This window comes from Neisseria sicca (assembly GCF_017753665.1).
Classification (GTDB): Bacteria; Pseudomonadota; Gammaproteobacteria; order Burkholderiales; family Neisseriaceae; genus Neisseria; species Neisseria flava.
Window position 1 is genome coordinate 2013286 of the sequence record NZ_CP072524.1, and the last position, 114153, is coordinate 2127438.

Below are 114153 nucleotides of genomic sequence, written 5' to 3' on the forward strand. Positions count from 1 at the left end.
TTCAAGGCGGCTGCAACTTTACATTTCAAGATTCCCGCCTGCACGGGAATGACGGCTTTGGCAGATCACCCTTTAGGACTTGACGGCAAATAATCGCAACCCGTCATCGAATCGCACGCTAGCGGGGAAGGCGGCAAAGTCGCCGTGACGGCAAAAAAGGTCGTCTGAAAACAAACGCCGCAGGTTGTGTTGAACCTGAAGCCGTTTTCAGACGACCTTTTATAGTGGATTAACTTTCAACCAGTACGGCGTTGCCTCGCCTTAGCTCAAAGAGAACGATTCTCTAAGGTGCTGAAGCACCAAGTGAATCGGTTCCGTACTATCTGTACTGTCTGCGGCTTCGTCGCCTTGTCCTGATTTAAACTTAATCCACTATATCTTGTTTGGAAAACTGGCGGATTAAGTTTAAATCAGGACGGGCAGTGCAACGCCGTGTGGGTTTGAACTTAACCCATACCCTTCAAAATAAAACGGGCGGATTGGATTGCCGCCCGTTTGATTGTCCCGTTGTTTATTTGGTGATTTGGTTTAGCTCGCCTTTGGCGTAGCGGGTTGCCATTTTCTCAAGGGAGACGGGTTTGATTTTGCCTGCCTGACCTTCGCAACCGAATGCAAGGTAGCGGTCGAGACAGATTTGTTTCATGGCTTCGACGGTTTTGCTCAGGTATTTGCGCGGGTCGAATTCGGACGGGTTTTCTGCCATGAAGCGGCGGATGGCGCCGGTAGAGGCGAGGCGCAGGTCGGTGTCGATGTTGACTTTGCGCACGCCGTGTTTGATGCCTTCGACGATTTCTTCTACGGGTACGCCGTAGGTTTCACCGATTTTGCCGCCGTATTCGTTGATGACTTTCAGCCATTCTTGAGGAACGGAGCTGGAGCCGTGCATGACGATGTGGGTGTTGGGCAGGGCTTGGTGGATTTCTTTGATGCGGTCGATGCGCAATACGTCGCCGGTGGGCGGACGGGTAAATTTGTACGCGCCGTGGCTGGTGCCGACGGCGATAGCGAGCGCGTCCACGCCGGTGTCTTTGACGAAGCGCACGGCATCTTCAACGCTGGTCAGCATTTGGTCGTGGGTCAGTTTGCCGACTGCGCCTACGCCGTCTTCTTCGCCTGCTTCGCCGGTTTCGAGGTTGCCCAATACGCCGATTTCGCCTTCGACGGATACGCCGCAGGCGTGGGAGAAGTTAACGACGGTACGGGTGACATCGACGTTGTATTCGTAGGTGGACGGGGTTTTGCCGTCTTCCATCAGCGAGCCGTCCATCATGACGGAGGAGAAGCCCAGTTGGATGGAGCGTTGGCACACGTCGGGCGATGCGCCGTGGTCTTGGTGCATGACGACGGGGATGTGCGGGAATTCTTCGACTGCCGCCAGAATCAGGTGGCGTAAAAACGGCGCGCCTGCATATTTGCGCGCGCCGGCGGATGCTTGAACGATAACGGGAGCGTTGACTTGGTCTGCGGCTTCCATGATGGCGCGCATTTGTTCGAGGTTGTTGACGTTGAATGCGGGCAGGCCGTAGCTGTTTTCGGCGGCATGGTCGAGCAGTTGGCGCATGGATACGAGTGCCATTTAAATCTCCTTGGTGAAGTAGCGGGATGGTGATGTGGGAAATTATAATGTTTTTCTTATTAAAAGACTACACGGGGCTACACTGGCTTTATATGTTAATGAGATTTTTTGTGGCTGCGGCGGGCAAGCGGTGCGGTCGGCATTTGTCTGACATGGTTTATAATAACGGTTTGTTTTCGGGGTCGTCTGAAACGGCGGCGGGAGGTGTGTTATGGGTAAGTTTGCAGTGTCGGATGTGGATGCGGTGTTGTTTCAGACGACCTTGTGCGTGCAGGTGGGCGATGTGAATTACGGCGGTCATCTGGCGAACGATGCCGTTTTGCGCTTGTGCCATGAGGTGCGGATGCGCTGGCTGGCGGGTTTGGGCTGGAACGAAACGGACGCGGGCGGCGCGGGGCTGATTATGGCGGACGCGGCGGTGCAATATTTGGCACAAGGTTTGTACGGCGATGAATTGTCGGCGGAAATGGGCGTCGAGGACATCGGCAAGGGCGGGTTTGCATTGTTGTTCCGCCTGACGCGCATCGCGGACGGCAAGGTGCTGGCGCGGGCGCGCACGGGCATGGTGTGTTTCGATTATGCGCGTCAAAAAGTGTGCCGATTGCCGGAAGCTTTGAAAACCGTGTTGGAGGTCGTCTGAAAATGTTGGCGCGCGATTTCGGACTGTCTTTGGACGGCTATTTGAAAATGCTGGGGCAGCAGGGCAAGTCGGCGCACACGCTGTCTGCCTACGGGCGGGATTTGACCGAACTCGTGCGGCTTTTGACGGAGGGGTCGTCTGAAACGGCGCAGGATTTGAAACGGCGCGATTTTGTGACGGCGTTGAAACGGCTGTCGCAACAAGGCTTGAGCGAACGGACGCTGGCGCGCAAATTATCGGCGTGGCGGCAATATTGCGGCTGGCTCGTACAGTCGGGCATGATGGACAACGACCCGACCTTCAACCTGAAAGCCCCGCGCCTGCCCGAACGCCTGCCCAAAGCCCTGCCGCAGGAAGAGTTGAACCATATGCTCGACAGTTCGCCCGCCGACGACAGTTTGGCGGTGCGCGACCATGCCCTGTTTGAACTGATGTACGGCAGCGGCCTGCGCCTGAGCGAGATACACGGATTGGATTTGGGCGATGTGTTGCTGGACGAAGGCTGGGTAAGCGTGACTGGTAAAGGCAGGAAAGAGCGGCAAGTCCCGTTATCGGGCAAAAGCGTCGAGGCCTTGCGCGCTTATCTGTCCGAACGCGTCGCGGCAAACGGCGAAACCGCGCTCTTTACCGGCAAAAACGGCACGCGGCTCGGACAGCGGCAAATCCAAAAACGCCTTCAGGCATGGGCGGTGCAGCAGGGCAGCGAACAACATATTTCCCCGCACATGATGCGCCACAGCTACGCCAGCCACCTTTTGCAATCCTCGCGCGACATCCGCGCCGTGCAAGAGCTGTTGGGACACAGCAACCTCTCGACCACGCAGATTTACACCAAGCTGGATTTCGACCATCTGGCAAAGGTTTACGACGAGGGGCATCCGCGGGCGAAACGGAAGAAGTAATTCAATAAAATCAACGGAAAACATCATGATCAGCATTTTCGACATTTTCAAAATCGGCATCGGCCCTTCCAGCTCCCACACCGTCGGCCCCATGAAAGCCGCCGCCGCCTTTTCAGACGACCTCAAGCAATCAGGACTGGACGTGCAAACCGAGCGCATCGTCATCGACATTTACGGCTCGTTGGCACTGACAGGGCGCGGACACGGCACATTCGACGCCCTCCTGCTCGGCTTGGAAGGCAGCCTGCCGCACGACATCCCCCTCGCCGACATCCCCGACCGTCTCGAACGCATCCGCACGCAACACATCCTCCGCCTCAACGGACGCGAAATCAGCTTCATTCCCGACCGCGACCTGAACATACGCGGCGATCAAGTGTTGCCCAAACACCCGAACGGACTGAATTTCAGCGCCTACGGCAAAGACGGCGGCAAGCTCAAAGAACAAATTTACTACTCCGTCGGCGGCGGTTTTATCGTTACCGATCAAGAGTTTGACAAACAAGCCGAACAAACGCGCCCAGTCCCCTACCCCTACACCAGCTGCGCCGAACTGCTCGCCCAATGCCGCATGAACCAGCTCGACATTTCCGAAGCCGTGTTGGCAAACGAAGCCGCGCTTGCCGGTTGCAGCGAAGCCGAAATCCGCCGCCGCGTCGCCGGCGTTGCCGACGTTATGGAAGGCTGCATCAAACGCGGGCTGGCGGCAGACGGCGAACTGCCCGGCGGCTTGAACGTCCGCCGCCGCGCTCCGCAGCTCGCCGCCAAACTCAAAGCCCTGCGCGAAACCGAAATCGTCAACACCCAGCTTTGGCCCATGGTTTACGCCATGGCGGTCAACGAAGAAAACGCCGCCGGCGGACGCGTCGTGACCGCCCCGACCAACGGCGCCGCCGGCATCATCCCCGCCGTCCTGCACTACTTCCGCAAGTTCAACCCGCACGCCACACAAAAGCGCGTCGAAAATTTCCTGCTCACCGCAGGCGCCATCGGCATCCTCTACAAAACCAACGCCTCCATCTCCGGCGCAGACGTCGGCTGCCAAGGCGAAGTCGGCGTCGCCTGCTCCATGGCGGCGGGCGCATACGCCGAAGTCATCGGCGGCACACCCAAACAAGTCGAAAACGCCGCCGAAATGGCGATGGAACACCATTTGGGGCTGACCTGCGACCCTGTCGGCGGACTGGTGCAAATCCCCTGCATCGAACGCAACGGCATCGCCGCTGAAAAAGCCCTCAAACTCGGCACCCTCGCCCTGCTGGAAGACGGCACGGACAAAAAAGTCTCACTCGACGAAGTCATCCAAACCATGCTGCAAACAGGGCGCGACATGAAGTCCACCTACAAAGAAACCTCGCTTGCCGGACTCGCCATCACCCTACAGAAAAAAGCCGTCCCCGTATCCGTCCGCGTTGTGGAATGTTGAAAACGGAAAAAATATGAAAAAGGTCGTCTGAAACCGAGTACAAACAGGTTTCAGACGACCTTTCCGCCCACCCGAAACGCTGAATTTTCCAGCAAAATCAGGTATAATAACGGTCTATTTCCGTCCGTCGGACAGCTTGACCGTCCGGGTGGCGCGTTCAACTGTCGTTCAGACGACCTCAGCAGAAATTCTTTTAAAAAATCTTACAGATAAAGACCATGACTGACCAAAAACACGAAGAATACGGCGCCGACAGCATACAAGTGCTGGAAGGCTTGGAAGCGGTACGCAAACGCCCCGGTATGTATATCGGCGACACGCAGGACGGCAGCGGCCTGCACCACATGGTGTTCGAAGTATTGGACAACGCCATCGACGAAGCACTGGCGGGACATTGCGACAAAATCACCGTAACCATCCATGCCGACAATTCCGTCAGCGTGGCAGACAATGGGCGCGGTATGCCCACCGGCATCCACCCGAAAGAAGGACGCTCCGCCGCCGAAGTCATCATGACCGTATTGCACGCGGGCGGCAAGTTCGACAACAACAGCTACAAAATCTCCGGCGGTCTGCACGGCGTGGGCGTGTCCGTCGTCAACGCGCTGTCCGACTGGGTAACGCTGACCATCTACCGCGACGGCAAAGAACACTTCGTCCGCTTCGTGCGCGGCGAAACCGAAGAGCCGTTGAAAGTTGTCGGCGATTCCGACAAAAAAGGTACGACCGTGCGCTTCCTCGCCAGCGCGGAAACCTTCGGCAACGTCGAATACAGCTTCGACATCCTCGCCAAACGCATCCGCGAACTTTCCTTCCTGAACAACGGCGTGGACATCGAATTGATTGACGAGCGCGACGGCAAACACGAAAGCTTCGCCCTTTCCGGCGGCGTGGCTGGGTTCGTGCAATACATGAACCGCAAAAAAACGCCGTTGCACGAAAAAATCTTCTACGCGTTCGGCGAGAAAGACGGCATGAGCGTCGAATGCGCGATGCAATGGAACGACAGCTATCAGGAAAGCGTGCAGTGCTTCACCAACAACATCCCTCAGCGCGACGGCGGTACGCACCTGACCGCGTTGCGCCAAGTGATGACGCGCACCATCAACAGCTACATCGAAGCCAACGAAGTCGCCAAAAAAGCCAAAGTTGAAACCGCAGGCGACGATATGCGCGAAGGTTTGACCTGCGTGTTGTCCGTCAAACTGCCCGACCCCAAATTCTCATCACAAACCAAAGACAAACTGGTTTCCAGCGAAATCGGCCCCGTCGTCAACGAAGTCATCAACCAAGCCCTGACCGACTTCCTCGAAGAAAATCCGAACGAAGCCAAAATCATCACCGGCAAAATCGTCGATGCCGCCCGCGCGCGCGAAGCCGCCCGCAAAGCCCGCGAAATCACCCGCCGCAAAGGCGTGATGGACGGCTTGGGACTGCCCGGCAAGCTCGCCGACTGCCAAGAAAAAGACCCTGCCTTGTCAGAGCTTTATCTGGTCGAGGGTGATTCCGCAGGCGGTTCCGCCAAACAAGGCCGCGACCGTAAATTCCAAGCCATTTTGCCGCTCAAAGGCAAAATTTTGAACGTCGAAAAAGCCCGTTTTGAAAAAATGCTCGCCAGCCAAGAGGTCGCCACCCTGATTACCGCGCTGGGCGCAGGCATCGGCAAAGAAGAGTTCAACCCCGAAAAACTGCGTTACCACCGCATCATCATCATGACCGATGCCGACGTGGACGGCGCGCACATCCGCACCCTGCTCCTGACCTTCTTCTACCGCCAAATGCCCGAACTGGTCGAACGCGGCTACATCTACATCGCCCAGCCGCCGCTCTACAAAGCCAAATACGGCAAGCAGGAGCGTTACCTCAAAGACGAACTGGAAAAAGACCAATGGCTGCTCGGCCTTGCCTTGGAAAAAGCCAAAATCGTTTCAGACGGCCGCACCATCGAAGGCGCAGAACTTGCCGATACCGCCAAACAATTCCTGTTGGCGAAAACCGTCATCGAACAGGAAAGCCGCTTCGTGGACGAACTCGTCCTACGTGCCATGCTGCACGCTTCGCCCATTGATTTGACGTCGTCTGAAAACGCCGATAAAGCCGTTGCCGAACTTTCCGGCTTGCTCGACGAAAAAGAAGTCGCCCTTGAACGCATCGAAGGACACGAAGGCAACCGCTTCATCAAAATCACCCGCAAGCTGCACGGCAACGTCATGATCAGCTACATCGAACCCAAGTTCCTCAACAGCAAAGCCTACCAAACCCTCACCCAAACCGCCGCCGCGCTCAAAGGCTTGGTTGGCGAGGGCGCCAAGCTCTACAAAGGCGAGAGCGAGTACGACGTGGACAGCTTTGAAACCGCGTTGAACATCCTGCTCCAAAACGCCCAAAAAGGCATGTCCATCCAGCGATACAAAGGTTTGGGCGAGATGAACCCGGAGCAGCTTTGGGAAACCACGATGGATCCCGCCGTGCGCCGTCTGTTGAAAGTGCGCATCGAAGACGCCATCGCCGCCGACGAAGTGTTCGTTACCCTGATGGGCGACGAAGTCGAACCGCGCCGCGCCTTCATCGAAAACAACGCCCTTATTGCGCAAAATATTGACGCTTGATAGGGGCTGAAACATGAAAAGGTCGTTTGAAAATGGGGATTTCCGGTTTTCAGACGACCTTTTTTGATTGGTGGGAACCAAGACAGATAAAACAAATACGGCAGATTCATTTATTTTTTGATACGACACCTGCCGTCATTCCCTGTGCGGACAAGAAATAACGGCAATAAGCATTTCAGATGACCTTCAATCAGGTTTGGCTGCAATACCGTAGGGGCAAATCAAGACCCAACGAATTCTTTTCGCCCCAATGCCTTGTCGGGTTTACCAACCCGCCCTGCTCCACCCGTAAGCCGAAAATTCCTGCCCGACACCCCCAACAAAAACAAACCCTGTTGCAATATCATAAATTACGGTAAATTCGCAAAGGAAACCCTTACCTTCCAACCATCAAGGAGTAAGCCATGCGTTTGATTATCGCCGCTCCCGCCAACGGGACAACATTAAAAAACGCGCTCAAGGCGCATTTGCAAAACGATCCGCGAGTTGACAGCCTAACCGATTTATCCTCACCGGATAGCACCTATCCGCAGCTTTCATTTGCTGCGGCGCAGGAGGTAGCGGCAGGGAGAGCCGACCGCGCTATTTTAATTTGCGGCACGGGAGTCGGTACGGCGATTGCCGCCAATAAAGTCCGCGGCATACGGGCAGCAACGGCGCATGATTTAATCACATTGCGCGGCTCGGTAGAAAACTACGATGCACAGGTATTGTGCATGGGACAAAACGTCATCGCCGCCCCCGCTGCCTGGGCATTGGTGGACATTTGGCTGAATTTGCGCCACAACACGGATAGCGGATACGCACCGAAAGTCGGCGAAATCGAAGCCTACGAATGCGGTAAGTAGTACGGTTTTTGCAAAAGGTTAGTCTAGACTCTCCATTCCCGCCCCGCTTGTATGAAGATGGCCCATCGCAGCATGAGCTTTACCCGCAGATTATTTTTGAGGTAAGGTCGCCTGAAATCTCCCTACCGCCGTCATTCCCGCACAGGCGGGAATGACGGCCTCGGCATTTTGGGAAGATTTCAAGGATGCCGCAACTTCAAATTTCTAGATTACCGCCTGCGCGTGAATGACGAAATTGCAGCCCTCTTGTTTTGACCTGCCATATTTCGCGGCCAAAGCCCACGGATTAAGTTCTATCCAAAAAAAACGGTCGTCTGAAAAGCCTGCCGTACACAGGGATTCAGACAACCTTTTATTTAACGGATTAAAATAAAACAGGATATTCACACCAGCCATTTCTGCGCCGAAAGAATCAGAAATAATGGTATAGACAGAGCAGCTTGTCGGGGAAAAATGCGAACCGACCTACAACCAGCATACTACGTATCCCCCCGCATTTTATCCAAGGATACAAAAAGAGCCTGCATAAAGCAGGCTCTTTTTTAAACTAACCGTATCAGATTAGAATTTGTGGCGCAGACCAACCAAACCAGCAGTAGATTCAACTTTGTTAACGCCTTTACCTTGTTTCAACCAACCAGCAGAAATCAAAGCAGAAGTACGTTTAGAGAAGTCGTAGTCAGCACCAACGATAACTTGGTTGTATTGACTGTTAGCTTGTTTCTCGCCATCTTCTTTAGCTTTGAAGCCGTGAGCGTAAGAAACACGAGGCATTACGTTGCCCATACGGTAGCCACCAGTTACAGCAACTTGGGTTTGCTCGTTTTTCTTACCGTAGTTAGCATCACTTACATCACCATTTTTTGATGCATCATATTGACCAGCAACAGCAAATAAAACATTGTTCGCGTCGTAACCAGCTACTAAACGATGAACTTGATGATCTTTAACAGTAGCCAAAGTATCGCCAACTTTCAAAGTAGAAGCAGCATCAGCAACTTTATCAACAGCAACATCATATTCGTTAGCTGTAATTACATCATGTTTTGCAAATTTACCAGCATAGCGACCAAAGAAACCGGAATTTTCATAGTTCAAACCAGCGTAGTATGCTTCACGGCTTTTCGCAGCATGAGTATATTTGTCGCTAGAGTTGGCGTTATCGCGAGGTTGGTATTGAACGCTTGCGCTAAAGCCTGAGAACACAGGGGAGTCGTAGCGAACAGACACTTTACGCTCATCTACACGTTCCAAAGTACCCAATGACAATACATGTGCATTAGCATCGCTGGATTCCCATGGATCGATGCTGTCGGTGCTGTCTTTCAGAGTAGTGTTGAGTTTACCAGCACGAATTTTACCGAAGCCACCTTCCAAACCGATGAAGGATTCACGAGTACCCCAGCCGCTGTCAGTACCAGCAACAGAAGTATTTTGTTCTACTTGCCAAATAGCGTTCAGGTTGTTGCTCAGGTGTTCATGACCTTTGAAACCGATACGAGAACCGAGGTCAGCGATTTCAGTTGCAGTTTTAGTAGTAGAAGAACGACCATTATCAGTCACACCAGAGCCTGCTTTGATGCGAGAAATTTCAACACCGGCTTTAACTTGACCGTACAGAGTCACATCAGCCATAGCTGCAACAGGCAAAGCTGCCAAAGTCAGAGCAATCAGAGATTTTTTCATTGCTGTATTCCTTTTTCTATCGTGAAGAAATAACTTAAGCAGACCCGGACAGAGTCCGCTTAGGCTTTACATTATCGCTGGAATCAGCGATTCCATGACTCTCACTATAATTGTTCCTTTCTAAAAAAACAAACTTTATTCACTTTCCCTTCTTGCCCCCTTACGCCATACCACCCTGCCAACAACATAAAATTCAAAACATTTTCTTTATAAATCATATAGTAATAACAAATCACCTATTGTTTGCATTTTTACAACACAGATTTCCCGAACGGTAGTTTTTTAGGACCGGCTGTTGCTTTTTGGCTAATTCAGGCAAGCGAGGAAACTGGAAACATCGTTCGGGTATTCATGCATGCATTTACCCTGATAGGGTTTGCCGGGCATAAATATCTCCCGATCTGCAGGAGCTGTCATTCCAGCTCCGTAGTACAGGCTGAGACCTTTGCAAAAAAGCCCTTCCCCCGACAGCCGGAACCCAAACACAGGTTTTCGGCTGTTTTCGCCCCTAATTGCGCCTGATTTTACCCAAATACCCCCTTAATCCTCCCCGGATACCCGATAATCAGGCATCCGGACCGCCTTTTAGGCGGCAACAGGCACACTTAGCCTGTTAGCTGCTTTCAACAGGTTCAAACACATCGCCTTCAGATGGCTTTGCGCACTCACTTTAATCAGCCCGAAATAGGCTGCCCGGGCGTAGCGGAATTTACGGTGCAGCGTACCGAAGCTTTGTTCCACCACATAACGGGTCTTCGACAAATATCGGTTACGTTTGGTTTGCGCTTCCGTCAGCGGACGGTTGCGGTGGGCTTTGCGCATAATGCCGTCCAGCAACTGGCGCTCTTTCAGATGTTGCCGGTTTTCCGCACTGTCGTAGCCTTTGTCGGCATAGACGGTCGTACCTTCGGCTATACCTTCCAGCAAAGGCGACAGGTGGTTGCACTCATGGGTATTGGCGGGGGTGATGTGCAGTTTCTCGATATAGCCTTCCTCATCGGTACGGGTATGTTGTTTGTAACCGAGTCTGTATAAACCGTTTTTCTTTGTCCAACGAGCATCTTTATCTTTACTCGGTGTGGTTTGGCTGCTGACTTGTCCTTCCTCGTCAACTTCTATGGCCTGACGCTGTTTGCTGCCGGCGGTTTGAATAATGGTGGCGTCAATGACGGCGGCGGATGCTTTCTCTATTTTTAGGCCTTTTGCGGTCAGTTGGCGGTTAATCAGTTCCAGCAATTCGGACAGGGTGTCGTCTTGCGCCAGCCAGTTGCGGTAGCGGCATAAGGTGCTGTAATCGGGGATGCTCAACTCGTCAAAACGGCAAAACAGGTTGAAATCGATGCGGGTGATGAGGCTGTGTTCGAGTTCGGGATCGGAGAGGCTGTGCCATTGTCCGAGCAGGACGGCTTTGAACATGGACAACAGGGAATAGGCGGGACGGCCGCGGTGGTCTCGGACGTAACGGGTTCTTTGACGATTCAGGTACTGCTCGATCGGCTGCCAATCAATCACCTGATCCAACTTCAATAGTGGGAAGCGGTCGATGTGTTTGGCAATCATGGCTTGTGCGGTTTGCTGGAAGAAGGTGCTCATGGAAAATCCCCTAAATGTCTTGATGGGAATTTAGGGGATTTTGGGGAATTTTGCAAAGGTCTCAGGCTTTATCTGCGGGTTGGTTTATCGAAAAGAGCAAAGGTCGTCTGAAAAGAATGCGTATAGATTTCAAACGACTTTTTATAGTGTATGAAAATAAAGACAGGATATTTCAAACATCATTCCTGATGTGAAAGAAATACAAGAGCTTGAGTACGGTAATTTTTGAATATTTTTCTAAAAATCAATGCTTGGATCCCTGTCAGCACGGGAGTGACTAGAATTTTCTTTATGGAAGGGAAGAATAGGTTTGACAGTATTTCGGACGGCCTTACAGCCATTCGGGCATTTCGGGACGGATGATGCCGAACTCGGGCGGATAATCCACCCCGGTCAAATACAGCCCATCAGGCATAAAAGTCGGAGGTGCTTTTAATCGACTGCGTTCTTCAATTAAGGCTTGGAATTCAGAAACGCTCAGTCTACCACTACCGACATAAACCAACGCGCCCATAATATTACGCACCATATGGTGCAGAAAGGCATTGCCGTGCAAATCCAGTTTGAGGAGTTGCGGCGTACCGCTGATTTTTGCGCTGTATAAGGTTTTAACGGGTGATTTTGCTTGGCATTCGGCAGCACGAAAGCTGGAGAAATCATGTTCGCCTTCTAATAATAATGCCGCCTGTTGCATTTTGTCAGGATCGAGTTTGAGATGCGTCCACCCTACCCTGCCTTGCAATACCGGGGAGCGGACGGGAGATGATTCCAAAAGGTAACGATACTTTCTACCGTATGCGTCAAAGCGGGCGTGAAAATGTGGGGCGACTTGCTGTGCGAACAATACAGCCACACCTTCAGGAAGATAGGCATTGATGCCCCGTACCCATGCTTGTTCGGGACGGACTACTGTGGTATCGAAATGGACGACTTGCGCAGTCGCGTGTACGCCTGTATCCGTCCGTCCGGCGACTATGGTTCGGATGGCTTCACCCGCAATTTGGCTGAGTGCATATTCTAAGGTCGTCTGAACAGTAGGCAAGCCGCCAGCTTGTTTTTGCCAGCCGTAAAATCGGCTGCCATCATAAGATAGGGTTAATGCCCAACGATAAACAGCGGGCTGATTTGAAGAAGGAAACATCATAATCGGTGAGGGTTCTATATTCGAACAAAATCATACGAAAATTGCTTATCCGACAGTATAGCAATAAAAAAGATGCCGCTTTTAGACACGGCATCTTTATTTTTCTTTCAAGAAAGGGATTGTTGGATTAATCAGCCTAGCTCTGCCAACAAGGCTTTGGTTTTATCTAAGATATCGCCGGTAGCCTCTTCCATCAGCTCTTGCAAAGTTTCACGAGCTGCACCGGGGTCTCCAATTTCGACATACATTTTTGCCAATTCGTATTTGGCTTCCAAAGGAGCAGTCATTCCGACGGATTCGGAAATAAAGCCTGAGTCAAATGCCGACTTGCTTACTTCTTCATCAACTGTCAGGTTTTCCCATTCGATGGTCTCTTCTACTTCATTACCTTGAGAATCTGCCAATCCGAAATCTTCATCGCTTTCTTGGAAGATAATGCCTTCATCTTGTTTGATTTCAAAAGGCTCTTCGGCTACGGCTTCATCGGCTGCAGCATCAACGGAAGCAAACTCTAAAGCCTCGTCTTCATTTAATTTTTCAGACGATGTTTGCTTAGATGTTGTGAACTCAGGCAGAGGCTCGATAGGTTGGGTTTCGATTTTTTCCGAGAAGAAATCCCATCCTTCTTCTGCTTCTTCAACGCCTTTGACATCTTCTGCGCCAACAGTCTGCTCCTGCTGTTGAACTTCGGAAGCATCGGAAGCTTCGTAGTCAAACTCCAAATCAGAAACTTCTTCCGCAACGGCGGGTTCGGTATAAGAATATTCTTCCTCACCTACTGAGGCATCCGCCTCTTTGGTTTCTTCATTGGCGTCATGGGAAGACGTGCCAAAGTTTGACTGAACCTCATCAAATTGCTGAATATGAGCTGTATTATCAGGCTCTTCTACTGCTTCTTCTTGATGTCTGCCTTCTATAACTACTGAAACCGGTTGATATGGATTCTCCGGTTCGGGCTCATATACGCTTTCTGTCGATTCAACTGAGTCCCAATCCAAATCACGGCGTTTTTCCGTTTCCTCATCCACGGTAACTGCGCTGGATACGATACCGACGTGCTTATCGTCAATATCATCGATATTGATATTGATCTCATCTTCAGCGGCTTCTTTGGCTGCATTGGGCTGTACAAAAAAAGCCTCGTCGTCAAAATCATCCTCGATAGACAGTCCGTCAGGCTCTTCTGCCGGAACAGCTTTCGCTTGAACAAACTGTTCGGGCTTCGCCTCGTCAGCTATCACGGTTTCTGCAAAGCTAATGTCGTCATCTTCTTCGTCATATCCTGCAGAAGGAACAGGTACGACAGGCGCGACAGCAGCTGCTTTTCGTTTGCCCAAAGCTTTCAGTAACAGCAACAATGCCAACAGCGCACCGCCGCCGATTAACAGCCAGCGCCATAATCCGCCATCTTCAGACGACTCTTCTACTGCTTCACTTTGAGCAGCGGAATTTTGCTGAGCAGCCAAAGCTTCTTCAACTTGGGCTTCCGGCGTAGATTTTGCTGTTTCACTTGCAGCGGTTTGTTCTGCGATGCCGGGTTGTAATACTTCCTCAGTGCCTACAGATGAAGCAGCTTGTTCTTGTGTTGCACCATGTGGAGCGGAAGCGGTTACTTGTGCTGGTTGTTGTTCAAACTTGGCTTCTTTGTTTGATTTAGCCTCTTCGCCAGCCTTATTTTCACCTGCCTTATTTTCCGCAGATGCATTAGTTTTGGCAGCTTCTGATTTTTCAGACGATGCTTTAGATGCTGCTGCGGTCTGCGGCTGCTGTTTATCAGACACAAGAGGCTTCTCGGCGGCCTGTTTAGCGGCTGCCTGTTTCATATCGAACTGGGTCGGGATATTCAATACTTTGCCAGCCAACATATGGTCGGCATTTTTATTGATGAACACACCAGGGTTGGCTTTTACCAATGCCTGTATTGCCTGCTCGACCGTCATTCCTTGAGGACGGATACGGGTCGCAATTTCAGTCAGGGTTTCACCCTGTTTGACTAAATGTCGTTTGCCATAACGCGGCTCGCCCTGTACAGAAGAGGCTGCATTTTGCGTCTGTTTAGGCTGTGTTTGGGCATTTTTTGACTTTTTATTGTCGATTCCGTCTTTACGCGTATTATTCGCAACATCTGCAGACGCATTTCCACTACGCAGCGCACGGTTAATCCGTTCGCGCGCAGCTTGACGGTCTATCTGCTGGGAAGCGTATGCGGGAGGCAGCTCCTGACGAACGCGGGGCGTACTGTCGCCCTTGACCGAGTAATCAGCCGGATCGATGATTGCGGTATATTCTCTAGATTGAGAGCCGGTACTGACTTGGAAAATCAGCACAGGGTCTTTGATGGCTTTAGCCGAACGGATATTGATGACGGCACGATCGCCCGCTCTGTGAACGCTGGTTCTGAGGTTGGCATTAGATACGGAAGCCTTGCCGCCGTTAAACAATGCCTGTGCTTCTTCTCCGGTTACGGTGATGTTGCCGGAAAACGGCTCACCCAAATGCGATTGAACATTTAAACCGCCCAACCCTGCGCTTGCACCCACCGAAACCGCTAAGGCAACGGAAGCTGCGATAAGTTTGATTTTGTAATGCTTTTTCAAAACTTGTCCCCTATGAAATGAATCCTGCGGTACTGCCGAGTACTTAACCGTCTATTACGATATATTACGTTATGATATAGTCTAAGTCCCTAATCTGCCAAGTAACACTGTCATTTATGTTATCAAAAATGTCATAAACCGTTGCTGTTTGCATCGGTGTGTTTCTTTTTTACAAATCTATCGGGAACTTATTTTATCATTCCATTTGCATTTTTAAAACCCTGCAACAAACCGATGGCATATCAAACAAACCAAAGTTTGAGATTTACGGTAATGCAAAAAACCGCGGCTGCCTGTATGATTGCCGTTTGATTGTTTGGTTTCCTTATTTTTGTTTTTTATATGAAAATTCTGAGTGATTTATTGGCGGTAATTTTGTTTTTTCTGACTTATACGGTTACGAAAGACATGATTGCCGCGACAGCCGTAGCTTTGGTAGTCGGTGTTTTGCAGGCGGCTTTTACCTATTGGAAATTTAAAAAGCTGGATACGATGCAGTGGGTCGGATTGGTTTTAATCGTGGTATTCGGCGGGGCGACCATCCTTCTGAAAGATCCGCGATTCATCATGTGGAAACCGTCCGTATTGTTTTGGATAGGCGCACTGGTTTTGCTTTTCAGCCACCTTGCCGGGAAAAACGGACTTAAGGCGACAATGGGCAAGGAACTCGAATTACCCGATACCGTCTGGAATAATCTGACCTATGCTTGGGTAGCGTTTCTCGTATTTATGGGCATAGCCAACTGGTTTGTATTCACTCATTTTGAAAGCCATTGGGTGAATTACAAGATGTTCGGTTCAACCGGACTGATGTTCGCTTTTTTTATCGCTCAAGGTATTTATTTGGGCAAACATTTACCGAAGGAGAATTAAGCAATGGAATTTTATATGCTTTTGGCCACTGATGCAGACGACGTGCATGAAGCCCGTATGGCTGCACGTCCTGATCATCTGAAACGTTTGGAAGCCCTGCAAGCCGAAGGGCGCCTTCTGACAGCCGGACCGAATCCCCTGCCCGACAATCCCGAACGCGTCTCCGGCAGCCTTATCGTCGCCAAATTTGCATCGCTTGACGAAGCCCAAGAATGGGCAGAACAAGATCCTTATGTCGCTGCGGGCGTATATGAGGAAGTTTTGATTAAGCCCTACAAAGCTGTTTTTAAATAATGGATATGCGTTCAGCAATAGAAGGTCGTCTGAAAACTCTAAACCCTCAGATATTCGAGTTTCAAGACGACAGCCATTTGCACAAAGGACACGCAGGCAATAAAGGCGGGGGGCATTATGCTGTAACCGTCGTCAGCGAGGCTTTCACTGGGATGAAACGTATCGAACGCCAACGCATGGTTCAAAACCTGCTCCAAGACCTGTTTGCCGGCGGTTTCGTCCACGCCTTGAGCATTAAGGCGGCAACGCCCGACGAATATTTCCATTGAATTATCCGCAGTGTTTCAAATTAAAGAGAAGATTATGAGAAAAACCCATTTTACAGCCGCATTGGTTATGGCCGCCCTATCCGGCAGCCTGTTTGCCCAAACCCTGGTTACCGTCAACGGACAAGCCATCGACAGCAGCGTGATTGACGGACAAGTTGCCGCCTTGAGTGCTGAAAACAAACAAATCCAGGATTCGCCACAACTGCGACAAGAATTGACCAACCGCCAAGTTATTAGCACGGTTGTCGCGCAAGAAGCCAAACGCCGCAAGCTGGATCAAAGTGCGGAATTCAAAAAAGCCCTTGAACAAGCCCGTGCAGATGCGAAGAAACAAGGCGCGGACAAAAAACCGTCCTTCAAAACAGAATGGGCGGCATTTGAAGACGACCTGCTCGGACAAGCCCTGGCCATCGACGTATTGCGCAAAAATCCTGTCAACGAACAAGAAATTAAAAAATCCTACGATGAATTTGCCAAATTCTACCAAGGCAGTCAGGAAGTACGCCTAGGGGAAATCGTTACACGAACTAAAGCCGACGGACAAAAAGCCGCTGCCGATTTGAAGGCGAAGAAAGCTTTTACCGCAGTATTGAAACAATATTCGATTGACGAAGAAGCCAAAAAAGCAGGAGGCATTCCTCAAGCTTATGTTCCGCTGAAAGACTTGCAAGAAGCCGCACCGCCTCTGTACGCAGCAGTCAAAGACCTGAAAAAAGGCGAAGCGACATCCGAACCGCTACAAGACGGTAATTCTTACGCCGTGTTTTACGTTGACGACCGCCGCGATGTCAAAGTCCCTGCCTTTAACGAAATCAAAGGCAACATAGCCCGCGATCTGAGTACTGCCCGCATTGACGACACTATGCGTGCGCTCTTGCAAAAAGCCGACATCAAACCTGCCAAATAACCTTTAAGCTTCCTATAACGGATAAGTAAAGGAAATTAAGCCGGATTCTTTTTGCTGCATTGATGCAATCCACCTAAAGGTCGTCTGAAACCATAACGTTTTTCAGACGACCTTTTCTACCTGCATTGCTGTTGAAACACTTGTGTATCTGAATCCGCCGTCAACCAATCTTTTGAATAGAGATAAAGAACCGCTATGCGAGCCGTCATCCAAAAAGTGAGTTGTTCCCGTGTCGATGTATTGGACGGAAATCATAAGGAAACCTGCGCAGAAATCGATAACGGGTTGATGATATTGCTCGGCGTTACCCACGACGATACCGAAGCAGATGCGCGCTATATTGCCGACAAAGCCGCCAATCTGCGTATTTTCGAAGACGATGCCGGCAAATTGAACCTGTCCGTCAAAGATGTTGGCGGCTCAATCCTGCTGGTTTCCCAATTCACGTTGTATGCCGATGCACGAAATGGACGCCGTCCGTCTTTCTCGGCAGCCGCCCCTGCCGAACAGGCGCAAACACTCTATTTGCATACTGCAGAACTATTGCGCGGACATGGTTTGAACGTACAAACCGGCTGCTTCCAAACGCATATGCAGGTCAGCCTGTGCAACGACGGCCCCGTTACCCTACTGCTGGACTCGCAAAAATTGTTTTGACGAAAATCCTACTGCAAGAGACCTTTGCAAAAATAGTCTGTTAACGAAATTTGACGCATAAAAATGCGCCAAAAAATTTTCAATTGTCTAAAACATTCCTAAATATTGAGCAAAAAGTAGGAAAAATCAGAAAAGTTTTGTATTTTGAAAATGAGATTGAGCATAAAATTTTAGTAACCTATGTTATTGCAAAGGTCTCTGCAAGACAAAACAAGTATTGCCATTGCCTCATATAATCCAAAGGTCGTCTGAAAACCCAAAAATTGGGTTTCAGACGACCTTTTTTTATTCGATTCTAATTCGAAGTCGACTCTATATCTTGCCACTATGTCAACGTCTCCACCACTACCCGCGCACCTAATTCTTCTTTCAAAGGCAAAGCGTTCAAGCGTTGTAAGGTCGTCTGAAATTCGGCGAACGGTATCGGTTCCGAACCGAAACGATGCATATGCAGGGTATCTTGTTGACAGTCAATCAACTCAATGCCCAATCCGGCAAGAAACGGAACGGCTCGCGCGAAGGCGATTTTGGAAGCGTCAGTCTCGAGGGCGAACATGGATTCTCCGTAAAACACCCGTCCGATTTGTACGCCGTAAAAGCCGCCCGCCAGTTTCAGACGACCTGCTTCATCGGGATAGAAACATTCAAACGAATGCGCGTAACCCAAGCGGTGCAGCTCGGTATAAGCGGCTTGGAATTCGGGAACAATCCATGTGCCGTCCTGACCGGGGCGCGGAAAGGCGGCGCAATGCGCAATGACGGTTTCGAAGCATTGGTTGACCGTTACCCGATAGGGTTTGTTGCGCAAGGTTTTCGCCAACGAACGCCCGATATGCAGATTTTCAGGCACGATGACGGCACGCGGGTCTATGGTGTACCAAAAAAACCAGCCGTCTTCGCTGAACCACGGGAAAATCCCCTGCCGATACGCCGACAGCAGCCGTCCCGTATCCAAATCGCGGCTGATACCGACCACGCCGTCGCATTCTTCCAGCGCGTAAAACGGGTCGGGAAAAGTGTAATCATTAGGGTAAAGCAAGGGGATACTCATTAAAAATCCTAAGGTATAGTGGATTAACTTTAAACCAGTACGGCGTTGCCTCGCCTTAGCTCAAAGAGAACGATTCTCTAAGGTGCTGAAGCACCAAGTGAATCGGTTCCGTACTATCTGTACTGTCTGCGGCTTCGCCGCCTTGTCCTGATTTAAAGTTAATCCACTATATTATTCTGATTTGCAACGGCATGATGTTCATGTTCCGCAAAAAATTTCAGACGACCCCAAATTCTCATCCAAGGTCGTCTGAACATCAAACATCTTTTAAAACGGGAATCAGCGTTTGCTCTTCGCTTGGCATTCGCCGCACACGCCGTACATATAAAGCGCATGGTCAACGATGCGGTAGCCGTTTTCTTCCGCGATTTTGTCTTGCAAGGCTTCGATTTCGGGATTGTGGAATTCCGTTACCTCGCCGCACTTCACGCAGACAATATGGTCGTGGTGGTCGCCTTTGTCCAATTCGTAAACCGCTTTGCCGGTTTCAAAATGATGGCGCTGCAAAATGCCTGCCTGCTCGAACTGGGTCAATACGCGGTAAATCGTCGCTACGCCGATTTCCACACCCTCTTCCAGCAAAATACGGTACACATCTTCAGCACTCAAATGCTCTTCAGCATGAGACTCAAACAAATCCAAGATTTTCAAACGCGGACCGGTAACCTTCAAACCGCTGTCTTTCAATTGCGCAATATTGCTGAATTTTTCCATAATATTCAATATCCCTGTAAAGTAATAGACGTTATAATACGCAATTTCAGCCCATTACACCATAGCGGTTTGCAATAAAACCACAAGTCCTATTTGCATACAAACGATAGTTGGCTGAAATTATAATCAAAGAGATGATTATCGTTTGCTTTTTCAAAATATTCAAGCAATGATACCCTTCCACCCGAATTCGAACAGAAAGGCATATCTGTGAACAAAACCCTCTGTCTTGCCCTCGCCGCCCTCATCGGACTTTCCGCATGCAGCGCCGAACGCGTTTCCCTGTTCCCCTCTTACAAACTCAAAGTCATCCAAGGCAACGAACTTGATCCCCGCGCCGTCGTCTCCCTCCAAGCAGGCATGAGCCGCGACCAAGTCCAACTCCTGCTCGGCACCCCGCTGCTGCGCGACGCATTCCACGCCGATCGCTGGGACTACACCTTCAATACCAGCCGCAACGGCATCATCAAAGACCGCAGCAACCTCACCGTTTATTTTGAAAATGATGTCCTTGTCCGCGCAGAAGGCGACGCCATCCAAAAATCCATCGAAACCCTCCAAGCCGAACAAAGAGCAGCCCAAACCGCACAATAATCACAAGGAAAACGCATGAGCGCATTAAAAATCGCCATCGCCGGCGTCAACGGCCGCATGGGCCGCGTACTGGTTGAAGCCGTCAACAACCATCCCGACACCATCCTCTCCGGCGCACTCGAACACTCCGGCTCCGAAGTCTTAGGCTTGGACGCAGGTTTCGCCTCTGGCATCAAAACCGGCATCGCCATTTCAGACGACGTTGATGCCGTCCTCGCCCAAAGCGACGTACTCATCGACTTTACCCGCCCCGAGCCGACCCTGAAACACCTGCAAAAATGCGTGGAAAAAGGCGTCAACATCATCATCGGCACCACCGGTTTCGACGACGCAGGCAAAGCCGCCATCCGAGCCGCCGGCGAAAAAACAGGCGTCGTCTTCGCCGCCAACTTCAGCGTCGGCGTCAACCTGACCTTCCACATCCTCGACACCGTCGCCCGCGTCCTCAACGAAGGCTACGACATCGAAATCATAGAAGGCCACCACCGCCACAAAGTCGATGCCCCCAGCGGCACCGCCCTGCGCATGGGCGAAGTCATTGCCGACGCGCTCGGCCGCGACCTCAAACAATGCGCCGTTTACGGCCGCGAAGGCCATACTGGCCCGCGCGATCCGTCCACTATCGGCTTTGCCACCGTCCGCGCAGGCGACATCGTCGGCGACCACACCGCCCTCTTCGCCACCGACGGCGAACGCGTCGAAATCACCCACAAAGCCAGCAGCCGCATGACCTTCGCAGCCGGCGCCGTCCGCGCCGCAGTTTGGGTCAACGGCAAAACAGGTTTGTACGATATGCAGGACGTTTTAGGATTGAAAAACAACTAAAGCTGGTTTCTCCTATGACACAAAAAGGTCGTCTGAAAAATGTTTTTCAGACGACCTTTTGATTACTTACAGCAATCGGTTTACACCAATACGCCAACCCTTTTATTCCTTCACAAAACTTACGCCGTGAAGATGGGAATTGAGGATGGCAGTCCGCAAAGCAGTCAATGCTTTGGGGCGGACGAAGTTCCGACGGTATGCCAAAACGACGCGGCGGTGCGGTACGGAGCCTGAAAACGGGATGATGCTGAACAGCAAATGGTCGTTTTCGGTCAACGCGGTAGCGGGCATGACGCTGATGGCGAGACCGCTGGCAACCATGTGGCGGATGGTGTTGATGGAGCTGCCTTGCAGGGTGTTGGTCAGGCCTTGGATTTTCTGCTTGGCGGCCAGCTCGGAACAGCTTGATAAAACTTGGTCGCGCATACAGTTGCCTTCCGTCAGCAACAAAACCTGCTCTTCGCCCAACATTTGCGGGGTAACGGCATCGAGTTCTTCGAAATGGTGCCCTTTGGGGACGATGACGAAGAAAGGTTCGTCATACAAAGGCTCTGTAACAATGCCAGGCTCTTGGAAGGGTTCAGCGACTACGATGGCATCGACGTCGCCGCGTTTGAGCGATTCGGTCAGGATGTGCGTGTAGTTTTCTTCAAGCATCAGGGGCATTTTCGGCGCGGTTTCGCGCAGGGAAATGATGAGCTTGGGCAGAAGGTAGGGGGCGACGGTAAAAATCAGACCGAGTTTGAATGCGCCTTCCAATTCGTTTTGCTCTTCGCTGGCAAGGTGCTTGATCAGCTCGGCTTCTTCCAGCACGCGGCGGGCTTGGGCAACGATGCGTTCGCCCGCTTCAGTGGTGATGATGTCGTTGCTGCTGCGGTCAAACAGGGATACCGACAGCTCTTCTTCCAGCTTTTTGATGGCGATGGAAAGGGTGGGCTGGCTGACAAAGCAGCGGCGCGCGGCACGTCCGAAATGACGCTCCTGCGCGACGGCTACGATGTAACGCAATTCGGTCAAGGTCATGTGTTAAGCCTTTTTCTGTTCCGTTTTTTGTTCAGGCAGGGTGATGTTCAATTCGAGAACATCCATACCGTCCTGCTTTTCTTGGGAAATGCGGATGTCGTCCAAAGAAACGTTGACGTATTTGGACAATACTTCCAGCAATTCTTTGCGTAGGGTCGGCAGATAGTCGGGGGCTTTCCCTTCTTGCGCGCGTTCTTGGGCAATGATGATTTGCAGGCGGTCGCGTGCGACGGCGGCGGTTTTCGGCTTTCTGCCGAACAACATATCTATTAATGACATGGCTTAGCCTCCGAACAGTCGTTTGAAGAAGCCTTTTTTCTCAGCTTCCAGGAAACGCATTTCGCGGTTTTCACCCAAGAGGCGTGCGATAACGTCTTTGTAGGCTTCGGCAGCGGAAACGCTGTTTTGATGGATGACGGGTTCGCCGGCATTAGATGCTTGCAGGACGTTTTGCGATTCCGGAATCACGCCCAAAAGCGGGATGCGCAGGATGTCGCAAATGTCTTGTACGGACAGCATTTCGCCTTTGCTGACGCGCTCTGGCGAGTAGCGGGTAATCAGCAGGTGTTCTTTAACTGTACCGCCTTGTTCCGCTTTGCGGGATTTGCTTTGCAGGATACCCAAGATGCGGTCGGAGTCGCGGACGCTGGATACTTCGGGGTTGGTAGTAACGATGGCTTCGTCGGCGAAGTAGAGCGCCATCAATGCACCTTGCTCGATACCGGCGGGAGAGTCGCAGATGATGTATTCGAATCCCATTTTGTCACTGCTCAATTCCTGCATGACTTTCTCAACGCCTTCACGGGTCAGCGCGTCTTTGTCGCGGGTTTGCGATGCAGGCAGAATGAAGAGGTTTTCGCAGTTTTTGTCTTTAATCAGTGCCTGGGTGAGCGTGGCTTCACCCTGGATGACGTTAATCAGGTCATACACAACGCGTCGTTCGCAACCCATAATCAGATCGAGGTTACGCAAACCGACGTCAAAGTCGATAACGGCAGTCTTGTGGCCTCGCAATGCCAATCCGGCTGCAATACTGGCGCTGGTCGTGGTTTTACCTACGCCGCCTTTACCTGATGTTACTACGATGATTTTTGTCACGATATTTCCTTTCAAATCTTGGAACGGTTAATCTGTGTCGATTGCGCTGATAACCAGGCGGTTGTCTTGCAATGAAACCTGTACGGCTTTTTTGTGCAGGTGGTCGGGCAGGTCTTGTTCGAAATTGCGGTAAATACCTGCTACGGAGACCAACTCCGCCTGCATGGAGTGAATGAAGATGCGCGCGTTGGTGTTGCCTTTCGCGCCAGCCAGTGCCCTGCCGCGCATGGGTGCATAAACGTGAATGTTTCCGTCGGCAATGAGTTCCGCACCTTCACTGACGATACCGGTCACGATAAGGTCGCCGTTTTCCGCATAAACCTGCTGTCCTGTGCGGACGGGGGTGCTGATGAGGACGGTCGGGTTATTGATGACGGTTGCCTGAACGGGGGCAGGCTCTTGGTTGATTTTGGGTTGTTGCGGCTCGGATTTGTCGCTGCGGCTGAAAACCAAATGATAACGTGCCGCAAAAGACGACCAACTTTCACTTTCATGGCGCAGCCCTAAAATCTGCATGCCGTAACGGGCAAAAAGGGTCAGCATAGCCCCGATGTCCAATGACTCGGGGTGATCGAAATCCTGTACGTCTAAAACAAAAGGAACAATATCCAATTCTTGATACTGACCGGCGCGCTGGCGTAGAAACTCTTCTAATTCGGTCAGATCTGCGGTATGCAGGTGAATAGCCAGCACGTCAAGCCGGGCTGACTTTATGTCGAAGGCAGGTTTCATAGTGAGTAAATCATAAAATTTTTTAATTGTGTAAGTTTACCGTGTAAATCTTGGCTATTCAATCCGTTTGGGTCGTCTGAAGTGAAATTTCCCATTCTCTTCTGAATTTCATGAAAAATCGATATAGGTTAATCAAAGTTACAAAGTGGTACAAAAACGACAAAGGTCGTCTGAAAACCAATTTTCCGGTTTTCAGACGACCTTTTCTTTATTATCTGCCTACCTTATTCGGGACGCATCTGCGGGAACAGAATCACGTCGCGGATGGTTTGCGAATCGGTCAGCAGCATCACCAAGCGGTCGATGCCGATGCCGCAACCGCCTGTCGGCGGCAGGCCGAATTCCATCGCGCGGATGTAGTCGGCATCGTAGTGCATGGCTTCGTCGTCGCCCGCGTCTTTTTGCGCCACTTGCGCTTTGAAGCGTTCGGCTTGGTCTTCGGGGTCGTTCAACTCGGAATAGCCGTTTGCCAGCTCGCGGCCGACAACGAACAATTCGAAACGCTCGGTCAGTCCTTGTTTCGTATCCGAAGCGCGTGCCAACGGGGAAACTTCGACCGGATAATCGACGATGAAGGTCGGGTTCCACAGTTTGCCCTCGGCGCAACCTTCAAACAGGGCAAGTTGCAGGCTGCCGATGCCGGGGGACGGCGGCAGGCTTTCGCCGTGTTTGACGATTTCTTTTTTCAGCCACTCCGCATCGTTCAACTGCTCGTCGGTGTAGTGCGGATTGTATTTTTTGATGGCTTCGAGAATGGTCAGGCGCTCAAACGGGCTTTCCAAATCGACTTCTTTACCGTTGTAGCTGATTTTCGCCGTGCCGTTTACCGTGCGCGATGCGTTGCGGATGATGTCTTCCGCCATCTGCATCATGCGTTCGTAGTCGGAGAAGGCTTCGTAGAATTCGATCATGGTGAATTCGGGGTTGTGGCGCACGGACATGCCTTCGTTGCGGAAGCTGCGGTTGATTTCAAACACGCGCTCCAAACCGCCTACCACCAAGCGTTTCAGATACAGTTCGGGGGCGATGCGCAGGTAGAGCGGAATGTCCAGAGCGTTGTGGTGGGTCACGAACGGTTTCGCCGTCGCGCCGCCGGGAATCGGGTGCATCATCGGGGTTTCGACTTCGAGATAATGCTCGTTCACCATGAAATTGCGCACGGATTGGATGATTTGGCTACGTTTGATAAACGTATTACGCGATTCTTCGTTGGCAATCAAATCGACGTAGCGTTGACGGTATTTGGTTTCCTGATCGCTCAAGCCTTTGTGTTTGTCAGGCAGCGGGCGCAGGGATTTGGACAGCAGGCGGATGTCGGACACGCGCACGGTCAATTCGCCGTGGTTGGTTTTGAACAAAGTACCTTCCGCGCCGACGATGTCGCCCAGGTCCCAATGGTTGAAATCGTCCAAAACTTCCTGACTCACGCCTTTGTTGTTCAGATAAAGCTGGATTTGACCGGTCACGTCTTGAATGGTGGCAAAACTCGCCTTGCCCATTTGGCGTTTGAGCATCATGCGGCCGGCAATTTTGACGGGGACGGCTTGCGGGTCGAGTTCTTCCTTGCTGACTTCGCCGTATTGGGCATGCAAATCGGCGGCAAAGCTGTCGCGCTTGAAATCGTTGGGATAGGCGTTGCGCTGTTGGCGGATGTTGTGCAGTTTTTCGCGGCGCAGGGCGATGATTTGGTTTTCGTCCAACTGCGGCTCGGTTTGCGGATTGTTTTGTTCGCTCATGGTGTTTTCCGGAAAAATAAATCAGGCGCAATCTTTTTCAGACGACCTGATTGAATCACAAAATTTGCGCATATTTTACGCGATGTCGGTGTTTTTTTCTATAAAGGCAAAAATGCCGCCCGAAACCCGAAAATCGGTTGCAGGCGGCATTTCGTTTAACTGAGGCTAATATCGGCAGTTAAATATTGGTTTCCAGATAAACGACTTGGGTTTGCAGATATTCTTCCAAACCGTGTTTGCCGTCCGCACCACCGATGCCGGATTTTTTCCAACCGGCGTGGAAGCCCTGCATGGCTTCGAAGTTTTCGCGGTTGATGTAGGTTTCGCCGAATTGCAGGCGGCGGGTGACGTAGAAGGCTTCGTTCAGATTGGTGGTGTAAACGGAGCTGGTCAGACCAAATTCGCAGTCGTTTGCCAAGGCGATGACTTGGTCGAGCGTGTCGAAAGTGGAAACAGGCAGGACGGGGCCGAAGGTTTCTTCCTTCATGATGTCCATGTTGTTGTCGGTGTCGGTCAGCAGGGTCGGCTCGAAGAAATAGCCGCGTCCTTCGGCGCGTTTGCCGCCGCAAACCAGCGTTGCACCTTGTTTGACGGCGCGTTCCACTTTTTCGGCAACGGCTTTGACGGCGCGCTCTTCAATCAGCGGGCCCATCTCCAGCGCACCTGCTTCGGCTTCGGCAGGATTGCCGTAGCGTACGCCTTTCATGGCAGCGGTCATTTTTTCAATGAACGCGTCTTTCAGGCTGCTGTGGACATAGACGCGCTCGGCGCAGTTGCAGATTTGACCGGTGTTGCCGACGCGCGAAGCCAAAATGGATTTCACCGCCAAGTCCAAATCCGCGTCTTTCAACACGATGGCAGGTGCTTTGCCGCCGAGTTCCAGCGAAACTTTGGTGATGTTGGCGGAAGCGGCTTCCATCACTTGGCGGCCTGCTTCGACGGAGCCGGTCAGGCTGACCATATCGACTTGCGGATGGGCGGACAAGGCATTGCCGATTTCCGCTCCGGGGCCGTTCACGACGTTGAACACGCCTGCGGGCAATCCGACCGCATCGACGATTTCAGCGAAGATGTGGCAGTTGATCGGGGTCACGCTGCTGGGTTTGACGACGATGGTGTTGCCCGTTACCAAGGCGGGACCCATTTTGCGGGCAATCAGGAAGAAGGGGAAGTTCCACGGCAGGATGCCTGCCACGACGCCCAGCGGACGTTTGAACAATAAGATGTTTTCACGCGGACGGTCGCTTTGGATGATTTCGCCTTCATAACGGCGCGCCCATTCGGCTTGGTAATCGAGATAGTCGGCGGTAAACATGACTTCCACGCGCGCCAAGTCTTTGGTTTTGCCGCCTTCGGCAACAATGGTGTCGGTCAGCTCGTCGGCGCGTTCGCGTATGCCTTGGGCGATTTTGCGCAAATACGCGCCGCGTTCGACCGCAGGCAGCCGCTCCCATGCCGGTTGCGCCGCACGCGCCGCTGCTACGGCACGGTCAACGTCCGCTTTGCCGCCTTTGGGTTCGCGGGCGATGGGTTCTTCAGTGGACGGGTTCAATACGTCGCGCCATTCGCCGTTGAAATCATTTTCAAAGCGTCCGTTGATGTACATTGCCAACTGTTTCATTTCAAGTTCTCCTGTTGTTGTAGTCGCGTGTAGTCAGTGTATGCTTAAATTGTCTGGCATACAAGTATATTTGTGGTAGAAGTAGATTATTACGGAGAACATGAAAAAAACCTGCTTTTTTTCAAAGCAGGTTTTAATGTTTGGTGGGTCGTGAGCGATTCGAACGCTCGACCAACGGATTAAAAGTCCGCTGCTCTACCGACTGAGCTAACGACCCGATAAGCTGTGAATTATATTGGCAGACATCCTGTGCGTCAATAATTTTATTGAAATTTTTTTCAATAAAAGTAAACAGCCTGTTATTTGCCGTTAAACTACCCTATTTTGCTGACCTGTTATGTTATGATGCCCACGCCTGCCTCAAACGAAGTAGGTGTTTTCTAGATTAAGAAAGGATAAAACATGAAAAAATTACTGATTGCTGCGATGATGATGGCCGGCTTGGCTGCATGCTCTCAAGAGGCCAAACAACAAACCCAAGAAGCTGCTTCCGCCGTAGCTTCCGATGTCAATGCAGCCGCTTCCGAGGCAAAAGATGCGGCTGATAAAGCAGTCTCCGACGTTAAAGATGCAGCTGCCGATGCCAAAGATGCTGCTGAAAAAGCTGTTTCCGATGTTAAAGATGCGGCTGCCGATGCTAAGGCAAGTGCAGATAAAGCTGTCTCCGACGCAAAGGAAACCGCAGATAAAGCCTTATCGAATGCAACCGAAGCCACAGGAAAGGCAGTTGAAGAAGCTGCCAAAGATGCAAAAAATGCTGCTAAAGATGCTTTGAACAAAGCCGCTGATGCAACTCAAGATGCTGCGGACAAAATGAAAGACGCTGCCAAGTAATTGTTTTAACAACGTATCAACAAGCCGTCGGAATTATTCCGTACGGCTTGTTTTGTTTACCTCGTTTTATTTTTCAGACGACCTCTTGTGTTAAGATGACGGCTTTACCGTGCAGGAAATCTGTTATGACCGATATTCTGAATAAAATCCTTGCAACCAAAGCCCTGGAAGTCGCCACACAAAAAGCTTCTGTCTCTTTGGATGAAATGAAAAAACAGGCAGATGCCGCCTTGCCCGTACGCGGTTTTTTTGACTCTATCCGTACCAAACACGAGCAAAACCGCCCTGCCGTCATTGCTGAAATTAAAAAAGCCAGCCCGAGCAAAGGGCTGATTAGACCCGATTTCCATCCTGTGCAGATTGCCCGCGCCTATGAAAATGCCGGAGCTGCGTGCTTGTCCGTCTTAACTGACGAACAATATTTCCAAGGCTCTCCCGAATATTTGAAAGCGGCACGCGCGGCAGTCGGGCTTCCCGTTTTACGAAAAGACTTCATCATTGATGAGTATCAGATTTATCAGGCGCGTGCCTGGGGTGCTGATGCCGTCTTACTGATTGCCGCCGCGCTTGAGCAAGAACAATTAGAACATTTTGAAGCAGTAGCCCATCAATTAGGCATGAACGTATTGTTGGAACTGCATGATACTTCCGAATTGGAAAAATGCCGAAATCTGACAACACCCCTATGGGGCGTAAACAACCGCAACCTGCGGACATTCGACGTATCTTTACAGCAGACTCTAGATTTACTGCCTGCACTGGCAGGTAAAACCGTCGTTACCGAAAGCGGCATCCGAAGCAAATCCGATGTCGATTTTATGCGCAGCCACGGCGTACATACCTTCCTTATCGGCGAAACTTTTATGCGCGCCGACGATATTGAAGCGGAAGTGAGGAAGCTGTTTTAAGGTTTCATATTGCGGAATCATGTAAAAGGTCGTCTGAAAACAGATTTTGGTTTTCAGACGACCTTTCTTTTCCTCAAGTCTAAAAGCGGGCAAAGTTCTGATTGTATAGTCAACTTTCTTAGTTTTTGACATGGCTGACAATAGGTGCAGCATCAAAAACAAAAGAAGTAAACTGAACTGACAAACTCAACAACATTTTGAAATAAAAAAGTTTCGTTGAGCCTTGAACCATCTACAATTACGAAAAAGCGCAATCAAATAATAAAAAACAGCGCGATTAACAGCAGTTGAATACATAATTTAAACAATGCAGTACGACTAACAAAGTAGATGGGTAAAGTGCCGAAAATAACCATCAGGAAGATAATCAGCCATGGTTGCCATCTGTTAAGATGGGTAGCTTCAGCAAAGCATGTATGAATATGAAATACCACAATGGCAACAACGAGTAATACAGGTGCAATTTCAGTTATAGTAATATCAGGCATAGTTCTATTGTCCCATTGATTAAGACCGTCTGAAATTTAAGTTTCAAACGGTCTTTTCTTATTCACCCAACAATCAGTCTTTCAACTTCGCTAACTGATTTTGCACTTTCGCCATTTTGTCTTCCAACTCCGCCAAATCGGCTTTGTCTTTTTCCACCAGATGCGCGGGGGCTTTTTCGGTGTAGCCGGGTTTGGAGAGTTTGGCGTTGAGTTTATCCAAGGCTTTTTGCAGCTTCTCGGCTTCTTTGCTCAAACGGGCGGTTTCGGCGGCTTTGTCGATTTCGATTTTCAGCATCAGGCGCGCGCCGTTGCAGACGGCGACGGGCGCGTCTTCGCTTTCGGGCAGCCTGTCCACTGTTTTGGCTTCGGTCAGGCGCGTGAGGGCGGGCAGGTATTTCAGCAGCGCTTCAGGCACACTGCCTTCCACAAACAGCGGCGCTTTCACGTTCGGGGCAATGCCCATTTCGCCACGCAGGTTGCGCACGGCGCCAATCAGGTCTTGCAGTTGCGCCATTTGGTCAAAAGCAGCCTGCACGATTTTTTCCGGGTCGGCTTTGGGATAGGCGGCCAGCATAATGCTGTCGGCGGTTTTGGCGTTGGCCAGCGGGGCGACGGCCTGCCACAGTTCTTCGGTGATGAACGGGATAATCGGGTGCAGCAGGCGCAATGCGGCTTCCAGCACGCGAACCAAGGTGCGGCGCGTGGTGCGCTGGGTGGTGGGGCAGCCGGTTTGGATTTGCACTTTGGCCAATTCGATATACCAGTCGCAATAGTCGTTCCACACGAATTCGTACAGCGTTTGCGCGGCCAAGTCGAAGCGGTAGGTTTCAAATGCTTCGGCAGCGGCGGCTTCGGTTTGTTGCAGGCGGCCGATAATCCATTGGTCGGCGAAGGTGTATGCCAGCGGCTGGGTTTCGTCTTGGCCGCAGTCTTGGTTTTCGGTGTTCATCAGCACAAAATTGGTGGCGTTCCAGATTTTGTTGCAGAAGTTGCGGTAGCCTTCGGCGCGTTTGAAGTCGAAGTTCACGCTGCGGCCGAGGCTGGCGTAGCTCGCCATGGTGAAGCGCAAGGCGTCCGCGCCCATGCTGGGGATGCCTTCCGGGAAGAGTTTTTTCGTGGCTTCTTCCACTTTCGGCGCGGTTTCGGGTTTGCGCAGGCCGGTCGTGCGTTTCACCAGCAGCTTGTCCAAGTCGATGCCGTCAATCAAATCGACGGGGTCGATGACGTTGCCTTCGGATTTGGACATTTTTTTGCCTTCGTGGTCGCGCACGATGCCGTGGATGTACACGTCTTTAAACGGTACTTTGCCGGTGAAGTGGGTGGTCATCATAATCATGCGCGCCACCCAGAAGAAGATGATTTCGTAGCCGGTGACCAAAACGTTGGACGGCAGGAAGGCTTTGAGTTCGTCGGTTTCAGACGGCCAGCCGAGCGTGGAGAACGGCACGAGCGCGGAGGAGAACCATGTGTCCAATACGTCTTCTTCGCGGGTCAAGCCTGTTTTGCCGGCTTGTTTTTCGGCTTCTTCCTGATTGCGGGCAACGTAAACATTGCCTGCTTCGTCGTACCACGCGGGGATTTGATGCCCCCACCACAGTTGGCGCGAGATACACCAGTCTTGGATGTTGTTCATCCATTGGTTGTAGGTGTTGACCCAGTTTTCAGGGATGAAGCGTACCGCGCCGCTGTCGACGGCTTTTTTAGCTTTATCGGCGAGGCTTAAACCTTTGAATTCGCTGTCAGGTTCGCCGCCGTTTGGGGTGGCGGACATGGCGACAAACCATTGGCTGGTCAGCATCGGTTCAATTACTGAGCCGGTGCGGTCGCCTTTCGGCGTCATCAGCGTGTGCGCTTTGATTTCGACCAGCAAGCCTTGTTCCTGCAAATCGGCGACCATTTGTTTACGCGCGGCAAATCGGTCCAAGCCTGCATATTTTTCAGGCAGGGCAAAGCCTTGTTGCGCTTCGCCTTTGAAGTTGAACACTTCGGCGTTTGCCAGCACTTTGGCTTCCAAATCGAACACGTTAATCAGGCGCGTGTCGTGGCGTTTGCCGACTTCGTAGTCGTTGAAGTCGTGCGCAGGCGTGATTTTTACGCAGCCGGTACCGAAGTCTTTTTCGACGTATTCGTCGGCAATCACGGGGATGGTGCGGCCGGTCAGCGGCAGAATTAATTCCTTGCCAATCAAATGGGTATAACGTTCGTCTTCAGGATTGACGGCAACGGCAACGTCGCCCAGCAGCGTTTCGGGACGGGTGGTCGCCACGATAACGGCTTCGGCGGGATTGTCCGCCAGCGGATAGCGGATGTGCCACATAGAGCCTTGTTCTTCCACGCTTTCCACTTCCAAATCCGATACCGCCGTACCCAAAACCGGATCCCAGTTTACCAAGCGTTTGCCGCGATAAATCAAGCCCTGTTCATACAGGCGTACGAACACTTCGGTCACGGTTTCGGCGCGCACGTCGTCCATCGTGAAATACTCGCGCGTCCAGTCGGCAGAGCAGCCCACGCGGCGCATTTGTTGGGTAATCGTGCCGCCGGAAACTTCTTTCCATTCCCACACTTTTTCCAAGAATTTTTCACGACCCAAGTCATGACGGGACACGTTTTGCGCGGCAAGCTGGCGCTCAACCACGATTTGCGTGGCGATGCCCGCGTGGTCGGTGCCCGGAATCCAGGCGGTGTTGCAGCCTTTCATGCGGTAGTAGCGGGTCAAACCGTCCATAATGGTTTGGTTGAAGGCATGACCCATGTGCAGCGTGCCGGTTACGTTGGGTGGCGGCAGCTGGATGGAAAAAGACGGTTTGGTCAAATCCATATCGGGCTGGAAATAACCTTGGGTTTCCCAGTTTTGATAGTGTTTGGATTCGATTTCGGCGGGATTATATTTGTCTAACATGGTAAAAAATGCTGTCTGTAAAAGGGTTTGCGGGCAAACGTCTGTTTAAAAAAATAATTGCGGATTATAGCGCAAAAAGGTCGTCTGAAACGGAATATCGTTTCAGACGACCTTTTTGAAACAAATCGAAACGGGCTTATTTGCCTTTGTCGGATTTGGCTTCTTTTTTCAGGGAAGCGTACAACTCAGGGTCGCGGTTTTTCAGCAGGGAGGCAATCGCCAAATCGTCGCGGTTTACTTTTGCCAAGTCAACGCGTTCGATGTGCACCAAGCGCAGCAGCTCGCGTACAGGTTTGGGCATATTGCGGCCGGATTCGTAACGTGAACCACCGGATTGGGTTACGCCGATACGGCTCCAAAAGTCCATTTGGTTCAAACCGAGTTTTTTGCGGATATCGCGGATGTTGTCAATTTTCTCAAACGACTTCATGAAAATTCCTTTTTCTTCTGTATTGTTTGTTGATAAGCAAGAATCTGCTTCTCAGCATCGGGATGCGGAAGCTTTCAACACAGACCAATCGTTACACGAATGACAATCGGCTGCGCGATAGAAAACTATCTATACTGAATGTTTAGACAGTATATTCGAAAGAAGTTTTGTCAGATTCTTGATAATTTGCAAAAATATTTCCAAGTCAAATAATTTCAACACATTTTCTTTATAAATCAGAAATATATATTTTAAGCATTAGTAATATTTTACAAAAATAAACAATCCAAACAGGAATATTGCACCCGTAATTATCAATTTATCATAATATTTTGCACAAAAAATACGCAATAGAACCATATTCCAATGCGTATTTTTAGCTATTCGGTCCCAAAACGCTGCCTAGCGTTTTCTCGGATAAAAGGTAATCGGCTGGACGATGGCGCGTGTCAGCTGTTTCGGCAAGGTCATCATTGCAATCATCCACACGCCCACCGTGTAACACAATATCCCGCCGTTACGCATCCCTCCCAATGCGGTACTGCCTAAAACTGCCTCCAACATCAAGCAAACGGCGGCAGCCGCACAAGCTGCCATGCCGGCGAGAAACAGCGCATGGCGGGTATACCTGCGCAACATTTTTTTCAAAGCCGCTTTGACCAAAACGGCAGCAATCAGGAGGTTGAAAAAGAAAAACATGCCTGCAACCAGCCATACCGCCGAATCGTTCCATCCTTTCGCCACGGACCATCTGCCATCCTGCCGGCTAAACAGCAATCCGCCGCCGCCCGCTATCATGACGAACACATCATGAATCAATAACGCCAGCGGCAATGCGGCAAAAATCAATGCCGTCAACAAAGGCCGATAAGGTTTTTCCTGTTCGAGATACATCATGCCGTTCCAAAATCGAAAACAACGGCAATTATAGAACAATCGCTTCAAAGCATCAGCCTGAAGCGGAATCAAAAATGAAACAACACCAAACTCAAGGCAATCACTGCCATGCCGGACGTCAAGCCGTAAACGGTTTCGTGTCCGTCGGAATAACGCTTGGCAGCGGGCAGCAATTCGTCCAACGCGAGAAACACCATCACACCCGCAATCACACCGAACACTGCGCCGAACACGAAAGGTGATAAAAACGGCTTGAGCATGGTGTAGCCCAAAACCGCGCCCAAAGGTTCCGCAAGTCCTGAAGCGAGGCAGGCGAGGACGGTTTTTTTGCGGTTGCGGGTGGCGAAATAGACGGGCGCGGCAATGGAAATACCTTCGGGAATATTGTGTATCGCAATCGCGAGCGCCAGCGGCATTCCGACGGCGGGATTTTCCAGCGTGGCGAAAAACGTTGCCAAACCTTCAGGAAAGTTGTGTGCGGTAATGGCAAACGCCGCCATCATGCCGACGCGGGCGATGTGGCGGCGTTTGTTTTCCTGAAAGGCGGGATCGTGCGGGTCGAGCGTTTCGTGCGGGTTCGGCACGATGCGGTCAATCAGTGCAATCGCCCCCATGCCCGCCAAAAAAGCCAGCGTCGCGGCGGCAAAGGCTTTGTCTTTGTCGTAAACCTCCACAAAGGCTTCGTTGGATTTGTTGAAAATCTCTGTCAGCGACACATACACCATCGCCCCGCCCGCAAACGCCAACCCGAACGACAATACGCGCGGGTTGGGTGTTTTGGAAAACATCACCAACCCGCTGCCCAATACGGTGAACAATCCGGCGGCGAGGGTGATGCCGAAGGCAGTGATGAGGTTGGGCAAAGCAATATCAAGCATGAAAATCGGTTCTTCAATGAATTCAATGCCATCAGGCTAACACACATTCCTACAAAAGAGAATAGTTATTATTTTCATAAATAAAGATTACGCTGGAAAATTATTGAGACTGTCATTCCTTACTCTCTTACACGAAGGCGGCTGTACAGGCATGTCAGCACAGGCTTTTCATTTCACTTTAACGTAACAAAAAGGTCGTCTGAAACCTGATTTCAAGTTTCAGACGACCTTTTCTGCTTTATCCCTGCAAGCGTTTTGTTCAACTCAAGAGCATTTCCTGCATCAGCTTCATGCCCCATTGCCAGCCGCCGAGTGCACCGTTGAGTGTGCCGGAATGTGGCGACAGGAGGAGGCGGGCGTTCCACAGGTTGGCCCGTTCTTCCGCCCAGTTGCGCGGCGTGCCGTTTTGTTCGGCGATTACAAGTGCGGTGCGGCAGGGGCAACGAACTCGCCGGAAGGTATGTATTTCATCGTCGGGGAAGGCTTCGGGGCGCGGCGAGACGAGGATGATGTTGACAATTTTTTTCTGCGTCAGGATGTCGGTTTGGTAGAGCCACGCCAAAAAAGCGGACACGCCTGCGCCGTGGGCGACGACGGCGATGTGTTCGCCGCTGATGCCTTCAAACGCCGTTTGAATATTTGCCTGCCATTGGGCGATGCTTTGATTGGCGGAAGCGGCGGTGGTTTGGACGACGGGATAGCTGACCGCCCAGCGGTCTATCCACATTTCCGCTTCGTCCGCGTCGCGTATCAAGAAAAGCGTCAGGTCTTCGAGTTCGAAAGTTCGCATTTCAGACGACCTATTTGAGCAAATCGTTGAGCGTAAAGGTAATCAAGAGCGCGGCAGGGACGCTTAAAACGGCACAGGTGGCGAGGCAGATCAGGATGTTGGCAATCAACCGCCAGCCTTTCCAGCCGAAACACTTGGCAGCAATCAGAAGACAGGGCAGCGAAAACAGCAGCCACACCAACGCCCAAAGCGGATTTGCGCGGGTCATTTCAACCCAGCCGGACATCCGCGCCAGCATGAATATCGTCCACACCAGCATAGGCAGTACAAACGCGGCGACCACCCATGCCGCGCCTATGCCGGTTTTACCGTTCACATTCCAATCGTATTTGCCGAAAACTTTATTGGGCAGCATAGTCGTACTCCACTACCAAAGGTGCATGGTCGGAAAATTTCTCGTCTTTATAAACATGCGCGGACACCGCTTTGGCGGCGAGTTCGGGCGTAACCATCTGATAGTCGATGCGCCACCCGACATCTTTCGCATACGCCTGTCCGCGGTTGCTCCACCAAGTGTAGCCCGGATTGTCAGGATAGAGCGTGCGCCACATATCCGTCCAGCCGAGCGTATGGATGACTTTGCCTATCCATTCGCGTTCTTCGGGCAGGAAGCCTGAGTTTTTCTGGTTGCCTTTCCAGTTTTTCAGGTCGATGTTTTGGTGGGCGATGTTCCAGTCTCCGCAAACGACAATGTCGCGCCCCTCCGCCTTCATGGCTTCAAGCATGGGATAGAAGGCGTCTAAAAAGCGGTATTTCAATTCCTGCCGCTCCGGCGCGCTGGTGCCGCTGGGCAGATAAAGCGAAATCACCGACAGCTTGCCGAAATCGCAGCGCACAAACCGCCCTTCCCTGTCGAATTCTTCAATGCCCATACCGATTTGCACATTGTCAGGCGCGCGTTTGCTGTACACCGCTACGCCGCTGTAACCGCGTTTTTCGGCGCAATGCCAATGGCCGTGCATCCCGTGCGGATTCTTCATTTCGTCGGACAAATCGGCTTCCTGCGCTTTGAGTTCCTGCACGCAGACAATGTCCGCGCCCGATGCGGCAATGTATTCGTAAAATCCTTTTTTGTAGGCGGAGCGGATGCCATTGACGTTGGCGGAGATGATTTTCAGCATAATTGTGTGCTTTGGAATATTAGTTTAGGGGAAAAAACGGATTGTAACCGATAGCGGCAAAGGTCGTCTGAAAAAACAGGTTTGGACAAATCCATCCTATTCCCGATACTCGAATACCGCACCTAAAAACTGGGCCAACGCCGAAACATGGGAACGCTGCGGATTCTTGACGGCGGTCAGCAGCCATACCCTGCCGTTTTGCTTCTCCAACTGAAGCAGGCGGGCTACGGCGCGCTGTTGCACCTCACCCTGCAATTCTTCGTGATAGCGCGTAACGAAGCCGTCGAAATTCTGCTCCGGGTTTTCATGATACCAACGGCGCAGGGCGGCACTGGGCGTAATGTCTTTGAGCCAGAGGGCGGAGGCGAACTTTTCCTTCGTAATCCCGCGCGGATAAAGGCGGTCGATAAAGACGGCAGTTTGCCCTTCTGCGGGGAGGTAACGATAAATGCGTTGTACGGTAAACATCGTTTTTCTGCTTGCTTATATTGTGAAATAAAGCCCTAGTTTTTTCAGACGACCTTACACCCTCAAGCGTCGTCTGAAACCCGTTTCCACCCCAACGCCAAATCGTACAAGGCTTTTTTGCTTTCTCCGGTAATTTTGGCGGCAAGTTCGGCAGCCTGTTTGGTAGGTAGTTCGGCGGTGAGGACTTTCATAACGTTTTGCGCGGCTTCGGGCAAGGTATCGTGTTTCTCACGAAGAGCAGGATGGAGGATGAGCACCATTTCGCCGCGCGCCTGATTGCCGTCGTTTTTCAGGGTCGTCTGAATTTCAGTAACCGTACCGCTAAGAAAGGTTTCGAAGGTTTTGGTGATTTCTCGGGCGAGAGTAAGACCGCGTTCGGGGAAGAGGGCTGCCATGTCGACAAGGGTAGCTTCGATGCGGTGCGGGGTTTCGAACATTACAACAGAAAAATCAGCCTGCGCCCATTTGGCAAGCAGCTTCTGCCGTTCGCCGGATTTGGGCGGCAGGAAACCGTTGAAGTAGAAATTAGGTTCGGTAACGCCTGCGACGCTCAACGCGCCCATCACCGCGCTCGCACCGACAACGGGGACAACTTTAAAACCAGCCTCACGCACGCGGCGGGCGAGTTTCGCACCGGGATCACAAACCGCAGGCGTACCTGCGTCGGAAACTTGTGCGACGGTAAGGTCGTCTGAAAGATGGTTGATGATTTTGTCCGCCATCTGCTGTTCGTTATGCTCGCGCACGCTGACGAGCTTGCCCTGTATGCCGTATGCGCTTAGAAGCTGTGCGGTAACGCGCGTATCTTCGGCGCAGATAATATCGGCTTTTTGCAGGACGGCGAGCGCGCGCAGGGTGATGTCCGCCAAATTGCCGATGGGCGTGGCGACAACGTATAATGTCCGTTTTTCAATACTGTCGGCGGCTTTTTGAAGGTGTTTTTGAAACATGGCTTTATCAGGTCGTCTGAAAACAATATAACGATATTATACGGGGTAAACCTCCATGCGTCTGAACCACAAACAAGGGGTGGCGGGCGAAGATGCCGCGCTGGCGTTTCTTCTTTCGCAAGGCTGCAAACTCATCGCGCGCAACTGGCACTGCGCTTACGGCGAAATCGATTTGATTGTCAAAAACGGTAACATGATTCTGTTTGTTGAAGTAAAATACCGCAAAAATCAGGGTTTCGGCGGTGCCGCATACAGTATTTCGCCGTCTAAGTTATTGAAACTGCAACGGTCTGCGGAGTATTATCTGCAACAAAACGGCATGACGCATACCGCGTGCCGTATCGATGCGGTACTCATAGAAGGAAACCGCCCGCCCGAATGGATAAAGAATATTACAGGTTGACGATATGACGACTTTACAAGAGCGCGTTGCCGCCCATTTCGCCGAAAGCATCCTTGCCAAGCAGGAAGCCGAAAAAGTGTTGGTCGAGCCGACCGCTCAAGCGGCGGAACTGATGCTGCAATGCCTGATGAACGACGGCAAAATCTTAGCCTGCGGTAACGGCGGTTCGGCTGCCGACGCGCAGCACTTCGCCGCCGAAATGACCGGACGCTTTGAAAAAGAGCGCATGGAACTTGCCGCCGTCGCGCTGACGACGGACACTTCCGCGCTGACCGCCATCGGCAACGACTACGGTTTTGACCATGTGTTCAGCAAGCAAGTGCGCGCGCTCGGACGCGCCGGCGACGTTTTGGTCGGCATCTCTACCTCCGGCAACTCCGCCAACGTTATCGAAGCCATCAAAGCGGCACACGAACGCGATATGCACGTCATCGCTATGACCGGTCGCGACGGCGGTAAAATCGCCGCCATGCTCAAAGACACCGACGTACTGCTCAACGTCCCCTACCCGCGCACTGCCCGCATTCAGGAAAACCATATCCTGCTGATACACGCCATGTGCGACTGCATCGACTCCATGTTGCTTGAAGGAATGTAAGCCTTTTTTCAGACGACCTCTTTTAAAGGTCGTCTGAAACATATCCGCCGAACTCATCATCAAGGAAAAAATATGAACATCAAACGTCATACCGCACCCGTTCTGACCGCCCTCCTCCTCAGCCTGACACTCAGCGGCTGTATCGGCGTACTCCTCGGCGGCGCGGCAGTCGGCACCAAATCCGCCGTCGACCGCCGTACCACAGGCGCGCAAACCGACGACAACGTAATGGCAGTGCGCGTCGAAACCACTGCCCGCTCCTACCTGCGCCAAAACAACCAAGCGCACGGTTACACTCCCAAAATCAACGTTGTCGGTTACAACCGCCACCTGCTGCTGCTCGGACAAGTTGCCACTGAAGGCGAAAAACAATTCGTCGAACAAATCGCCCGCGCCGAACAAGCCGCCGAAGGCGTGTACAACTACATCACCGTTGCCTCCCAAGAACGCACCATCGGCGATGTAACCAACGACACATGGGGTACATCCAAAGTCCGCACCACTCTTTTAGGTCTCAAACCCACCACACAGGCGCGCGTCAAAATCGTAACCTACGGCAACGTGACCTATGTAATGGGTATCCTGACACCTGAAGAACAGGAAAAAGTGACCCAACGCGTCAGCACCACCGTGGGCGTGCAAAAAGTCGTTACCCTGTATCAAAACTACACCCAACCCGAATAACGCAGCCCTAATCCAGAGGGCGGGAACAACATCCCGCCCGTCCCCATCCACCTTTACACACATCGATCTATGTCCAAAAAACAAAACGAATCTTTCCAACTCAAACCCAAACACCTTATCCGCGCCGCTCTCGTCATCTCCATCATCGCCGTCGGCGCACTGATTGTCGGCGTTATCGGTACGCTTAATACCAAACCCGACACAAGCAACACCCAATCCGCCCAACCCGCGCCCAAAGACGAAGGCGTGGAAGTTTGGCGTCCCAACGGCACCGTCGAACCGAAAAAAATCATAGCAGGCTCTGAAGACGAAACAAGCGAACAAGAAAAAACCGCTTCTCAAAACCCCGTCATTCCGCCGCAAAACCAATCCGAAAACCGCCGTGCCAAAGCACAGCCTAACGCTAAAAATAAAGATAAAAACAACGACCAGCACGACCAAACACCGCCCGCGCAGACAGAAACAGCAGAAATCAAAGCCAAACCTGCCCAAAGTACCCCTGCGGAGCAGCCACAGGCCCAAGCCCCTGCCCAGCCTGCCAAAACCGAAGTACACGAAACGAAGGGCGAATCCAAACCCGCACCTCAACCCGCTCCCAAGCCGGCTCAGCCTAAACCCGCTCAACCTAAACCGGTTCAGCCCAAACCTCAGTCCAAAGATGTCATGGACAATCTGTTTTAACCGGACAACCCGCCGGCCTGAGGTTGCCTTATCCGTAATCTGTATCCCCTTCCCTTTCAGACGACCTTTGTGCCGCAACAAGGTCGTCTGAAACCATCAAGGAAACAACATGAACGAAATCATCATCAAAACCCCTGAAGAAATCGAGAAAATGCGCGAACTGGGCAAACTCGTCGCCGAAGCCCTCGACTACATCGGACAATTCGTCAAACCCGGCGTGACCACCAACGAAATCGACAAACTCGTTTACGACTACCACGTCAACGTCCAAGGCGGCTATCCCGCCCCACTGCACTACGGCAACCCGCCCTATCCCAAATCCTGCTGCACCTCCGTCAACCACGTCATCTGCCACGGCATCCCCGACGACAAGCCGCTCAAAGAAGGCGACATCATCAACATCGACCTGACCATCAAAAAAGACGGCTTCCACGGCGACTCCAGCCGCATGTTTACCGTCGGCAAAGTTTCCCCCATCGCCCAACGCCTGATTGACATTACCCACGAATCCATGATGGCGGGCATCGCCGCCGTCAAACCAGGCGCAACCTTGGGCGACATCGGCTACGCCTGCCAACAAGTTGCCGAAAACGCAGGCTATTCCGTCGTACAAGAATTTTGCGGCCACGGCATCGGACGCGGTTTCCACGAAGCCCCACAAGTCCTGCACTACGGCAGAAAAGGACAAGGCGTCGTCCTGAAGCCCGGCATGATTTTCACCATCGAGCCGATGATCAACCAAGGCAAACGCCACCTGCGCATCCTAAACGACGGCTGGACGGTTGTGACCAAAGACCGCTCCCTTTCCGCCCAATGGGAACATGAAGTTTTAGTGACAGAAACCGGCTACGAAATCCTGACTGTCAGCCCGGCTACCGGCAAACCCTAATCTGTCAAAGCATCCCGCCTGCAATACAAAAAGGTCGTCTGAAAACTTGGAAATCAAGTTTTCAGACGACCTTTCAATCTTTCAGACTTTATAGTGGATTAAATTTAAATCAGGACAAGGCGACGAAGCCGCAGACAGTACAGATAGTACGGCAAGGCGAGGCAACGCCGTACTGGTTTAAAGTTAATCCACTATATCTTTCAAGCTCAATCAACCTTTAGTACGCTCCAACAGTTCTTCCGCCAAGGCGAGGTAGGCTTTGGTGCCTTTGGCGTTGGCGTCGTAGGCGAGTGCAGGCATGCCGTGGCTGGGGGCTTCGGCGAGGCGGACGTTGCGGGGGATGACGGTTTGGAACATCAGGTTGCCGAAATGTTGGAAAAGCTGTTCGCTGACTTCGACGACGAGGCGGCTGCGGCTGTCGTAGAGGGTGCGGACGATGCCGGTGATGTCGAGGCGCGGGTTGATCGCCTGACGGATTTTGCGCACGGTGGCAATGAGGTCGGAGATGCCTTCGAGGGCATAGTATTCGCACAACATGGGCACGATGACGCCGTTGGCGGCGACGAGTCCGTTGAGCGTGAGCAGGGTCAGTGAAGGGGGGCAGTCGATGAGGACGAAGTCGTAGTCGTTTTCGACGGTTTGCAGGGCGTTTTTGAGGCGGATTTCGCGGGCGATTTCTTGCACCAGCTCGATTTCGGCGCCGGCAAGCGCGCGGTTTGCGCCGAGTACGTCGTAGCTGCCGTCCCCGCTGCGGACGACGGCGGTTTTGATGTCGGTATCGCCCAATACGACTTGGTACACGCCTTCTTCGAGGCGGGCTTTGTCTATGCCGCTGCCTGTGGTGGCGTTGCCTTGCGGGTCGAGGTCGATGACGAGGACGCGTTTGCCTTTGGAGGCGAGCGATGCCGCGAGGTTGACGGTGGTGGTGGTTTTGCCGACGCCGCCTTTTTGGTTGGCGACGGCCAGGATTTGTGCGCTCATGTTTTTGCTGCTGTCGGATGGATTAATGGCGGAATTTTAACGTTTTTTGCTTGAAATGGGTATAAGGTCGTCTGAAAAGGAAGCAGCGACGGGCAGAGACGTTTTATAGCGAATTTTCTTTAAATCAAGACAAAACAAGGGAATACTGCGCCTATTAAAAGTGAACTTACTATACAATATACCGTTTTTGTAACTGCCGTAGAGATATACCATGAAAAAATCTTTCTTTGCCCTGTTGCTTGCCGTTGTTTTGCCTGCGGCCAATGCGGCTTCGGTTGCCGAATTGGAGGAAAGAATCGAGGTTTTAGAAGCCCGCGTCGCTAGTTTGGAACGCATTATCTTATCGGGTTCGCGCAACTCGAACCGTATTTATGTGTGCAGCGTCAAGCCGTTCCAAAAGTTGTTTGAGGCTTCGGGGAAAAACGAATGGGAAGCGCGCCGCGCCGTCCGCCATGCCTGCAATGCGGAAAATTCGGCGATGTTCTGCGAAGATTCTGCCATCCGTTGTGAAAAATACGAATAACGGGATTTGAATAAAAAGGTCGTCTGAAACGGAATCGGGTTTCAGACGACCTTTTTAACGGCATTCCGTCTTGTTTAACGCTGTTTTTTGCGGATTTCTGCCGCCATTTCCAAAGCGGTGCGGACAGCTTCAATCAGGCTGCCGGAGGCGGCTTTGCCTGTTCCCGCCAAATCCAGCGCGGTACCGTGGTCAACGGAGGTACGGATAAATGGCAGTCCGAGCGTAATGTTGACGCCTTGTCCGAAACCGGCATATTTCAACGTCGGCAGACCTTGATCGTGATACATCGCCAAAACGGCATCGGCATCTTTCAGCAAAAACGGCTGAAACACCGTGTCTGCGGGATATGGGCCGCTGGCGTGTATGCCTTCGCTTTTGAGGCGGGCCAGCGCAGGGATGATGATGTCGGCTTCTTCGTGTCCCAAATGTCCGCCCTCGCCCGCGTGCGGATTCAATCCGGTAACCAGGATATGCGGTTGGGCAATGCCGAATTTGTCTCGCAAATCGGCGTTCAAGATACGGACGACAGACTCGACGAGCGGCTGCGTCACGGCATCGGCAACCGCGCGCAGCGGCAAATGGGTCGTAACCAAAGCGACGCGCAGCCCACCGCCTACCAACATCATGACGACTTGTTCCGTCTGACTTTTTTCGGCGAGGTATTCGGTATGTCCGCTAAAGAATCCGCCCCCCGCACCTGCATCGTTAATGATGCCTTTGTGCAGCGGCGCGGTTACCATGCCGTCGAATATGCCTTCGGTAATGCCTTGATATGCCGTATCCAGCAGTTGCAAGACATAGCGCGCATTGGCGGGATTGAGCATGCCGGCTTCGCAAGGCGCGTCAAGCGGAATATGCAAAACTTCCAATTCCCCATGGCACAACGGGGCTTTATCGGCATCACTAAGGACAAAATCCCTCAAGACAACCTTTTTGCCCAACATCTCCGCCCGCTGCGCCAATAGGTCTTTGTCGCCCAAAACGACGGGGCGGCACGGCAACTCGGCAAACGCCAAATCCAAACAAATATCAGGGCCGATACCGGCAGGCTCGCCGGAGGTAACTGCCAATACAGGAAGGGACATGATGCGATTCCTTAATTTGGATAAAGGTCGTCTGAAAGTGGTTGATGGGGATTTCAGACGACCTTTGTTTTCATCTTTGCAATGTAGGGCGGATTCCAATAAGACCCCGCCATCCCGTCATACCCACGCGCGGGAATGACGGCAGGGTCCGTATCAAAAAACGAGTGAGGCAACCCTATTGCAATCCGTTACAAAAAGGCCGGATTCAAAAATCCGACCCATCAGTTCCAACAAAATTGAAGGCTGCCTGAAACGTCAACCCTACCACATTTTTCAGACGACCTTCAGGCAGATTTTTTTCAGCGGATAATCCCGCGCGTGGATTGGGCGAAGAAGTCTTTAAACACCGCCAGCTCTGCTTGCGTTTCGGCGCGGCGGAGGATATCGGCCTTGGCTTCTTCAAACGGGATGCCGCGGTGGTAGATGGTTTTGTACACATTTTTGACAGCGGAGATTTGCTCGGCGGTGAAGCCGTTGCGGCGCATGCCTTCGCTGTTGATGCCTGCGGGTTCGGCGCGGTAGCCTGCCGCCATGAAGTACGGCGGTACGTCTTTGTGTACGCCTGCGGCGAAGGCGGTCATGGCGTAGTCACCGATTTGGCAGAACTGGAACACCAGCGTGTAGCCGCCCAAGACGACGTAGTCGCCGATGGTAACGTGTCCGGCGAGCGAGGCGTTGTTGGCGAAGATGGTGTGGTTGCCGATGACGCAGTCGTGCGCGAGGTGGCAGTACGCCATAATCCAGTTGTCGTCGCCGACGCGGGTTTCGCCGATGCCGGTTACCGTGCCGAGGTTGAAGGTGGTGAATTCGCGGATGGTGTTGCCGTTGCCGATAATCAGCTTGGTCGGCTCGTCGCGGTATTTTTTGTCCTGCGGGATTTCGCCGAGGCTGGCAAATTGGAAAATGCGGTTGTTTTCGCCGATGGTGGTGTGGCCGTTGATGACGGTATGCGGGCCGATTTCGGTGTTCGCGCCGATTTGGACGTTGGGACCGATGACGGTGTACGCGCCGACTTTGACGCTGGAGTCGAGTTCGGCTTTGGGGTCAATGACGGCGGTCGGGTGGATGAGGGTCATGTTTTTCCTTTCCTGTCGTGTTGCCGCGAAGATGCGCGACGGCAACAGGTCGTCTGAAACTTTCAGACGACCTTTTTCTGAACACTCAAACCACGCGTTTGGCACACATGATGATGGCTTCGACGGCGACTTGCCCGTCCACTTTGGCGACGGCGCTGAATTTGCCGATGCCGCGTTTGTTGGTCAGCAGCTCGACTTCGAAAACAAGCTGGTCGCCGGGGATGACTTGGCGTTTGAAGCGGGCTTCGTCTATGCCGGCGAAGAAGAAGAATTCGTTTTCTTTGCGGCCGCCTTCGCTGAGGATGGCGAGTGTGCCGCAGGCTTGCGCCATGGCTTCGATGATGAGTACGCCGGGCATGACGGGCAGGTCGGGGAAATGGCCTTGGAACTGCGGCTCGTTCATGGTGACGTTTTTAATCGCGGTCAGGGTTTTCATGGACTCGAAGGCGGTGATGCGGTCGAGTTGCAAAAACGGGTAGCGGTGGGGAATGAGTTTTTGGATGTCTTTGGCTTCGATGGGGAGTTGTACGTCCATGTTCGTCGTATTCCTTGGTATTTCGGGTTGGCTGGGCGGTTTCATCGCGGGCGGGCTTTAAAACGGCAGGCTTTGCCGCCTTGTTGGGATTTAAAGCGCATCCGCCATGCAAACCGATTGTGGGATTATTCGTCTTTTTCGCTGTCGCTCAGACGGTTTTCCAATGTTTTGAGGCGTTTGTTCATTTCACTCAAGCGGTGGATGTAAACGGCGTTGCGCGCCCATTCTTTATGGGTGGACATCGGGAAGATGCCGGCGAGGTGTTTGCCGCTTTCGGTAATGCTGTGGGTGACAGACGTGCCGCCGCCGATGGTGGTTTTGTCGGCGATTTCGATGTGTCCGACCGTACCGACGCCGCCGCCGATGATGCAGTAGCTGCCGATGGTGACGCTGCCGGAAATGCCGGTTTTGGCGGCGATGACGGTGTGCGAACCGATTTTGCAGTTGTGTCCGATTTGGACTTGGTTATCGATTTTGGTGCCGTTGCCGACGGTGGTGTCGCTCATCGCGCCGCGGTCGATGTTGGTGTTCGAGCCGATTTCTACGTCGTCGCCCAGCGTTACCGCGCCGGTTTGCGGGATTTTAAACCATGAATCGCCGGCGAAGGCGAGTCCGAAACCGTCCGCGCCGATGACTGCGCCGCTGTGGATTTCGACGCGGTTGCCCAGTGTGCAGCCGTAATAAACGACGGCGTTGGGATGCAGGACGACTTCGTCGCCCAGTTTGCAGTCGTGTTGGACAACGGCGTTTGCCAAGATGCGGCAGCCTTCGCCGAGTACGGTGTTCGCGCCGATGTAGGCGTTCGCACCGATTTCGCAGCTGGCGGAAACGGTCGCGCTCTCTTCGACGACGGCGGTCGGATGGATGCCGCCGCGCGCTTTGACGATGGGTGAAAACAGACGGGCGACTTTGGCGAAATAGAGATAGGGATCGTCGGCGACAATCAGGTTGCGCCCTTCAAATTCGTCCACTGCTTTGGCAGAAACGATGACCGCACCCGCGCTGCTGTCGTGGACTTCGGCTTTGTATTTCGGATTGGCGAGGAAGCTGATGTGTTCTGCCTGCGCGTCTGCGAGCGGGCGCACGGCGGCGACGGAAATGTCCTTGCCGCGCCATTCGCCGCCAAGCTGCGCTGTGATTTGGGACAGGGTGTAGGTTTTTGAAGTCATGATGTTTTGTAAGCTTTGAGATGAGGTCGTCTGAAAAGGGACGGCGGGAGCAGTCGGACAGAACGGTTTGCTTAAAACGTATGCCGGCAGGAGTGATAAGACAGGTAATTATATCGTTTATTGGATTTTCAGACGACCCTTCGCTTGAAAGAGGTCGTCTGAAAACAGGTTTGTCGTATCTCGTTCAGCCTTCCGATTAACGTGTATTCAAGGCTTTAATCACGCTGTCAGTGATGTCGTAACGCGCATTGACGTAAATCACGTCCTGCAAAATCACATCGTAACCTTCGCGTTTGGCAAGATCGACGATGATGCGGTTGGCGTTTTGCTGGAGGGCGGCAAATTCTTCGTTGCGGCGCAGGTTGTAGTCTTCTGCCAGCTCCGCCTGTTTCTTGCGGAACTGCTGAACCAGCTCGCCCCAGCGTTTTGCCGCAGCTTCACGCTCTTTGCCCTGCAATTTGCCTTCGGTCAGGGATTTTTCGAGCTTTTCACCTTCTTGCTGCAATTTCTGCAAAGCGTCCTGACGGCTGCGGAATTCTTTTTCCAAGGTCGTCTGAATGCGTTGCGCCTGCTTGGACTCAAGATAAACGCGCTCGGTATTGATAAAGCCGATTTTCTGCACGGCTTCCGCCGCCACAGCTTGGTTCATCAACCCGAAGCCCAATAAAGCCGCGCCGCCGAGGCGGAAGGCGTTGGCAATGATGTTCATCTGGATTTCCTTGATTTTGTATCCCGCCCATCAGCGGGATGACGGTTTGTTTTTTAAAAAGAGGCAGGACGCCCTGCCCCTTTTCCTTCAGGTCGTCTGAAAACGTTTTACCCATTGGTATTTCAGTTTTCAGACGACCTTTTCCTGTCTACGTCAGAATGTTGTACCCAATTGGAACTGGAAGCGTTGGATTTCGTCGCTGTCTTTTTTCTTCAGCGGGTAGGCGTAGCTGAACTTCATCGGACCCAGCGGCGAGAGCCAGGTTACTGCCGCACCGGCGGAGTAGCGCAACTCTTCCTTGAAGGTCGATTTGTGGGTCGTGCCTAAGCCGTATGGATTTTGAACGGCATTATTGGTGTAGTAGGTATTGCTGCTGCTGTCGTTATACGTTTTACCGTCCCATACGCTGCCTGCGTCGGCAAAGAGGCTCAGACGGACGGAACGGGAATCTTTGATGCCCGGCATCGGGAATAGCAACTCGGCGGAAACGTTGGCTTTTTTGTTGCCGCCGTAGCTGATTTTCTCGCCGTATTCGTCATAGACTTTCGGACCCAGCGTACCGCTCTCGTAACCGCGTACGGAGCCTAAGCCGCCGCCGTAGAAGTTTTCAAAGAACGGCATGGTTTTGGTTTTGCCGTAGCCGTTGCCGACGCCGACTTCGCCGCCGAGCATCAGGGTAAAGTCTTTAGTTAGCGGGAAGAACCAAGTTTGGTTGTGGGTCAGCGTGTAGTATTGCAGGTCGCTGCCCGGCAGGGCGATTTCGCCGTTGATACCGGTCATGTAACCGCGGGTCGGCCACAATGCGCTGTCGGTTTTATTGCGTCCCCAGCCGATCGTACCTTTGTACAGCCAACCTTTGAAGCTGCCCACTCCGTCCGCGCCTTTACCGTATTGGTTGATAAAGTCGGCATAACGTTTAGGCGCGCCTTTGTAGGTATTCACGGTCAGGTGTTCCGCCGCCAGACCTAAATTGACGCGGTCGTATTCGGTCACGGGGATGCCCATGCGCACGCCGCCACCTGCGGTGGTGGTTTTATATTGTTTCGCACTGGAAGAGGCTTTACGCGGGTCGTAAGACTTGCCGTAAATATCGTAACCGAGGCTCACGCCGTCGGGTGTGAAATACGGATCAGTAAACGACAGCGAGCCGTTCAGCGTGGTTTTGCTTCGTGAAGCGCGCAGGGAAACGGATTTACCCGTACCGAACAGGTTGTCTTGGGAAACGCCCACAGACATGACCAAGCCGGTATCCTGAACCCAGCCCGCGCTCATATCCAAAGAGCCGGTAGAACGCTCGTTCACGCTCATGTTCAAATCGACTTGGTCGGGCGTATTGGCAACCGGCACGGCATCGAATTGTACGTTGTCAAAGTAACCCAGCAACTCGACACGCTCTTTGGAACGTTGCAGCTTGGAGGTGTCGTAAGGTGCGGATTCCATCTGACGCAATTCGCGGCGCACGACTTCGTCACGGGTTTTGTTGTTGCCGGTGATGTTGATTTCGTTCACATAGATTTTGCGGCCGGGTTCGACGTTCAGGACGAAATCGACAGTTTGGGTCTCGGCATTGGGAACAGGCTGGACATTGACTTCGCTGAACGCGTAGCCTGCCGTACCCATGCGGTTTTGGATGGATTCGAGCGATTTGACCATTTGGGCGCGTTCGTACCATTTGCCCTTTTTCATGGTCAGCAGTTTTTGCAGCTCTTCTTTCGGCACTTCGCGGGTGTCGCCTTCTATGCGCACGTCGCCCCAGCGGAAGCGTTCGCCCTCGTCAACCGTAACTTTGATGGTTTGCTTGGTTTTGTCTTCGTTGGTCTGGATGTCGGTATCCAGAATGCGGAAATTGAAGTAGCCGTTGTTTTGGTAGAACTCGCTGATGCGCTCCATGTCTTGCGAGAATTTTTGCTCGTTAAACTGGTTGCTCTTAGTCAGCCAAGTCCACATGCCGCCTTCGCTCAAAGACATTTGCTTCATGAGCTTGCGGTCGGAATAGACTTTGTTGCCTTCAAATTCGATTTCGGTAATCTTTGTGGTTTTACCCTCATCGATGGCGATGTCGATAGAAACGCGGTTACGCGCAAGTTTGGTTACGGTCGGCGTGATTTGGACCGACTGTTTGCCGCGGCTTTTGTATTCTTCCTTCAGGCTGGCGACAGACTGGCTCAGCGTGGCAGGATTGAAGTATTGGGATTGAGCCAAACCGAAGGATTCAAGGTTTTTCTTGATCACATCGTTTTGCAGCATTTTCGCGCCGGTGATGTTCAGCGTGCTGATGGTCGGGCGTTCGATAACGGTCAGCAAGACCTGATTGCCCATGGTCTCTACGCGGACATCGTCAAAAAAACCGGTCGCATACAGAGTTTTGATGATTTCTTCGCTGCGTGCGTCGCTGAATTGGTCGCCGACTTTGACGGGCAGGTAGTTGAAGACCGTACTCGGTTCGGTGCGCTGCAAACCTTCGACGCGGATGTCTTGAATGGTGAAGTCGGCAAATGCCAAAGGCGACATGCCCAATACCATCAAAGCAGAAGCAATCTGTTTCAATTTCATAAAATTATCCAAACAAACGGTTGATGTCATTAAAGAAAGCCAGTGCCATCATTAACAGCATGGCAGCCAGTCCGAGGCGCAGGCCGATTGCCTGTATGCGCTCGCTCAAGGGCTTTCCGCGTATCCATTCGGCAGTGTAGAACACCAAATGCCCGCCGTCCAACACGGGGATGGGCAACAAGTTCAACACGCCTAAACTAATGCTGACCAATGCGAGAAATTCCAAATAGCTTTGAAACCCCAGCTGTGCCGTTTTTCCGGCGACGTCGGCAATGGTCAGCGGGCCTGAAATATGGTTCAGGGAGGCATTGCCTGTAATCAGTTTTCCGAAGAATTTTACCGTCATCCAAGCGTTGTTGACGGTTTTGTCCCAGCCCATCGCAAATGCTTCTGCGACAGACGGCTTATATTCGCGCTTGATTTCTTTTGCCCACGCTTCGTCGCCCTGAGGACCGAAGCCTACCCTGCCGACCAGCGTTCTGTCGGGTTGTTGGATGCTGTCGGGGCGGATGGTCGTCTGAACGGTTTGACCGTCGCGCTCATAAATCAATTCGATTTTCTTACCCGGGCTTTGGCGTACAATTTCCACCCATTGTTGCCAAGACTCGATGTCCCTGCCGTCGGCACTGATCAGCTTGTCGCCTTTTTTTAAACCTGCTTTTTCAGCCGGGCTGTTTTCTGTCATTTCGCCGACACGGGTGGTGATTTTAAAAGGCGACAACCCGATATAGCCTTGGTTTTTCGCAATTTTACCTGCTTCGGGCGTGCCTGCGGCATCGATAATCCGCATGGTTTCTTGTCCCGAGGTCGTCTGAACGGCAACATTTACCTTGCCTGACTCGATGTTCAACACGATTTCTTGCTGGGCTTTTTCCCACTCGCCGACGTTAACGCCGTTAACCGAAATAATTTTGTCTCCGGGCTGAAAACCTGCTTTTGAGGCAATGGTATTTTGCTCAACCATGCCGACATAAGGGCGGATTTCGGTAACGCCGAAGGAAAAACTCAAACCGTAAAGCAGAACCGCCAGCGCGAGATTGGTCAGCGGGCCTGCGGCGACGATGGCGATGCGTTTGGCGGGATGCTGTTTGTCGAAGGCGTAAGGCAGGTCTGCCTGCGCCACTTCACCCTCGCGCGTATCGACCATTTTGACATAGCCGCCCAAGGGGATGGGCGCCAAACACCATTCGGTGTCGCCGCGCTTTCTGCTGAAAAACGGTTTGCCGAAGCCGACGGAAAAGCGCACAACCTTGACGCCGCACAATCTGGCGACGATGTAGTGTCCGAACTCGTGCAGGCTGACCAAAATCAGGATAGCAAAAATAAAAGCTAGAAGGGTTTGCAAAAGAATCTCTCAGTTTGGGTATGGGTTGACGTTGTCGATGTTTCAGACGACGTATCAAGGCAGGGGTCGTCTGAAAGCATTCGCAATGTGTAGAAAATATTATTGGCGTTATTTTGCCGATTATAAAGTCAGTCTGCCGTTTTGTCCGCCACACATGACGGATGGGCGGGTTTTCAGACGACCTGTCATTTTTTATCGTTGCGGCACGGTTTATCCCAATGCGGCGATAAATTCCTGCGCCTGTCTGCGGGTAACGGCGTCTTGCGCCAGCAGGTTTTCGATGTTGCCGAGGTCGTCTGAAAAGTCTTGTGCGAGACAGTGGGCGACGGTTTTGGCAATGTCGGTAAACTTAATCTGCCCGTCTAAGAAGGCGGCGACAGCGGCTTCGTTGGCGGCGTTCAAGACGCAGGGCGCGGCTCCGCCCGCGTTCATGGCTTCATAGGCGAGCTTCAGACAAGGGAAGCGGTCAAAGTCGGGCTTTTGGAAGGTCAACGCAGACAATGCGTCGAAATCCAGGTCGCCGACACCCGAATTGATGCGTTCCGGCAAGCCCAAACAATAAGCGATGGGCGTACGCATATCGGGATTGCCCAGTTGCGCCAGCACGGAGCCGTCGCGGTAGCGTACCATGCTGTGTATCACGGACTGCGGATGGATAACGACTTCGAGTTTATCAGGCGGGCAGTTGAACAGCCAATGCGCTTCAATCAGCTCCAAACCTTTGTTCATCATGGTGGCGGAATCGACGGAGATTTTGCGCCCCATGCTCCAATTGGGGTGTTTGACCGCTTGCGCGGGCGTAATGCTGTCGAACGTGCCTAAATCGGCCGTCAGAAACGGGCCGCCGGAAGCGGTCAGGATAATCGAGCGGATGCCGTGTTCGTTCAGACGACCTGTGTAATCGCGCGGCAAAACTTGGAAAATGGCGTTGTGTTCGCTGTCGATGGGCAACACTGCCGCGCCGTTTGTGCGGGCGGTTTCCATAAACAACGCGCCGGAAACCACCAGCGTCTCTTTGTTCGCCAGATAAATGGTTTTGCCTTTTTGCGCCGCCGCCAGCGCAGAAGGCAGGCCCGCCGCTCCGACAATGGCGCACATGACACCGCTGACTTCATCGGCAGACGCAACGTCAACCAATGCCTGCGCGCCGTGTAAAACCTGCGTCGCCGCGCCGTCGCGTTTCAACAGGGCTTCAAGCCGGGCGGCGTGTTCGGCATCGGCAACGACGGCATATTCGGGGCGGAACGTTTGACATTGAGCCGCCAGTTTCTCAACCTGCTTATGCCCCGCCAGCGCGAATACGCGGAATTTTTCGGGGTGGCGGGAGACAACATCCAGCGTGCTTTCGCCTATGCTGCCGGTACTGCCTAATATGGTCAGGACTTGTGGTGTCATGGTGTGTTCTTTATATACTGCTTTCGGATTTCAGACGACCTTGGGGCTTAAGGTCGAAAAGGTCGTCTGAAAACGCTTATTCGATATTGTGTTTGATGTGTTCCAACGACTTTTATAGTGGATTAACTTTAAACCAGTACGGCGTTGCCTCGCCTTGTCGTACTATCTGTACTGTCTGCGGCTTCGTTGCCTTGTCCTGATTTAGTTAATCCACTATAACCGCTTCAGAACAAGCTTTCAAAGGCGGCATAGACGCTGATGACGGCAATCAGGCTGTCCACGCGGTCGAACACGCCACCGTGTCCGGGCAGCAGATTGCTGCTGTCCTTGATGCCCACCGCGCGTTTGAGCCAGCTTTCCAACAGGTCGCCGCAGACGCTGACAACAGTCAACACCAAACCGATTAACACGGTATTGAGCCAGCCTGCGTCAAACGTGAGCCAACCGGCCCACCACACCACAGTCATGTACACTGCCACGCAAATCGCGCCGCCGATTGCGCCTTCCCAGCTTTTGCCGGGGCTGACGGTCGGTGCGATTTTGTGTTTGCCGAACGCTTTGCCGCTGAAATACGCGAAAACATCGGCAACCCACACCAAACCCATCACGGCAAGCAGCGACAAGGCATAATCGGGATGCGGACGCAGGGACATGAGTGCGAACCAAAACGGCATGACCAAAAGCCAGCCGACGGTATAAGCCTGCCAGCCGCCGTTCAATTTCCATTTGAATTTCAGCCACAAAGGCATGACGACCAGCCAAAACACCAAAACAGCGTACCAAACGATATCCGGCAGCGTCCAACCGCCTGCGTAGGCGATGACGCCGAACACCAGCGTCGCGGCGAGATAATGATTGGTTTTCAGTTTCTCCAATCCGCTCATGCGAGAGTATTCCCACAGCGTAACCAGAGAAATCAATCCGCAAAATGCCGCCCACAGCCATTGCGGCGCGTAAAACAGCATACCGAGCATCAACGGCAGCATCCACAGCGCCGTGATAATCCGTTGTTTCAACATTTTTAACCCCTTTGCTGCTCTACCGGCAGCTGTTCCGAAGTGCGCCCGAAGCGTCGTTCGCGTTTTTGGAACGAGGCGACTGCATCGTCTAAGGCTTTGCTGTCAAAATCGGGCCACAGGGTATCGGTAAAATAAAGTTCGGCATACGCCATCTGCCAAAGCAAGAAATTGCTGATGCGCGTTTCGCCACCGGTGCGGATAAACAAATCCGGCTCAGGCGCATCGCCCAGCATCAAGTGTTTCGCCAGCGCGTCTTCCGTAATCTCAGATACGCCTTCGGCAATCAGTTTGTTTGCCGCCTGCAAAATATCCCAGCGGCCGCCGTAATCCGCGGCGATGCTCAGGGTCAGGCCGGTATTGTTTGCCGTCAACGCTTCCGCTTCTTCTATGCCTTGCAGAATCTGCTGGTTGAAACGTTCGCGGCTGCCCAACACCTTCAGGCACATATTGTTTTCGTGCAGACGGCGCACCTGCTTTTGCAAAGCCTGCAAAAACAGCCCCATCAGGAACGACACTTCGTCTTCGGGGCGGCGCCAGTTTTCAGTCGAAAAGGCAAACACGGTCAGATATTGCACACCCAGTTTGGCGCAATGCTTTACCATATTTTCCAACGCGTCCAAGCCGCGTTTATGCCCCATCACGCGGGGAAGGAATCGCTTTTTCGCCCAACGGCCGTTGCCGTCCATAATCACGGCGATATGCTTCGGAACCGAAGTATGTTCCAAAATGGTCTGCGTGCTGCTCTTCATATCTGCCTTTCGCAGCGCGGCGGTTCAAAGGTCGTCTGAAACGCAGCGGACAAGGGTTTAAATCGCCATCAAATCTTCTTCTTTGGCAGCCAGCGTTTTATCGGCTTCGGCGATGTATTTGTCGGTCAGTTTTTGAACCGCTTCTTCGCCGCGACGTGCCTCGTCTTCGGAAATTTCTTTGTCTTTCAAGAGTTTTTTGATGTGATCGTTCGCATCGCGGCGCACGTTGCGGATGGACACGCGTCCTTCTTCCGCCTCGCTGCGTACGACTTTAATCAAATCTTTACGGCGCTCTTCGGTCAGCATGGGCATAGGCACGCGGATCAAATCGCCGACGGCTGCCGGGTTCAGACCCAAGTTTGAATCGCGGATGGCTTTCTCGACTTTGGCCGCCATATTGCTTTCAAAAGGTTTTACGCCGATGGTGCGCGCGTCCAGAAGCGTCACGTTGGCCACTTGGCTGACCGGAACCATGCTGCCCCAGTATTCGACTTCCACTTGGTCCAACAGACCGGTATGCGCACGGCCGGTACGCACTTTCGCCAAATTCTCTTTCAGCACTTCTACCGAGCGCTGCATTTTGCTTTCCGCTGTTTTTTGAATATCGTTAATCATTTTCTGCTTTCAAATAAGATACTGAATTTAAAACCTCGCCCGGACGCATGACCATCCGAACGGCAAATCAAGCTGTTAACTGCGCATAGTACCGTCATTCGGCGATTCCGACAAGGCAGGGGCGGTTTTGGGCCTTGTTTCTTAACTGATATTTAAATGCCGTTACAAATAGGATGTATAGAGGGCTGCATCAGCAAAAAAGGTCGTCTGAAAACGGTTTTTCCGCTTTCAGACGACCTTCCTTTATCCGCCAAACTTATTTCTGCTGCTGACGCGTGTACACCAGCGATGTAAGGATGGATGCGCCCAGTGCGCCGAAGACGACGGAGAGGGAAATGGAGATGGGGATGTGCACCCAGTGCATAATCAGCATTTTGATGCCGATGAAACTCAAGACGAAGGCGAGGCCGTATTTGAGGAAGATGAAACGGTCGGCGACATCGGCAAGCAGGAAATACATGGCACGCAACCCGAGTATGGCGAAGATGTTTGAGGTGAGGACGATGAAGGGGTCGGTGGTTACGGCGAAGACGGCGGGAATGCTGTCCACGGCGAAGATGACGTCACTCAACTCTATCATGATAAGGACGAGCAAAAGCGGGGTGGCGATGCGCTTGCCGTTTTCGACGGTAAAGAATTTTTCGCCTTCAAACTGATGGCTGACAGGAATGACCTTTTTAAGCCAGCCCAAAATCTTGTTTTGCGAAAGGTCCTCTTCTTCGGATTCCGGTTTCATCATATGGATGCCGGTATAGACGAGGAATGCGCCGAAAATGTAGAGAATCCATTCGAACCGCTGCACCAGTGCCGCGCCGATGAAAATCATAATAGCACGCAGGACGATGGCGCCGAACACGCCGTAAAGAAGGACGCGGTGCTGGTATTTCGGGGAAACTTTGAAGTAACCGAAAATCATCAGGAAAACAAAGATGTTGTCAACGGCAAGGGATTTTTCGAGGATGTAGCCGGTGAAAAATTCGAGGGTTTTTTCTTTGGCAACAACGGCGCCGTAAAGAGGATTGCCTGCCAGCTCGAAATAGAGCCAGCCTGCGAAGGCGCAGGATACGGCGACCCAGACGCAGCTCCAGGCGACGGCTTCTTTGACGCTGACTTTATGCGCACCGCTTTTTTTAAGCGAGAGCATGTCGATGATGATCATGATGAAAACGGCGGCGAAGAACACGCCGTAGAAAAGGGGCGAGCCGACGGAAGGGTGTTCGGTCATGTATTCGGATTCCTTGTGATGAGGTGGTTGGATGGCGGCTTTTCAGACGACCTGTTGGGAAAGGTCCTTGGATTCGGATTTCAAGTGCAACACTATGGTACTAGTGGTTGGAACAGATTCAAGAATAAAACACTTGGCGTTTCGTAGCCAAGTGTTTTTCTTGGCCGGTGGTTCAACTCATCTTGAACCCTGCGTATCTCCCGATCACTGATGTTCCGGAAATCGGTTTGTTTGGGGAAATATTGTCGGATGAGTCCGTTGGTGTTCTCATTCAGCCCTTTCTCCCAAGAATGGTAGGGGCGGCAAAAATAAGTCTCCGCTTTCAATGCTTTGGCTATTTTGGTGTGTTGGTAAAATTCTTTACCGTTGTCCATGGTGATGGTGTGGACTCTGGCTTTATGTGCCCTTAATACCCTAATGGCTGCCAGAGCAGTGTCTTCGGCTTTGAGGCTGTCCAATTTGCAGATGATGGTGTAGCGGGTAACGCGTTCGACCAAGGTCAGTAATGCGCTTTTCTGTCCTTTGCCGACGATGGTGTCGGCTTCCCAATCGCCGATGCGGGCTTTCTGGTCGACGATGGCGGGTCGGTTTTCTATGCCGACGCGGTTGGGCACTTTGCCTCTGGTCCATGTGCTGCCGTAGCGTTTGCGGTAGGGTTTGCTGCATATTCTGAGGTGTTGCCACAAGGTGCCGCCGTTGCTTTTGTCTTGGCGGAGGTAGCGGTAAATGGTGCTGTGGTGGAGTGTTATCCCGTGATGTTTGCGCAGGTAGGCGCATACTTGTTCGGGACTGAGTTTGCGGCGGATAAGGGTGTCGATGTGTTGAATCAGCTGCGAATCAAGCTTATAGGGCTTTCGCTTACGCTGTTTGATAGTCCGGCTCTGCTTCTGTGCTTTTTCGGCACTGTATTGCTGCCCTTGGGTGCGGTGCCGTCTGATTTCGCGGCTGATGGTGCTTTTGTGGCGGTTAAGCTGTTTGGCGATTTCTGTGACGGTGCAGTGGCGGGACAGGTATTGGATATGGTATCGTTCGTCTTGGGTCAGTTGTGTGTAGCTCATGGCAATCTTTCTTGCAGGAAAGGCCGTATGCTACCGCATACTGGCCTTTTTCTGTTAGGGAAAGTTGCACTTCAAATGCGAATCCGCCGTCGTCTGAAACAGGCTTACCAAGACAGGTAGAACATAGCTTTGGCGAAAAATACGATAAACAGCATATGGGAAAACACGACGGCGTGGATGTATTTGGACCAGCCGACGGTCAGGGTGTGCCGCGCCATTTTGACGACGGCGATGGCGAAATGGACGAGGACGCTGACTGCCAACAGGATTTTGAGGGTGAGGAGCGTGCCGAGTGAGGTGGCGAAGGGTTCGCTCAAGAAGGGCAGGTAGCGGTTGAATGCCATGACGATGCCGCTGATGAAAAGCGTAATGACGACGGGCGGCATAACGCGGACGGCGCGGTAGGACATGGCGCGTTCGACTTCGCGGCGCGATTCGCGCGAGACGCGGCTGGTGTGCATGACGGACAAAACCAGCATTTCGAAAAATACGCCGCCGACAAAGGCGATGGCGCAATAGAGGTGGATGATGTGGGCGATGGCGTAGAGACTCATGACCGTGTTCCAAGTGGGATATTCGGGTGAAATTGTATCATCAGTCGGACGTTTTCAGACGACCTCTTCTTCCAAATCGCCTTCGCGGGTTTCGCGCAGGTGTTCGCGCAGGCGTTGGAGTTCGTGTTTGTCCAGCCACTTGCGGCGGCTGCGTTGCAGGAGGATGACGAGTGCGGAAATTTCGTTGCGCATATTGGTGCTGAGCCAGAGGAAGCCTTGCCATTCGTAATGGAGGCGGGCGGCGAGTTTGCCCAGCTCGGGATTGATGGAGGTGTCGATGCGGATGCGGCGGGCATAGTGGCCTTTGATGAGGCGGACGGTCAGGCGCAGGTCGCGTTGGAGGCGGTTGAAATGGCGGTCGAGCAGGCGGATTTCGTGTTCGTTGAGGGTGGGGGCTTGCAGCTTGGCGGCGGTGGTGAGGAGCAGCTCGGTGGTGTTGACGATTTTGCGGTGGGCGTGCTGCATGGCTTCCATCATGGCGGGGCTGATGTGGCTTTCGCCTGATGTAGCAGCGAGGTGGCTGCGGCTTTTGACCATGCGGGCGTTGATTTGGCGCATTTTGACCATGTTTTGCTCCAGCCGCTCGCGGGTCATGCGTTTGCCGTTGCTGATTTCGGCAATCATTTTGCCGCATTCGGTCAGGTTGTCGGCAAGCATAAACCGCCACATGAGCGTGGAGCGCAGGGGAAGGAGTTTGGCGGCGACAATGGCGATGGCGGCACCGATCAGGACGTTCATGGCGCGCATAAGCCCGCTGTCGAGCCAGTTGTTGCTGTTGTCGCCGATGAGCATGCACATGGTCAGTCCGGCAAGCATGGGGACGTAGCCGTTTTTGCCGACCGCCGCCCAACCTGCGGCTGCGCTGGCGGTGCCGACGGTCAGGTAAAAGAGAATGCCGCCGTGGAAGTAGTGCTGGTTGAGCCACAACAGGGTCAGGCCTGCGCCCAAACCGATGACGGTACCGAGCATGCGTTCGACGGCTTTGGAGTAAATCGCGCCTTGAAATTGGAGCATGCCGAGTACGACGAACACGGTCATGCCTATCCATTCGCCGTGTTGGAGGTGGAGGAGTTTGGCGAGCAGGGTGGCAAACAGTACGGCAAGTCCGAGCCGGACGGCGTGTATGAGACGGCGGTAGCGGTAGCGTTCGTAGGAATTGAGCCAGCGTTTGACGAAGCGTTCGCGTTGTGAGGCGTTCATGATTGGGGCTATCTTGTTGAGATTTTTGGGTTTATCGGGCGGTATTGTAACGGGAATCAGGCAATACGGACAGGATGGAAGGCAAGGTCGTCTGAAACCCCCAATACTGCTTTCAGACGACCTTTAAGCCGCGACGACGGGTGGCGGATAGCCGTGTGCGTCAATTTCAGACGAGGCGAGCCACGGGGTATGGACGAGGTTGACAGGCAGGTGCGCCAATTCAGGGATGTGGCGGCGGACGAATGTGCCGTCCGGATCAAGCCGGCGGGCGGTTTGGATAATATCGATGGAACGTCGGCGGGCATTTCGGGCGGCAGTTTGCCAATTGCCTTCGTTCAACGCGGGGTCGAAATCGGTTTGCTGCGCGGCGAACCAAACGATGCCGTGTTCGGACGGCTGATGCAGGATGCCGCACAAAAATTCCGCCGTCAGGGAGCGCAGGGCGGGATGCAGCCAGCCGCTCGATTTCAGGCTGCGCATGGCGGCATCGATAAGTGGGAAACCTGTTTCCCCCTGCCGCCAGCGTTCCGTCAGGTCGTCTGAAAACGGCGCAGATTCGGCAGCAGATTCAGGCTCGATTCGGGCGCGGTGGTAAGCAAGCTGCTGATAGAAATCGCGCCGAATCCAGTTGTCCAACCAAGCATCTGCACCCTGCCCTGCGGCTTCAGTCGCCAACACGCGCGGCGAAATGCAGCCTGCGCTCAGATACGCGCTCAAGCGGCTGGTGCCTTTTCTGGCAGGGAAATCCTTCATAATCGGATAAAACCCGATATTTTCTTCAAAATGCCGCCATTGTTTGCCTGCCTCATCTTCGCCGCCGCGCTGCGCAGAAACCATATCCTGCTGCCCGTTCCACGCAGGAAATGACGGCATTTCAACAGAGGCCGTCTGAAAAATTTCAGTGTGTCCGCCTCCCGCATCCCGCCCGCCGAACCGCTGCCGAAACAAAGCCAGCCACGCTTCTTTATAATGCGGGAAGTCGGTATAAGGCGCACCGTGGCTGCCCATGATGTCTGCCTTGGCGAATATGGCACGGTCGTTAACGCGATCGAACGCAACGCTTTGTTCATCCAAAATCCGCCAAATGCGGTTATCTTGCCCGATTTCAGACGACGTATAGGCTTCGTCGGCAATTACGGTACGAACGTTCAACCGCGCCGCCAAAGCCGGCAATTCTTCCACACGGTTCACCGCATACAAAGCCACGCCGCGCGCCGCCAACGAGCCATGCAAAGCCGCCGCTGCCTGATAATGAAACCAATCCTGACGCGGATTGGGGATTTCAGACGACCCCTGCGCCACCCACACGCCCGCTACGGGCAATCCCCGCTTCACGGCGGCGGACAATGCGGCGTTGTCGCGTATGCGCAGGTTGCGGCGGAACCAGACCAATGTATGTGCTTGCATGGCGATGTCGTCTGAAAGGGATAAGGCGTTTGATTTTAGCAGAAATTTTGTGAGGACAAGGCGGACGGTTTTCAGACGGTCTTTAGGCAGATAACAGATGAAATGGATTCGGAATAACGCAGCTATAGCAAACATACTTAACTTTAAATCCGGCATGCCATCAAATTCCGTCATTCCCGCGCAGGCGTGAATCCATCTTAAAACTTGAGAAACCTTGATTTGAAAAACAGTTTCTGAGTTTCAAAAATGGATTCCCGCCTGCGCGGGAATGACGAAAACCGATAATTTGCGTATCGAAAATAAAGTCATTTAGCTAAATGTTCATCCTCTATCGTTTTAACCGGGTTCGAAGCGGCAAATCGAATTTCCAAAGCCGACATTTCATCGTCGTGAAGAAGCAGGGAAAACCTCAATCTCTCCACCGAATACGGATATCCGGCCTGCAATCTGAATTTGCCTGCCCAAACAAACCAAAGGTCGTCTGAAACCGCATTTTTGAGTTTCAGACGACCTTATATATTTACTTTTCCCCTTCCCTACCAATGCGACGCCATATTGTCGCGGTGGATGAGTTCGTCTTCGTGGGCGTAGCCTAATTTTTCGGCGATGCGCTCGGACGGGGTTTGCAGGATTTTGGCGGTTTCGCCGCTGCTGTAATTGGTGAGGCCGCGGGCGATTTCTTTGCCGTCGGTATCGAGGATGGCGACGAGTTCGCCGCGGTGGAAATGTCCGTCCGCGCGGATGCAGCCGACGGGCAGCAGGCTGGCGTGCTGTTCGGTCAGGGCTTTTGCCGCGCCGCTATCGACGGTCAGGCTGCCGGCAGTTTGGACGTGTCCGAGCAGCCATTGTTTGCGGGCGGCGACGCGGCTGTGCGCGCTGGTAAAGAGCGTGCCTATGCTTTCGCCTTGTTTGAGGCGGACGAGGACGTCGGGTTCGCCGCCCCATGCGACGACGGTGGCGGCTCCGCTGAGTGCGGCGCGTTTGGCGGCGGTTACTTTGGTGTACATGCCGCCTGTGCCGACGCTGCTGCCCGCGCCGCCCGCCATGCTTTCGAGGTCGGGATGGTCGGCTGCTATGGTCGGAATCAGTTTGGCTTGCGGATTTTTGCGCGGGTCGCTGTCGTACAGGCCTTTTTGGTCGGTCAGAAGGACGAGTGCGTCGGCTTCGATGAGGTTGGTCACGAGCGCGCCGAGGGTGTCGTTGTCGCCGAGCTTGATTTCGTCGGTGGTCACGGTGTCGTTTTCGTTGATGACGGGAACGATGCCTTTGGACAACAGGGTTTGCAGGGTGCTGCGGGCGTTGAGGTAGCGGGTGCGGTTGCTCAGGTCGTCGTGGGTGAGCAGGACTTGGGCGGTGCGGATGCCGTGCGGTGCGAACGCGGTTTCGTAGGCTTGGGCGATGCCGGTTTGCCCGACGGCTGCGGCGGCTTGCAGCTCATTGATGGCGGTGGGGCGTTTGCTCCAGCCCAGCCGTTTGATGCCTTCGGCGATGGCGCCGCTGGAAACGAGGACGGTTTGCACGCCTTGTTTGCCCAGTTCGGCGATTTGCGCCGCCCAGCGGTCGAGTGCGGCTTGGTCTATGCCTTTGCCGCCCGCGGTAACGAGGCTGGAGCCGACTTTGACGACAAGGGTGCGGATATTGGAGAGATTTTGCAGGGACATGGTTTTTCTCGTTTGTTCGGGGTGGCGGGATAGGCGGGAGGTCGTCTGAAAAGCTTATTCGCGGTTGCGCGCGTGCCAGAAATAACGCCATACGAAACAAGGGAAGGCGAATATCAGGTAGAGGCAGACTACGGTGGCGTAAAATTCCCAGTCTTGATGCTGAACCGCGCCGGCGCGGGATTCGAGAATGTAGGCGAGGACGGCGGTCAGGATGAAGCCTACCGCCAATTCGACGAGGTGATGCCCGATATGTTTGCGCTTGAGCTGGAATACACCGAAAAATTTGGTGGTAACGAAGGGGGCGTTGGCGAAGATGAGTGCCAATACCAAAAGGATGTACATGGATGCGGTCATGATGGTGTGTCTTTCTGTTTTCAGACGGCCTTTTTGATTCAAAAGGCCGTCTGAAAAAACAATCTTGAGCTGCGTATCTTAACAAAAACGGCAGCCTCTGACACGGCTGCCGTTTCGGTTCATCACTTTACAAGGTGTTTTCCAAAGCCCTAGCGCACCAGTCAATCACCGTTTGTGGCATGATGCCCCACAAAATCAGCAGGAACGCGTTGACGCTTAGGAAGAATTTGGCGACATAGTTGCTGCCAACGGGCTGGTCATGGGCAGATTCGTCGAAATACATGACCTTGACTACGCGCAGGTAGTAGAACGCGCCGATTAACGACATCACTACGGCGAACACGGCAAGTACGATGTATGTACTGCCCGCCATGGCGGCGTTTTGGGCGGTCGATGCGCTCAACAAAGCCTTAATCACGCCGAATTTGGCGTAAAAGCCCATCAGCGGCGGAATACCCGCCATCGAGAACATCGCCAGCAGCATCAGGAAGGCAAACCAGGCATGGCGTTGGTTCAAACCTGCCAAATCTTTGATTTCTTCACACTCGATATTGTCGGTGGACAATACCATCAATACGCCGAAACCGACCGCCGCCATCAGCGCATAAGTAATGGCGTAATACAAACCCGCCGCGAAACCGACCGCCCCCGCCATAAACGCCAGCAGGATGAAACCCATATGCGATATGGTGGAATAGGCAAGCATACGTTTGATGTTGGCCTGCATGATGGCGGCAAGGTTACCGATCAACAGCGATGCCACTGCCAACACGGCGAACATCTGCGACCAGTCGTGATGCACCGTTCCCAAACCGGTAACCAAGATGCGGAAGGCAAAGACGACGGCGGCAATTTTCGGCGCCGTACCGACAAACGCGGCGACGGATGTCGGCGCGCCGTGGTACACGTCGGGCACCCACATATGAAACGGCACCGCGCCCAGTTTGAACGCTACCGCCACAACGATAAACACCAGCCCCAGTTTCAACAGCCATTCGTTGGCAAGCTCGCTGTACGACGACGCCAAAACAGTGGCGAATTCCAGCGAACCCGTCGCGCCGTACACCATCGAAATACCGTAGAGCAACAGACCGGAAGCCAGCGCGCCCAAGACGAAATATTTGAGTGCGGCCTCGGCGGAGCGGCCGGAATCGCGGCGCAACGCAATCATGGCATAAAGCGACAGCGACAAAAGTTCCAAACCGATATAGGCGGTCAGGAAATGCGCCGCGCTCACCATCACGCTCATGCCTAACAGGGCAAACAGCGATAAAGTATAAAACTCGCCTTTAAAAATACCGCGCGCCTGATTATAGGGCTTGCTGTAAATAAACAGCCCGAAGGTCAGCCCGTACAACACCAGCTTGGACAGGCGCGACATACCGTCGGCGATATACATCCCGTGAAACGCCAACGTACTGCCCTGCTCCCACACCGCCAGCTGCGTAACCGCCACGATAATAACGGTTCCCAAACTCATCAAATGGGTCAGATAGCGGTTTTTATCGCTAATCCACAAATCTGCCAGCAATACGGCAATCAGCAGCGCAAACAGCACGATTTCGGGCATGGCAGGCATTAAGTTCAAATCAATCAAGTTCATTCGCACACCTCAAATCTTGCTTTGCGCCACATGGGCAATCAAATCGTTTGCCGCCTGATGCACCACTTCGATAAACGCCTGCGGATACAGGCCCATACCCAATACCGCAACCGCCAAAATCGCCAGAATCGCAAATTCGCGGCAGTTGATGTCTTTCATATCGGCAACGTGCGGATTGCCGACCGCACCGAAAATCACGCGCTTATACATCCACAGCGTGTAAGACGCACCGTAAATCAGCGTCAGTGCCGCCAGCGCGCCTACCCAGAAATTCACTTTGACCGCGCCCATAATCACCATAAACTCGCCCACGAAGCCCGAAGTCGCCGGCAGCCCCGCGTTTGCCATCGCAAACAGCATCATAAACGCCGCAAACTTGGGCATCACGTTCACCACGCCGCCGTAATCGGCGATATTGCGCGTGTGCAGGCGGTCGTACATCACGCCGATGCACATAAACATCGCCGCCGACACGAAACCGTGCGAAATCATCTGAATGACCGCGCCTTTCAATGCCCAGTCGTTCAACTGCCCGTTAATGAACAAGAACATTCCCAAGGTAACGAAACCCATATGGCTGATGGACGAATACGCCACCAGTTTTTTCATATCGGTCTGCACCAGCGCAACCATGCCGATATACACCACCGCAATCAGGCTCAACACGATGATGACCGGCGCGAAATAGCGCGACGCATCGGGCAGAATCGGCAGGATGAAGCGCAAAAAGCCGTATGCGCCCAATTTCAGCGTAATCGCCGCCAACACCATCGAACCGCCGGTCGGCGCCTCAACGTGGGCATCCGGCAGCCAAGTGTGCACGGGGAACATCGGCACTTTCACCGCAAACGACAGGAAAAACGCCACAAACAAAAGCTGTTGCACGCCCAGCGGAATCTGTTTGATGTTTTGGAAATCCTCAATCGAAAAGCCGCCCGCCTGGTAAGACAGGTACACAATCGCCACCAGCATCAGCAACGACCCCATCAACGTATAGAGAAACAGCTTCACCGACGCATACACGCGGCGCGGACCGCCCCACACGCCGATAATCAGGTACAGCGGAATCAGCATGCCCTCGAAGAACACATAAAACAGCAGGGCATCCCGCGCCGCAAACGCGCCGTTAATCAGGCCCGACATGATTAAAAACGCCGCCATATACTGCGCCGGACGCTTCTGAATCACTTCCCAACCCGCCAGCACCACCATCAGCGTGATAAACGCGTTCAGAATGACAAACAGCACCGAAATACCGTCCACACCCAGCGAGTAGTTGATCCGCAAAAGCGGAATCCACTCGTGGAACTCGGTAAACTGATAACCGCCGCTCAAACGGTCGAAACCCGTAAACAAGGGCAGCGTTACCAAGAAACCGGCAAGCGCACCGATTAAAGCGAGCACGCGGGCAAGCGGCGCACGGCTGTCCGGCCCCGTCGCCAAAACCAGCACGCCCGCAGCGATGGGTATCCATATTGCCAAGCTGAGTAGGTAGTTGGAAAACATAGTGGTTAACCTGTGGTTAAAATAAAAATATAGTTGTGTGGGTTGGTTTTTCAGACGGCGTTTTAAGAGGTCGTCTGAAAAAGGTTTGTTCAGGCTTCTGCTATTTGTCTCAAGCTAATTTTGCCGAATCTTCCAGCCTCATTCTTTCATGTAAATATTTGATCTTATTAACATCGGTATCGTGGGATAAGATTTCTAAATTATTCACACTGGCAGTCGCATAATGAAACATATCGAATTTACGTTTTTCTAAATTCTTCGGCGTATTATCACGTTCGGCTTCAAACTTATCAAAGCGGTACAGATTACTTGCCAAATCAGAAACATTCTGTGTAATGTCCAAAGATTCAAACTGTGCCAAAACACCGGTCAATCGAGACAATTTCTCAGATTTCCCCCAATCCACACCGCGCAAAACTTCATAACGGATAAGCGGGGTAATCACAAAACGGTTGTCATCCTGTTGCAACTTTTTCGCCATATCGCTCAATACGGCTTTCCGCTTTTCTTCGTCACTGTCATCATCCGCCAAATAAACCAAGTAATTGGTATCTAAAAGATAAACCGTCATTATTTATCCTCTAATCCGCCCAATTCCTGACGTACCAATTCCAATAAGGCTTTTTTTGCCTGTTCTTGATCACGTTCTTGGACGCGTTCTATCTTCTTCTTATTCAAATCCACGCCGAATGCTTCGTTGAGCAAATCCACAAAAGAAGCATTACTTGGATAGTCAATCATCTTGCCATAGACCACACCGTCCTCCTTGCTACGTACCAAACGGTAGGCTTCTCCCTGCTCCAACTGACTGATGACCAAAGACGAATGCGTGGTAATGAAAAACGTTGTGTTCGAAAACAATTTTTTCAGCAGCGGCACGATTTTGATCTGCCATTCGTTGTGCAAATGGCTTTCTATCTCATCAATCAGCACCACGCCGCGCACATGGGCAATTTGCTGCTCGTTGGTAAAGTAACTGTATCCCGCGACAATAGATTGGATAATCTTCAAAAGAGAAGTAAAACCGCTGGATAAATCAGAAAGTTCGCGCTTTTGGTTTTCTATTTTGATAAAAACACGGTTATTGCCTGAAATTTCCAAAAATTCGGGGTCTATGCGGTTGTCGATTTTATTGAGCAAGGACAGCAAAGTATCGATTTCAATTTTACGGTTGTCTTCTTTCGACTGATACGGATTGGCGGATTGTGCCCGCTGAATAATCCACTCTTCTAAGTTGGTATCCATATTCAGGGATTTAATATCTTCAACCTTATGATAAAAAACCGAAAACAACCGTTCTAAATATCCCTTTGAACGTTGCTGAAAATTACCTATTTGTTTAATCGCACCATCCTTATTTTCAACACCTCCCCGATTTTGTGCAGCTAAATAAACTATGGGCAAAGAGTGCCACAACTCTAAAAAGGGTCTTTTTTCCCATTGAAGATTTACATCATAAGTACCAAATATCACATCATTATCTTTTGGAAGACGTTTTGGGCGTTCTTTTCCAATAGATTCGAGACTAAACCCCATCTCTCCGATAGGAGTAACAACTTTTTTAAAAGGAATGGATGCCGGAGTTATCCAAGAAACAACTTGTTGTGCAGCCGCACTGGTGAACAACAATATCGCAAACAAACATTCCAACAGTTTAGTCTTACCTACACCATTCTCGCCAATCATCGTATAAACACGCTGATTGGGCTGAAAATCTACCTGCATCGTGCCGACACCGGTTACATGCTCAAAACGAACCGTACCGTCAAACAGCCGTTTATCCATATTATCTGCCCTTCTATTTTTCAGACGGCCTGATTATCTGAAATGTCAGATGTCGTCTGAAACTCTAATCCATTGCCGCCTGAAACCTTCTTTTCAGACGACCTCAAACACTGCCTTCTTTCTCAATCACCAAAATCCGCGCTTCGCCGCACGGATGGGCGACGTGTTCCGTGCCGATTCCTGCGTAGAAGATGTCACCGCTTTTCAACCGAACGATGTGTTCTTCACCGTTTTCTCGGTAGTGCATATCGACTTCGCCGTCCATCACGGCAAACACTTCCTCGCCGTCGTTGACGTGCCATTTGTAGGGCTGGTCCGTCCAGTGCAGGCGCACGGTGGTGCCGTTCATATTGGCGATGTCGAGTGCGCCCCATGCGCGGGAAGCGGTGAAGTCGGCAGAGCGGATGGTTTGTGTGTTTGACATTGTTTCTGAAGTTTCTTTTTTCAGACGACCTAAACGTCGTCTGAAAATCTCATCTTTACCTGCACAATCCCGATATGCCGTAAGTCGGATTCTCGAATCCGACACGCTGTACTATTTTCTTTTTCATGTCGGATACAAGTATCCGACCTACAACTTGAATGGTTCTTTTTCAGACGACCTCTAAACTGACTACGGACAGGTCGTCTGAAAATCCGCCTTTATCTGAACAATCCCCAGAAGGTCATGCCGAGCAATACCAATACGCCGAACACCATAGCGGCGGCGTAGGTGTAGATAAAGCCGGTTTGGACTTTGCGTATCTGAGCAGCAATCGCGCCGACCAGTTTGGCGGAACCGTTGACGATGCCGTTGTCGATAATGGCGGTATCGCCGACTTTCCAGAAGAAGTTGCCCAATGCGCGCGTGCCTTTGGCGAAGACGTTGAAATACAGGGCGTCGAGGTAGTATTTGTTTTCAAACAAAACGTAAACCGGACGGAACGCCTGCGCAATTTTGGCGGGCAGGTGCGGCAGTTTGACGTACAAAAGCCATGCGCTCAATACGCCTGCGATAGCGAGATAGAGGACGGGCGAATGCAGGCTGTGCGACACCATCGCCAATGCGCCGTGGAACTCTTCTTTCATGATGTGCATGGTCGGATGCGCATCGGCGTTGACGAAAATCACGTCTTTGAAGAAATCGCCGTAGAGCATGGGTTCGATGGCGATGTAGCCGATGATGACGGACGGAATGGCAAGCAGAATCAGCGGCAGGGTAACGACCAGCGGGCTTTCGTGCGGATTGTCGTTTTTGCCCAAGCCGTGATGTTCTTCACCATGGTCGTCTGAATGGTGTTCGGGCAGGCTGCGCCATTTTTCTTCGCCGTGGAACACCATAAAGTATTGGCGGAACGCATAAAACGCGGTAACGAACACACTGGCTAGAACGGCGAAATAAGCAAATCCGCTGCCCGGCAGGGTGCTGTATTTCGCTGCTTCGATAATCGAATCTTTGGAGTAGAAGCCGGAGAAGAACGGCGTACCGATCAACGACAAGTTACCGATCAGCATGGTCAGCCAAGTAATCGGCATGTATTTTTTCAGATTGCCCATATGGCGCATGTCTTGGTCGTGGTGCATACCGATAATGGCGCTACCTGCCGCCAAGAACAGCAAGGCTTTAAAGAAGGCGTGGGTCATGACGTGGAACATCGCCACGGAATAGGCGGACGCGCCCAGAGCCACAGTCATGTAGCCCAGTTGCGACAGGGTGGAATACGCAACCACGCGCTTGATGTCGTTTTGAATCACGCCCAAGAAGCCCATAAACAGGGCGGTAATCGCGCCAATCACCATAATCACCGACAGCGCGGTGCTGCTCATTTCGTAAATCGGCGACATGCGCGACACCATGAACAGACCCGCCGTAACCATCGTCGCCGCGTGAATCAATGCGGAAATCGGGGTCGGGCCTTCCATCGAATCGGGCAGCCAGACATGCAGCGGGAATTGTGCCGATTTACCCATCGCGCCCACAAACAAGAGCAGACAAGTTACGGTAATCAAAGACCATTCCACACCGGGGAAAAGCTGGATGGTGGCATTTTGTACGTTGGGCAGATAGGCGAATACGTCCTGATAACGCAAGCTACCGCCGAAATAGGCAAGCACCAAGCCGATACCGAGCAAAAAGCCGAAGTCGCCGACGCGGTTGATCAAAAAGGCTTTCAGATTGGCAAAAATCGCACTCGGACGTTTGAAATAGAAACCGATTAAGAGATACGACACCAAGCCCACCGCTTCCCAACCGAAGAAGAGCTGGATGAAGTTGTTGCTCATAATCAGCATCAACATGCTGAATGTAAACAAAGAAATATAGCTGAAGAAGCGTTGGTAGCCGACTTTTTCATCGTGCATATAGCCGATGGTGTAGATATGCACCATCAACGACACGCCCGTTACCACGACCATCATCATCGCCGTCATCGTATCGACCAAGAAGCCGACGGAGAAATCCAAGCCGCCCATTGTCAGCCAGGTATAGACATTCTCGTCAAACTTGGCGCGGCTGCCGTCGATAAAGCCCCACAGCACATAAGCCGACAACACGGCAGACACAGCCACACCGAGTATCGTAACCGTATGCGCGCCGGCACGTCCGATTTTATTGCCGAACAAACCCGCAATCAGCGAGCCTGCCAAAGGCACGAGGGCAATGATGAGATATAAAGTCATGTCGTTCATTTTGGATGAACCTTTTTGATTTAAAAATCTATGTTTGTTTTGTCGGTCGGATTCCCTAATCCGACCAATCTACTTTGTCTTGGTTTTCAGACGACCTCACGCCATAAGGCAGGTTGTCCAACCTTAAATTTTTTCCTTACAGGCTTCGGATTTTCAGCCAAACCGTGCGACAGCATTCAAATCCGATAAAGCTGCCTGTCTTGGCAACGCGCCCTAATCGCTTTAGTGATGATGTCGTGGGGATCTACCAATTTGAAACCGTTCCCGCCTAAGTCCAAGCGGTCAAGGTCAGTCAGCATTATTGTATCCAAAAACACGCCTGTTTCAGGTCTACGGTATTCCACCGCAATGCCTTGACAGCCCCTTGTATGAACTTGATACACAGAGCGTATCCATGCGTATTTCACCTTACCCGCCCCACAGCCGTGTATGCAATAAGACAAACCGTCTTCGTCCAAACGTATGAATTCCCGATCTCTGCCCGTATTGCGGCGCGAATTTTGCCACATCTTCCATCCGGCAATCCCGATACCCGCACACAAAACCGACAATAAGCCAAACAGCCAGCCCAACCGCCCCGCCCATGCGAACGCAAACCACACCAGCCAAATCGACAAGAAAAACGGAATAACAAGCCAACACAAAACTAAAAGCGAACGCGGCTTAAACACCCATTGCTCGATATTCACTTGATCGGTTTGTTCAGACGGCATCCGCTCTACCCTTTCAAATCATCCAAATCGGCAACATTAATCGTTTGTCGGTTGCGGTACACCAGCACCATAATTGCCAAACCGATGGCGGATTCGGCAGCGGCGACGGTCAGTACGAAGAATACGAAAATCTGTCCGGCGATATCGCCCAGATGCTGCGAGAAGGCGATAAAGTTGAAGTTCACCGCCAAAAGCATCAGCTCGATGGACATCAGCAAGACCAGCACATTTTTGCGGTTCATAAAGATGCCCATCGCGCTGATACCGAACAGAAGCGCGCCCAATACCAAATAATGCGTCAAGGTAATCATGCTTTGCCCTCCTCTTTCGGCTTGAGGTCGTCTGAAACTTCGTTTTCTTCGAGAGATTCGGTTTGCGGTTTCACAGCTTCCATTTTCACCAAGCGCATACGGCCTTGGTCGGCGCGTACTTTAACTTGGTCGGCAGGATCCATGCGTTTTGGATTGGTGGTTTTGCGATGAACCAGCGCAATCGCCGCCACCATACCCAACAGCAGCAATACCGCCGCCAGCTCAAACGGCAGCAGATAATCGGTATAAATACGGCTGCCCAAATCGCGGATGTTGTTGTAATCCGCAGGAATGTCTTTCATCAAACCAAACGCGGCAAGGTCGGTTTTCGGATTGACCAGAATCAGAATCAGCGCAACCGCCAACAATGTGCCGACAACGCCGGCAACAGGCGCATGCCGCCAGAAACCGGCGCGCATTTCCTCAATGTCAATGTTCAGCATCATCACGACGAACAGGAACAGCACCATCACAGCGCCGACATACACGACCACCAGCGTAACGCCCAAAAACTCCGCCTGCATCAGCATCCAAATCATCGCGCTCACGCAGAAGGTCAGCACCAAATGCAAAGCAGCATGGACAGGGTTTTTCGCGGTAACGGTACGCAGCGCGCCGTATAGGACGATGGCGGCAAGGATATAGAACAGAATCGCGGAAAAAGTCATTCGTCTGCTCCTTAACGGTACGGCGCGTCGGCGGCTTTGCGCTTGGCGATTTCGGCTTCGTATTTGTCGCCGATTGCCAAGAGGATCGGCTTGGTCATGTGCAAGTCGCCTTTTTTCTCGCCGTGATATTCAAAAATATGGGTTTCCACAATCGCATCGGTCGGACAGGCTTCTTCGCAGAAGCCGCAGAAGATGCACTTGGTCAGGTCGATGTCGTAACGCTTGGTGCGGCGCGTGCCGTCTTCGCGTTCTTCAGATTCGATGTTGATCGCCATTGCCGGACACACCGCCTCGCACAATTTACACGCGATGCAGCGTTCCTCACCGTTCGGATACCGCCGCTGCGCGTGCAGGCCGCGGAAACGCACAGATTGCGGCGTTTTCTCTTCGGGGAAATAAATCGTGTCTTTGCGGGCGAAAAAGTTTTTGAGCGTTACGCCCATGCCTTTGACCAGTTCGCCGAGCAAGAAAGTTTTTACTAAATTAGCCATATTCTGTTCCCTCAAAACAGGGATTCCGTTAAATATTCAAAACTGCGTTTTCAGACGACCTTGATACGTCGTCTGAAACTTATTTCCACAAATTCAGCGGCGAAATCATCCACACACCCAAAATCACGATATAGGCAAAGCCGATGGGAATCAGCACTTTCCAGCCCAAGCGCATGATTTGGTCGTAGCGGTAGCGCGGGAAGGTGGCGCGTATCCACAGATACCAGTACAGCACCGCCGCCATTTTCACGAACATCCAAAATGCGGAAGGCGTGCCGACAATGCCCCAGCTTTGCGGGAACGGGGACAGCCAGCCGCCGAGGAACATCAGCGAGGTCAGCGCGGCAATCAGAATCATGAAAATGTATTCGGCAAGGAAAAACAGCGCGAACGCGAAGCCGGAATATTCGACGTGGTGACCGGCAACGATTTCGGACTCGCCCTCTGCCACGTCAAACGGTGCGCGGTTGGTTTCGGCAACGGCGGAAATCAGATAGACGATGAAGATTGGGAAGAGCGGCAGCCAGTTCCACGAGAATACGGAACCGCCCGCGATGCCTTTTGCCTGTGCAGCGACGATGTCGGAGAAGTTCATACTGCCCGACACCATCACGACGCACACCAGCGCGGCACTCATGGCAATTTCGTAGGAAATGCTTTGCGCGGAAGCACGCATTGCGCCCAAGAACGAATATTTGGAGTTGGAAGCCCAGCCCGCGATGATCACGCCGTAAACCGACAGCGAGGTAATCATCAGGATATACAAAAGGCCGATATTGATATTGGTCAGCACCCATTCTTCGTTGAACGGAATCACCGCCCACGCCGCGAAAGACGGGGCGAGCGACATAATCGGGCCGATGTAGAACAGGGCTTTGTTTGACAGCTTCGGACGGGTAACTTCTTTAAACAAGAGTTTGAACACGTCGGCAAACGGCTGAATCAGACCCCACGGGCCGGTTACGTTCGGGCCGACGCGAAGCTGCATGAAGCCGATGACTTTACGTTCGAAATAAGTCAGGTAGGCGACGGTCAGAATCAGCGGAATCAGGATAATCACAATTTTGACGATGACGGATACCACCAAGCCCACGGTGATGCCCAAATCGCCCAGACCGAGCGTTGCGGCAAAGAGGTTTTGGAACCATTCCTGCATAATCAAGCTCCCGCCAGTTCAATAGTGTCCATCAACGCACCCAGCGCGGCATTTTCGGTATGCAGCGGCAGATGCACCACGTTTTCAGGCAGTCCGGCATCGGCTTTGACCATCACGGACACGCCTGCGCCGTTTTGTTTGGCGACAGCGGTTTGTCCGTCTTGCAAGCCTAAGCGCACCAAAGTGTTCGGATTCACACGCGCGGCAGGCACGGCGGCATGGCTGGTCGCTTGCAGCGGCGCGGAACGGCGCACGATGGCATCGGTGTGATAAATACCGACTCCGCCCACGCGCACGAGGCGGCTTGAGGTCGTCTGAAAATCTTTTTGAGCCGAAGCGGCGCGGTTGTTCAGTTTGGACGGCAGGCTTTCCGCGTCCAGCGCGTCTTTCAGAATCGCGGCGGTATCGTGGTATTCAAAGCCTTGCAGGTCAAACAGGTTGCCCAATACGCGCAACACTTTCCACAGCGGACGCGAATCGCCGAAACCTTGAACGACACCGTGGAAGGATTGCAGAAGGCCTTCCATATTGATGAAGCTGCCCGAGGTTTCGGTAAACGGCGCAATCGGCAGCAATACGTCGCACACGTCCAACAGCGTTTCGCTGACAAACGGCGTAAACGCCATCACGCTTTTCGCCTGTTTCAACGCGGCTACGGCTTTTGAGCCGTCTGCCGTATCGATTTCCGGCTCGACGTTTAGCAGCAAAACTGCCTGTTTCGGCGCATTTGCCATTTCGGCAACGCTCTCGCCGGAGTTCACGCCCAAGACATCTGCGCCGACGCTGTTGGCAGCCTGCGGCAGAATGCCCAACACCGCACCGGTCGCGTCCGCCAGCTCTTGCGCGGCTGCATAAATCGCGGCGTAATCGGGATGGTTTTGCACTTCCGCGCCCAAAATCACCGCTGCTTTTTCAGCGTTTTTCAGGCTCGCGGTAATCGCGTGTTCCGCATCGGCAGACAGGTTTTTCAGACGACCTGCCCACTCGTCGGGATGCACCGCTTCCTGAGACAGAAGCGGCATCAACAATTCTTCCTTGCTGCTTGCCAACACGCTCAAGGCCATGCGCTCTTTGGCGGCACGGCGCAGGCGGGCGGTCAGAAGCGGCTGTTCTTTGCGCAGGTTCGCACCGACCACCAGTACGGCTTCGTTGTCCGCCAGCGATTCGATGCTTTGTCCCAACCATTGCGCACCATTGAGGTCGTCTGAAAGACGTTTGTCCTGTTGGCGCAGGCGGGTGGCGAAGTTTTTAACACCCAAACCGTCGGCAAATTTCTTCGCCAAATACAGCTCTTCAACCGTATTCATCGGGTTCGCCCAAATGCCGACTTGGTTTTGGTTGCCGTCTTTGGCGATACATTCAATCGCGCTGCGGACATATTCCAACGCGGTTTTCCAATCCACGTCCATCCACTCGCCGCCCTGTTTGATTTTCGGGTTTTTCAGACGACTTTCGTGATACAGACCTTCATAGGCGAAACGGTCGCGGTCGGACAGCCAGCATTCGTTGATGGCTTCGTTTTCCAACGGCAATACGCGGCGGACGGTATGGTCTTTGGTTTGCACAATCAAGTTGCTGCCCAAAGCGTCATGGGCGGAAACGGATTTGCGGCGGTTCAATTCCCAAGTACGCGCGTTGAAACGGAACGGTTTGCTGGTCAGCGCGCCGACGGGGCACAAATCGATGACGTTGCCCGACAACTCGGTTTCCACCGCTTTGCCGATAAAGGGCATGATTTCGGAGTGTTCGCCGCGATTCGCCATCGCAATTTCCTGCAAACCGGCGATTTCTTCGGTGAAACGTACGCAGCGGGTGCAGTGGATGCAGCGGCTCATTTCCTCGGCGGAAACCAAAGGCCCCATGTCTTTGCCGACGACGGAACGTTTTTCTTCGGTATAGCGGCTGGTGGTTTTGCCGTAGCCCACCGCCAAATCCTGCAACTGGCATTCGCCGCCTTGGTCGCAGGTCGGACAGTCGAGCGGATGGTTGATGAGCAGGAACTCCATCACGCCTTCCTGCGCTTCGCGGGCTTTTGCCGAATGCGTACGCACAATCATGCCGTCCGTTACCGGCGTGGCGCAGGCGGGCAGCGGTTTGGGGGCTTTTTCCACGTCCACCAAACACATACGGCAGTTGGCGGCGATGGAAAGTTTTTTGTGGTAACAGAAATGCGGGATATAAGTACCGAGCTTGTGCGCGGCTTCAATCACCGTCGCGCCCTGCTCCACAGATACCTGTTTGCCGTCGATTTCGATTTGTAACATGGTTCGTTCCTAGTTACGGGTATTTGATAAATAATCTTTTATGGAGGTCATCTGAAAAAAATGGGTTTCAGACGGCCTTTTAAAGTATAAGTTTATTGCTTGTTTATTTTTAGGAGGGATTTCTTAAATTTTAAAAATCCAAATTCTGTACAACCCATCCACCACCCTCTTCCTCCGTACGGGAGAGGAAACAGGTTTCTGTCAGAACATAAAGTAACAGATTCCGCCGCAATGTCTTTCAATATCATGTTTATATTTGCTTTATTTCAGGAATCAACCCGAAACATTCAAATCTGCTACCGTCTGTCCCTTCCCCGTCCGGCGGGGGAAGGCTAGGATGGAGGTAGCTTTGCAACGTTACAGCCGTCTTATTTCTCACCGCACATTTCGATAATCTTTTCTAGTACTGCTTCGGTTTGCTGCAAAACTTCATTATTCCAAAATCGCAACACCCGATAACCTTGAGCATTCAAAAACGCCGTCCGCCGCTCGTCATACTCAATCTGTTCCGAATGTTGTCCACCGTCCAATTCAATAATTAAACGATGCTCCATACTGACAAAATCGACGATGTATCCGCCTATTGTCAGTTGGCGTCGGAATTTTATTCCGTTCAACCGTTTGCTGCGCAAGTAATACCACAATTTCTGCTCGGCCAAAGTCATATTCTGCTTCAGATTACGGACATTCTGTTTTAATGCCGTATTTCTTGTGCTGTACCGCATAGCCGGGTTGGCCTCAATCTTTTTCAGACGACCTATACGGAGGCCGTCTGAATCTTGCCCGTATAAAAATCTGTTTCAAAATATTCCAAGCACCACCCCCACCCTAACCCTCCCCCGCGAGCGGGAGAGGGAATCAAGTCGTTGGTGAATCCCAAACACACCGATACTCAGATCGTCTGAAACCTCAACACCACTTATTCGGCTTCATCGGTCCGCCGTGTTCAATGTAATGCACAAACTCATCGCGGAAATGCTTGGTAAAGCTGCGGACGGGGAAAACGGCGGCGTCGGCGAGGGCGCAGATGGTGCGGCCTGCCATTTGGTTGCCGACGGAATCCAACAAATCCAAGTCTTCCATGCGGCCTTTGCCTTCTACGATGCGGTGGACAATGCGGTAGAGCCAGCCCGTACCTTCTCGGCAAGGCGTACATTGGCCGCAAGACTCGTCGTAGTAGAAGTAGCTTAAGCGTTCGAGGGCTTTGACCATGCACACGTCTTCGTCCATCACGATAATCGCGCCGGAACCGAGCATGGAGCCGGCTTTGGAAATCGAGTCATAGTCCATATTGGTCTGCATCATGATATCGGCAGGCAAAACTGGCGCAGACGAACCGCCGGGAATAACGGCTTTAAGTTTTTTACCGCCGCGCATACCGCCCGCCATTTTCAGGATTTCGGCAAACGGTGTGCCTAACGGCACTTCATAGTTGCCCGGACGCTCGACATGACCGGAAATACAGAACAATTTAGTACCGCCTGCATTCGGAATGCCTTTGTCGGCAAACGTCTGACCGCCGTCGCGGACGATAAACGGTACGGAGGCGAAGGTTTCGGTATTGTTGATGGTGGTCGGTTTGCCGTACAGGCCGAACGAAGCGGGAAACGGCGGTTTGAAGCGCGGCTGGCCTTTTTTGCCTTCCAGCGACTCGAGCAATGCGGTCTCTTCGCCGCAAATGTATGCGCCGTAGCCGTGGTGGGCGAAGAGTTCGAATTCAAAGTCCGAACCCAAAATATTTTTACCCAAAAAGCCTGCGGCGCGCGCCTGCTCCAAAGCGGCTTCAAAGCGTTGGTAGCCTTCGAAAATTTCTCCGTGAATGTAGTTATAGCCCGCTTTCGCACCCATCGCGTAACCGGCGATAATCATGCCTTCAATCAGGGCATGGGGGTTGAACATGATGATGTCGCGGTCTTTGAACGTACCCGGTTCGCCTTCGTCGGTGTTGCAGACGACGTATTTTTCGCCGGGGAAGGAACGGGGCATAAAGCTCCATTTCAAACCGGTCGGGAAGCCCGCACCGCCGCGCCCGCGAAGACCGGAGGTTTTGACTTCGTCAATCACGTCGGTTTGCGAGATGTTTTCGGACAGGATTCTACGCAGCGCGCTGTAACCGCCGCGTTTGACGTATTCGTCCAATGTCCAGCAGTCGGGATTGGCGGTATCCACTTGGTCAAAAATCACGCCTGATTGGTAAATAGCCATTTTTGGTGTGCCTGTTCGTTTTCGTATCGGTTGCGGCCGCTGTTTCAGACGACCTGAAAACATATTTGTTGAGTCTAGATCCGACTTACTTTGCTATGAATTTATTTTATTTAGTAAAGATAGAACTTAAAACTTTTGAATCATCAATTAAATCTGTAATACCCTGATAATTTCCACGTTTTTGTACTTGTGTAGTAGTAACGTGATATTCTTGCCAACATTTAACAAGACAATCTCCCCAACTATCCATTCCACTTTTTTCTAAATAGTTAGCAAACCCGTCGGAAGGCTGACATTCCTGTGCACTAACAATTAGGGAGTTTAACAAAGGTAAATTTTGCTCTAAACAAAAATCACCAATTGCACCAGCATACAAACCAACTAATTTATGACTTAATCGGAACACACTTTCTAATTCGTGGTACATTACGACACGCTTGTTCTGTGCCACTAAAATTAAATAACGATACAAGCAATCAAATTTCTCTTTATCTAATTGCATAGCTTTCTTCCATTTATTCAAAATTAAATTTATTTTTCAAGTAAACCCGCGACCTACTCCAGTTCCGCAAGTTTCCTCTCAATCGCTTCTTCAGTCATAAAGCTGCACATGCTGTGGTTGTTAACCAGCATGACCGGAGCGTCGCCGCATGCGCCCATGCATTCGCCTTCAACGAGGGTAAATTTGCCGTCGGGCGTGGTTTCGCCGTAGCCGATACCGAGTTTTTTCTTCAGGTATTCGCCGGTATCCATGCCGCCGCGCAGGGCGCAGGGAAGGTTGGTGCAGACGGTCAGTTTGTATTTGCCGACCGGCTCGAGGTCGTACATATTGTAGAAAGTGGCGACTTCGTATGCCTGCGCCGGCGTGATGCCGATGTAGTCGGCAACAAAGGCGATGGTTTCGGGGGCGAGCCAGCCTTTTTCGGTTTGGGCGATACGCAACGCGCCCATGATGGCGGAACGGCGTTGGTCGGCGGGATATTTTGCCAACTCGATGTCGATTTGTTTTAAGGATTCTGCGGATAACATTATCGGTCAACCTCCCCGAATACGATGTCCTGCGTACCGATGATGGCAACAACGTCGGCGAGCATGTGGCCTTTTGCCATTTCGTCCATGCCTTGCAGATGGGCGAAGCCGGGTGCGCGGATTTTCAGGCGGTAGGGTTTGTTTGCGCCGTCTGAAATGATGTAAACGCCGAACTCGCCTTTCGGGTGTTCGACAGCGGTGTAGGTCTCACCCTCGGGAACGTGCATACCCTCGGTGAAGAGTTTGAAATGGTGAATCAGGTCTTCCATGCCTGTTTTCATTTCGGTGCGTTTGGGCGGGGCGAATTTGTGGTTTGTGGTAATGACCGGGCCGGGATTGACGCGCAGCCAGTCGGCACATTGTTTGATGATGCGTACGGATTGGCGCATTTCCTCCATGCGGCAGAGGTAGCGGTCGTAACAGTCGCCGTTGACGCCGACGGGAATATCGAAATCCATTTGGTCGTACACTTCATACGGCTGTTTCTTACGTACGTCCCATTCCACGCCCGAACCGCGCAGCATCACGCCGGTAAAGCCTTTTTGCATGGCGCGCTCGGGGGAGACGACGCCGATGCCGACGGTACGTTGTTTCCAGATGCGGTTGTCGGTCAGGAGGGTTTCGAGTGTGTCGATGTTTTTCGGGAAGCGTTCGCAGAAGGCGTCGATGAAGTCGAGCATGGTGCCTTCGCGGGATTCGTTGAGCTGCTTCAATACTTTGGCGTTGCGGAATTTGCTGCTCTCGTATTTGGGCATGAAGTCGGGCAGGTCGCGGTAAACGCCGCCGGGACGGAAGTAGGCGGCATGCATACGCGCGCCGGAAACGGCTTCGTACAAGTCCATCAGCTCTTCGCGGTCGCGGAAGGCGTAGAGGATGGCAGTCATCGCGCCGATGTCGAAGGCGTGCGAACCGATGCCCATCAAGTGATTGAGGATACGCGTTACTTCGGCGAACATGACACGGATGTATTGGGCGCGGATAGGCACATCAATTCCGGCAAGTTTTTCTACCGCCAAGCAATACGCCTGCTCGTTGACCATCATGGAAACGTAGTCCAGCCTGTCCATATAAGGCAGGGCTTGCAGATAGGTTTTGGTTTCCGCCAGTTTTTCGGTACCTCGGTGCAAGAGGCCGATATGCGGGTCGGCACGGACGATGGTTTCGCCCTCCAACTCCAAAATCATACGCAATACGCCGTGCGCCGCAGGGTGTTGCGGGCCGAAGTTGATGGTGTAGTTTCTTAATTTATTGGCCACCGTAGTTCTCCTCACGGACGATACGCGGCGTGATTTCGCGCGGCTCGATGGTAACAGGTTGGTAAATCACGCGTTTTTGCTCTTCGTCGTAACGCATTTCGACATAGCCGGAAATCGGGAAATCTTTGCGGAACGGATGTCCGACGAAACCGTAATCGGTCAGGATGCGGCGCAAGTCGGGATGGTTGTTGAACATGATGCCGTACAAATCGAAGGCTTCGCGCTCGTACCAATCCGCGCTGTTGTAAACGGGAACCACAGATTCGACCACGGGGAAATCGTCGTCTGAAACCCAGACGCGCACGCGGATGCGCTGATTGTTTTTAACAGAAAGAAGCTGGCTGACAACGGCGAAACGTTTGCCCTGCCATGCTTCGTTTTTGTAAGTGCTGTAATCGACGCCGCATAAATCAACCAAAAGCTCGAAATGCAGTTCTTCATGGTCGCGCAACGTGGTCATCACTGAAACATAATGTTCAGGCAGACACTCGACGGTAATCTCGCCCAAAGCGGAAATGACTTTGCTTGCCTGATTGCCCAAAACGCGGCTGACGGTATCGTATAAGTTTTGAATGCTTGCCATATCGTTCCCTGCCCTACTCGTCCCGAGCGATGGTGGAAGTGCGCTTGATTTTTTGTTGGAGCTGCATCAGACCGTAAATCAGGGCTTCCGCAGTCGGCGGACAACCCGGCACATAAACGTCCACCGGCACGACACGGTCGGCACCGCGCACGACGGAATAAGAATAATGATAGTAGCCGCCGCCGTTGGCACACGAACCCATAGACAATACCCAACGCGGCTCGGCAAGTTGGTCGTACACGCGGCGCAGGGCGGGCGCCATTTTATTGGTGAGCGTACCCGCCACAATCATCAGGTCTGCCTGACGGGGCGACGGACGGAAAATAATGCCGAAACGGTCAAGGTCGTAACGCGCCATACCCGCGTGCATCATTTCCACGGCGCAGCAGGCCAAACCGAAAGTAACCGGCCACAGCGAACCGGTACGCATATAGTTCAGCACCGTATCCGCGCTGGTGGTGATGAAACCTTTTTTCAAAACGCCTTCTATTCCCATTCCAGCGCACCTTTTTTCCATTCGTAAACAAAGCCTACCGTCAGAACGACGATAAACACCAGCATAGACCAGAAGCCGTATGCGCCCAAATCTTTGAACACCACCGCCCACGGCAGCATAAACGCAACCTCCAAATCGAAGAGGATGAACAGGATGGCGACGAGATAATAACGCACGTCAAACTTCATCCTGGCGTTTTCAAAGGCTTCGAAACCACATTCGTAAGCCGCGTCTTTTTCGGCGTAGTGGTGTTTCGGACCTAAAATCGTGCCGAGCAGGATAAACAGCACGCCGGCAGCGAGGCCGACGAGGATGAATACGAGGACGGGAAAGTAACTGGCCAACATGGTTTATGCCTAACTGGTTGACAGACAAATCTTAATATCCTGCTATTTTATCGAATTTCAAAATCCATTTAAAGGTAAATGTCGGTCAACTGTTAAAAAAATCCTAATAAATTCAATAAGTTTATGATAACGATTCTTATTTGTGTTTTGTTTCTTACTGTTTTATTTATCTCTTGCGGACAGTTCGCCATCCTTTTTGCAGGTAATGCTTAACGATCCCGAAACCCTGCCCGATTTGATTTTCAGACGACCTCCCCTATGCTTCATAAGCATTTGCATCCTTTAACACCTCCATGCCTTGTTTTAAGTCTGAATACCCATATGATTTAAAAACCCACCCTCAAAAAGGACAATCACAATGAATTTCAACAATCTGCTCAACCAAATTTTGGGAACGGTTCAAAAAAACAGCCGATCCGTATCCGACAGCCCGCTTAATTCTTTCGGCGGTGGCGCATTAGTGGCAGGACTGGCTTCTATGCTGATGAAAAAGAAAAACACCAAAAAACTGGTCAAGGCCGGTTCGGTCGCAGCTTTGGGTTATATTGCCTACAAAGGCTATCAAAGCTGGCAGCAAAACCGCAACCAATCCGAATTGCCGCAACAAGCGTTCGAACCTGTCGGCCAACTTGCCGAAACACACAGCCGCGTCATCCTGCGCACCATGATTGCAGCCGCCGCATCGGACGGGTTGATTGATGAAGCGGAAAAACAGGTCATTGCCCGTGAAAGCGGTACAGATGCAGAAATCGCCGCCTGGCTTGCCGCCGAATATGAAAGACCGGCAACAGTCGAGGAAATCGCAGCGGCCGTCGGCAACGACGAAGCTTTGGCCGCGGAAACCTATCTAGCAGCAAGATTGGTGTGTGCCGATTTATCCCGTAAAGAAATCGTGTTCTTAAGCCGACTGTCGCAAGCCTTGAAACTGGATGACCAGTTGGTGGAGAATTTGGAAAAGCAGCTTGATTTGGCTTGATAATAAGCAGGCAGACTTAAAAATATAAAGAAGGTCGTCTGAAAACCCTAAAGTGTGGTTTTCAGACGACCTTTTCCTTTCAGTCGGCGTTATTGCATTTGCGCGGCTTTTTGTTTTTCCGCTTCTTCGATTTTGCGGTCGTCTTCGTAATCCGAACGGAAGAGCCTGTCGAAACGGATGGTGTATTTCAACTCGCCGCCGTATGAACGGCTGCCGACGCGGACAACGGCTTGGATGGCGCGCGTGAGCTGGTACACGAGTTTGACGGACTGTTCGGCACTGGAAATACCGTATTCGTAACCTGCATAGAGATTGTTGGTAATCTGTTTGCCGACGGTCAATACTTGTTCGGCAGGGTTGAGTTCGCCGGTTTGGGCGTTGCGGCTGCGTTGGCTGGTGATGCCCAAATCGTCCACGAGTCCCAACCTGTCGTTGACTTGTCCGGCAAGCAGCGCGCCTGCTGCTGCGGAAAGGGCGGCATTGTCGCCGTCGCTGCCGCTGCTGGCGCGGTTGAGGATGAGCCAAGAGAGCTTGTCTTTTTCACTCATCGCTTCTTTCGCAACGAGGGTCACGCGCGGATTGTTTAGGCTGCCGAGGACTTCGACACCTGCCCCAACAGGAGAAAGACGGCGTTCGGCGCGGATGTTCAGGTTAGGATTGTTCAACGGACCGACGAAAGAAACCGTACCTTTGGTGATGTCGAGGTCTTGACCGTAGGCTTTGTAGCGGCCTTTAACGACTTTCACCGTACCGACGCCTTGGATGGCTTCGCCCGGGCGGGAAGTGATGGTCAGCTTGCCGCCTATGGTAATGTCTGCGCCATAACCGACGAAACGGATGTTGTCGTTGAGGTTGAGCGTGAGGTTGAGGTTGATAGGCGTCACGGCGGCGGTTTGTTTTTTCTCTTCGCCCAACACGACGACATCGTCGTCCAACGAGGGCATGGAGGATTTTTGCGAACCGAACATACCGTAGTCGCTGTTCAACGTACCGTTGAGAAACACGCCTTTTTGCTGGTTGTATTGCACTTTCGCGCTGCCGGAGAGGCGCAGGCGGCGGTTCGGACGGGAAAGGGTGTCGTATTTGTCGAAGACGACATCCACGTTAACGTCAGGGTCGGCGTTGGCAAGGTTGACGGAGCCTTTAAGCTCGAGCGTACCGCCTTTGTGGAACTTGAGGCTGTCGATGACCCAGCGTTGCCCCTGCAAATGGGAACGTAAAACGCCGTTGTCGAGGATGAGGCCTTGGGTTTGGTTGCGGTAGTAGAGGTTTTCGCCGTTGAGCGTACCAGAAAGCTGCGGTTCGCCGACGCGTCCTCCAAGGCTGACGGCGGCATTCAGACGACCTTTGACGGTTTGTCCGACGGGTAGGAAATTGCGGAAGACTTCGAGGTCGGCGACGTTGAGGTTGAGTTTGCCGCTCAAAGGCGCGGTGTCCATGCTGGCGCCTTGTCCGATGTTGACCGTACCTTCGGCAGTGCCGTAGTTGCTGGTGCCGTTCAAGGTGGCGGCAACGGTAGGTGCGCCGACGCGCCCGCCTATGGTGGCGGCGGCATTCAGACGACCCGTAATGCCTTGCGCGGTAGCAGGCAGGAAGGTTTTGATTGCACCCAAGTCGGGGACGTTGAGGTTGATTTTGCCGCTTATGGGCGCGTTGGCGATTTTGTTGCCGAACTGCTGGCTGATGCCCAAATTGGCGTTGACGCTGCCGAAACGGGTATTGCCTTCAAGCGTGCTGTCGATGCGGCCGTTTTGGAAACGGGTGCGCAGGGAAAGCGCGCTTAAGCCCAAAGGCATCTGTTTTTTCGGGTCTTTGTTCGGCAGGATGATGTCGCCGCTTTGGCGGTTGATGTTGAGGTAGCCGCGGGCGTTTTGACTGTACGCCAAATCCCAATCGCCGCCGAGTACCAAGTTGTGTTCGACGGGGATTTTGACGAAGTTTTGCAGCTCGGTGATGTGCAGGCTTTGCGCGCTGCCCTTGCTGGTGATGCCGGCTTTTTTGTCCCAAACGAAGTTTTGCAGGTTGAGGCTGCCGCCCATCGCGCTCCAACGAGCCGCGCTCATGGAAACACGCTCCGCACCTGCTTCGAGGTTCATGCGGTTTTGCAGTTTGAGGTTGAACGCGCCGCCGATGTCGAGCGTGTCCACGCTGCCCTTCCACTGATTGAAGTCTTTGTTCAGACCGCCTGCGGCGTTGACTTCGAATTTGTAGGGTTTGCCGTCCAACGCCATGCTGCTGGTGCCATGTATGCGGTGTTGCGCACCCGTGCCGTTGAGGGACAGATTAACCGCATCGATGACGGTCGTGCCGCCGGAAAGGGCGATGTGGCTGCCTTTGATGTCGGCGGCAAGCGGACGGTTGATGTCGGGCGTGCCTTTGAGTTTGAAGTCAAGCATGCGGATGTTGACGGCATCGCCGACACGCAGGGCGCGCGCTTCGCCGGAGAGGTCGGCTTCGTAGGTTTTCAGCCCGCCTTTGAGGTCGCCTGAAATATAGCCGCGCGTGTTGAGCAGCCCGCCCAGTCCAAAACCGAAACGGGAAAGGTCGGGAGCGGTGATGTCGATATTGAGGCGGTCGCCTTTTTTGCCGAAGCTGCCGTTGGTTTTGACAATATTGTTGCCCAAACGCAGGTCGGTCAGCGCGCGCGGGAGGTGTCCGGATTCGTAAACGACGTCGGCTTTGCCGCTGAGGGGGACGTTGTTTAACGTACTCGGCGCAAACTGCATTTTGCCGGCGAATTTTTCTTTCGCCAGTTCGCCTGAGAGATTGATGGTGCCGTTGACGCTGCCGGCGGGCAGTTTTGAGTCGAGACGGGACGGATTGAACGCTTTGCTGTCAATATCGAGCTTGAGCAGGCGGTCTTTGAAAAGTTCGAGCGAACCTTGCGCCGTCAGTTCGCCACCGTTTTGCGGTGCGATGCGGACGCGGTCGAGCTTGAGGGTGCGTTGACCGAGTTTTCTGTCGGTAACGAAGGACAACAGGCCGGAGAGTTGCGCGTTGCCGCTTTCAAGATTCCAATCGACAGCGGGCGAGGCGGTTTCGCCGTTGACGCTGATAAATCCGTTCCACTGACCGGCAACATTGGTGCGGACAAGGTCGTCTGAAACCAGGTTGTTCACATTAATCTTGAGCGCAAGCGCATTTTTCACCGTATCGACCGTACCGGCGACATTGAACGAACCTTCCTCCAACAGCCCGATTTCAGACTCTTGGACGGTTACCACGCCGTTGTCGTTGATGGTAAAGTCCGCCAGAATATTGCGCACCGGAATGGATTTTGCATCGGCAAAACCCGCCGCCTTGTTTTCCAAGTCGAGCGAGCCGTCCAGCGCGATACCGTGCGTAAACGAAGGCACGACGGTCGCGTCAAACGTCAGGTTTGCCTTAGGCAGCGACGGCAGGAAAGCGGTCGGATTGATGTTGAAACCCTTGACCAGCACCTCGCCGATCATCTTGTCCAACGAAGTGGCAAACGGATGCACCGTAGATTTCGCCGACAAATGCACATTGTCGCCGTCCAGCAGAATTTCAGTCTGCACATCCTGCAAACTGCCCCACAGACGCGCCTTACCCTCTATCGTCTCGCCTTCCAGCTCGCCCTTCGTCTGAATCGTCGTATTGAGCGCAAACGGCTTCTCCAGCCCGACCACCGCCGAACCCGTCGAATTGCTCCACGGCGTATCGAGGGCTTTCAAATCCAAGCGGTGTTCTTTCTGATCGTAATGGTATGCCGCATTCAGATGGTCGAGATAGACCGTCTGCTTGTCAAAATTTTTGCCTACACTGAGCCTGCCCGTTTCCAAACGGTCAACGAACACCAACACAGGCAAATCAATACTCTCAGGCAGTCCTTTAGACGGCTTTTTCTCTTTAGGCGGCGTCGGCTTCGGCACGACCGCAATATCGCCCGCCACAATTTCAGTAATGTGCAGGCTGCGCTGAAACAGCTCGGACGGCTTCCAATCAAAACGGAACGCGCTGATTTTCACATCCGCCCCATCCGTTTCAATCATCCACTTATCGCCGTGAAAGCCCTTGACCAGCGTACCTTCCAGCGTTTCCGACGCAATCTTCACGCCAAACCACGACGGAATCTTGTACAAACCGAAACGCAAACCCGATTCCGTCCCCACCAGCCAGCCGATAAAGCCCGCCAGCGCGCACACCAGCACAACCAACGTCAGCAACAGACCCCGCAACCAGCGTCTCTTGCGCTTGGGCGGGGTGGGTTGTGTTTCAGACGACGTAGGCACACTGTTTGGCGTTTTTTGGGTTTCTTGGACTGCTGTTTCGGACATCTTGGCTTTCTTGTATGGCTTAACGGCTTCTCAGGACTCCGCCGCACCCGACGGAATCGGCTTTTCAGACGACCCCATATCAAGACAGGTCGTCTGAAAAAGGATAATCATATCCCATTGCAGCGAATTGTGCTTGGGAAAGACAGCATTTCAGGTTTCAGACGACCCCGTATGCCCGAACGTCATGCCCGAAGCGGTAAAAATGTCAACAAATGCAAAAAGGTCGTCTGAAAAGACTGCGGGAGTTTAGACCCGCATTTTCAGACGACCTCTGCGTATTTCAATAACCCAACGCAAATCAATGAAAAGAAATACGTCGGGTTTTGCCTCAAGTTGCGGCTTACCTGCCCGACAATACCGCCGCACCTGCTTTCGCGACACTTTCGTCTTCATCGACCGAGCCGCCGCTCACGCCGACACTGCCAACGATAACGCCGTTTTTATCCACCAGCAGCACACCGCCGGGAAAAATCACCAAACCGTCGTTGGTCACCTCAATGCCGTAAAGCTCACCGCCCGGCTGCGAAGCCTTGCCCAAATCGCGGGTGGACATATTGAAATAGCGTGCCGTTTTCGCCTTTTTCTGCGCAATATCGATACTGCCGATAAACGCATCGTCCATACGCGCAAACGCCTTCAAATTACCGCCTGCGTCCATGACCGCGATATTCATCGGCACCTTGATTTCACGCGCCTTTTTCATCGAAGCCTGCACCACCGCCTGCGCCTGAGCCGTCGTCAAATCGCCCGGCAGCGTTTTGGTCAAACCCGCCGAAAACGCCGGTGCACCCAATGCCAAAGTACACAACAATGCAACTGATTTTATGCCGCGCATAACTGTCTCCTTGTATTGAATCAATGAAAGGTACTGCACTTTTGATTGTATGCCTGTCGGCGGGAAGAATAAAGGTCGTCTGAAAACCATGAGATAGGTTTTCAGACGACCTTGAATGGGCTTTGGATTTCAAACAACGCATGCCCAAGGTTTCAGCAGGTCGGATTCGCCAATCCGAAACTTACCCCTGCTTCTGGATGATATGCACGTCTCGCTGCGGGAAAGGAATATTGATATTGGCGGCACGCAGGTTTTCCACTACCTGCTCGTTCAGCCCGAAGCGGAACGCGCCCAAATCGGCTTCGTTCGTCCACGCCCAAAGCGTGATTTCGATGGCACTGTCGGCCAAGTTGGTAATATATGTTACTGCCTCTTTGCCTTGGGTCTGCACACACAAGGGATGCTCGGTGGCGGCTTTCAAGACGGCGGCTTTGGCGGCCTTCAAATCACAGGCGTAATCGACGCCGACCACCACCTGCACGCGGCACAGTGGCATGGAAGAACGATTCACGATGCTGTTGCTCATAACGACGCTGTTGGGCAGGATGACTTCTTCGTTATCCGGCGTACTCAGCGCGGTCTGCACCATTTTAATCTCGCTCACGGTACCTTCGAAGCCGTTTACTTTGATGAAATCACCAACCTTAAACGGACGAAACAGGATAATCAGCGCACCGGCGGCAAAGTTCGACAGTTGGTCTTTCAGCGACAAAGCTACCGCCAAGCCCGCGCCGCCGATTAATGCGGTAACCGACGTGGTCGGAATGCCCAACTTGCCCAACGCGGCAATAATAATCAGGATTAACAGGCCGATATTAGCTACGTTGCCCAGAAAGCTCACCAGCGTTCTATCTACTTTGGCACGGGTTAGCGCAGCTTTCATCAAAATAACAAGGCGGGAAGCTATCCATCTGCCGACAAAGAAAATCGCCAACGCCGCAACGAGGTTGGTACCGAATGCCATACCGGTTTCAACGAGACGTTCCCAGCCTGAGAATGACGAGAGGTTTTCAAGATCGAAATTCATGATTTTTATTTTATTTATGGTTAAAGAATGGTTGGAAATTTGGATATTGATTGGTTTTGCAGCAAGCCTGTCCACATTTTCAGACGACCTTAAAACCTTGTGCCCAAGCTAATGTGCCAACGGAGTTTCTTGTCTTGGTGTCCGTAGGCAACGTCGAAGGAGAACGGGGCGACGGGGCTGAACCAGCGCACGCCGAGGCCGGTACCGTGTTTCATGCTCATGCGTTTGAAGTTGCCTGCGGCATCGCCGAAATCGTGGAAGACGGCGCCGGATACGCTTTTGGTAATCGGGAATTGGTATTCGAGGCTGCCGACCAGTAATGCCCTATCGGGGAGGACGGAATTGTTCGGACCTGCCAGACCGATGCTGTCGAGTTCGTAACCGCGTACGGAAGAGGCGCCACCGGTGCGGAACATTAAGCTGGAAGGCACGTTTTCACCTTCGCGGGCGTAAACGTAGCCTGCTTGTCCGCGGACGATGAAGGTACCGAGTTTTTTGTTTTCAGGCGTGTAGAAATAGCCTGCGCGGGCGGTGGCGCGCGCCATGGCGGTGGAAGAAAGGAGCTTGCCCAGCGTTACGCCGATTTTGCCGTCGAGGTAGTAGCCGTTTTCGGGACGCAGTTCGGTTTCGATGTTTTGGCGTTTCCACGAGGCGGTCAGCATGGTGGCATGGCTGCGGCCGAGGTCGTAATTGGTATCGGGCACTTTGCGTTCTTCGGTAATAAATTCAATACCGAGGAGCGATTCGATGCCGTTGCGGTCGCGTACGCGCCAAATACCGCTGGTCAGGGCGCGTTTTTCAAGGTTTTGGGTGGTCGAGCGGTTGTAGGACGTGTTGGTCGTCCAATATTTGCCATCGCTGTTGCGCGGCTGGCTGATACCGGCGGCAAGGGTGGTTTCGTATTTGTCCATGTCCCAAACGACGGAGCCGATGTAGCCTTTGTTGAAGAGGTTGTAGTAGTCGTAGCCGATGCGTCCGCCGAGACCGTATTCGGAATCGTAGCGGATACCGGTTTCGAGTTTGTGGCGCTTGACTTCGGTGACGTTGACTTTGACGGGCACGCGGTCGCCTTGGAGGCGGTCAAAGTCGGCTTGGACGGATGCGCCGGAGTAATGTCCGTTTTGTTCGAGCGCTTGTTGGAAGTCGAGCAAGAGGTCGAGATCGTAAGGCGCGCCGGGTTTGAAGCGTGCCAGACCGGCGACGACGTTTTCGGGGTAGCGGCGGGTACCGGTGATTTCAAAGTCGCCGAAATAAATGGGACGGTTGCTTTCGACGATCACGTTCAAATCGGCGGTGTTGTTGTTGGGATTGACGGTGGCTTGGGTGTTGCTGAGTTTGGCAAGCGGGTATTTTTTACGGGTTACTGCGCTGAGGACGGAGGTTTTGCTGCCGCTCCAGCCGTCTTGGTCAAAGTATTCGCCAACGGGCTGCTGCCAGTTGAGCATGGCTTTTTGGTAATACTCGGCAAGGTTGTCGTCTGAAAGGATGTCGCCGAGGATAGCGACGCTGACGTTGTCGACTTTGGTGCGCGGGCCGGGGTTGACGGCGACGGTGTAGCTCGAACCGTTGTCTTGGACGTTGACGCTGCCGTTGAAATAGCCTTTGGTTTTGAGCATGGTTTTGACGTTGTCGGGCGCTTCTTCGGCGAGGAAGCCGACCTGCTCTTTGTCCAACTCTTCGTCCTGCTGCTGGGTAATCAGCGGCAGGTATTCTTCGAGCATGGATTTGACTTCGCTGTTTTTGGTTTCGATTTTGACGGGAAATTTGGGCGTCAGTTTGCCTACTTTGTCAGCCTGCTCGGATTGCCCGCCCTGCTTGAAGCCGGGAATCGGTTCGTAGTCTTCGGCACGCGGCAGATCGGCTGCGGCTGCGTGTCCGTAGGCAAGAGCGAGTGAGGCAATCAAAATGGGCGAAGTCAGTCTGGTCATGGCAAAAAATGTTTCAACGACAGAAGAGTTTTAAATTCTACCATTATTTTCAATCGGGTTTAAAACCCGACTCAAGGCAGAGGGGTCGTCTGAAAAGGCGGATACCCCTGCCTCTGCGCGACAGAAGCAAAACACATTAACTCCTCTCAGCCCGAAAAATACAGCACAAACTGCCCAATTCTCCAAAAAATCAGGCATTTTTCGCCACGATAATCAATTTAATATGTAAACCTACACAATAATTGATATTTTCTTTTAAAATGCAACGTTTCTTAACACATAAAGTAAGAGGATGTATCATGGCAAGTGGTAATCCACTGCTAAACGCAGTCAACCGTATCGGACTCGTACCGCAAATCATCATCGGTTTGATGTTGGGCGTATTGGTCGGTACCATCTCCCCGAAAGCAGGCTTGGGCGCAGGGCTGCTCGGCGAATTGTTCGTCGGCGCATTGAAAGCCGTCGCCCCCGTATTGGTGTTTGTCTTAGTAACCGCCGCGCTGGTGCAATACCGCAAAGGCGGCGAAGCCAAAATCAAACCCATCATTATTCTGTATCTCTTCGGCACATTTGCCGCCGCCGCAGTCGCCGTTGCCGCCAGTATGGCATTCCCGACCGCGCTGGTGTTTAAAGACGTAGCCGCCTCCACCCTCGCACCACCCTCCGGCATCGTCCAAGTCCTCAAAGAACTTTTGATGAAGCTCGTGTCCAACCCGATCAACGCCATCGCGCAAGCCAACTACATCGGCATTCTCGCATGGGCGTTGGTTTTAGGCTCCGCATTGCGCCACCACGGCTCCGACACCACCCGCCAAGTCGTCTCCGACCTCTCCGAAGCCGTTACCACCGTCGTACAATGGGTTATCCGTTTCGCCCCCTTGGGCATTTTCGGACTGGTCTCCCAAACCGTCGCCGAAACCGGCTTTGCCGCCTTCCTCAGCTACGGACGCCTGCTGGCAGTCCTGCTCGGCAGCATGGCATTCATCGCCCTCGTCGTGAATCCGCTCATCGTCTGGTCGCAAACCCGCAAAAACCCTTACGGACTGGTCTTCACCTGCCTGCGCGAAAGCGGACTCTACGCCTTCTTTACCCGCTCCTCCGCCGCCAACATCCCCGTCAACATGGCATTGGCGAAAAAACTCGGCCTACATGAAGACACCTACTCCGTCTCCATCCCGCTGGGCGCAACCATCAACATGGCAGGCGCAGCGATTACCATTACCGTCTTAGCCATGGCGGCCGCCTACACCAAAGGCATCGTCGTCGACTACCCAACCGCCCTGCTCCTGAGCCTCGTCGCCACTGTCGGCGCATGCGGCGCATCCGGCGTTGCCGGCGGCTCGCTGCTGCTGATCCCCGTTGCCTGCAGCCTCTTGGGCATAGACAACGACTTCGCCATGCGCGTCGTCGGCGTCGGCATGATTATCGGCGTGATCCAAGACTCCGCCGAAACCGCCCTCAACTCCTCCACCGACGTACTCTTTACCGCCGCCGCCGACTTAGGCAGCCGCCGCAAAGGTTAAAGAGCCGGTTGTTTCGCAAAAAGTCAAAAAGGTCGTCTGAAGTTTCAGACGACCTTTTTTCTATAACACATATAAAAGCGCGGTCTCACGCTCTTGTTGCTTGAGCCGTTTACGATGTTTCTGCTCTTGATTTTCTCGGGCGATTTGTTGTTTTTGCTGTTCTGCCAATGCTAAAATTCGCGCTTTGCGTGAGTTGAACATATGAATTTATATGGAAAAACAGCTGTAAAAGCCGTAGAGCTATTCGCTTATACACACGATATTAAAAAAGCATGGACGGAAGCAGTTCAAGAGTTTACTAACAGTCATTCAGCTAGAGTGAAAGGATGTCCTAAAAATGCCTTTTTCGGGCTGTGCTACGCGGGAAAAATAAAAGGAATTTCTATTCAAACACCACAAGAGAAAGAATCTAAAAATGCAGAATATGCAATTCTTGCCATCCATTTATTAAAAAAAGATATGTCTTGGGCAAATAAAAAAGCTGAACTTTGGGCAGAAATTCAAAAAATCATTGGAGAAGAAAAGAAACATAATAGCCAACTTGATGTGGTTATCGCATTATGGAATGAAGGACTCATCCAATAACGGGGTTTGAAACCACGCTATCAAAACATTACAAAAAAAGACCGCACTTTTTATAAAGTGCGGTCTTTTTCGCTTGTGTTTTTAGCATCTAACCTTTCTTGTGCAACAACCGAATGTCTGGATTCCCGCCTGCGCGGGAATGACGGCATTAAGTGGTTTCTATTTTAAACCGATATACTGTGCAGTTTAGGCAGGTCGGACTTTTGAATCAGATATAGGTCCCTGACATGCACTCCCACCCTCTTACGCCACACAAGCTTTCCGCTACGACAGAAAGATAACCTAAACCTAAATAAAAGGTCGTCTGAAAATCCTGTTTTCAGACGACCTTTTGATGTATGAATTTCGTAAAATTGAGGAATAATCGGAACCTGCCTGTACAGCCGCGTTCCAACTACTTTCATCATTTTAGGATTCGGATGCTCAAAAAAACCCTCGTTTTTATATTGGTTTTATTCTTTACCGCCGCGCTTTTGCCGCTGTGGATCATGTGGCGCGATTTTTGGGTGTCGCGGTTGGATGCGGATACGGTGCGTCCGGCGGATGCTGCGGTTGTGCTTTCGACCCGTGCTTATGAAGGGGGTCGTCTGAATCCTTGTTTGGTGGCGCGCGTTGAAGCGGCTGTCGAGCTGTATCGTGCCCGCAAGGTGAAAAAGCTGGTGATGACGGGCGGAGTCAGCCGTGATTTGCAGTCCTCTGCGGGCAATATGCAGATGATTGCGGAGAAAATGGGTGTATCGAAGGCAGACATTATTCAGGAACGGGAAGCGGGCAATACGTTTGAAAACATCGTGTTCAGCCGAAAATTTATCGAAAACAGCCCGCGCGTCGTCATTGTCAGCGCCGGTTTTCATTTGGCGCGGGCGCGGATGATGGCGGACAAGCAGTGGCAGGGGCACGATATTCAGGTGTATGCCGCGCCGTTTTGTTCCGAACCTTACGGCGGCTATGGTTTCACGGTATTGCGCGAGTCGGCGGCGTTTGTCAAAAACGCTTTGAAGGGCAGGTTGTAGTTTCAGACGACCCGAATGCATATCGTTAAATCATGTATAATTGCAAACAATTTGACTGTTTGATTTAACCGTTTGACCGACCTACCGACAGGACTCCGACATGATCAACCCTATCGCTGCACTTTCCCCCCTAGACGGCCGCTACGCCAAATCTGTTGAAGCATTGCGTCCGATTTTCTCCGAATACGGCCTGATGAGGGCGCGCGTCAAAGTCGAATTGAGCTGGCTCAAAGCCCTCGCCGCCGAACCGAAAATCACCGAAATTCCCGCCTTCAGCGATTTCACGCTTGCCGAAATCGACAAAGTCATCGAAAACTTTTCACTGGAAGACGCAGCCGCCGTCAAAGCCATCGAAGCGACCACCAATCATGATGTCAAAGCCATCGAATATTGGCTCAAAGAACGCTTCGCCGGCGTCCCCGAAGTCGCCGCCGCCAGCGAGTTCATCCACTTTGCCTGCACCAGCGAAGACATCAACAACCTGTCCCACGCCCTGATGCTGCAAGAAGCGCGCGAAACCGTCATCCTGCCCAAACTTGCCGAAATCATCGAAAAACTCACCGGCATGGCGCACGACCTTGCCGCCGTCCCCATGATGAGCCGCACCCACGGCCAGCCCGCCACGCCGACCACCTTGGGCAAAGAAACCGCCAACATCGTGTACCGCCTGCAACGCCAGTTCAAAAACCTTCAGGCGCAAGAATTCCTCGGCAAAATCAACGGCGCCGTCGGCAACTACAACGCCCACATGGTCGCCTATCCCGACGTCGATTGGGAAACCCACTGCCGCAATTTTGTCGAAATCAGCCTCGGCCTGACCTTCAACCCCTACACCATCCAAATCGAGCCGCACGACTACATGGCTGAATTCTTCCAAACCCTCAGCCGCATCAACACCATCCTGATCGACTTCAACCGCGACGTTTGGGGTTATATTTCATTGGGTTACTTCAAACAAAAAGTCAAAGCGGGCGAAGTCGGCTCTTCCACCATGCCGCACAAAGTCAACCCCATCGACTTTGAAAACTCCGAGGGCAACCTCGGCATGGCAAACGCCGTATTGGGCTTCTTGTCCGAAAAACTGCCCGTCTCCCGCTGGCAGCGCGACCTGACCGACAGCACCGTCCTGCGCAATATGGGCGTAGGCGTAGGCTATGCCGTGTTGGGTTTCGCCGCCCACCTGCGCGGCCTGAACAAGCTCGAACCCAACCCCGCCGCACTGGTCGCCGATTTGGATGCCACTTGGGAACTGCTCGCCGAACCGATTCAAACCGTTATGCGCCGCCACGGCGTCGCCAATCCTTACGAAAAACTGAAAGACCTGACGCGCGGCAAAGGCGGCATCACGCCCGAAGTGCTGAAAGTCTTCATCGAATCGCTGGAAATCCCCGCCGAAGCCAAATCCCAACTGCTCGCCCTGACCCCCGCGCTCTACATCGGCAAAGCGGAAGAATTGGCGAAACGGATTTGATGCAGCCTTGATGATTTGAGATTGAGTTGAAACAAAAGGTCGTCTGAAAACCAAAACTGATGGTTTTCAGACGACCTTTTGTCAAATATAGTGGATTAACTTTAAACCAGTACGGCGTTGCCTCGCCTTGCCGTACTATCTTGTACTGTCTGCGGCTTCGTCGCCTTGTCCTGATTTAAATTTAATCCACTATAAGAGTAGCGTGGGCATTGCCCACGACTTTCAACCCAGACATCCGAACCCAATCATTTCTATTCATTCCGTGGGTAAAACCCACGCTACGGGCTTAGTTTTTGATACGGAACCCGCGCCACCAGCCTGCCTGTTGGCGCGACCTTTCGCTTAGGCTTCAAACTTATCCAGCCAAATCCGCCAGCTCTCGTCGGTATCGGCGCAGACGGTCAGGGTTTCGCCGTTTTCGATGCTTTGGAACGACAGGCTGCGGGCGTGGAGCATGAGGCGGGTGGTGCCGAGGTGGGCGGCGGTGGCGTGGTTTTGGCGCAGGTCGCCGTAGTTGGTGTCGCCGACGATGGGGTGGAAGATGTGTTTCATGTGGCGGCGCAGTTGGTGTTTGCGGCCTGTGTACGGGATGAGTTCTGCCCACGAGTAGCGCGAGGTCGGGTAGCGGGCGGCGGATTGGAAGGGCAATTCGGTGCGCGCCAGGCAGCGGTATTGGGTTTGGGCGTCTTGGAGGGTAGCTTCGGTTTGGGATTCGGCGATTTTGTCGGGCTGATATTTGAGGGGGTAATCGATGAGTCCGTCGTCGGGCAAATATCCGCGTACGATTGCCCAGTAGGTTTTGTGTGTGGTTTTTTGTTCGAACTGCTGCGTCAGCAGGCGGGCGGCTTCGGGATCGAGGGCAAACAGGAGGACGCCGGATGTGGGGCGGTCGAGGCGGTGGGCGGGATAGACGTGTTGTCCGATTTGGTCGCGCAGGGTCTGCATGACGAACTGTGTTTCGTGGCGGTCGAGCCAGCTCCGGTGGACGAGCATTCTGGCGGGTTTGTTGACGGCGATGGTGCGGCTGTCGCGGTAGAGGATTTCGAGCATGGCAGGATGTGGGCGGAAATGGGGGATTGTAACGCAAGCGGCGCGGCTGCGACGGCAATCTTGTCCCTTTCGGGCGGGTAAACGGGCTGAAACGCATGATTCGGTTCAAATAAGGAACACTTGCTGCCGTTCATGTTTGCGTTTTCAGACGACCTCGGGTTCTGTCGGTTACAATGTGGGGGTTTAACAAGATGAAGGAAAAACCGTGAGCCTGCTCAAAAAACTGCCCAAGCCCATGCTGCCCGATGAGGCGCGCCGCGAGATTCAGGCGCGGGAGTCGTATCATGTTTTGAAGATTATTTCGGAATTTGTCGAAGCGGGCGAGGAGCTGCGGGCAATTCAGCCTGCGGTCAGCATTTACGGCAGCGCGCGCACGCCGGAAAACCATCCTGACTATGAATTTACGCTGCGACTGGCACGCAAGCTCTCGGATGCCGGTTTTTCTGTCATTTCGGGCGGCGGGCCGGGGATTATGGAAGCGGCGAACAAAGGCGCGTTTGCGGGCGCAAGCCCTGCGGTGGGGCTGAATATCGTGTTGCCGCACGAACAAAAAGCCAATCCGTATCAGGATTTGTCCATCAAGTTCCAACATTTCTTCCCGCGCAAAGTGATGTTTGTGAAACACGCGGTCGCGTATGTCGTCATGCCCGGCGGCTTCGGCACGCTGGACGAACTGTTTGAAAGCCTGACGCTGGTGCAGACGGGCAAAACGCCTGACCGCCCGATTATCTTGGTGGGCAAGGATTTTTGGTCGGGCTTGTTGGACTGGATACGCAAAGAGCTGCTCGGGCGCGGGCTGATTTCGGAAGCCGATATGGATTTAATCCGACTGATCGACGGCGAAGACGAAATCATCGAAGAAATCTTCGCGCACTACGAAAACCGTCTGGAAGATTTTTCCGAAGGCGTCAACGCGTGGTCGCTCGGCTTGTGATGGGCTGGGAGGTCGTCTGAAAACCGTTTGAATCTTGCGGGTTGGGTTGAAATCAAGACAAGGCTGCAACGCCGTATCGGTTTCCAGTTAACCCGATATAGAATCGTTTCAGACGACTCAGACGACCCCTGCCTATTTCGGTACAATACCTTTTCGCCGCAAGGCAGCCACGCCGCCGCGAACATTCCCTTTATCCACTCCACCCGACCCAACCCGACCATTTATGACCGATACCGCCCAAATCATCACCAGCTACGGCCGCCGCTACATCGTGCGCACGTCCGACGGCAAAACCTACGAAGCCAGCACGCGCAAAAAGCGGGTGGATTTCGCCTGCGGCGACCGCGTGCATATCCAAAACATCAACGCCGAACAAGCCGTCATCGAAGACTATCTCCCGCGCGAAAGCCTGCTTTACCGTCAAGACGCATGGAAAACCAAGCTGATCGCCGCGAATGTTACCCAGCTCCTTATCGTGACCGCCGCCGTTCCCTCGCCCAGCGAAGCCCTGTTGCAACGCGCGCTCCTAGCCGCCGAAGCCGCCGGCATCCAAGCCGTCATCATTCTGAACAAAGCCGACCTGCCCGAAACCGCCCTCTGGCGCGAAAAACTCAAATTCTACGAAACGCTCGGTTATCCCGTCATCGAAACCCGCGCGCTGGAAAACGCCGACATCCTGCGCCCCGACCTGCAAGGGCATACCAACATCCTGCTCGGACAAAGCGGCATGGGCAAATCCACCCTGACCAACGCCCTCTTAGGCAACCAAACCGCCCGCACCGGCGACATCTCCACCGCGCTCGACTCCGGCAAACACACCACCACCCACGCCCAGCTTTACGATTTAAACGAAGAAACCCAATTGATCGACTCCCCCGGTTTGCAAGAATTCGGGCTGCACCACCTCCAAGCCGCCGACCTGCTGCAATACTTCCCCGACCTGAACCACCTCGTCGGACAATGCCGCTTCCACAACTGCACCCACCGCGCCGAACCCGGCTGCGCCGTCAAAGCCGCCGCCGAAGCAGGCGAAGCCAAGCCCGAACGCATCGAGTTTTTACAACGGATAACAGATGAGTTGTTGAGATAGAGTAGGCAGTCGGACTTGTCTTTGTGAAATAAAAAAACGTCGTCTGAAAACTTGAGAACAGGTTTTCAGACGACGTTTTTTCATGACGGCAAACTTACGCAACCGCAGGAGCGACGGCTTTCACATAATTCAGCGCGATAAACTGCTTTTCGGGATCAAGCTCGGTGATTTTGAGCAGGACTTGCGTTTTGGGCAGCGCGTCGAACGGGATGCCGGTGGCGCGGGTTACCAGCGGCAGGCCTTCGATGCGGACGAGGTCTTCTTTGAGGATGGTCGCGGTCAGTTCGCTTGTGCCTTGCTGTTGCAGGTACACGAGGCTCCAGTAGGCTTCCATCTGCCGTTGGAAGTCGGCGTAGGCGGTGTAGGCGGTGTCGAAGTCGCGCAGGGCGGCGAAGAGTTCGGCATCGCTTTGCTGGAAGAGCGGCTCGGCGGTGTCGTCTATCAAGCTGAGAAGTTGTTTTTGGTTGATGTAGTCGGCGGCGCGGCGCAGCGGCGAGGTGAACCAGCCGTAATGCTGTACGCCCATGCCGATGTGCGGCTCGGATTTGGTGCTCATGCGCACTTTGCCTGCCGGTTGGACGCGGAAGAGGCCGGGCAGGTCGTTGTCATGGAGCATCTGCGCCCAAGTGCTGTTGGCGAGTATCATCATTTCGCTGACCAGAATGTCGATGGGCGAACCGCGTTCGCGGCGGACGACGGAGACTTTGCCTGCCTCATCCAATTCAATGCTGTAATCGTATTGCGGCGCGCGGTCGGGTTCGTATTTGCCGCGTGCTTTTTGCAGGGCGACGGCGAATTGGTAGAACCAAATCAGGTCTTGATGGTGGGCGAACATCATTTCGCCGGCTTCGTCCAAGCCGGTTTCGGCGTTGAAATGCGGCTCAATGGTTTGGATGCGCAGGTTTTCGGCGATATTGACGGCTTCGATTTTGCAGGTCGGCTCGCCGACATTGAACTCGCCGTCCACATCGAAATAAATGCTGACGGCAGGACGGTACGCGCCTGCATCAAGGCTGAACGCGGCAATCCAGTTTTCAGGCAGCATGGTGATTTTGCCGCCGGGAAAATAGACCGTACTCAAGCGTTCCATGATGTTTTTTTCCATTTTGTCGCCTGGTTTAATGGCAAGCGACGGCGCGGCGATATGGATGCCGACGCGCTTCGTGCCGTTGCCCAAATCGGTCAGGCTTAAAGCGTCGTCCACTTCGGTGGTTGATTCGTCGTCGATGGAAAAGGCGGTAACATCGGCCTTGGGCAGGTCGGGCATTTCAGGTAAGGGGAGGTCGGGAAAGCCTGTTCCTTTAGGGAAGTATTTGATTTCAAACCCGTCTTGCAGATATTGGGGGATGGACGTAATGCCGCCCGTTTTTTTCGCCAATTCGTAGGCGGAGGTTTTCAGCGCGTCGGCGGCTTTGGTAAAGGCTTTGTAGGTCAGCGACTGCTTGTCGGGCGCGTGTAGGATGGTTTTCAAATCCGCCGCGATTTCAGACGGCATCTCGCCGCGTTTCAAGGCTTCCGCCCAAGCATCGATTTGCGCGTCTTGTTGTTTTTTGCGTTCGATGGCGGCAAGTGCTTGTTTCAAAGTCTCTTCAGGTGCGGCTTTGAACACGCCTTTGGCTTTTTTGTAGAAATACATCGGCGCGGCGTAAAGCGCAATCAAGGTCGCCGCCAGCTCGGTTTTGGTCGGCGCATGGCCGTAATATTCTTCGGCAATCGCCTCGGCGGAAAATTCTTCTTCGCCGCATACTTCCCACAATAAATCGGTGTCGATGTCCGCAGCCTGCGCCTGCGCGTTTTCCAAAAATGCCGCCATATCGCCGTCAAACTCGGCAAAGACGTTGTTCGCCTTCACTTTAGTGCGCTTGCCGTGTTGGGTATCGACTTGGTAGGTGGCGTCGTTTTTTTGGACGATGGCGGCGACTTTGAATTGGCCGGACTCTTCGTAAAAGATATTCATGTATTGCTGCTGTCAGGTTGAAGTGGGAAACGGACGATTTTAGCAGATTCTTGTTGATAAAGACGGACAAAAGGTCGTCTGAAAAACTTGCCCTCCCCTTCTCATTTCATAGAAACCGCCTTTTCAGACGACCTTTGACGACTTTGACCGCGCTCAAAACTGCTGCGCTCCGCTCATGCTGCCTGATTTGAAATAATTTGTTTAAAAATAAAAGGATAGCCTTGTATAGTGGCTTAACTTTAAACCAGTACGGCGTTGCCTCGCCTTGCCGTACTATCTGTACTGTCTGCGGCTTCGTCGCCTTGTCCTGATTTAAATTTAATCCACTATATTTTGCCTGAGGTCGTCTGAAAACCTGCGCTTTGCAAACCTGTGGTTTAGGATTAGTATAACTATACCAATTTATCCCAAATCCATTTCAAATCATTCACTTCGGAGAGATTCCATGAGCTACACGGCCCCTGTAAACGAATTGCGTTTCGGCATCCGCGTGCACGGCAGGTTGGACGAAATCCTGCAACTGCCCCATGCGGAAGGTTTGGATGCGGAAACGGTGGATGCAGTGCTGGACGAAGCGGCGCGGTTTGCCTCGGAACAATGGGCGGGCACCAACCGCACCGGCGACCTCTACGGCGCGGGTTTTTCAGACGACCTGATCACCACTCATCCGGATTTGGCGCGTGCCTACTATGATTTCTGCGAAGCGGGCTGGGCGGGTTTGCGCGCGCCGGCGGAGTTTGGCGGGCAGGGGCTGCCGGCGGTCGTGTCGGCGGCGTGTGAGGAGATGTGGTGCGCCGCCAATCTTGCCCTGTCGCTGATGCCGATGCTGACGCTGGGGGCGGTGGACGCGCTGTTCAAACACGGCAGCGAGGAGCAGAAACAGACCTACCTGCCGAAAATGTGCAGCGGCGAATGGGCGGGAACGATGAATTTGAGCGAGCCGCAGGCGGGTTCGGATTTGAACCATATCGCCACCCGCGCCGTGCCGAAAGAAAACGGCGCGTATGCCCTCAGCGGTCAGAAAATCTTCATCACTTGGGGCGATCAGGAAATGACGGAAAACATCGTCCATCTGGTGCTCGCGCGCCTGCCCGATGCCGCGCCGGGCGTGCAGGGCGTGTCGATGTTTATCGTGCCGAAATATTTGGTGAACGCGGACGGCAGCTTGGGCGGACGCAACGGCGTGCGCGCCATCGGCATCGAACACAAGCTCGGCATACACGCCAGTCCGACCTGTACGATGGAGTTTGACAACGCCGAAGGCTATTTGGTCGGCAGGGCGGGCAAGGGTTTGGCGTATATGTTTACCATGATGAAAACCGCGCGGCTGAACGTCGGCATCGAAGGCCACGCCGTCGCCGAACGCGCCTACCAAAACGCGCTCGCCTATGCCAAAGAGCGCGTGCAGGGACGCGACGAAGCGGACGGTTCAGACGACGTGGCGATTATCCGCCATCCCGACGTGCGCCGTATGTTGTTGATACAAAAGGCAACGCTCGCCGCCCAACGCGCCCTGTATCTGCGCGCTGCCGCCCTGACCGATTTTGCCGCCGCCTGCCCCGACAACGTATTGCGCAAAGAAGCGGAGCGCGAACTGGATTTCCTGATTCCCATCGTCAAGGCTTGGCCGACCGACAACGGCGTCGTCCTGACCAACCTCGCCGTCCAGATTTACGGCGGCGCGGGCTACGTCGAAGAAAGCGGCGTGGCGCAATACCTGCGCGACGTGCGGATTACGCCGATTTACGAAGGCACCAACGGCATACAGGCCGCCGATTTGGCAGGGCGCAAAACCACCGGCAAAAACGGCGCGCTGCCCTTGAAGCTGCTCGCCGAAGGCAAAGAGCTGGCAGACAAACTCGCCGCCGCCGAACCTGCCGCCGCGCAGCAACTGGCGCAAGCCATTGAAACGGCGGAACAAAGCATCGCCCGCATGGTCGGATACGCCGACCATCCCGCCCTCGCCGCCGCCGCGTCCAACGCCTACCTGCAACAAATGGGGCTGACGCTCGGCGCCATCGGACTCGCCCGCGCCTACCTTGCCGCCGCAGCCGCCCGAACGGACAACGCCGACGGCTTCGGCAGCAATTTCTACGCCACACAGCAACACAACGCCCGCGTCTATTGCGCCCACGTCCTACCGCAGGTGTACGCCTGCGCCGCGCAGATTGAAAACGCGCAGGCATTGCTGGATGTGCCGTTAGAACTTTATTGACGGATACGGGTTTGAAAAGAGGTCGTCTGAAACTGGAAATCAGGTTTCAGACGACCTCTTTATGGGTTTCAACCTATCCTTTTAAACGGCGGCAGGCTGGCTAATAATTGTTGCCCGTACCGCTGCGTTTTGACGCGGTTGTCGAGGATGGTCACGCGGCCGTAGTCTTGTTCGGTGCGGATGAGGCGGCCGACGGCTTGGATGAGTTTGATGCCGGCTTCGGGGACGGTGATTTCGATAAAGGGGTTGCCGCCGCGCTGTTCTATCCAGCGGTTTTGGGTTTTTTCGATGGGGTTGTCGGGCATGGCGAAGGGGAGTTTGGCGATGATGACTTGCACGCAGGCGGTGCCGGGCAGGTCGAGTCCTTCGGCGAAGCTGTCGAGTCCGAAGATGATGCTGGCTTTGCCTTCTTCTATGGCTTGGTGGTGTTTTTGCAGGAGGACGGCTTTGGACAATTCGCCTTGTACGAGCAGGAGCGGCAGGTAGTCTTCGGGCAGGCGCAGGGCGACATCCTGCATTTGTTTGCGCGAGGAAAACAGGACGAGTGTGCCGATGGCTTCGGTGGGTGAAATGAGCTTGGGCAGCCATTCGACGATGGCGGCGGTGTGCGCGGCGGGGTCTTTGGGGCTGGCGTGCACGGGCGGAATGTAGAGTTCGCCTTGTGCGTCGAAATCAAACGGGCTTTCTAGGGCGAGGGTGGTGGTTTCGGGCAGCCATTGCAGTCCGGTTTGGCGCAGGATGAGGTTGAAGCTGCCCAAGGATTGCAGGGTGGCGGAGGTCAACACTGCGCCTGCCGCGCGCCGCCACAGGCTGTTGGCGAGGTGGGACGCGCTGCTGATGGGGCTGGCGTTGAAAATGTAGTCGTTTTTGTCGTCGGCGCGGCGGGTTATCCATTTTGCCAGCGGTTCTTCGCCCTCGAGGGGGACAGTGGAGAGCAAGTCCCATGTGGCGGTAATTTGTTCGACGCGGGCGCGGAATACACCGAATTCGGTACTCAGGCGGTCGATTTGCGCGCTGTTTTGGTCTTTGTCGCGGCGGGCGGCGGACAATGCGTCGTTGAGGCTGTTGATGTGTTTGTAGAGGCTGCGGGCGGCGATGGCGGTGTTGGAAACGGTGGTTTCTAGGCCTTCGGGGATTTTGCCGTCTTCCCACAGCCAAGTCGGTTCGCTGTTTGTCCGTCTGTCGTTTTCAGACGACCCCAAGCTCAAAGAAGGCTCTTCGGCGAGGTGGAACTGCCATTCGTGTAGGCTTTCGAGCAGCGAGGCGGCGGCTTCGTCAGCAAGGTTCGCCAACTCGCCTTTGTCGGTAAGTGCGGCGATTTTGCCGGTAACCTGCGGCAGTTTTTCCAACGCCCACACGGCTTGGTTCCACGAATGCTCGGCGGCAAACTGGCTGAGTGCTTTTTTGGGCAGGTGGTGCGCTTCGTCGATGCAGTAGAAGCTGTTTTCAGGGTCGGGCAAAATCACGCCGCCGCCCATGCTGATGTCGACCATCAGCAAATCGTGGTTGGTTACGACGACATCGACGGTTTCCAGCGTGTCACGGGCAAGGTAAAACGGGCATTCCGGGCGGTTGGGGCAGGCGGCTTTGAGGCAGCCGTAGTTGTCGTTGTTCACCTTCATCCAGATGGTGTCGTCGATTTTTTCCGGCCAAGTGTCGCGGTCGCCGTTGAAACGACGGGCGGAAAATTCGTCGGCGATGTTGCGCAGCAGCTTCAATTCTTCGGGTTTGGGTTTGCTGTCCCACAACACGGCGGGGGCTTCGAAGCCGAGCAGGTTTTGCTGGGCGTTGCTTTGCGTCAGTTGGTAGAGTTTGTAGGGGCAGAGATAGCGGCCGCGCCCTTTGGCAAGCGCGAAGGTCAGTTCCAAACCGCTTTTTTCAACCAGAAACGGCAGATCGCGGTCCACCAACTGCTCCTGCAAGGCAACCGTCGCGCTGCTCACAATCAGCCGCTTGCCGCGCGTCTGCGCCATAATGCCGCCCGCCAGCAGGTAGGCAAGCGATTTGCCCACGCCGGTCGGCCCTTCGATCACGGCAATGCTCTCGCCCTCGCGCTTGGGCGGCTCGCCGCCTTCTTCGCGCGTCAACGTCCGCGAAAAAGCGTTGGCAACCGCCGCAATCATTTCCCGCTGCGAAGCGCGCGGACGGAAACCGGGCAGGTTTTTGCCGATATTTTGGTAATGGTCGCGGATGGCGTTTTTTTCTAAATCGGTGAGCATTGAGGTCGTCTGAAAAGGTGGATTTGCTTATGAATTTGTTATTTTAGCATTTTTCGGGGGCGGGTTCGGGAGAGATGGGAGAGGTCGTCTGAAAAGCATATTTTGGCGTTTTCAGACGACCTTTGGTAAGGGAGGCTGTATCGGGACAGGAGTTTTGAACCGTTGTCGTTTCTGTCTTCGTGTGAACAAGTTAAATTACTTTATTTTCGATATGCACTTACCGGCTGTCGTCATTCCCACGCAGGCGGGAATCCATCGTAAAACTTGAGAAACCTTGATTTGGAAAACAGTTTCTGAATTTAAAAAATGGATTCCCGCCGTAGCCTGTCCTCGCGTAGGCGGGGGCGGGAATGACGGAATTTGATGATATACCGTATTTAAAGTTGAGTATGTTTGCTATATAGAGATGGGCGGCTGCGGTGCGGTGTGGTTGAATTCGATTACGTTGGTGCATCGTTGAAATAAAGATAAGGGCGCATGATCGCGCCCCTTCGGTTTTCAGACGACCCCTTAAGTTTAGCGGGGTGCTTAAGCCGTTTTGTTCCGCAACGGCAGTTTGATATGCGGCTTGGCGGGTTTGGGCGCTTCTTTCAAACCCAGTTCGATTTGCTGCTCTTCGCTCAACAAATTGCTCCAGTCGCCTTTTTTATACCACTCGCGCCCGTCCAATTCGATGGGGTGTTGGATGCGCTCGCAGCCGTTGCCGCACTGCAAATCGTCTTCTTTGCAATATTTGTCGCAACCCCAGCAGATGCGCTCCGGCGCTTTGGGGAAGATAGGGAATTTTTTTGCCATGGTGTGAAATCCTTGTTTTTATTTTGATGAAATTATAAATGATTAGACCGAGGCAGCTTGGGTTTTGTACGTCTTTTTACGCTGGACGGTTAAGAAATGTATCAGGTCGTCTGAAAGGCGGAGTCTGTGCGTTCGTCTGTTTCATCACACACCTTTCCCATATCGGCGTAAAATCCGTACCCATTCATTCGATAATAATACATTATGCCCTTCCCCGAATTGACTGACGCCGAGCTTGCCGAATCCCGCAAGCTGCTCCTGCGTTTCGCCCGCATCCAGTTGCCCGACCGCCCCGATTTGGCGGAAGACCTTGTGCAGGAAACCATGCTTTCCGCCTACCGCGCTGCCGAAGGTTTTAAAGGTGATGCACAAGTGGGCAGTTGGTTGTTTGCCATTTTGAAAAACAAAATCACCGACTGCCTGCGCCAAATCGGACGGCAGCGCGAAGTATTCGCCACGCCTGCGGAAGAAATGTTGGACGAAATCTTTGAAGAACGGTTTGCATCAGACGGACATTGGACGACGGACGGCCATCCGCAAACTTGGGCCTCGCCCGAAAAAACGTTGGACAACAAAGAGTTTCGTGAAATCCTGCAAACCTGCCTCTACCAAATGCCGGAAAACACTGCCCGCGTGTTTACCATGAAAGAAATCCTCGGCTTCTCGTCCGACGAAATCCGCGAGCAATGCGGCATCAGCATGTCCAACTACCATACCATCATGCACCGCGCCCGCGAAACCCTGCGCCAATGCCTGCAAATCAAATGGTTCGGCAATGCAGGACATGCCGGTTAACCCTGTTAGGAAACCACAATGAACAAATGCCGCAAAACCGCCTACCTGCTCTCCAAAAAACAGGACGAAACCCGCCTGACCGTTCCAGAACGCATTTTTCTGGGCAGCCACCTGCTGATATGCCCCCATTGCCGCGAATATAAAAAACAACTCGACCTCATCCATAAAGCCATGAAAAAGATTTTTTGAGGCTACCGGATAAGGTAAAAAGGTCGTCTGAAACCTGATGTAGGTTTCAGACGACCTTTTATCATTAAGAGAAAACACGGATTGATCGCGGTTGAAGATGAATTTTCTATGAAACGGAACACCCATAAAAAAGCCGGGTTTTTAAACTCGGCTTTTGAAATTTGGCGGTATTTGGGCAGATTTTGAAGCATGGCAAACAAGGTTTAAACCGCCCAATAAGCTGGAAGTTTTATAGGAATGGTTGTATGGGTGTCAACATTTTCATCCATTTTTCAGTACAAAATATGATTTATGACAATATTCATTACTACAGTTCATTACATCGGCGGAAACGTTCATATTATATGTGTTAATATTTCATAGCTGTATTATAAACAGTACCTTAACTAGAAAATTTAAAGAAGGATAGAACATGAACAAATTACTAATTGCTGCAATGATGATGGCTGCACTGACAGCCTGTTCTCAAGAAGCCAAGCAGGAATCTAAGGAAGCGGCTACCGCCGTTGCCTCCGATGTTAAAGACGCTGCTGCTTCTGCCGTTGATACCGTTGCTTCTGCCGCTCAAGAAGCTGCAAGCAAGGTAGAAGAGGCTGCCGACAAAGCTGCGTCAGAAGTGAAAGAAGCGGCTCCTGCTGAAGCCAAACCGGAAGAAAAACCCGCAGATGCTTCTTCTGCCAAAGTGGACGGTAAAGCCGTTTTTGAAGCCAACTGTAAAATGTGCCACGGCGGTACCATCCCAGGCGCTCCGGTCGTCGGTAAAAATGACGACTGGGCTCCGCGTATCAAACAAGGCAAAGAAACCCTGCATAAGCATGCACTCGAAGGCTTCAACACCATGCCGGCAAAAGGCGGCAATACCAGCCTGAGCGACGACGAAGTCAAAGCGGCGGTCGATTATATGGCCAACCAATCCGGTGCCAAATTCTAAGCCGTACAAATCAAAACGCACCTCGCAATAAGGTGCGTTTTTTTATGGGAAAACAGCTTTAAAAAAGGCGAAAACCGTTTGAAAGCAACCCTTACGGAGACAAGTAGCTTTACAAACGGTTTTCAGGTCGGCCTAGCGACCCACCAATGGTTATTATACCAACATCATGTTTTTTTGACAAACTCTGATTTCAAATTCATCGCGCTGCCGTCGATTTTGCAACCGATATTGTGGTCGCCTTCTTGCAGGCGTATGCCTTTCACCTTGGTTCCTTGCTTGATGACCATGGAGCTGCCTTTGACTTTGAGGTCTTTAATCAGGACGACTGTGTCGCCGTCTTGCAACACGGCGCCGTTGGCATCTTTGACGCTCAGGGTTTCTTCGGCGGTTTCGCCGTCGTTTTCTGTCCATTCAAACGCGCATTCGGGGCAGATGTATTGGCTGCTGTCTTCGTAGGTGTATTCGGATTGGCATTGTGGGCAAGGTGGGAGGGACATGGTGGTGATTCCTTTGGTTGAGAAGCGGGGGATTATAAGGGAAAGGATGCAAGGATACGACGGCTTTGTATAGTGGATTAAATTTAAATCAGGACAAGGCGACGAAGCCGCAGACAGTACAGATAGTACGGAACCGATTCACTTGGTGCTTCAGCACCTTAGAGAATCGTTCTCTTTGAGCTAAGGCGAGGCAACGCCGTACTGGTTTAAAGTTAATCCACTATACCCATGCTTCAATACAAAACGACCTGTCTTGCAACAGGTCGTCTGAAAACACGGATGCGGCTTAGAGGGACAGCGAAGCTGCCTGAATCAGACCGCGTGCTTTGGCTTCGGCTTCGGCGGCACGCTCTTGCGAGGTGAAGGGACCCATTTTGACGACGTATTCGTAGTCGCGTTTCTCCATGGAAACTTTCGGATTCATTTTGCCGTAAGAAAGGTTTACCGCAGCTTGGTTCATATAGGCTTGCGCTTCACGCTCGGTACCGAAGGATTTCAAATCGACAAAAATGTCTTGACCGTTGTAGGCTTGTGCGCTTTGACCCGGAACGATTTGCTCGACTTTGACGTGTGCCGTGCCTTGGTTGATGAAACCTAATTGTTGGGCGGCGGCTTTGGAAACGTCGATTACGCGGTTGCCGTGGAAAGGACCGCGGTCATTGACGCGGACGATGACGCTTTTACCGTTTTTGGTGTTGGTCACACGGGCGTAGCTGGGAATGGGGAGGGTTTTGTGGGCGGCGGTCAGGGCGTTCATGTTGTAACGCTCGCCACTGGAAGTTTTACGGCCGTGGAATTGGCTGCCGTACCATGAGGCGTTGCCGGTTTGACTGAAGTTGGATACTTTGGTCATCGGCGTGTAGCGTTTGCCGGCGACTTTGTAGCTGCGGTTGGCTGAGGAGCTCAGCTTCTCGGCGCGGACGATGGAGTCGGCAGAGGCGGAATGAATGGAAAGGATGCTGATTGCAACGGCAGTCAGGGTGGAGAAAAGGGTGGTTTTAGATAAAATCAAAACGTAGTCCGTTCTAGAGTTGATAACGCGACGGGATGGCTCCCAGGCGGTTTCAGACGACGTATTGGCGGTTTGACAAAAACCAAGCTGTTGTCGGACAGTATCGCCTTGGTTTTTGTCAAACGGCTCAGGGAGACTCCCTTGCGGATGTTATACACCGCCTGCGTAACCGTTTTGCCGCCATGCTTCAAACAGAATCACGGCGACGGTGTTGGAAAGATTCATGCTCCGGCTGCCGGGCTTCATGGGCAGACGCAGCTTTTGCCCTTCGGGCAGGGTGTCGAGGATTTCGGCGGGCAGGCCTCGTGTCTCGGGACCGAACAAAAAAACATCGCCCTCAACAAAAGAAACTTCGTCGGGACGGGTTTTGCCTTTAGTGGTCAGCGCAAAAATGCGGCGGCCTTCCAAGGCTTTGAGACAATCTTCGAAATTCTCGTGTACCATCAGTTTTGCAAACTCGTGATAATCCAAACCTGCGCGTTTCATTTTTGCCGAATCCAGCGGAAAACCGAGCGGCTTGACCAGATGCAAATCTGCTCCGGTGTTGGCGCATAATCGGATGATATTGCCCGTATTGGGCGGGATTTCGGGTTGGTACAAAACTATGGTAAACATATAAATCAATCACTTATAGAGCGGCATAATGCCGAAATGTTCCGTAGGTGTCAAAAACTTTAAGCTATTTTTTCATTGGCGGACGCGCCAAACTCCAGCAAAAAATCTTGCCTGCGCCTGATTTTTTCAGCGTCCGCGCCAATTCGTCCAGCGTCGAGCCGGTGGTGAACACATCGTCGATTAACAAAATATTACAGTTTTTCGAGATATGACCATTGATTTCAAAAGCATTTTTTATATTGCGAACCCTATCTGCGCTTTTCAGCGTGCTTTGCGGCTCGCGATGTCGTCTGAAAACCGTCTGCCGCGGCAGCAGTGTCCAGCCGTAATGTTCGGACAGAATATCCGCCAATTCCTCGCTTTGGTTGAAGCCGCGATACAGCCGCCTTTCTTTGCTCAACGGCACGGGCAGCACAAAATCGAAATGCTCCGTTTCCAGCCAGTCGGGCGCATGGCGGCGCATCAGTTCCGCCAGCGGACGGCTCATGCCGAGGTCAGCCAAATGCTTCAACGCGCGTATCATACTGCTGACGGGCGGCTCATAATACAGCGAAGCCCACATCCGCTCAAATGCCGGCGGCTTCTTCTGACAGCCGCCGCACACCGCCCCGCCCTGTATAGGGCGGAAACACAAAGGGCAACTGTTTGCCACGTCCGTAAAAAACTCTTCCAAATCCGCCGCGCAACCGTCGCAAAACCCGCCATACAGCCGGTTTTCGCACGCTGAAACCAAGGCGTGGCATAATACGCAACGGCTTTTGTTCCACCATCCCGCATTGCACCACCAAGAGAAAACATCCATAGAGAAAACAGCCATGCCGCACTCCGCCAAAAAAGTTTATCTGATACACGGCTGGGCAGCGAACCGCCACGTCTTCGACGACCTCATCCCGCGCCTGCCTGCCGATTGGGACATCCACGCTCTCGACCTGCCCGGACACGGCGACGCACCCTTTGCCGAAAACTTCAACATCGCCGCGATTGCCGAAGCCTTCGCCGAAGAAATCGATACACCGGCACACATCCTCGGCTGGTCGCTCGGCGGCTTGGTCGCGCTCCATCTCGCCGCACGCCGTCCCGACAAAGTCCGTTCGCTCTGCCTGACCGCAAGTTTCGCCCGCCTGACTGCCGACGCGGACTACCCCGAAGGGCTGTCCAATTCCGCTTTGAGCAAGATGGTCGGCGCGTTTCGGCAGGATTATGCCAAACATATCAAACAGTTTCTACAATTACAGTTGCTGCATACACCAAACGCCGCCGAAATCATCGGCAACATCCTGCCCGATCTCTCCCGCCACGGCGCACCGCCCGCCCTGCAAGCTGCGCTGGACGCCGTCAACCAAGCCGATGCCCGCCCCCTGCTTTCAAGCATCCAAGCCCCGTCGCTTTTAGTGTTCGGACAAAAAGACGCCATCACCCCGCCGCGTATGGGCGAATACCTCAACCGCCATCTGGCGGACAGCGAATTGGTCTTGATGGAAAAAGCGGCACACGCCCCGTTTTTAAGCCACGCAGATGAATTTGCCGAACGCTACCGCGGCTTTGTCGAAAAGGTCGTCTGAAAAGGCATACTTTGATTTCTGTACAAATATGAATTTAGAAATTAAGGATTAAGGAAATTTTTCTATTTTTAATAGATTAAAATGGCAGAAAACCCGTTTCGTCATTCCCGCGCAGGCGGGAATGACGACATACGAGGATTAGGGTGGTTTTCGGAATACGGCATAAGAACATAGAACCGCCACTCCTATACAAACATCAATAACGGTACTACTCCTTCAAAAAAAGAAAAAAAGGTCGTCTGAAACATGAACCCCCAAGACAAACGCTGGCAAATCCACCGCCATCTCGCCCAAGACACCGACGAGCGGCTGCAAATCGTCCGCAACGCGCCCAAGCGCGTCCTGCTGGTCGGCGCGGACGCAGACATCAGCCGCAGCCTGCTTGCCGCGCGTTATCCGAACGCGGTATTCGAAGAATACGACCCGCGCGCCGACTTCCTTCAAACCGCCGCAGCCGCGCGCAAAAGCGGTTTTTGGCAAAAGCTCACCGGCAAAACCGTCGCCCAACATTGCCAAGCCCTCACCGCCCCGCTGCCCGAAGCCGCTGCCGATATGTTGTGGGCGAACCTCAGCCTGCCCCGCGCGGACGAAATCCTGCCCGTCCTGAAAAACTGGGCAAACGCCTTGAAAACAGACGGTTTATTATTCTTCACCCATTTCGGCCGCGACAGCCTGACCGAGCTGACAGGTCGTCTGAAAAGCGCGGGGATAACGTATGAAACGCCGACCTTAATCGATATGCACGACCTCGGAGACATGCTTGCCGATAACGGTTTCTACGACCCCGTTACCGATACTGCCAAGCTCGAATTGAGCTACCGCAAAGCGGCGACGTTCCAGCAGGACATGGAAACCTTAGGTCTATGGCACGCCTTGAAATTCAGCGATGACCGCGCGGCTGAAGCCTTTGTGGATAAGATTTTTGAAACCGAAGGTGGCTTGACCATTACACTCGAAACCGTGTACGGCCATGCCGTGAAAAAATTGACGCTGCCCGAGGGGGAAAATGTGGTGCGGTTTTATCCGAAAGGCTGAACAGTTTGTCAAAACAAATGAAAGGTCGTCTGAAAACGTCTAACGAATGGTGTTAAAACGTTTTCAGACGACCTTTCTTCCTTAGCTGATTCATTCAACTTTCAATACGCCATTTCCCATCGGCTGTCATTTTCCGCAGGCTGAAATCCAGAGGCTTGAAATGACGGAAACTGCGAAACATTTCTGAAAATGATGGTATGCAAGTTTATTATTTTGATTCACTAAAATTTGCGGGTCGGGCATTCCTACTCGACCCGCCGTTTTCAGACGACCTTTCGTGTTATCGCGCCTTTATTTCACTTTGCCTTTCAACGCGCCGTAGCCTGCCGCATCCATTTGTTCCAGCGGGATGAATTTCAGGCTCGCGCCGTTGATGCAGTAGCGCAGTCCGCCTTTGTCTTGCGGACCGTCGGCGAAGACGTGTCCCAAGTGCGAATCGGCGGCATGGCTGCGGACTTCGGTGCGGCGCATGTTGTAGCTGAAATCGTCGTGTTGGGTAACGGCGGCGGCGTTAATCGGGCGGGTGAAGCTCGGCCAACCGCAGCCGGAATCGAATTTGTCGGCGGAGCTGAACAAGGGTTCGCCGCTGACGACGTCCACATAAATGCCGGGTTTGAACAGATGGTCGTATTCGTGGCTGAAGGCGTATTCGGTCGCGCTTTTTTGGGTAACTTGGTATTGCTCTTCGGTCAGGATGCGTTTGAGTTCGGCATCACTGGGTTTTTTATATGTTGCCGCGTCGAAGCCTTTACCTTGCGGGGCGGCCTTGCTTTTGCCCGGCAGCGGTTCGTCGGCTTTGCGGATGTCGATGTGGCAGTAGCCGTTGGGGTTTTTAATCAGGTAGTCCTGATGGTATTCCTCGGCGTCGTAGAAGTTTTTCAGCGGCTCGTTTTCGACGACGAGGGGCTGTTGGTATTTTTGCTGCTCGCGTTTGAGGGCGGCGGCGATGACGGCTTTTTCGGCGGGGTCGGTGTAGTACACGCCGCTGCGGTATTGCGTGCCGGTGTCGTTGCCTTGTTTGTTGAGGCTGGTCGGGTCAACGACGCGGAAATAGTATTGCAGGATGTCGTCGAGGCTGAGTTTGTCAGCATCGTAGGTGACTTTGACGGTCTCGGCATGACCCGTGTCGCGGTAGGACACGTCTTCGTAGCTCGGATTTTTTGTTTTGCCGTTGGCGTAGCCGGATACGGCGTCCACCACGCCGTCTATGCGTTGGAAATAGGCTTCCAAGCCCCAGAAGCAGCCGCCTGCGAGGTAGATGGTGCGCGTGTTCATGATTTTTGAATCCTTTTTCTGTGTGTCGGGTTTGTAGAACGCGTTTTTCAGACGACCTAAATCGGCATTCGGATCGCGGATTAACGCCAATGCCTGCGCTTCGTTGATGCTGCCTTTGACGATGCGCTGCACGTCGCCGTCTTTACCGATTAACGCCCACGAAGGGTAAACGCTGATATTCAGGCTTTGGGCGATGGTGCCGCCGTTGTCGGTCACGACGGGTAGCTTGGGATAGTTCAACCCGGCATACCATTTCTGGAAGTCGCCGTCTTTTTTCTCGTGCAGAAAACCGGGGGAGGCGACGGTAATCAGGTTGGCGGAGCTGAAGCGCTTGTCCTGCGCCCATTTTTCGGTCTGCCCCAATTCGGACAAACACAAAGGACACCAGCTCGCCCAGAATTTAATCAGGGTGGGTTTGTCTTTTTTCAAATAAACGCTGGCGGGGCGGTTGTCCGCGGTTTTTAACGTGGACAAAGTGTGCGGCACGGTCGCGGCTTCGGCATCGGCGATTTTGGGCGAACAAGCGCCCAGCGCAAACAGGCAGCCGAACTTGGCGCAAAGGGAAAAGAAGGTACGAGGTTTCATCTCTATGTTTCCTGTGTGGACGGTTTGTATTATTAGACGTTGAAGATGCCAAAACCTTACAGCCTGGATTTTCAGACGACCTTGCCGCGTAAAATACGCTACAATACGCTCT

General features: G+C 52.9%; 109 protein-coding genes, 1 tRNA gene and 3 pseudogenes. 35 read left to right on the forward strand and 78 right to left on the reverse strand.

The annotated features are described in order from the left end of the window. Positions 1-511: 511 nt before the first annotated feature. Entirely contained in the window at positions 512-1576 is a 1065-nt protein-coding gene (fba, locus tag J7445_RS09525; protein ID WP_070655795.1) for a class II fructose-bisphosphate aldolase, read from the reverse strand. Between the two features lie 157 nt (positions 1577-1733). After that, positions 1734-1877 (reverse strand): hypothetical protein, encoded by a 144-nt coding sequence (locus tag J7445_RS12290; RefSeq protein WP_244969476.1) that lies wholly within the window; start codon positions 1875-1877, stop codon positions 1734-1736. Here J7445_RS12290 and J7445_RS09530 point away from each other — a divergent pair. From J7445_RS09530 to J7445_RS09550, 5 genes are all read left to right on the forward strand, one after another. Further along, the gene (locus J7445_RS09530) at positions 1860-2216 is read left to right on the forward strand and encodes an acyl-CoA thioesterase (protein WP_244969477.1); all 357 of its coding nucleotides are present in this window, start codon (positions 1860-1862) and stop codon (positions 2214-2216) included. The two genes, J7445_RS12290 and J7445_RS09530, sit on opposite strands and share 18 nt — an antisense overlap. A gap of 2 nt (positions 2217-2218) precedes the next feature. Then, the gene (gene xerC, locus J7445_RS09535) at positions 2219-3118 is read left to right on the forward strand and encodes a tyrosine recombinase XerC (RefSeq protein ID WP_070655799.1); all 900 of its coding nucleotides are present in this window, start codon (positions 2219-2221) and stop codon (positions 3116-3118) included. Between the two features lie 25 nt (positions 3119-3143). Beyond that, positions 3144-4544, forward strand: a complete 1401-nt coding sequence (locus J7445_RS09540; protein WP_070655801.1) for an L-serine ammonia-lyase — start codon at positions 3144-3146, stop codon at positions 4542-4544. A 218-nt stretch (positions 4545-4762) separates the two neighbouring features. Next, positions 4763-7153 carry a DNA topoisomerase (ATP-hydrolyzing) subunit B gene (gene gyrB, locus J7445_RS09545; RefSeq protein ID WP_070655803.1) on the forward strand — a complete coding sequence of 797 codons (2391 nt, stop codon included), beginning with the start codon at positions 4763-4765 and terminating at the stop codon, positions 7151-7153. A gap of 404 nt (positions 7154-7557) precedes the next feature. Further along, positions 7558-8001, forward strand: a complete 444-nt coding sequence (locus J7445_RS09550) for an RpiB/LacA/LacB family sugar-phosphate isomerase (protein ID WP_070655806.1) — start codon at positions 7558-7560, stop codon at positions 7999-8001. Positions 8002-8562: 561 nt separating this feature from the next. Here the strand turns inward: J7445_RS09550 and porB are convergent. The 4 genes from porB to J7445_RS09570 all read right to left on the reverse strand — a co-directional run bounded on the left by porB (position 8563) and on the right by J7445_RS09570 (position 15021). Next, the gene (gene porB / locus J7445_RS09555; protein WP_019271623.1) at positions 8563-9687 is read right to left on the reverse strand and encodes a trimeric porin PorB; all 1125 of its coding nucleotides are present in this window, start codon (positions 9685-9687) and stop codon (positions 8563-8565) included. A 585-nt stretch (positions 9688-10272) separates the two neighbouring features. Beyond that, on the reverse strand, positions 10273-11280 hold the full coding sequence (locus J7445_RS09560) for an IS5 family transposase (protein WP_209282936.1): 1008 nt from the start codon (positions 11278-11280) through the stop codon (positions 10273-10275). Between the two features lie 331 nt (positions 11281-11611). Then, a complete protein-coding gene (gene truA, locus J7445_RS09565; protein ID WP_141752006.1) occupies positions 11612-12424 on the reverse strand; it encodes a tRNA pseudouridine(38-40) synthase TruA in 813 nt (270 codons plus the stop codon). A gap of 131 nt (positions 12425-12555) precedes the next feature. Continuing rightward, a complete protein-coding gene (locus J7445_RS09570) occupies positions 12556-15021 on the reverse strand; it encodes a FimV/HubP family polar landmark protein (RefSeq protein ID WP_070654411.1) in 2466 nt (821 codons plus the stop codon). Positions 15022-15363: 342 nt separating this feature from the next. On the opposite strand from J7445_RS09570, the gene J7445_RS09575 reads away from it, so the two are divergent. From J7445_RS09575 to dtd, 5 genes are all read left to right on the forward strand, one after another. Then, entirely contained in the window at positions 15364-15894 is a 531-nt protein-coding gene (locus J7445_RS09575) for a septation protein A (protein ID WP_029609874.1), read from the forward strand. 3 nt (positions 15895-15897) lie between these two features. Beyond that, a complete protein-coding gene (locus J7445_RS09580; protein WP_016686941.1) occupies positions 15898-16188 on the forward strand; it encodes a YciI family protein in 291 nt (96 codons plus the stop codon). Then, a complete protein-coding gene (locus tag J7445_RS09585; protein WP_029609873.1) occupies positions 16188-16457 on the forward strand; it encodes a BolA family protein in 270 nt (89 codons plus the stop codon). Before J7445_RS09580 ends, J7445_RS09585 begins: the two co-directional genes overlap by 1 nt. 34 nt (positions 16458-16491) lie before the next feature. Then, the gene (locus tag J7445_RS09590) at positions 16492-17364 is read left to right on the forward strand and encodes a peptidyl-prolyl cis-trans isomerase (RefSeq protein ID WP_019271616.1); all 873 of its coding nucleotides are present in this window, start codon (positions 16492-16494) and stop codon (positions 17362-17364) included. A 195-nt stretch (positions 17365-17559) separates the two neighbouring features. Next, positions 17560-18021 (forward strand): D-aminoacyl-tRNA deacylase, encoded by a 462-nt coding sequence (gene dtd, locus J7445_RS09595; protein ID WP_019271615.1) that lies wholly within the window; start codon positions 17560-17562, stop codon positions 18019-18021. A gap of 325 nt (positions 18022-18346) precedes the next feature. Here dtd and aat read toward each other — a convergent pair whose 3' ends face one another. Beyond that, complete coding sequence (gene aat / locus J7445_RS09600; protein ID WP_070654410.1) at positions 18347-19072, reverse strand: leucyl/phenylalanyl-tRNA--protein transferase; 726 nt, start codon at positions 19070-19072, stop codon at positions 18347-18349. Positions 19073-19351: 279 nt separating this feature from the next. After that, positions 19352-19786: a ferric iron uptake transcriptional regulator gene (gene fur / locus J7445_RS09605; RefSeq protein WP_003742777.1), complete on the reverse strand. Its 435-nt coding sequence runs from the start codon at positions 19784-19786 to the stop codon at positions 19352-19354. Between the two features lie 210 nt (positions 19787-19996). On the opposite strand from fur, the gene J7445_RS09610 reads away from it, so the two are divergent. Continuing rightward, complete coding sequence (locus J7445_RS09610) at positions 19997-20380, forward strand: outer membrane protein assembly factor BamE (protein WP_016686935.1); 384 nt, start codon at positions 19997-19999, stop codon at positions 20378-20380. A 15-nt stretch (positions 20381-20395) separates the two neighbouring features. Beyond that, positions 20396-21205: a 4-hydroxy-tetrahydrodipicolinate reductase gene (gene dapB, locus J7445_RS09615; protein WP_070654409.1), complete on the forward strand. Its 810-nt coding sequence runs from the start codon at positions 20396-20398 to the stop codon at positions 21203-21205. Positions 21206-21307: 102 nt separating this feature from the next. Here dapB and J7445_RS09620 read toward each other — a convergent pair whose 3' ends face one another. From J7445_RS09620 to J7445_RS09650, 7 genes are all read right to left on the reverse strand, one after another. Then, entirely contained in the window at positions 21308-22228 is a 921-nt protein-coding gene (locus J7445_RS09620) for a hydrogen peroxide-inducible genes activator (RefSeq protein WP_003742769.1), read from the reverse strand. Between the two features lie 3 nt (positions 22229-22231). Next, a complete protein-coding gene (gene minE / locus J7445_RS09625; RefSeq protein ID WP_003742768.1) occupies positions 22232-22507 on the reverse strand; it encodes a cell division topological specificity factor MinE in 276 nt (91 codons plus the stop codon). A gap of 3 nt (positions 22508-22510) precedes the next feature. Then, positions 22511-23326, reverse strand: a complete 816-nt coding sequence (minD, locus tag J7445_RS09630) for a septum site-determining protein MinD (RefSeq protein WP_049228815.1) — start codon at positions 23324-23326, stop codon at positions 22511-22513. A gap of 27 nt (positions 23327-23353) precedes the next feature. Next, positions 23354-24058 carry a septum site-determining protein MinC gene (minC, locus tag J7445_RS09635; protein WP_039406010.1) on the reverse strand — a complete coding sequence of 235 codons (705 nt, stop codon included), beginning with the start codon at positions 24056-24058 and terminating at the stop codon, positions 23354-23356. 224 nt (positions 24059-24282) lie between these two features. Next, positions 24283-25794, reverse strand: a complete 1512-nt coding sequence (gene lysS / locus J7445_RS09640) for a lysine--tRNA ligase (RefSeq protein WP_070654408.1) — start codon at positions 25792-25794, stop codon at positions 24283-24285. 178 nt (positions 25795-25972) lie between these two features. Then, positions 25973-27415 carry an aldehyde dehydrogenase gene (gene aldA, locus J7445_RS09645; protein ID WP_070654407.1) on the reverse strand — a complete coding sequence of 481 codons (1443 nt, stop codon included), beginning with the start codon at positions 27413-27415 and terminating at the stop codon, positions 25973-25975. A gap of 141 nt (positions 27416-27556) precedes the next feature. After that, a tRNA-Lys gene (locus J7445_RS09650) sits at positions 27557-27632 on the reverse strand. Between the two features lie 185 nt (positions 27633-27817). Here J7445_RS09650 and J7445_RS09655 point away from each other — a divergent pair. Next, positions 27818-28249, forward strand: coding sequence for an Ag473 family lipoprotein (locus J7445_RS09655; protein ID WP_019271607.1), 432 nt, complete (start codon positions 27818-27820; stop codon positions 28247-28249). A gap of 125 nt (positions 28250-28374) precedes the next feature. Continuing rightward, the gene (trpC, locus tag J7445_RS09660) at positions 28375-29157 is read left to right on the forward strand and encodes an indole-3-glycerol phosphate synthase TrpC (RefSeq protein WP_070654406.1); all 783 of its coding nucleotides are present in this window, start codon (positions 28375-28377) and stop codon (positions 29155-29157) included. Positions 29158-29718: 561 nt separating this feature from the next. Here trpC and J7445_RS09665 read toward each other — a convergent pair. From J7445_RS09665 to rsmI, 9 genes are all read right to left on the reverse strand, one after another. Next, positions 29719-32547 carry a valine--tRNA ligase gene (locus J7445_RS09665; protein ID WP_070654404.1) on the reverse strand — a complete coding sequence of 943 codons (2829 nt, stop codon included), beginning with the start codon at positions 32545-32547 and terminating at the stop codon, positions 29719-29721. A gap of 136 nt (positions 32548-32683) precedes the next feature. After that, positions 32684-32977 (reverse strand): helix-turn-helix domain-containing protein, encoded by a 294-nt coding sequence (locus tag J7445_RS09670; RefSeq protein WP_003744960.1) that lies wholly within the window; start codon positions 32975-32977, stop codon positions 32684-32686. A gap of 402 nt (positions 32978-33379) precedes the next feature. Then, complete coding sequence (locus J7445_RS09675; RefSeq protein WP_244969478.1) at positions 33380-33874, reverse strand: hypothetical protein; 495 nt, start codon at positions 33872-33874, stop codon at positions 33380-33382. Positions 33875-33942: 68 nt separating this feature from the next. Then, positions 33943-34752: a zinc transporter ZupT gene (zupT, locus tag J7445_RS09680; RefSeq protein WP_070612945.1), complete on the reverse strand. Its 810-nt coding sequence runs from the start codon at positions 34750-34752 to the stop codon at positions 33943-33945. A 259-nt stretch (positions 34753-35011) separates the two neighbouring features. After that, positions 35012-35542, reverse strand: a complete 531-nt coding sequence (locus tag J7445_RS09685; protein WP_070654402.1) for an alpha/beta hydrolase — start codon at positions 35540-35542, stop codon at positions 35012-35014. Between the two features lie 10 nt (positions 35543-35552). Continuing rightward, complete coding sequence (locus J7445_RS09690; protein WP_016686828.1) at positions 35553-35897, reverse strand: hypothetical protein; 345 nt, start codon at positions 35895-35897, stop codon at positions 35553-35555. Then, positions 35884-36663, reverse strand: a complete 780-nt coding sequence (locus tag J7445_RS09695) for an exodeoxyribonuclease III (protein ID WP_003758273.1) — start codon at positions 36661-36663, stop codon at positions 35884-35886. Before J7445_RS09695 ends, J7445_RS09690 begins: the two co-directional genes overlap by 14 nt. A gap of 96 nt (positions 36664-36759) precedes the next feature. Next, positions 36760-37131 (reverse strand): DUF488 domain-containing protein, encoded by a 372-nt coding sequence (locus J7445_RS09700; RefSeq protein ID WP_070612951.1) that lies wholly within the window; start codon positions 37129-37131, stop codon positions 36760-36762. 62 nt (positions 37132-37193) lie between these two features. Next, entirely contained in the window at positions 37194-38081 is an 888-nt protein-coding gene (gene rsmI / locus J7445_RS09705) for a 16S rRNA (cytidine(1402)-2'-O)-methyltransferase (RefSeq protein WP_019270775.1), read from the reverse strand. 55 nt (positions 38082-38136) lie between these two features. Between rsmI and J7445_RS09710 the strand changes: the two genes are divergently transcribed. From J7445_RS09710 to J7445_RS12610, 6 genes and pseudogenes are all read left to right on the forward strand, one after another. Continuing rightward, positions 38137-38484 (forward strand): YraN family protein, encoded by a 348-nt coding sequence (locus tag J7445_RS09710; RefSeq protein WP_019270776.1) that lies wholly within the window; start codon positions 38137-38139, stop codon positions 38482-38484. 4 nt (positions 38485-38488) lie between these two features. Further along, complete coding sequence (locus J7445_RS09715) at positions 38489-39082, forward strand: phosphoheptose isomerase (protein ID WP_019270777.1); 594 nt, start codon at positions 38489-38491, stop codon at positions 39080-39082. A 72-nt stretch (positions 39083-39154) separates the two neighbouring features. Next, positions 39155-39766, forward strand: a complete 612-nt coding sequence (locus tag J7445_RS09720; RefSeq protein ID WP_049228789.1) for a BON domain-containing protein — start codon at positions 39155-39157, stop codon at positions 39764-39766. A gap of 69 nt (positions 39767-39835) precedes the next feature. Beyond that, positions 39836-40447: a hypothetical protein gene (locus tag J7445_RS09725; protein WP_049228787.1), complete on the forward strand. Its 612-nt coding sequence runs from the start codon at positions 39836-39838 to the stop codon at positions 40445-40447. Between the two features lie 109 nt (positions 40448-40556). Beyond that, positions 40557-41336 (forward strand): type I methionyl aminopeptidase, encoded by a 780-nt coding sequence (gene map, locus J7445_RS09730; RefSeq protein WP_019270779.1) that lies wholly within the window; start codon positions 40557-40559, stop codon positions 41334-41336. Positions 41337-41425: 89 nt separating this feature from the next. Beyond that, positions 41426-41536 (forward strand): annotated as a pseudogene (locus J7445_RS12610) (IS5/IS1182 family transposase); the annotation flags it as partial. A gap of 10 nt (positions 41537-41546) precedes the next feature. Here the strand turns inward: J7445_RS12610 and J7445_RS09735 are convergent. Beyond that, positions 41547-42317, reverse strand: a complete 771-nt coding sequence (locus tag J7445_RS09735; RefSeq protein ID WP_003741993.1) for a ParA family protein — start codon at positions 42315-42317, stop codon at positions 41547-41549. Positions 42318-42528: 211 nt separating this feature from the next. On the opposite strand from J7445_RS09735, the gene J7445_RS09740 reads away from it, so the two are divergent. After that, positions 42529-42840 carry a hypothetical protein gene (locus tag J7445_RS09740; RefSeq protein ID WP_070654401.1) on the forward strand — a complete coding sequence of 104 codons (312 nt, stop codon included), beginning with the start codon at positions 42529-42531 and terminating at the stop codon, positions 42838-42840. 74 nt (positions 42841-42914) lie between these two features. Here J7445_RS09740 and pdxA read toward each other — a convergent pair whose 3' ends face one another. After that, entirely contained in the window at positions 42915-43925 is a 1011-nt protein-coding gene (pdxA, locus tag J7445_RS09745; RefSeq protein ID WP_209283024.1) for a 4-hydroxythreonine-4-phosphate dehydrogenase PdxA, read from the reverse strand. Here pdxA and J7445_RS09750 point away from each other — a divergent pair. Next, complete coding sequence (locus J7445_RS09750) at positions 43924-44064, forward strand: hypothetical protein (protein ID WP_159069398.1); 141 nt, start codon at positions 43924-43926, stop codon at positions 44062-44064. The genes pdxA and J7445_RS09750 overlap by 2 nt on opposite strands. A gap of 160 nt (positions 44065-44224) precedes the next feature. Here the strand turns inward: J7445_RS09750 and lpxA are convergent, their stop codons facing one another. The 37 genes from lpxA to J7445_RS09940 form a co-directional block, all read right to left on the reverse strand. Continuing rightward, positions 44225-45001 (reverse strand): acyl-ACP--UDP-N-acetylglucosamine O-acyltransferase, encoded by a 777-nt coding sequence (lpxA, locus tag J7445_RS09755; protein ID WP_070539455.1) that lies wholly within the window; start codon positions 44999-45001, stop codon positions 44225-44227. Positions 45002-45086: 85 nt separating this feature from the next. Continuing rightward, positions 45087-45536, reverse strand: a complete 450-nt coding sequence (gene fabZ / locus J7445_RS09760) for a 3-hydroxyacyl-ACP dehydratase FabZ (RefSeq protein ID WP_003741990.1) — start codon at positions 45534-45536, stop codon at positions 45087-45089. 125 nt (positions 45537-45661) lie between these two features. Next, positions 45662-46705 (reverse strand): UDP-3-O-(3-hydroxymyristoyl)glucosamine N-acyltransferase, encoded by a 1044-nt coding sequence (gene lpxD, locus J7445_RS09765; protein ID WP_049228781.1) that lies wholly within the window; start codon positions 46703-46705, stop codon positions 45662-45664. A gap of 196 nt (positions 46706-46901) precedes the next feature. Then, entirely contained in the window at positions 46902-47405 is a 504-nt protein-coding gene (locus J7445_RS09770) for an OmpH/Skp family outer membrane protein (protein ID WP_372338144.1), read from the reverse strand. Positions 47406-47567: 162 nt separating this feature from the next. Next, positions 47568-49967: an outer membrane protein assembly factor BamA gene (gene bamA / locus J7445_RS09775; protein ID WP_049228779.1), complete on the reverse strand. Its 2400-nt coding sequence runs from the start codon at positions 49965-49967 to the stop codon at positions 47568-47570. Between the two features lie 4 nt (positions 49968-49971). Continuing rightward, the gene (rseP, locus tag J7445_RS09780) at positions 49972-51312 is read right to left on the reverse strand and encodes an RIP metalloprotease RseP (protein WP_070655108.1); all 1341 of its coding nucleotides are present in this window, start codon (positions 51310-51312) and stop codon (positions 49972-49974) included. A gap of 210 nt (positions 51313-51522) precedes the next feature. Continuing rightward, positions 51523-52707 carry a 1-deoxy-D-xylulose-5-phosphate reductoisomerase gene (ispC, locus tag J7445_RS09785; RefSeq protein WP_070655110.1) on the reverse strand — a complete coding sequence of 395 codons (1185 nt, stop codon included), beginning with the start codon at positions 52705-52707 and terminating at the stop codon, positions 51523-51525. 224 nt (positions 52708-52931) lie between these two features. After that, positions 52932-53726 (reverse strand): phosphatidate cytidylyltransferase, encoded by a 795-nt coding sequence (locus J7445_RS09790; RefSeq protein WP_019270791.1) that lies wholly within the window; start codon positions 53724-53726, stop codon positions 52932-52934. A 2-nt stretch (positions 53727-53728) separates the two neighbouring features. Continuing rightward, on the reverse strand, positions 53729-54475 hold the full coding sequence (locus tag J7445_RS09795) for an undecaprenyl pyrophosphate synthase (RefSeq protein WP_070655112.1): 747 nt from the start codon (positions 54473-54475) through the stop codon (positions 53729-53731). Positions 54476-54532: 57 nt separating this feature from the next. Further along, positions 54533-55090 carry a ribosome recycling factor gene (frr, locus tag J7445_RS09800; protein WP_003758927.1) on the reverse strand — a complete coding sequence of 186 codons (558 nt, stop codon included), beginning with the start codon at positions 55088-55090 and terminating at the stop codon, positions 54533-54535. A 256-nt stretch (positions 55091-55346) separates the two neighbouring features. After that, positions 55347-56315 (reverse strand): TerC family protein, encoded by a 969-nt coding sequence (locus J7445_RS09805; RefSeq protein WP_070655114.1) that lies wholly within the window; start codon positions 56313-56315, stop codon positions 55347-55349. Positions 56316-56407: 92 nt separating this feature from the next. Further along, the gene (locus J7445_RS09810; protein ID WP_209282909.1) at positions 56408-57373 is read right to left on the reverse strand and encodes an IS30 family transposase; all 966 of its coding nucleotides are present in this window, start codon (positions 57371-57373) and stop codon (positions 56408-56410) included. A 104-nt stretch (positions 57374-57477) separates the two neighbouring features. Further along, complete coding sequence (locus J7445_RS09815; protein WP_070655025.1) at positions 57478-57927, reverse strand: CopD family copper resistance protein; 450 nt, start codon at positions 57925-57927, stop codon at positions 57478-57480. Positions 57928-57981: 54 nt separating this feature from the next. Further along, complete coding sequence (locus J7445_RS09820) at positions 57982-59127, reverse strand: FUSC family protein (protein ID WP_039404506.1); 1146 nt, start codon at positions 59125-59127, stop codon at positions 57982-57984. A gap of 123 nt (positions 59128-59250) precedes the next feature. Continuing rightward, complete coding sequence (locus tag J7445_RS09825; protein WP_070655023.1) at positions 59251-60534, reverse strand: FAD-binding domain-containing protein; 1284 nt, start codon at positions 60532-60534, stop codon at positions 59251-59253. Positions 60535-61070: 536 nt separating this feature from the next. After that, positions 61071-62195 (reverse strand): glutamate 5-kinase, encoded by a 1125-nt coding sequence (gene proB, locus J7445_RS09830; protein WP_070655021.1) that lies wholly within the window; start codon positions 62193-62195, stop codon positions 61071-61073. Between the two features lie 54 nt (positions 62196-62249). Continuing rightward, complete coding sequence (locus J7445_RS09835) at positions 62250-62549, reverse strand: DUF2818 family protein (RefSeq protein WP_060974817.1); 300 nt, start codon at positions 62547-62549, stop codon at positions 62250-62252. A 127-nt stretch (positions 62550-62676) separates the two neighbouring features. After that, positions 62677-64152 (reverse strand): NADH-quinone oxidoreductase subunit NuoN, encoded by a 1476-nt coding sequence (gene nuoN / locus J7445_RS09840; RefSeq protein ID WP_060974818.1) that lies wholly within the window; start codon positions 64150-64152, stop codon positions 62677-62679. A 9-nt stretch (positions 64153-64161) separates the two neighbouring features. Next, positions 64162-65658, reverse strand: coding sequence for an NADH-quinone oxidoreductase subunit M (locus J7445_RS09845; protein WP_070865414.1), 1497 nt, complete (start codon positions 65656-65658; stop codon positions 64162-64164). Between the two features lie 109 nt (positions 65659-65767). Continuing rightward, positions 65768-66229, reverse strand: coding sequence for a type II toxin-antitoxin system VapC family toxin (locus tag J7445_RS09850; protein ID WP_209283025.1), 462 nt, complete (start codon positions 66227-66229; stop codon positions 65768-65770). Then, positions 66229-67443 (reverse strand): AAA family ATPase, encoded by a 1215-nt coding sequence (locus J7445_RS09860; RefSeq protein ID WP_070655014.1) that lies wholly within the window; start codon positions 67441-67443, stop codon positions 66229-66231. Before J7445_RS09860 ends, J7445_RS09850 begins: the two co-directional genes overlap by 1 nt. Before the next feature lie 103 nt (positions 67444-67546). Next, positions 67547-67867 carry a cupin domain-containing protein gene (locus tag J7445_RS09865; protein WP_070655012.1) on the reverse strand — a complete coding sequence of 107 codons (321 nt, stop codon included), beginning with the start codon at positions 67865-67867 and terminating at the stop codon, positions 67547-67549. A gap of 218 nt (positions 67868-68085) precedes the next feature. Further along, complete coding sequence (gene nuoL, locus J7445_RS09870; RefSeq protein ID WP_009310876.1) at positions 68086-70110, reverse strand: NADH-quinone oxidoreductase subunit L; 2025 nt, start codon at positions 70108-70110, stop codon at positions 68086-68088. 176 nt (positions 70111-70286) lie between these two features. After that, positions 70287-70823 (reverse strand): hypothetical protein, encoded by a 537-nt coding sequence (locus J7445_RS09875; RefSeq protein ID WP_070442570.1) that lies wholly within the window; start codon positions 70821-70823, stop codon positions 70287-70289. A gap of 5 nt (positions 70824-70828) precedes the next feature. After that, positions 70829-71134, reverse strand: coding sequence for an NADH-quinone oxidoreductase subunit NuoK (gene nuoK / locus J7445_RS09880; RefSeq protein ID WP_070655010.1), 306 nt, complete (start codon positions 71132-71134; stop codon positions 70829-70831). Further along, positions 71131-71802: an NADH-quinone oxidoreductase subunit J gene (locus J7445_RS09885; RefSeq protein ID WP_019270804.1), complete on the reverse strand. Its 672-nt coding sequence runs from the start codon at positions 71800-71802 to the stop codon at positions 71131-71133. The genes nuoK and J7445_RS09885 overlap by 4 nt, the downstream gene beginning before the upstream one ends. Before the next feature lie 11 nt (positions 71803-71813). Continuing rightward, the gene (gene nuoI / locus J7445_RS09890; protein ID WP_002216341.1) at positions 71814-72293 is read right to left on the reverse strand and encodes an NADH-quinone oxidoreductase subunit NuoI; all 480 of its coding nucleotides are present in this window, start codon (positions 72291-72293) and stop codon (positions 71814-71816) included. A 79-nt stretch (positions 72294-72372) separates the two neighbouring features. After that, positions 72373-73449, reverse strand: a complete 1077-nt coding sequence (gene nuoH / locus J7445_RS09895) for an NADH-quinone oxidoreductase subunit NuoH (protein WP_002218648.1) — start codon at positions 73447-73449, stop codon at positions 72373-72375. 2 nt (positions 73450-73451) lie between these two features. Continuing rightward, positions 73452-75713 (reverse strand): NADH-quinone oxidoreductase subunit NuoG, encoded by a 2262-nt coding sequence (nuoG, locus tag J7445_RS09900; RefSeq protein WP_070655008.1) that lies wholly within the window; start codon positions 75711-75713, stop codon positions 73452-73454. A gap of 368 nt (positions 75714-76081) precedes the next feature. After that, the gene (locus J7445_RS09905) at positions 76082-76438 is read right to left on the reverse strand and encodes an endonuclease domain-containing protein (protein WP_070655006.1); all 357 of its coding nucleotides are present in this window, start codon (positions 76436-76438) and stop codon (positions 76082-76084) included. Positions 76439-76622: 184 nt separating this feature from the next. After that, on the reverse strand, positions 76623-77918 hold the full coding sequence (gene nuoF / locus J7445_RS09910) for an NADH-quinone oxidoreductase subunit NuoF (protein WP_003759417.1): 1296 nt from the start codon (positions 77916-77918) through the stop codon (positions 76623-76625). Between the two features lie 106 nt (positions 77919-78024). Further along, positions 78025-78420 carry a hypothetical protein gene (locus J7445_RS09915; RefSeq protein WP_045072626.1) on the reverse strand — a complete coding sequence of 132 codons (396 nt, stop codon included), beginning with the start codon at positions 78418-78420 and terminating at the stop codon, positions 78025-78027. 53 nt (positions 78421-78473) lie between these two features. Continuing rightward, positions 78474-78947, reverse strand: a complete 474-nt coding sequence (gene nuoE / locus J7445_RS09920; protein ID WP_070655005.1) for an NADH-quinone oxidoreductase subunit NuoE — start codon at positions 78945-78947, stop codon at positions 78474-78476. Then, positions 78947-80203 (reverse strand): NADH dehydrogenase (quinone) subunit D, encoded by a 1257-nt coding sequence (gene nuoD, locus J7445_RS09925; protein WP_003759415.1) that lies wholly within the window; start codon positions 80201-80203, stop codon positions 78947-78949. The genes nuoE and nuoD overlap by 1 nt, the downstream gene beginning before the upstream one ends. Then, positions 80193-80786 (reverse strand): NADH-quinone oxidoreductase subunit C, encoded by a 594-nt coding sequence (locus tag J7445_RS09930; protein ID WP_019270812.1) that lies wholly within the window; start codon positions 80784-80786, stop codon positions 80193-80195. Before J7445_RS09930 ends, nuoD begins: the two co-directional genes overlap by 11 nt. 13 nt (positions 80787-80799) lie before the next feature. Beyond that, positions 80800-81282 (reverse strand): NuoB/complex I 20 kDa subunit family protein, encoded by a 483-nt coding sequence (locus J7445_RS09935; RefSeq protein WP_003677002.1) that lies wholly within the window; start codon positions 81280-81282, stop codon positions 80800-80802. Beyond that, on the reverse strand, positions 81273-81629 hold the full coding sequence (locus J7445_RS09940) for an NADH-quinone oxidoreductase subunit A (protein WP_003741940.1): 357 nt from the start codon (positions 81627-81629) through the stop codon (positions 81273-81275). The genes J7445_RS09935 and J7445_RS09940 overlap by 10 nt, the downstream gene beginning before the upstream one ends. Positions 81630-81987: 358 nt before the next feature. Between J7445_RS09940 and J7445_RS09945 the strand changes: the two genes are divergently transcribed. Next, entirely contained in the window at positions 81988-82605 is a 618-nt protein-coding gene (locus J7445_RS09945; protein WP_049227639.1) for a tellurite resistance TerB family protein, read from the forward strand. Between the two features lie 89 nt (positions 82606-82694). On the opposite strand, the gene J7445_RS09950 is transcribed toward J7445_RS09945, so the two are convergent. The 4 genes from J7445_RS09950 to J7445_RS09965 form a co-directional block, all read right to left on the reverse strand. Continuing rightward, complete coding sequence (locus tag J7445_RS09950) at positions 82695-86903, reverse strand: translocation/assembly module TamB domain-containing protein (RefSeq protein WP_209283026.1); 4209 nt, start codon at positions 86901-86903, stop codon at positions 82695-82697. Between the two features lie 340 nt (positions 86904-87243). Beyond that, positions 87244-87738, reverse strand: a complete 495-nt coding sequence (locus tag J7445_RS09955; RefSeq protein ID WP_009312456.1) for a GlcG/HbpS family heme-binding protein — start codon at positions 87736-87738, stop codon at positions 87244-87246. 181 nt (positions 87739-87919) lie between these two features. Continuing rightward, positions 87920-88765: a mechanosensitive ion channel family protein gene (locus tag J7445_RS09960; RefSeq protein ID WP_070655000.1), complete on the reverse strand. Its 846-nt coding sequence runs from the start codon at positions 88763-88765 to the stop codon at positions 87920-87922. A gap of 89 nt (positions 88766-88854) precedes the next feature. Beyond that, entirely contained in the window at positions 88855-90693 is a 1839-nt protein-coding gene (locus tag J7445_RS09965; RefSeq protein ID WP_209283027.1) for an autotransporter assembly complex protein TamA, read from the reverse strand. 299 nt (positions 90694-90992) lie between these two features. Between J7445_RS09965 and sstT the strand changes: the two genes are divergently transcribed. The 4 genes from sstT to purB all read left to right on the forward strand — a co-directional run bounded on the left by sstT (position 90993) and on the right by purB (position 95285). After that, entirely contained in the window at positions 90993-92216 is a 1224-nt protein-coding gene (gene sstT, locus J7445_RS09970; protein WP_070654997.1) for a serine/threonine transporter SstT, read from the forward strand. A 201-nt stretch (positions 92217-92417) separates the two neighbouring features. Then, positions 92418-92801, forward strand: a complete 384-nt coding sequence (locus J7445_RS09975) for a DUF6979 family protein (protein WP_070654995.1) — start codon at positions 92418-92420, stop codon at positions 92799-92801. A 419-nt stretch (positions 92802-93220) separates the two neighbouring features. Further along, positions 93221-93814, forward strand: coding sequence for a YdcF family protein (locus J7445_RS09980; protein ID WP_209283028.1), 594 nt, complete (start codon positions 93221-93223; stop codon positions 93812-93814). Positions 93815-93914: 100 nt separating this feature from the next. Continuing rightward, positions 93915-95285, forward strand: coding sequence for an adenylosuccinate lyase (gene purB / locus J7445_RS09985; protein WP_070442735.1), 1371 nt, complete (start codon positions 93915-93917; stop codon positions 95283-95285). 43 nt (positions 95286-95328) lie between these two features. Here purB and J7445_RS09990 read toward each other — a convergent pair. Next, positions 95329-95479: pseudogene (locus tag J7445_RS09990) on the reverse strand (IS5/IS1182 family transposase); the annotation flags it as partial. A gap of 148 nt (positions 95480-95627) precedes the next feature. Beyond that, entirely contained in the window at positions 95628-96335 is a 708-nt protein-coding gene (truC, locus tag J7445_RS09995) for a tRNA pseudouridine(65) synthase TruC (protein WP_070654989.1), read from the reverse strand. 205 nt (positions 96336-96540) lie between these two features. Here truC and J7445_RS10000 point away from each other — a divergent pair, with 205 nt between their 5' ends. Both J7445_RS10000 and rsgA read left to right on the forward strand, forming a co-directional pair. Continuing rightward, positions 96541-97269: an LOG family protein gene (locus J7445_RS10000; protein ID WP_009312705.1), complete on the forward strand. Its 729-nt coding sequence runs from the start codon at positions 96541-96543 to the stop codon at positions 97267-97269. Positions 97270-97492: 223 nt separating this feature from the next. Beyond that, positions 97493-98359, forward strand: coding sequence for a ribosome small subunit-dependent GTPase A (rsgA, locus tag J7445_RS10005; RefSeq protein WP_070654987.1), 867 nt, complete (start codon positions 97493-97495; stop codon positions 98357-98359). Positions 98360-98453: 94 nt separating this feature from the next. Here rsgA and J7445_RS10010 read toward each other — a convergent pair whose 3' ends face one another. Then, a complete protein-coding gene (locus J7445_RS10010) occupies positions 98454-100316 on the reverse strand; it encodes a ribonuclease catalytic domain-containing protein (protein WP_070654986.1) in 1863 nt (620 codons plus the stop codon). A 223-nt stretch (positions 100317-100539) separates the two neighbouring features. Continuing rightward, positions 100540-100656, reverse strand: a pseudogene (locus J7445_RS10015) (IS5/IS1182 family transposase); the annotation flags it as partial. A 105-nt stretch (positions 100657-100761) separates the two neighbouring features. On the opposite strand from J7445_RS10015, the gene J7445_RS10020 reads away from it, so the two are divergent. Beyond that, positions 100762-102531, forward strand: coding sequence for an acyl-CoA dehydrogenase family protein (locus J7445_RS10020; protein WP_070654983.1), 1770 nt, complete (start codon positions 100762-100764; stop codon positions 102529-102531). Between the two features lie 68 nt (positions 102532-102599). Here the strand turns inward: J7445_RS10020 and dinG are convergent, their stop codons facing one another. Then, on the reverse strand, positions 102600-104750 hold the full coding sequence (gene dinG / locus J7445_RS10025; RefSeq protein WP_070654980.1) for an ATP-dependent DNA helicase DinG: 2151 nt from the start codon (positions 104748-104750) through the stop codon (positions 102600-102602). Positions 104751-105278: 528 nt separating this feature from the next. Further along, positions 105279-105545 (reverse strand): DUF3079 domain-containing protein, encoded by a 267-nt coding sequence (locus J7445_RS10030; RefSeq protein WP_003766405.1) that lies wholly within the window; start codon positions 105543-105545, stop codon positions 105279-105281. A gap of 204 nt (positions 105546-105749) precedes the next feature. Here J7445_RS10030 and J7445_RS10035 point away from each other — a divergent pair, with 204 nt between their 5' ends. From J7445_RS10035 to J7445_RS10045, 3 genes are all read left to right on the forward strand, one after another. Beyond that, positions 105750-106340, forward strand: a complete 591-nt coding sequence (locus J7445_RS10035; RefSeq protein ID WP_070654978.1) for a sigma-70 family RNA polymerase sigma factor — start codon at positions 105750-105752, stop codon at positions 106338-106340. Between the two features lie 18 nt (positions 106341-106358). After that, positions 106359-106529: an anti-sigma factor family protein gene (locus tag J7445_RS10040; protein ID WP_141752020.1), complete on the forward strand. Its 171-nt coding sequence runs from the start codon at positions 106359-106361 to the stop codon at positions 106527-106529. A gap of 412 nt (positions 106530-106941) precedes the next feature. Next, positions 106942-107460 (forward strand): c-type cytochrome, encoded by a 519-nt coding sequence (locus J7445_RS10045; protein WP_019270832.1) that lies wholly within the window; start codon positions 106942-106944, stop codon positions 107458-107460. A gap of 164 nt (positions 107461-107624) precedes the next feature. On the opposite strand, the gene J7445_RS10050 is transcribed toward J7445_RS10045, so the two are convergent. The 4 genes from J7445_RS10050 to J7445_RS10065 all read right to left on the reverse strand — a co-directional run bounded on the left by J7445_RS10050 (position 107625) and on the right by J7445_RS10065 (position 110386). Next, a complete protein-coding gene (locus J7445_RS10050; RefSeq protein WP_019270833.1) occupies positions 107625-107957 on the reverse strand; it encodes a zinc ribbon domain-containing protein YjdM in 333 nt (110 codons plus the stop codon). A 286-nt stretch (positions 107958-108243) separates the two neighbouring features. After that, a complete protein-coding gene (locus J7445_RS10055) occupies positions 108244-108969 on the reverse strand; it encodes a septal ring lytic transglycosylase RlpA family protein (protein WP_070654976.1) in 726 nt (241 codons plus the stop codon). Positions 108970-109119: 150 nt separating this feature from the next. Further along, positions 109120-109584 carry a tRNA (uridine(34)/cytosine(34)/5-carboxymethylaminomethyluridine(34)-2'-O)-methyltransferase TrmL gene (gene trmL, locus J7445_RS10060; protein ID WP_070655029.1) on the reverse strand — a complete coding sequence of 155 codons (465 nt, stop codon included), beginning with the start codon at positions 109582-109584 and terminating at the stop codon, positions 109120-109122. A gap of 64 nt (positions 109585-109648) precedes the next feature. Continuing rightward, the gene (locus J7445_RS10065) at positions 109649-110386 is read right to left on the reverse strand and encodes a ComFC family protein (RefSeq protein WP_083310369.1); all 738 of its coding nucleotides are present in this window, start codon (positions 110384-110386) and stop codon (positions 109649-109651) included. A gap of 13 nt (positions 110387-110399) precedes the next feature. Here J7445_RS10065 and bioH point away from each other — a divergent pair, with 13 nt between their 5' ends. Together bioH and J7445_RS10075 are read left to right on the forward strand one after the other, a co-directional pair. Then, positions 110400-111146: a pimeloyl-ACP methyl ester esterase BioH gene (gene bioH, locus J7445_RS10070; RefSeq protein WP_070654972.1), complete on the forward strand. Its 747-nt coding sequence runs from the start codon at positions 110400-110402 to the stop codon at positions 111144-111146. A 246-nt stretch (positions 111147-111392) separates the two neighbouring features. After that, entirely contained in the window at positions 111393-112181 is a 789-nt protein-coding gene (locus J7445_RS10075; protein WP_070654970.1) for a class I SAM-dependent methyltransferase, read from the forward strand. A gap of 291 nt (positions 112182-112472) precedes the next feature. On the opposite strand, the gene msrAB is transcribed toward J7445_RS10075, so the two are convergent. Next, positions 112473-114041: a bifunctional peptide-methionine (S)-S-oxide reductase MsrA/peptide-methionine (R)-S-oxide reductase MsrB gene (gene msrAB / locus J7445_RS10080; protein WP_070654968.1), complete on the reverse strand. Its 1569-nt coding sequence runs from the start codon at positions 114039-114041 to the stop codon at positions 112473-112475. Positions 114042-114153: the final 112 nt, after the last annotated feature.

Bases quoted from the DNA above. Each gene is read 5' to 3' on its own strand.
- fba (WP_070655795.1), bottom strand. From the start codon at position 1,576: ATGGCACTCGTATCCATGCGCCAACTGCTCGACCATGCCGCCGAAAAC.
- J7445_RS12290 (WP_244969476.1), bottom strand. From the start codon at position 1,877: ATGACCGCCGTAATTCACATCGCCCACCTGCACGCACAAGGTCGTCTG.
- xerC (WP_070655799.1), top strand. From the start codon at position 2,219: ATGTTGGCGCGCGATTTCGGACTGTCTTTGGACGGCTATTTGAAAATG.
- J7445_RS09540 (WP_070655801.1), top strand. From the start codon at position 3,144: ATGATCAGCATTTTCGACATTTTCAAAATCGGCATCGGCCCTTCCAGC.
- gyrB (WP_070655803.1), top strand. From the start codon at position 4,763: ATGACTGACCAAAAACACGAAGAATACGGCGCCGACAGCATACAAGTG.
- J7445_RS09550 (WP_070655806.1), top strand. From the start codon at position 7,558: ATGCGTTTGATTATCGCCGCTCCCGCCAACGGGACAACATTAAAAAAC.
- porB (WP_019271623.1), bottom strand. From the start codon at position 9,687: ATGAAAAAATCTCTGATTGCTCTGACTTTGGCAGCTTTGCCTGTTGCA.
- J7445_RS09560 (WP_209282936.1), bottom strand. From the start codon at position 11,280: ATGAGCACCTTCTTCCAGCAAACCGCACAAGCCATGATTGCCAAACAC.
- truA (WP_141752006.1), bottom strand. From the start codon at position 12,424: ATGATGTTTCCTTCTTCAAATCAGCCCGCTGTTTATCGTTGGGCATTA.
- J7445_RS09575 (WP_029609874.1), top strand. From the start codon at position 15,364: ATGAAAATTCTGAGTGATTTATTGGCGGTAATTTTGTTTTTTCTGACT.
- J7445_RS09580 (WP_016686941.1), top strand. From the start codon at position 15,898: ATGGAATTTTATATGCTTTTGGCCACTGATGCAGACGACGTGCATGAA.
- J7445_RS09585 (WP_029609873.1), top strand. From the start codon at position 16,188: ATGGATATGCGTTCAGCAATAGAAGGTCGTCTGAAAACTCTAAACCCT.
- J7445_RS09590 (WP_019271616.1), top strand. From the start codon at position 16,492: ATGAGAAAAACCCATTTTACAGCCGCATTGGTTATGGCCGCCCTATCC.
- dtd (WP_019271615.1), top strand. From the start codon at position 17,560: ATGCGAGCCGTCATCCAAAAAGTGAGTTGTTCCCGTGTCGATGTATTG.
- aat (WP_070654410.1), bottom strand. From the start codon at position 19,072: ATGAGTATCCCCTTGCTTTACCCTAATGATTACACTTTTCCCGACCCG.
- fur (WP_003742777.1), bottom strand. From the start codon at position 19,786: ATGGAAAAATTCAGCAATATTGCGCAATTGAAAGACAGCGGTTTGAAG.
- dapB (WP_070654409.1), top strand. From the start codon at position 20,396: ATGAGCGCATTAAAAATCGCCATCGCCGGCGTCAACGGCCGCATGGGC.
- J7445_RS09620 (WP_003742769.1), bottom strand. From the start codon at position 22,228: ATGACCTTGACCGAATTGCGTTACATCGTAGCCGTCGCGCAGGAGCGT.
- minE (WP_003742768.1), bottom strand. From the start codon at position 22,507: ATGTCATTAATAGATATGTTGTTCGGCAGAAAGCCGAAAACCGCCGCC.
- minC (WP_039406010.1), bottom strand. From the start codon at position 24,058: ATGAAACCTGCCTTCGACATAAAGTCAGCCCGGCTTGACGTGCTGGCT.
- lysS (WP_070654408.1), bottom strand. From the start codon at position 25,794: ATGAGCGAACAAAACAATCCGCAAACCGAGCCGCAGTTGGACGAAAAC.
- aldA (WP_070654407.1), bottom strand. From the start codon at position 27,415: ATGAAACAGTTGGCAATGTACATCAACGGACGCTTTGAAAATGATTTC.
- J7445_RS09655 (WP_019271607.1), top strand. From the start codon at position 27,818: ATGAAAAAATTACTGATTGCTGCGATGATGATGGCCGGCTTGGCTGCA.
- trpC (WP_070654406.1), top strand. From the start codon at position 28,375: ATGACCGATATTCTGAATAAAATCCTTGCAACCAAAGCCCTGGAAGTC.
- J7445_RS09665 (WP_070654404.1), bottom strand. From the start codon at position 32,547: ATGTTAGACAAATATAATCCCGCCGAAATCGAATCCAAACACTATCAA.
- J7445_RS09670 (WP_003744960.1), bottom strand. From the start codon at position 32,977: ATGAAGTCGTTTGAGAAAATTGACAACATCCGCGATATCCGCAAAAAA.
- J7445_RS09675 (WP_244969478.1), bottom strand. From the start codon at position 33,874: ATGATGTATCTCGAACAGGAAAAACCTTATCGGCCTTTGTTGACGGCA.
- zupT (WP_070612945.1), bottom strand. From the start codon at position 34,752: ATGCTTGATATTGCTTTGCCCAACCTCATCACTGCCTTCGGCATCACC.
- J7445_RS09685 (WP_070654402.1), bottom strand. From the start codon at position 35,542: ATGCGAACTTTCGAACTCGAAGACCTGACGCTTTTCTTGATACGCGAC.
- J7445_RS09690 (WP_016686828.1), bottom strand. From the start codon at position 35,897: ATGCTGCCCAATAAAGTTTTCGGCAAATACGATTGGAATGTGAACGGT.
- J7445_RS09695 (WP_003758273.1), bottom strand. From the start codon at position 36,663: ATGCTGAAAATCATCTCCGCCAACGTCAATGGCATCCGCTCCGCCTAC.
- J7445_RS09700 (WP_070612951.1), bottom strand. From the start codon at position 37,131: ATGTTTACCGTACAACGCATTTATCGTTACCTCCCCGCAGAAGGGCAA.
- rsmI (WP_019270775.1), bottom strand. From the start codon at position 38,081: ATGTTTCAAAAACACCTTCAAAAAGCCGCCGACAGTATTGAAAAACGG.
- J7445_RS09710 (WP_019270776.1), top strand. From the start codon at position 38,137: ATGCGTCTGAACCACAAACAAGGGGTGGCGGGCGAAGATGCCGCGCTG.
- J7445_RS09715 (WP_019270777.1), top strand. From the start codon at position 38,489: ATGACGACTTTACAAGAGCGCGTTGCCGCCCATTTCGCCGAAAGCATC.
- J7445_RS09720 (WP_049228789.1), top strand. From the start codon at position 39,155: ATGAACATCAAACGTCATACCGCACCCGTTCTGACCGCCCTCCTCCTC.
- J7445_RS09725 (WP_049228787.1), top strand. From the start codon at position 39,836: ATGTCCAAAAAACAAAACGAATCTTTCCAACTCAAACCCAAACACCTT.
- map (WP_019270779.1), top strand. From the start codon at position 40,557: ATGAACGAAATCATCATCAAAACCCCTGAAGAAATCGAGAAAATGCGC.
- J7445_RS09735 (WP_003741993.1), bottom strand. From the start codon at position 42,317: ATGAGCGCACAAATCCTGGCCGTCGCCAACCAAAAAGGCGGCGTCGGC.
- J7445_RS09740 (WP_070654401.1), top strand. From the start codon at position 42,529: ATGAAAAAATCTTTCTTTGCCCTGTTGCTTGCCGTTGTTTTGCCTGCG.
- J7445_RS09750 (WP_159069398.1), top strand. From the start codon at position 43,924: ATGATGCGATTCCTTAATTTGGATAAAGGTCGTCTGAAAGTGGTTGAT.
- pdxA (WP_209283024.1), bottom strand. From the start codon at position 43,925: ATGTCCCTTCCTGTATTGGCAGTTACCTCCGGCGAGCCTGCCGGTATC.
- lpxA (WP_070539455.1), bottom strand. From the start codon at position 45,001: ATGACCCTCATCCACCCGACCGCCGTCATTGACCCCAAAGCCGAACTC.
- fabZ (WP_003741990.1), bottom strand. From the start codon at position 45,536: ATGGACGTACAACTCCCCATCGAAGCCAAAGACATCCAAAAACTCATT.
- lpxD (WP_049228781.1), bottom strand. From the start codon at position 46,705: ATGACTTCAAAAACCTACACCCTGTCCCAAATCACAGCGCAGCTTGGC.
- bamA (WP_049228779.1), bottom strand. From the start codon at position 49,967: ATGAAATTGAAACAGATTGCTTCTGCTTTGATGGTATTGGGCATGTCG.
- ispC (WP_070655110.1), bottom strand. From the start codon at position 52,707: ATGACACCACAAGTCCTGACCATATTAGGCAGTACCGGCAGCATAGGC.
- J7445_RS09790 (WP_019270791.1), bottom strand. From the start codon at position 53,726: ATGTTGAAACAACGGATTATCACGGCGCTGTGGATGCTGCCGTTGATG.
- J7445_RS09795 (WP_070655112.1), bottom strand. From the start codon at position 54,475: ATGAAGAGCAGCACGCAGACCATTTTGGAACATACTTCGGTTCCGAAG.
- frr (WP_003758927.1), bottom strand. From the start codon at position 55,090: ATGATTAACGATATTCAAAAAACAGCGGAAAGCAAAATGCAGCGCTCG.
- J7445_RS09805 (WP_070655114.1), bottom strand. From the start codon at position 56,315: ATGACCGAACACCCTTCCGTCGGCTCGCCCCTTTTCTACGGCGTGTTC.
- J7445_RS09810 (WP_209282909.1), bottom strand. From the start codon at position 57,373: ATGAGCTACACACAACTGACCCAAGACGAACGATACCATATCCAATAC.
- J7445_RS09815 (WP_070655025.1), bottom strand. From the start codon at position 57,927: ATGAGTCTCTACGCCATCGCCCACATCATCCACCTCTATTGCGCCATC.
- J7445_RS09820 (WP_039404506.1), bottom strand. From the start codon at position 59,127: ATGAACGCCTCACAACGCGAACGCTTCGTCAAACGCTGGCTCAATTCC.
- J7445_RS09825 (WP_070655023.1), bottom strand. From the start codon at position 60,534: ATGCAAGCACATACATTGGTCTGGTTCCGCCGCAACCTGCGCATACGC.
- proB (WP_070655021.1), bottom strand. From the start codon at position 62,195: ATGTCCCTGCAAAATCTCTCCAATATCCGCACCCTTGTCGTCAAAGTC.
- J7445_RS09835 (WP_060974817.1), bottom strand. From the start codon at position 62,549: ATGACCGCATCCATGTACATCCTTTTGGTATTGGCACTCATCTTCGCC.
- nuoN (WP_060974818.1), bottom strand. From the start codon at position 64,152: ATGAACTTGATTGATTTGAACTTAATGCCTGCCATGCCCGAAATCGTG.
- J7445_RS09845 (WP_070865414.1), bottom strand. From the start codon at position 65,658: ATGTTTTCCAACTACCTACTCAGCTTGGCAATATGGATACCCATCGCT.
- J7445_RS09850 (WP_209283025.1), bottom strand. From the start codon at position 66,229: ATGACGGTTTATCTTTTAGATACCAATTACTTGGTTTATTTGGCGGAT.
- J7445_RS09860 (WP_070655014.1), bottom strand. From the start codon at position 67,443: ATGGATAAACGGCTGTTTGACGGTACGGTTCGTTTTGAGCATGTAACC.
- J7445_RS09865 (WP_070655012.1), bottom strand. From the start codon at position 67,867: ATGTCAAACACACAAACCATCCGCTCTGCCGACTTCACCGCTTCCCGC.
- nuoL (WP_009310876.1), bottom strand. From the start codon at position 70,110: ATGAACGACATGACTTTATATCTCATCATTGCCCTCGTGCCTTTGGCA.
- J7445_RS09875 (WP_070442570.1), bottom strand. From the start codon at position 70,823: ATGCCGTCTGAACAAACCGATCAAGTGAATATCGAGCAATGGGTGTTT.
- nuoK (WP_070655010.1), bottom strand. From the start codon at position 71,134: ATGATTACCTTGACGCATTATTTGGTATTGGGCGCGCTTCTGTTCGGT.
- J7445_RS09885 (WP_019270804.1), bottom strand. From the start codon at position 71,802: ATGACTTTTTCCGCGATTCTGTTCTATATCCTTGCCGCCATCGTCCTA.
- nuoI (WP_002216341.1), bottom strand. From the start codon at position 72,293: ATGGCTAATTTAGTAAAAACTTTCTTGCTCGGCGAACTGGTCAAAGGC.
- nuoH (WP_002218648.1), bottom strand. From the start codon at position 73,449: ATGCAGGAATGGTTCCAAAACCTCTTTGCCGCAACGCTCGGTCTGGGC.
- nuoG (WP_070655008.1), bottom strand. From the start codon at position 75,713: ATGTTACAAATCGAAATCGACGGCAAACAGGTATCTGTGGAGCAGGGC.
- J7445_RS09905 (WP_070655006.1), bottom strand. From the start codon at position 76,438: ATGCGGTACAGCACAAGAAATACGGCATTAAAACAGAATGTCCGTAAT.
- nuoF (WP_003759417.1), bottom strand. From the start codon at position 77,918: ATGGCTATTTACCAATCAGGCGTGATTTTTGACCAAGTGGATACCGCC.
- J7445_RS09915 (WP_045072626.1), bottom strand. From the start codon at position 78,420: ATGCAATTAGATAAAGAGAAATTTGATTGCTTGTATCGTTATTTAATT.
- nuoE (WP_070655005.1), bottom strand. From the start codon at position 78,947: ATGTTATCCGCAGAATCCTTAAAACAAATCGACATCGAGTTGGCAAAA.
- J7445_RS09930 (WP_019270812.1), bottom strand. From the start codon at position 80,786: ATGGCAAGCATTCAAAACTTATACGATACCGTCAGCCGCGTTTTGGGC.
- J7445_RS09935 (WP_003677002.1), bottom strand. From the start codon at position 81,282: ATGGGAATAGAAGGCGTTTTGAAAAAAGGTTTCATCACCACCAGCGCG.
- J7445_RS09940 (WP_003741940.1), bottom strand. From the start codon at position 81,629: ATGTTGGCCAGTTACTTTCCCGTCCTCGTATTCATCCTCGTCGGCCTC.
- J7445_RS09945 (WP_049227639.1), top strand. From the start codon at position 81,988: ATGAATTTCAACAATCTGCTCAACCAAATTTTGGGAACGGTTCAAAAA.
- J7445_RS09950 (WP_209283026.1), bottom strand. From the start codon at position 86,903: ATGTCCGAAACAGCAGTCCAAGAAACCCAAAAAACGCCAAACAGTGTG.
- J7445_RS09955 (WP_009312456.1), bottom strand. From the start codon at position 87,738: ATGCGCGGCATAAAATCAGTTGCATTGTTGTGTACTTTGGCATTGGGT.
- J7445_RS09960 (WP_070655000.1), bottom strand. From the start codon at position 88,765: ATGAATTTCGATCTTGAAAACCTCTCGTCATTCTCAGGCTGGGAACGT.
- J7445_RS09965 (WP_209283027.1), bottom strand. From the start codon at position 90,693: ATGACCAGACTGACTTCGCCCATTTTGATTGCCTCACTCGCTCTTGCC.
- sstT (WP_070654997.1), top strand. From the start codon at position 90,993: ATGGCAAGTGGTAATCCACTGCTAAACGCAGTCAACCGTATCGGACTC.
- J7445_RS09975 (WP_070654995.1), top strand. From the start codon at position 92,418: ATGAATTTATATGGAAAAACAGCTGTAAAAGCCGTAGAGCTATTCGCT.
- J7445_RS09980 (WP_209283028.1), top strand. From the start codon at position 93,221: ATGCTCAAAAAAACCCTCGTTTTTATATTGGTTTTATTCTTTACCGCC.
- purB (WP_070442735.1), top strand. From the start codon at position 93,915: ATGATCAACCCTATCGCTGCACTTTCCCCCCTAGACGGCCGCTACGCC.
- truC (WP_070654989.1), bottom strand. From the start codon at position 96,335: ATGCTCGAAATCCTCTACCGCGACAGCCGCACCATCGCCGTCAACAAA.
- rsgA (WP_070654987.1), top strand. From the start codon at position 97,493: ATGACCGATACCGCCCAAATCATCACCAGCTACGGCCGCCGCTACATC.
- J7445_RS10010 (WP_070654986.1), bottom strand. From the start codon at position 100,316: ATGAATATCTTTTACGAAGAGTCCGGCCAATTCAAAGTCGCCGCCATC.
- J7445_RS10020 (WP_070654983.1), top strand. From the start codon at position 100,762: ATGAGCTACACGGCCCCTGTAAACGAATTGCGTTTCGGCATCCGCGTG.
- dinG (WP_070654980.1), bottom strand. From the start codon at position 104,750: ATGCTCACCGATTTAGAAAAAAACGCCATCCGCGACCATTACCAAAAT.
- J7445_RS10030 (WP_003766405.1), bottom strand. From the start codon at position 105,545: ATGGCAAAAAAATTCCCTATCTTCCCCAAAGCGCCGGAGCGCATCTGC.
- J7445_RS10035 (WP_070654978.1), top strand. From the start codon at position 105,750: ATGCCCTTCCCCGAATTGACTGACGCCGAGCTTGCCGAATCCCGCAAG.
- J7445_RS10040 (WP_141752020.1), top strand. From the start codon at position 106,359: ATGAACAAATGCCGCAAAACCGCCTACCTGCTCTCCAAAAAACAGGAC.
- J7445_RS10045 (WP_019270832.1), top strand. From the start codon at position 106,942: ATGAACAAATTACTAATTGCTGCAATGATGATGGCTGCACTGACAGCC.
- J7445_RS10050 (WP_019270833.1), bottom strand. From the start codon at position 107,957: ATGTCCCTCCCACCTTGCCCACAATGCCAATCCGAATACACCTACGAA.
- trmL (WP_070655029.1), bottom strand. From the start codon at position 109,584: ATGTTTACCATAGTTTTGTACCAACCCGAAATCCCGCCCAATACGGGC.
- J7445_RS10065 (WP_083310369.1), bottom strand. From the start codon at position 110,386: ATGGATGTTTTCTCTTGGTGGTGCAATGCGGGATGGTGGAACAAAAGC.
- bioH (WP_070654972.1), top strand. From the start codon at position 110,400: ATGCCGCACTCCGCCAAAAAAGTTTATCTGATACACGGCTGGGCAGCG.
- J7445_RS10075 (WP_070654970.1), top strand. From the start codon at position 111,393: ATGAACCCCCAAGACAAACGCTGGCAAATCCACCGCCATCTCGCCCAA.
- msrAB (WP_070654968.1), bottom strand. From the start codon at position 114,041: ATGAAACCTCGTACCTTCTTTTCCCTTTGCGCCAAGTTCGGCTGCCTG.